Annotated in this window: 96 protein-coding genes (2 of these 96 running past the window's edge); 63 read left to right on the top strand and 33 right to left on the bottom strand. The window is 60.5% G+C overall.

Annotated features, from left to right (window positions below):
* Positions 1-586 carry the 3' portion of a formate-dependent phosphoribosylglycinamide formyltransferase gene (gene purT, locus BLS87_RS12550; protein WP_074752805.1) on the top strand. Its footprint begins 596 nt before the window's first position, so the window shows 586 of its 1,182 coding nt (coding positions 597-1,182); the start codon falls outside the window, past its left edge; the stop codon is at positions 584-586.
* Between the two features lie 164 nt (positions 587-750).
* Here the strand turns inward: purT and BLS87_RS12545 are convergent, their stop codons facing one another.
* The 3 genes from BLS87_RS12545 to BLS87_RS12530 all read right to left on the bottom strand — a co-directional run bounded on the left by BLS87_RS12545 (position 751) and on the right by BLS87_RS12530 (position 4,430).
* Positions 751-2,073, bottom strand: a complete 1,323-nt coding sequence (locus BLS87_RS12545; RefSeq protein ID WP_074752804.1) for an MFS transporter — start codon at positions 2,071-2,073, stop codon at positions 751-753.
* 293 nt (positions 2,074-2,366) lie between these two features.
* On the bottom strand, positions 2,367-3,605 hold the full coding sequence (locus tag BLS87_RS12535) for a transporter associated domain-containing protein (protein ID WP_074752802.1): 1,239 nt from the start codon (positions 3,603-3,605) through the stop codon (positions 2,367-2,369).
* Positions 3,606-3,617: 12 nt separating this feature from the next.
* Positions 3,618-4,430, bottom strand: coding sequence for a cytochrome C assembly family protein (locus tag BLS87_RS12530; protein WP_074752801.1), 813 nt, complete (start codon positions 4,428-4,430; stop codon positions 3,618-3,620).
* A gap of 241 nt (positions 4,431-4,671) precedes the next feature.
* Here BLS87_RS12530 and ffh point away from each other — a divergent pair, with 241 nt between their 5' ends.
* The 11 genes from ffh to BLS87_RS12475 all read left to right on the top strand — a co-directional run bounded on the left by ffh (position 4,672) and on the right by BLS87_RS12475 (position 18,391).
* A complete protein-coding gene (gene ffh / locus BLS87_RS12525; RefSeq protein WP_074752800.1) occupies positions 4,672-6,048 on the top strand; it encodes a signal recognition particle protein in 1,377 nt (458 codons plus the stop codon).
* A 247-nt stretch (positions 6,049-6,295) separates the two neighbouring features.
* Positions 6,296-6,547, top strand: coding sequence for a 30S ribosomal protein S16 (gene rpsP / locus BLS87_RS12520; RefSeq protein WP_003185073.1), 252 nt, complete (start codon positions 6,296-6,298; stop codon positions 6,545-6,547).
* 5 nt (positions 6,548-6,552) lie between these two features.
* Complete coding sequence (gene rimM, locus BLS87_RS12515) at positions 6,553-7,089, top strand: ribosome maturation factor RimM (protein ID WP_062383376.1); 537 nt, start codon at positions 6,553-6,555, stop codon at positions 7,087-7,089.
* Between the two features lie 3 nt (positions 7,090-7,092).
* Complete coding sequence (gene trmD, locus BLS87_RS12510) at positions 7,093-7,845, top strand: tRNA (guanosine(37)-N1)-methyltransferase TrmD (RefSeq protein WP_062383373.1); 753 nt, start codon at positions 7,093-7,095, stop codon at positions 7,843-7,845.
* A gap of 43 nt (positions 7,846-7,888) precedes the next feature.
* On the top strand, positions 7,889-8,239 hold the full coding sequence (gene rplS, locus BLS87_RS12505; RefSeq protein ID WP_008018567.1) for a 50S ribosomal protein L19: 351 nt from the start codon (positions 7,889-7,891) through the stop codon (positions 8,237-8,239).
* A gap of 259 nt (positions 8,240-8,498) precedes the next feature.
* Entirely contained in the window at positions 8,499-9,395 is an 897-nt protein-coding gene (gene xerD, locus BLS87_RS12500) for a site-specific tyrosine recombinase XerD (protein WP_074752871.1), read from the top strand.
* A gap of 166 nt (positions 9,396-9,561) precedes the next feature.
* Complete coding sequence (gene dsbC, locus BLS87_RS12495) at positions 9,562-10,302, top strand: bifunctional protein-disulfide isomerase/oxidoreductase DsbC (RefSeq protein WP_074752799.1); 741 nt, start codon at positions 9,562-9,564, stop codon at positions 10,300-10,302.
* A gap of 135 nt (positions 10,303-10,437) precedes the next feature.
* A complete protein-coding gene (locus BLS87_RS12490; RefSeq protein ID WP_074752798.1) occupies positions 10,438-11,742 on the top strand; it encodes a homoserine dehydrogenase in 1,305 nt (434 codons plus the stop codon).
* A 149-nt stretch (positions 11,743-11,891) separates the two neighbouring features.
* Positions 11,892-13,301, top strand: coding sequence for a threonine synthase (gene thrC / locus BLS87_RS12485; protein ID WP_062383361.1), 1,410 nt, complete (start codon positions 11,892-11,894; stop codon positions 13,299-13,301).
* A 121-nt stretch (positions 13,302-13,422) separates the two neighbouring features.
* Positions 13,423-17,046 (top strand): ATP-binding protein, encoded by a 3,624-nt coding sequence (locus tag BLS87_RS12480; protein ID WP_083370668.1) that lies wholly within the window; start codon positions 13,423-13,425, stop codon positions 17,044-17,046.
* Between the two features lie 88 nt (positions 17,047-17,134).
* Positions 17,135-18,391, top strand: a complete 1,257-nt coding sequence (locus BLS87_RS12475; protein WP_074752797.1) for an EAL domain-containing response regulator — start codon at positions 17,135-17,137, stop codon at positions 18,389-18,391.
* On the opposite strand, the gene BLS87_RS12470 is transcribed toward BLS87_RS12475, so the two are convergent.
* Positions 18,360-19,019: a response regulator gene (locus BLS87_RS12470; RefSeq protein ID WP_074752796.1), complete on the bottom strand. Its 660-nt coding sequence runs from the start codon at positions 19,017-19,019 to the stop codon at positions 18,360-18,362. The genes BLS87_RS12475 and BLS87_RS12470 overlap by 32 nt on opposite strands.
* 110 nt (positions 19,020-19,129) lie before the next feature.
* Between BLS87_RS12470 and BLS87_RS12465 the strand changes: the two genes are divergently transcribed.
* Together BLS87_RS12465 and BLS87_RS12460 are read left to right on the top strand one after the other, a co-directional pair.
* Positions 19,130-19,318, top strand: coding sequence for a hypothetical protein (locus BLS87_RS12465; protein WP_074752795.1), 189 nt, complete (start codon positions 19,130-19,132; stop codon positions 19,316-19,318).
* Between the two features lie 176 nt (positions 19,319-19,494).
* Positions 19,495-19,791, top strand: a complete 297-nt coding sequence (locus BLS87_RS12460; RefSeq protein WP_074752794.1) for a DUF3509 domain-containing protein — start codon at positions 19,495-19,497, stop codon at positions 19,789-19,791.
* Between the two features lie 190 nt (positions 19,792-19,981).
* Here BLS87_RS12460 and BLS87_RS12455 read toward each other — a convergent pair whose 3' ends face one another.
* Complete coding sequence (locus BLS87_RS12455; RefSeq protein ID WP_083370665.1) at positions 19,982-20,875, bottom strand: TIGR02285 family protein; 894 nt, start codon at positions 20,873-20,875, stop codon at positions 19,982-19,984.
* 309 nt (positions 20,876-21,184) lie between these two features.
* Here BLS87_RS12455 and BLS87_RS12450 point away from each other — a divergent pair, with 309 nt between their 5' ends.
* The 3 genes from BLS87_RS12450 (at position 21,185) to BLS87_RS12440 (ending at position 24,713) form a co-directional block, all read left to right on the top strand.
* Positions 21,185-21,727 carry a YaeQ family protein gene (locus BLS87_RS12450; RefSeq protein ID WP_074752793.1) on the top strand — a complete coding sequence of 181 codons (543 nt, stop codon included), beginning with the start codon at positions 21,185-21,187 and terminating at the stop codon, positions 21,725-21,727.
* A 61-nt stretch (positions 21,728-21,788) separates the two neighbouring features.
* The gene (gene recJ / locus BLS87_RS12445; RefSeq protein ID WP_074752792.1) at positions 21,789-23,504 is read left to right on the top strand and encodes a single-stranded-DNA-specific exonuclease RecJ; all 1,716 of its coding nucleotides are present in this window, start codon (positions 21,789-21,791) and stop codon (positions 23,502-23,504) included.
* Positions 23,505-23,606: 102 nt separating this feature from the next.
* Positions 23,607-24,713, top strand: coding sequence for an NADH:flavin oxidoreductase/NADH oxidase (locus BLS87_RS12440; protein WP_074752791.1), 1,107 nt, complete (start codon positions 23,607-23,609; stop codon positions 24,711-24,713).
* An 87-nt stretch (positions 24,714-24,800) separates the two neighbouring features.
* On the opposite strand, the gene BLS87_RS12435 is transcribed toward BLS87_RS12440, so the two are convergent.
* The 9 genes from BLS87_RS12435 to BLS87_RS12390 form a co-directional block, all read right to left on the bottom strand.
* The gene (locus BLS87_RS12435) at positions 24,801-26,867 is read right to left on the bottom strand and encodes a hybrid sensor histidine kinase/response regulator (RefSeq protein WP_074752790.1); all 2,067 of its coding nucleotides are present in this window, start codon (positions 26,865-26,867) and stop codon (positions 24,801-24,803) included.
* A 350-nt stretch (positions 26,868-27,217) separates the two neighbouring features.
* On the bottom strand, positions 27,218-28,696 hold the full coding sequence (locus BLS87_RS12430) for an APC family permease (RefSeq protein ID WP_074752789.1): 1,479 nt from the start codon (positions 28,694-28,696) through the stop codon (positions 27,218-27,220).
* A gap of 292 nt (positions 28,697-28,988) precedes the next feature.
* Entirely contained in the window at positions 28,989-30,413 is a 1,425-nt protein-coding gene (locus BLS87_RS12420; protein WP_074752787.1) for a gamma-aminobutyraldehyde dehydrogenase, read from the bottom strand.
* 227 nt (positions 30,414-30,640) lie between these two features.
* Entirely contained in the window at positions 30,641-31,471 is an 831-nt protein-coding gene (locus BLS87_RS12415; protein ID WP_074752786.1) for an ABC transporter permease, read from the bottom strand.
* The gene (locus BLS87_RS12410) at positions 31,461-32,411 is read right to left on the bottom strand and encodes an ABC transporter permease (RefSeq protein ID WP_425262217.1); all 951 of its coding nucleotides are present in this window, start codon (positions 32,409-32,411) and stop codon (positions 31,461-31,463) included. Before BLS87_RS12410 ends, BLS87_RS12415 begins: the two co-directional genes overlap by 11 nt.
* Before the next feature lies 1 nt (position 32,412).
* Positions 32,413-33,450, bottom strand: a complete 1,038-nt coding sequence (locus BLS87_RS12405) for an ABC transporter ATP-binding protein (RefSeq protein ID WP_074752785.1) — start codon at positions 33,448-33,450, stop codon at positions 32,413-32,415.
* A 260-nt stretch (positions 33,451-33,710) separates the two neighbouring features.
* Positions 33,711-34,862 (bottom strand): putative ABC transporter substrate-binding protein YdcS, encoded by a 1,152-nt coding sequence (gene ydcS, locus BLS87_RS12400; RefSeq protein ID WP_074752784.1) that lies wholly within the window; start codon positions 34,860-34,862, stop codon positions 33,711-33,713.
* A 123-nt stretch (positions 34,863-34,985) separates the two neighbouring features.
* Positions 34,986-36,464 (bottom strand): gamma-aminobutyraldehyde dehydrogenase, encoded by a 1,479-nt coding sequence (locus tag BLS87_RS12395; RefSeq protein WP_074752783.1) that lies wholly within the window; start codon positions 36,462-36,464, stop codon positions 34,986-34,988.
* Between the two features lie 287 nt (positions 36,465-36,751).
* Complete coding sequence (locus tag BLS87_RS12390; protein ID WP_074752782.1) at positions 36,752-37,666, bottom strand: LysR family transcriptional regulator; 915 nt, start codon at positions 37,664-37,666, stop codon at positions 36,752-36,754.
* 178 nt (positions 37,667-37,844) lie between these two features.
* Between BLS87_RS12390 and BLS87_RS12385 the strand changes: the two genes are divergently transcribed.
* The 15 genes from BLS87_RS12385 to BLS87_RS12320 all read left to right on the top strand — a co-directional run bounded on the left by BLS87_RS12385 (position 37,845) and on the right by BLS87_RS12320 (position 54,940).
* Entirely contained in the window at positions 37,845-38,600 is a 756-nt protein-coding gene (locus tag BLS87_RS12385) for a tellurite resistance TerB family protein (RefSeq protein ID WP_074752781.1), read from the top strand.
* Positions 38,601-38,963: 363 nt separating this feature from the next.
* Positions 38,964-40,586: a methyl-accepting chemotaxis protein gene (locus tag BLS87_RS12380; protein WP_074752780.1), complete on the top strand. Its 1,623-nt coding sequence runs from the start codon at positions 38,964-38,966 to the stop codon at positions 40,584-40,586.
* A 9-nt stretch (positions 40,587-40,595) separates the two neighbouring features.
* The gene (locus BLS87_RS12375; protein ID WP_074752779.1) at positions 40,596-41,132 is read left to right on the top strand and encodes a chemotaxis protein CheW; all 537 of its coding nucleotides are present in this window, start codon (positions 40,596-40,598) and stop codon (positions 41,130-41,132) included.
* Positions 41,129-42,433 carry a CheR family methyltransferase gene (locus tag BLS87_RS12370; RefSeq protein WP_074752778.1) on the top strand — a complete coding sequence of 435 codons (1,305 nt, stop codon included), beginning with the start codon at positions 41,129-41,131 and terminating at the stop codon, positions 42,431-42,433. The genes BLS87_RS12375 and BLS87_RS12370 overlap by 4 nt, the downstream gene beginning before the upstream one ends.
* Positions 42,430-43,113, top strand: coding sequence for a chemotaxis protein CheW (locus tag BLS87_RS12365; RefSeq protein ID WP_074752777.1), 684 nt, complete (start codon positions 42,430-42,432; stop codon positions 43,111-43,113). The genes BLS87_RS12370 and BLS87_RS12365 overlap by 4 nt, the downstream gene beginning before the upstream one ends.
* Positions 43,110-45,503 carry a hybrid sensor histidine kinase/response regulator gene (locus tag BLS87_RS12360; RefSeq protein ID WP_074752776.1) on the top strand — a complete coding sequence of 798 codons (2,394 nt, stop codon included), beginning with the start codon at positions 43,110-43,112 and terminating at the stop codon, positions 45,501-45,503. The genes BLS87_RS12365 and BLS87_RS12360 overlap by 4 nt, the downstream gene beginning before the upstream one ends.
* Positions 45,500-46,510 (top strand): chemotaxis response regulator protein-glutamate methylesterase, encoded by a 1,011-nt coding sequence (cheB, locus tag BLS87_RS12355; protein WP_074752775.1) that lies wholly within the window; start codon positions 45,500-45,502, stop codon positions 46,508-46,510. Before BLS87_RS12360 ends, cheB begins: the two co-directional genes overlap by 4 nt.
* Before the next feature lie 45 nt (positions 46,511-46,555).
* Positions 46,556-47,560, top strand: coding sequence for a response regulator (locus BLS87_RS12350; RefSeq protein WP_074752774.1), 1,005 nt, complete (start codon positions 46,556-46,558; stop codon positions 47,558-47,560).
* 298 nt (positions 47,561-47,858) lie between these two features.
* Positions 47,859-48,954 (top strand): peptide chain release factor 2 gene (prfB, locus tag BLS87_RS33725; protein WP_143024366.1). Its coding sequence is split into 2 segments (ribosomal slippage): positions 47,859-47,930 and positions 47,932-48,954, totalling 1,095 coding nucleotides; the frame shifts between segments, so codons are not numbered across the junction.
* A 106-nt stretch (positions 48,955-49,060) separates the two neighbouring features.
* Positions 49,061-50,563, top strand: a complete 1,503-nt coding sequence (lysS, locus tag BLS87_RS12345) for a lysine--tRNA ligase (protein ID WP_074752773.1) — start codon at positions 49,061-49,063, stop codon at positions 50,561-50,563.
* Between the two features lie 241 nt (positions 50,564-50,804).
* Complete coding sequence (locus tag BLS87_RS12340) at positions 50,805-51,545, top strand: TetR/AcrR family transcriptional regulator (RefSeq protein ID WP_074752772.1); 741 nt, start codon at positions 50,805-50,807, stop codon at positions 51,543-51,545.
* Between the two features lie 41 nt (positions 51,546-51,586).
* Positions 51,587-52,144, top strand: a complete 558-nt coding sequence (locus tag BLS87_RS12335; RefSeq protein WP_074752771.1) for a hypothetical protein — start codon at positions 51,587-51,589, stop codon at positions 52,142-52,144.
* A gap of 28 nt (positions 52,145-52,172) precedes the next feature.
* Entirely contained in the window at positions 52,173-53,450 is a 1,278-nt protein-coding gene (locus tag BLS87_RS12330; RefSeq protein WP_074752770.1) for a flavohemoglobin expression-modulating QEGLA motif protein, read from the top strand.
* 228 nt (positions 53,451-53,678) lie between these two features.
* Positions 53,679-54,617 carry an alpha/beta hydrolase gene (locus BLS87_RS12325; RefSeq protein ID WP_074752769.1) on the top strand — a complete coding sequence of 313 codons (939 nt, stop codon included), beginning with the start codon at positions 53,679-53,681 and terminating at the stop codon, positions 54,615-54,617.
* Entirely contained in the window at positions 54,614-54,940 is a 327-nt protein-coding gene (locus tag BLS87_RS12320) for a PA3694 family proteiin (protein WP_074752768.1), read from the top strand. Before BLS87_RS12325 ends, BLS87_RS12320 begins: the two co-directional genes overlap by 4 nt.
* A 214-nt stretch (positions 54,941-55,154) precedes the next feature.
* On the opposite strand, the gene lptF is transcribed toward BLS87_RS12320, so the two are convergent.
* The 3 genes from lptF to BLS87_RS12305 form a co-directional block, all read right to left on the bottom strand.
* A complete protein-coding gene (gene lptF, locus BLS87_RS12315; RefSeq protein WP_074752767.1) occupies positions 55,155-55,937 on the bottom strand; it encodes a lipotoxin F family OmpA-related lipoprotein LptF in 783 nt (260 codons plus the stop codon).
* A gap of 48 nt (positions 55,938-55,985) precedes the next feature.
* Complete coding sequence (locus BLS87_RS12310; RefSeq protein ID WP_074752766.1) at positions 55,986-56,411, bottom strand: DUF4398 domain-containing protein; 426 nt, start codon at positions 56,409-56,411, stop codon at positions 55,986-55,988.
* A 282-nt stretch (positions 56,412-56,693) separates the two neighbouring features.
* Positions 56,694-57,038: a pilin assembly protein gene (locus BLS87_RS12305; RefSeq protein ID WP_074752765.1), complete on the bottom strand. Its 345-nt coding sequence runs from the start codon at positions 57,036-57,038 to the stop codon at positions 56,694-56,696.
* Positions 57,039-57,271: 233 nt separating this feature from the next.
* Between BLS87_RS12305 and ppc the strand changes: the two genes are divergently transcribed.
* The 6 genes from ppc to BLS87_RS12275 all read left to right on the top strand — a co-directional run bounded on the left by ppc (position 57,272) and on the right by BLS87_RS12275 (position 63,848).
* Positions 57,272-59,908 (top strand): phosphoenolpyruvate carboxylase, encoded by a 2,637-nt coding sequence (gene ppc, locus BLS87_RS12300; protein ID WP_074752764.1) that lies wholly within the window; start codon positions 57,272-57,274, stop codon positions 59,906-59,908.
* A gap of 284 nt (positions 59,909-60,192) precedes the next feature.
* The gene (adk, locus tag BLS87_RS12295; RefSeq protein ID WP_074752763.1) at positions 60,193-60,840 is read left to right on the top strand and encodes an adenylate kinase; all 648 of its coding nucleotides are present in this window, start codon (positions 60,193-60,195) and stop codon (positions 60,838-60,840) included.
* A gap of 104 nt (positions 60,841-60,944) precedes the next feature.
* Complete coding sequence (gene tsaB, locus BLS87_RS12290) at positions 60,945-61,619, top strand: tRNA (adenosine(37)-N6)-threonylcarbamoyltransferase complex dimerization subunit type 1 TsaB (protein ID WP_074752762.1); 675 nt, start codon at positions 60,945-60,947, stop codon at positions 61,617-61,619.
* 328 nt (positions 61,620-61,947) lie between these two features.
* Positions 61,948-62,238 carry a hypothetical protein gene (locus BLS87_RS12285; protein ID WP_074752761.1) on the top strand — a complete coding sequence of 97 codons (291 nt, stop codon included), beginning with the start codon at positions 61,948-61,950 and terminating at the stop codon, positions 62,236-62,238.
* Positions 62,235-63,107: a DUF72 domain-containing protein gene (locus BLS87_RS12280; protein ID WP_074752760.1), complete on the top strand. Its 873-nt coding sequence runs from the start codon at positions 62,235-62,237 to the stop codon at positions 63,105-63,107. The genes BLS87_RS12285 and BLS87_RS12280 overlap by 4 nt, the downstream gene beginning before the upstream one ends.
* Positions 63,108-63,149: 42 nt before the next feature.
* Complete coding sequence (locus BLS87_RS12275) at positions 63,150-63,848, top strand: extensin-like domain-containing protein (RefSeq protein ID WP_074752759.1); 699 nt, start codon at positions 63,150-63,152, stop codon at positions 63,846-63,848.
* Positions 63,849-63,872: 24 nt separating this feature from the next.
* Here the strand turns inward: BLS87_RS12275 and BLS87_RS12270 are convergent, their stop codons facing one another.
* A complete protein-coding gene (locus tag BLS87_RS12270) occupies positions 63,873-64,502 on the bottom strand; it encodes an energy transducer TonB (protein ID WP_074752758.1) in 630 nt (209 codons plus the stop codon).
* A gap of 98 nt (positions 64,503-64,600) precedes the next feature.
* On the opposite strand from BLS87_RS12270, the gene BLS87_RS12265 reads away from it, so the two are divergent.
* A complete protein-coding gene (locus BLS87_RS12265; protein WP_074752757.1) occupies positions 64,601-65,383 on the top strand; it encodes a class I SAM-dependent methyltransferase in 783 nt (260 codons plus the stop codon).
* A 117-nt stretch (positions 65,384-65,500) separates the two neighbouring features.
* On the opposite strand, the gene BLS87_RS12260 is transcribed toward BLS87_RS12265, so the two are convergent.
* Positions 65,501-66,136, bottom strand: coding sequence for a TetR/AcrR family transcriptional regulator (locus BLS87_RS12260; protein WP_074752756.1), 636 nt, complete (start codon positions 66,134-66,136; stop codon positions 65,501-65,503).
* A 108-nt stretch (positions 66,137-66,244) separates the two neighbouring features.
* On the opposite strand from BLS87_RS12260, the gene BLS87_RS12255 reads away from it, so the two are divergent.
* The 3 genes from BLS87_RS12255 (at position 66,245) to BLS87_RS12245 (ending at position 71,134) form a co-directional block, all read left to right on the top strand.
* On the top strand, positions 66,245-67,345 hold the full coding sequence (locus BLS87_RS12255; protein WP_074752755.1) for an efflux RND transporter periplasmic adaptor subunit: 1,101 nt from the start codon (positions 66,245-66,247) through the stop codon (positions 67,343-67,345).
* 6 nt (positions 67,346-67,351) lie between these two features.
* Entirely contained in the window at positions 67,352-70,435 is a 3,084-nt protein-coding gene (locus BLS87_RS12250) for an efflux RND transporter permease subunit (protein ID WP_074752754.1), read from the top strand.
* Between the two features lie 132 nt (positions 70,436-70,567).
* Positions 70,568-71,134 (top strand): DUF4337 domain-containing protein, encoded by a 567-nt coding sequence (locus BLS87_RS12245; protein WP_074752753.1) that lies wholly within the window; start codon positions 70,568-70,570, stop codon positions 71,132-71,134.
* A gap of 912 nt (positions 71,135-72,046) precedes the next feature.
* Here the strand turns inward: BLS87_RS12245 and BLS87_RS12240 are convergent.
* The 7 genes from BLS87_RS12240 to BLS87_RS12210 form a co-directional block, all read right to left on the bottom strand.
* Positions 72,047-72,736 (bottom strand): DUF4197 domain-containing protein, encoded by a 690-nt coding sequence (locus tag BLS87_RS12240; RefSeq protein WP_074752752.1) that lies wholly within the window; start codon positions 72,734-72,736, stop codon positions 72,047-72,049.
* A 45-nt stretch (positions 72,737-72,781) separates the two neighbouring features.
* A complete protein-coding gene (locus tag BLS87_RS12235; protein ID WP_074752751.1) occupies positions 72,782-73,180 on the bottom strand; it encodes a YbaY family lipoprotein in 399 nt (132 codons plus the stop codon).
* 103 nt (positions 73,181-73,283) lie between these two features.
* Positions 73,284-75,776: a glycerol-3-phosphate 1-O-acyltransferase PlsB gene (plsB, locus tag BLS87_RS12230; RefSeq protein ID WP_074752750.1), complete on the bottom strand. Its 2,493-nt coding sequence runs from the start codon at positions 75,774-75,776 to the stop codon at positions 73,284-73,286.
* 308 nt (positions 75,777-76,084) lie between these two features.
* Positions 76,085-76,462, bottom strand: coding sequence for a hypothetical protein (locus tag BLS87_RS12225; protein ID WP_074752749.1), 378 nt, complete (start codon positions 76,460-76,462; stop codon positions 76,085-76,087).
* Between the two features lie 77 nt (positions 76,463-76,539).
* On the bottom strand, positions 76,540-77,349 hold the full coding sequence (locus BLS87_RS12220) for a putative RNA methyltransferase (protein ID WP_074752748.1): 810 nt from the start codon (positions 77,347-77,349) through the stop codon (positions 76,540-76,542).
* A complete protein-coding gene (gene dapE, locus BLS87_RS12215) occupies positions 77,349-78,500 on the bottom strand; it encodes a succinyl-diaminopimelate desuccinylase (protein WP_074752747.1) in 1,152 nt (383 codons plus the stop codon). The genes BLS87_RS12220 and dapE overlap by 1 nt, the downstream gene beginning before the upstream one ends.
* Before the next feature lie 187 nt (positions 78,501-78,687).
* Positions 78,688-81,276, bottom strand: a complete 2,589-nt coding sequence (locus BLS87_RS12210; RefSeq protein ID WP_074752746.1) for a glycosyltransferase family 2 protein — start codon at positions 81,274-81,276, stop codon at positions 78,688-78,690.
* A gap of 378 nt (positions 81,277-81,654) precedes the next feature.
* Between BLS87_RS12210 and tcdA the strand changes: the two genes are divergently transcribed.
* Positions 81,655-82,485 (top strand): tRNA cyclic N6-threonylcarbamoyladenosine(37) synthase TcdA, encoded by an 831-nt coding sequence (gene tcdA, locus BLS87_RS12205; protein WP_074752745.1) that lies wholly within the window; start codon positions 81,655-81,657, stop codon positions 82,483-82,485.
* A 564-nt stretch (positions 82,486-83,049) separates the two neighbouring features.
* Here tcdA and BLS87_RS12195 read toward each other — a convergent pair.
* From BLS87_RS12195 to BLS87_RS12180, 4 genes are all read right to left on the bottom strand, one after another.
* Positions 83,050-83,454 carry a SufE family protein gene (locus tag BLS87_RS12195; protein ID WP_074752743.1) on the bottom strand — a complete coding sequence of 135 codons (405 nt, stop codon included), beginning with the start codon at positions 83,452-83,454 and terminating at the stop codon, positions 83,050-83,052.
* Entirely contained in the window at positions 83,451-84,656 is a 1,206-nt protein-coding gene (locus BLS87_RS12190; protein ID WP_074752742.1) for an aminotransferase class V-fold PLP-dependent enzyme, read from the bottom strand. Before BLS87_RS12190 ends, BLS87_RS12195 begins: the two co-directional genes overlap by 4 nt.
* Positions 84,657-84,784: 128 nt before the next feature.
* Positions 84,785-85,819 carry a 2,3,4,5-tetrahydropyridine-2,6-dicarboxylate N-succinyltransferase gene (gene dapD / locus BLS87_RS12185; protein ID WP_074752741.1) on the bottom strand — a complete coding sequence of 345 codons (1,035 nt, stop codon included), beginning with the start codon at positions 85,817-85,819 and terminating at the stop codon, positions 84,785-84,787.
* Positions 85,820-85,850: 31 nt separating this feature from the next.
* On the bottom strand, positions 85,851-86,207 hold the full coding sequence (locus BLS87_RS12180) for an ArsC family reductase (RefSeq protein ID WP_074752740.1): 357 nt from the start codon (positions 86,205-86,207) through the stop codon (positions 85,851-85,853).
* Between the two features lie 233 nt (positions 86,208-86,440).
* Here BLS87_RS12180 and BLS87_RS12175 point away from each other — a divergent pair, with 233 nt between their 5' ends.
* On the top strand, positions 86,441-88,090 hold the full coding sequence (locus BLS87_RS12175) for a Na+/H+ antiporter (protein WP_074752739.1): 1,650 nt from the start codon (positions 86,441-86,443) through the stop codon (positions 88,088-88,090).
* Between the two features lie 15 nt (positions 88,091-88,105).
* Here the strand turns inward: BLS87_RS12175 and dapC are convergent, their stop codons facing one another.
* From dapC to map, 3 genes are all read right to left on the bottom strand, one after another.
* Complete coding sequence (gene dapC / locus BLS87_RS12170) at positions 88,106-89,302, bottom strand: succinyldiaminopimelate transaminase (protein WP_074752738.1); 1,197 nt, start codon at positions 89,300-89,302, stop codon at positions 88,106-88,108.
* Positions 89,303-89,382: 80 nt separating this feature from the next.
* A complete protein-coding gene (locus BLS87_RS12165) occupies positions 89,383-92,082 on the bottom strand; it encodes a [protein-PII] uridylyltransferase (RefSeq protein WP_074752737.1) in 2,700 nt (899 codons plus the stop codon).
* A 50-nt stretch (positions 92,083-92,132) separates the two neighbouring features.
* Entirely contained in the window at positions 92,133-92,915 is a 783-nt protein-coding gene (gene map / locus BLS87_RS12160; protein ID WP_074752736.1) for a type I methionyl aminopeptidase, read from the bottom strand.
* 337 nt (positions 92,916-93,252) lie between these two features.
* Here map and rpsB point away from each other — a divergent pair, with 337 nt between their 5' ends.
* The 19 genes from rpsB to BLS87_RS12065 all read left to right on the top strand — a co-directional run.
* Entirely contained in the window at positions 93,253-93,993 is a 741-nt protein-coding gene (rpsB, locus tag BLS87_RS12155) for a 30S ribosomal protein S2 (RefSeq protein ID WP_074752735.1), read from the top strand.
* 187 nt (positions 93,994-94,180) lie between these two features.
* Positions 94,181-95,044 (top strand): translation elongation factor Ts, encoded by an 864-nt coding sequence (tsf, locus tag BLS87_RS12150; protein ID WP_074752734.1) that lies wholly within the window; start codon positions 94,181-94,183, stop codon positions 95,042-95,044.
* A gap of 215 nt (positions 95,045-95,259) precedes the next feature.
* Positions 95,260-96,003: a UMP kinase gene (pyrH, locus tag BLS87_RS12145; protein ID WP_019692086.1), complete on the top strand. Its 744-nt coding sequence runs from the start codon at positions 95,260-95,262 to the stop codon at positions 96,001-96,003.
* A complete protein-coding gene (frr, locus tag BLS87_RS12140) occupies positions 96,000-96,557 on the top strand; it encodes a ribosome recycling factor (protein ID WP_074752733.1) in 558 nt (185 codons plus the stop codon). Before pyrH ends, frr begins: the two co-directional genes overlap by 4 nt.
* A 17-nt stretch (positions 96,558-96,574) precedes the next feature.
* The gene (gene uppS, locus BLS87_RS12135) at positions 96,575-97,330 is read left to right on the top strand and encodes a polyprenyl diphosphate synthase (protein ID WP_074752732.1); all 756 of its coding nucleotides are present in this window, start codon (positions 96,575-96,577) and stop codon (positions 97,328-97,330) included.
* Complete coding sequence (locus BLS87_RS12130) at positions 97,330-98,148, top strand: phosphatidate cytidylyltransferase (protein WP_074752731.1); 819 nt, start codon at positions 97,330-97,332, stop codon at positions 98,146-98,148. The genes uppS and BLS87_RS12130 overlap by 1 nt, the downstream gene beginning before the upstream one ends.
* On the top strand, positions 98,145-99,335 hold the full coding sequence (gene ispC, locus BLS87_RS12125; protein ID WP_074752730.1) for a 1-deoxy-D-xylulose-5-phosphate reductoisomerase: 1,191 nt from the start codon (positions 98,145-98,147) through the stop codon (positions 99,333-99,335). The genes BLS87_RS12130 and ispC overlap by 4 nt, the downstream gene beginning before the upstream one ends.
* A gap of 93 nt (positions 99,336-99,428) precedes the next feature.
* A complete protein-coding gene (gene rseP, locus BLS87_RS12120) occupies positions 99,429-100,781 on the top strand; it encodes a sigma E protease regulator RseP (protein WP_074752729.1) in 1,353 nt (450 codons plus the stop codon).
* Between the two features lie 75 nt (positions 100,782-100,856).
* On the top strand, positions 100,857-103,235 hold the full coding sequence (bamA, locus tag BLS87_RS12115) for an outer membrane protein assembly factor BamA (RefSeq protein ID WP_074752728.1): 2,379 nt from the start codon (positions 100,857-100,859) through the stop codon (positions 103,233-103,235).
* Positions 103,236-103,280: 45 nt separating this feature from the next.
* A complete protein-coding gene (locus tag BLS87_RS12110; RefSeq protein ID WP_062383122.1) occupies positions 103,281-103,784 on the top strand; it encodes an OmpH/Skp family outer membrane protein in 504 nt (167 codons plus the stop codon).
* A 4-nt stretch (positions 103,785-103,788) separates the two neighbouring features.
* Positions 103,789-104,844 carry a UDP-3-O-(3-hydroxymyristoyl)glucosamine N-acyltransferase gene (gene lpxD / locus BLS87_RS12105; protein WP_074752727.1) on the top strand — a complete coding sequence of 352 codons (1,056 nt, stop codon included), beginning with the start codon at positions 103,789-103,791 and terminating at the stop codon, positions 104,842-104,844.
* A gap of 112 nt (positions 104,845-104,956) precedes the next feature.
* Entirely contained in the window at positions 104,957-105,397 is a 441-nt protein-coding gene (gene fabZ / locus BLS87_RS12100) for a 3-hydroxyacyl-ACP dehydratase FabZ (RefSeq protein WP_074752726.1), read from the top strand.
* Positions 105,394-106,170, top strand: coding sequence for an acyl-ACP--UDP-N-acetylglucosamine O-acyltransferase (gene lpxA / locus BLS87_RS12095; protein WP_074752725.1), 777 nt, complete (start codon positions 105,394-105,396; stop codon positions 106,168-106,170). The genes fabZ and lpxA overlap by 4 nt, the downstream gene beginning before the upstream one ends.
* A 2-nt stretch (positions 106,171-106,172) precedes the next feature.
* A complete protein-coding gene (gene lpxB / locus BLS87_RS12090; protein WP_074752724.1) occupies positions 106,173-107,309 on the top strand; it encodes a lipid-A-disaccharide synthase in 1,137 nt (378 codons plus the stop codon).
* An 11-nt stretch (positions 107,310-107,320) separates the two neighbouring features.
* Positions 107,321-107,962, top strand: coding sequence for a ribonuclease HII (gene rnhB / locus BLS87_RS12085; protein ID WP_074752723.1), 642 nt, complete (start codon positions 107,321-107,323; stop codon positions 107,960-107,962).
* 71 nt (positions 107,963-108,033) lie between these two features.
* On the top strand, positions 108,034-111,555 hold the full coding sequence (gene dnaE / locus BLS87_RS12080; RefSeq protein WP_074752722.1) for a DNA polymerase III subunit alpha: 3,522 nt from the start codon (positions 108,034-108,036) through the stop codon (positions 111,553-111,555).
* A 139-nt stretch (positions 111,556-111,694) separates the two neighbouring features.
* On the top strand, positions 111,695-112,642 hold the full coding sequence (accA, locus tag BLS87_RS12075; protein WP_074752721.1) for an acetyl-CoA carboxylase carboxyl transferase subunit alpha: 948 nt from the start codon (positions 111,695-111,697) through the stop codon (positions 112,640-112,642).
* Between the two features lie 66 nt (positions 112,643-112,708).
* Positions 112,709-114,046 (top strand): tRNA lysidine(34) synthetase TilS, encoded by a 1,338-nt coding sequence (tilS, locus tag BLS87_RS12070; protein WP_074752720.1) that lies wholly within the window; start codon positions 112,709-112,711, stop codon positions 114,044-114,046.
* Positions 114,047-114,314: 268 nt separating this feature from the next.
* Positions 114,315-115,343 carry the 5' portion of a CTP synthase gene (locus BLS87_RS12065; protein WP_074752719.1) on the top strand. The gene runs 603 nt beyond the window's last position, so 1,029 of the gene's 1,632 nt are visible here — the first part of the coding sequence; its start codon is at positions 114,315-114,317; the stop codon falls past the right edge of the window.

Raw genomic sequence — 115,343 nt, 5'->3', positions numbered from 1 at the left:
CTTCGACTACGAAATCACCCTGCTGACCGTGCGTCACGTCGGCGGCACTACGTTCTGCGCGCCGGTCGGCCACCGTCAGGAGAAGGGCGACTATCAGGAATCCTGGCAGCCACAAGCCATGAGTCCGATTGCACTGGCGGAGTCCGAGCGCGTTGCCAAGGCCGTGACCGAAGCACTGGGCGGCCGCGGCCTGTTTGGCGTCGAGCTGTTCATCAAGGGCGATCAAGTCTGGTTCAGCGAAGTGTCGCCGCGTCCTCACGACACCGGTCTTGTCACCCTGATTTCCCAGGACCTGTCGCAGTTCGCGCTGCACGCTCGCGCGATTCTGGGCCTGCCGATTCCGTTGATCCGCCAGTTCGGCCCATCGGCCTCGGCGGTGATTCTGGTGGAAGGCACATCGACCCAGACCGCCTTCGCCAACCTGGAACAAGCCCTGAGCGAGCCAGACACCGCGCTGCGTCTGTTCGGCAAGCCTGAAGTCAACGGCCAGCGCCGCATGGGTGTGGCCCTGGCGCGTGACGTGTCGATCGAAGCCGCGCGCGGCAAGGCGACCCGCTCGTCGATGGCCGTCAAGGTTCAGCTGTAAGCGTTCCCGCAACAAAAAAACGGCGCCCTCAGTGGCGCCGTTTTTGTGTGTGGCTTACGCGGTGCCGTGTAGGAGCGCGCTTGCCCGCGATTGCGGTGGGTCAACACCCCATTTTTACCTGACACACCGCAATCGCGGGCAAGCGCGCTCCTACAGATCAGGCATTACCTGATCGTATCCAGATCCGCATGACGGGTTTCTTTCAGGCACAGCACCGCGATCACGCTGATCAGTGCCGCGGCTGATACATAGCCGCCGACCCAGCTCAATCCACCCATCTCTACCAGTTTCTGTGCGAAGAACGGTGCAACCGACGCGCCGACGATCCCACCGATGTTGTAGGCCGCCGACGCGCCGGTATAGCGCACGCGAGTGGGAAACAGTTCAGGCAACATCGCGCCCATCGGTGCGAACGTCACGCCCATCAGGAACAACTCGATCGACAGGAACAGTGTCACGGCCCAGGTCGTGCCATGTGTCAGCAGCGGTTCCATCAGAAAACCCGACAGAATTGCCAGTACACCACCAATGATCAGTACCGGCTTGCGCCCGAAACGGTCACTGGCCCATGCGGAAAGCGGGGTGGCCAGTGCCATGAACAGCACGGCAAAACACAGCATGGCCAAGAACGACTCACGGCTGTAGCCCAGCGTCTTGACCCCGTAGCTCAGGGAGAACACGGTCGAGATATAGAACAGCGCGTAACACACCACCATCGACGCCGCGCCCAGCAGCATCGGCGCCCAGTATTGCGAAAACAGCTCGGCAATCGGCATTTTCAGGCGTTCATTGCGCGCGATGGCTTTGGCGAAGACCGGTGTTTCTTCCAGCTTCAGGCGCACGTACAAACCAATTACGACCAGCACCGCGCTGAGCAGGAACGGAACGCGCCAGCCCCACGAGCGGAATTGTTCGTCGGTCAGGGTCATGGCCAGCGTCAGAAACAGGCCATTGGCCGCGAGGAAACCGATCGAAGGGCCGAGTTGCGGGAACATGCCGAACCAGGCGCGTTTGCCTTTGGGTGCATTCTCGGTGGCGAGCAATGCGGCACCGCCCCATTCGCCACCCAGTCCGAGCCCTTGGCCAAAACGCAGGACGCACAGCAGGATCGGCGCCCACGAGCCTATGGCTTCATAGCCGGGCAACACGCCGATCAGGGTGGTGCAGATGCCCATCAGCAGCAAAGAAGCGACCAGTGTCGATTTACGGCCGATGCGGTCGCCAAAGTGGCCGAACAGCGCGGAGCCCAGCGGGCGCGCCAGAAACGCGATACCGAAGGTCAGAAATGCCGACAGCATCTGTGCGGTGCTGGAAGTCTGCGGGAAGAACACCGGCCCGATCACCAGCGCCGCGGCGGTGGCGTAGACGTAGAAGTCATAGAACTCGATGGCGGTGCCAATGAAGCTGGCGGTGGCCACGCGGGCGGCGGAGTTGGCAGGACGTGCCTCGCGCTCGTCGCTTGGCTGATAGGTGGAAGTGCTGGTCATGCGGGTATCCCTGGCAGTCATCTTGCCTGTCAGCGAGGAACGAAAGATCGTACGCGCGCTGGAGCAATCGTTAATTATTTTTGGGTACAGCGCTGAACAGACTAGCCCGGATGCGGGCGAAGGCGACTGGCGACGCTCGGGATATGAGCTGGCCAGGGTGTTGCGTGAAGACGTCAGGCTGAGTGACTGGCCGGATCGCGCTTTGTGCGGGTAGCACGCGGATCGGCGGGGCTGGGTAAGCGGCTCGATTATAGGAAGGGCGTCAGCGCGGAAACAAGTGTTTCAAACGCGCTTTAGATCACGTCTTTGGTGCGGGTGTTCTGCCACATGAGCACACGAGTGACGCGGTTGTCCTCGGTTTCGAGGGTTTCCAGCCGATACGGGCCGATTTTCAAACACACGGAGCTGTCGGGAATGGTTTCCAGCGCTTCGGTGATCAGTCCGTTGAGGGTTTTCGGGCCGTCGGCAGGAAGGTGCCAACTGAGGGTCTTGTTCAGGTCGCGAATCGACGCCGCGCCATCCACTACCAGACGCCCGTCGGGCTGTGGGTGGATGTGCGGATTGTCGAGGGATTGCTCGCTTTCGAATTCGCCGACGATCTCCTCGAGAATGTCTTCCAGGCTGACGATGCCCAGCACTTCCCCGTATTCGTCGACCACGACGCCCATGCGTCGCTGCTGCTTGTGGAAGTTGAGCAGTTGCAGCTGCAGCGGGGTGCTTTCCGGCACGAAGTAAGGTTCATAGCAGGCGGCTTTCAGCGCCTCTTTGGTCAATTCCCCGCGCGGCAGCAGATGGCTGATCATGCGGGTATTGAGCACGCCTTCAACCTGGTTGATGTCGTTGTGGTAGACCGGCAGACGGGTGTGGCGCGAAATGATCAGCTTGTCGGCGATCTCTTCAATGGTGTCATCCAGATTGATGCCGTCCACTTCACTGCGCGGCACGAGAATGTCGTTGACGCTCATGCTGTCCAGCGCATGAATCCCTGAAATGATGTGCGCGCGACCAAACTGGCTTTCGTTGTCCTGATAGATCGTGGGGCCCATGTCGTCGTCATCGTCGGTGTCGTCTGGCCGGCGTTTCGACAGGAACGGGCGCAACAGCAGCTTGGCGATGTTCTTGTAAATCCAGGTCAGCGGACGCAGCAGGCGAACGGGAATGCGCAGGACATTGTTGCCCAGCAGCAGGATCGCCTCGGGACGACGTGCGGCCAGTTTGCGTGGAATGAATTCGGTGACGGTGACCAGCACGCTGGCGACCGCGAGCCAGGCAATCAGTGGGCCATGGAAATACCACTGACTGATGGCCAGCAGCGTAGCCAGCACGGTGATCAACACCTTGAGCAGCGTGTTGCCCAGAATCAGACTGTTGAGGTTGAACGCCAGCGTCGGTTTGGGCGGCTCGGACGAGCGCGGATTGACCGGCACGGCGCGCAGGTTGTGGTGAGCCGCTTCGACTGCCGTGAACAGCGCTGACCACAAGGTGAGCAGGGCGAGCAGCGCAAGCATCGTGCCGGTGGGCAGGTTATCCATGGTCGGCGCCCGTCAGATGTGCAGGATGTATTCGCGGACGAGCTTGCTGCCGAAATAGGCCAGCATCAACAGCAGAAAGCCGCCCAGGGTCCAGCGAATGGCTTTGTGGCCGCGCCAGCCCAGACGCGTGCGCCCCCACAACAGCACACTGAACACGATCCACGCCAAGATCGACAGCAAGGTCTTGTGCACCAGGTGCTGGGCAAACAGGTTCTCGACGAACAGCCAGCCGGAGATCAGCGACATCGAAAGCAGGGTCCAGCCGGCCCACAGGAAACCGAACAGCAGGCTTTCCATGGTTTGCAGCGGCGGGAAGTTCCGGATCAGGCCGGAAGGGTGTTTGTTCTTCAATTGATGGTTCTGCAGCAGGAGCAGCAGCGCCTGGAACACGGCGATGGTGAACATGCCATACGCCAGGATCGACAGCAGGATGTGCCCGATCAGGCCTTGCTCCGCGACGATCGGCTGCAGCGTGCCGGGCGGTGCGAACTGCGCCATCAGCGTGGTCAGGATACCCAGCGGAAATAGCAGGATCAGCAGGATTTCCACGGGAATGCGGATGCACGCCAACATGGTCACGATGATCACCGCCACGGCAATCAGGCTGGCGGCGCTGAAAAAGTCCAGGCCCAGGCCGATCGGGCGCACCAACTGGCCGAAAAGCGCACTGGTCTGACAGGCAACAGCCAGGGTGCCGATCAGGCACAGCAGCCATTTATCGGCCTTTTTGCCCTGACGCAGGCGAGTACCTTGATAGAGGGTCGCAGCGGCGTAGAGAACGGCGGCGGCGAGGCTGAATAGCAAACTCGGTGACAAGGGGAACATAGATCCTGATGGGCGTGCCCGAAAGCCGCTGAGTTTGGCATAGAACCGACAGTCCACGAAAGACCACAGAAGCAGACGTCGTGGTGTCCGTGCGCCAGACTCTTCGCTATAATCCGCGACCTGCTCAAGCCACAGGCTCGTCGAGCGCTGCTCCTTCTCTATAAATGCATCGCGTTTTGACGCTGCATCGGGGGGCAGAGCCGCATCAACTGGGGTTCATGACGAACTCAAAGGATCACGCATGTTTGAAAATCTGACAGATCGTCTCTCGCAGACGCTGCGCCAGGTCACCGGCAAGGCCAAGCTGACCGAGGACAACATCAAGGACACTCTGCGTGAAGTGCGTATGGCGCTGCTCGAAGCCGACGTCGCCTTGCCGGTGGTCAAAGACTTCGTCAACCGCATCAAGGAACGCGCCGTCGGCACCGAGGTGTCGCGCAGCCTGACGCCGGGCCAGGCGTTCGTGAAGATCGTCCAGGCCGAACTGGAAGAGATGATGGGGGCCGCCAACGAAGAGCTGACCCTCAACGTCACGCCGCCAGCGGTCATCCTGATGGCGGGTTTGCAGGGTGCGGGTAAGACCACCACTGCGGGCAAGCTGGCGAAATTCCTCAAAGAGCGCAAAAAGAAAACCGTGATGGTGGTGTCGGCGGACGTGTATCGTCCTGCGGCCATCAAGCAGCTGGAAACCCTGGCCAACGACATCGGCGTGACGTTCTTCCCGTCCGACATCAGCCAGAAGCCGGTGGCGATCGCCGAAGCTGCCATTAAAGAAGCCAAACTCAAATTCATCGATGTCGTGATCCTCGACACCGCCGGCCGTCTGCACATTGACGCCGAGATGATGGGCGAGATCCAGGCGCTGCACGCGGCGGTCAAGCCGGCTGAAACACTGTTCGTGGTTGACGCCATGACCGGCCAGGACGCCGCCAACACGGCCAAGGCCTTCGGCGACGCGCTGCCGCTGACCGGTGTGATCCTGACCAAGGTCGATGGTGACGCACGAGGCGGTGCTGCGCTGTCGGTTCGCGCCATTACCGGCAAGCCGATCAAGTTCATCGGTATGGGCGAGAAGAGCGACGCTCTGGAGCCTTTCCACCCTGACCGTATTGCCTCGCGCATCCTCGGCATGGGTGACGTGCTCAGCCTGATCGAACAGGCCGAGCAGACCCTCGACAAGGACAAGGCCGACAAACTGGCCAAAAAGCTGAAGAAGGGCAAAGGCTTCGACCTCGAAGACTTCCGCGATCAGCTGCAACAGATGAAAAACATGGGCGGCCTCGGCGGCCTCATGGACAAGCTGCCGACCATGGGCGGCGTCAATCTTTCGCAAATGGGCAACGCCCAGAGCGCGGCAGAGAAGCAGTTCAAGCAGATGGAAGCCATCATCAACTCCATGACCCCGGCCGAGCGCCGCGACCCTGAGCTGATCAGCGGTTCGCGCAAACGCCGTATCGCCATGGGCTCCGGCACTCAGGTGCAGGACATCGGGCGTCTGATCAAGCAACACAAGCAGATGCAGAAGATGATGAAAAAGTTTTCCACCAAAGGCGGCATGGCCAAAATGATGCGTGGCATGGGCGGAATGCTGCCCGGCGGTGGCATGCCCAAGATGTGATTTGCACCGCGCGGGAGTCTCTTTCGCGCGTCCTTCTTTGGGACAACCGTCCCACTGGCCTGCTTGCGCAGGCGCTAAATGGCCGTTGTTGATGACGGCTCCATTGCAAATCTTGATGGCCCGACGGCGTGCGCCGGAAAAAGTCATTTGCAAAAGTCCGGATATTCCTTAGAATATGCGGCCTTTCGGGCACCCATGCCCGCTGTGCATCTTAGATTTGCAGCACCGACTACAGGAACTTTGTTCAATGCTAACAATCCGTCTTGCCCTTGGCGGCTCCAAAAAGCGCCCGTTTTACCACCTGACTGTGACCGACAGCCGTAACCCACGCGACGGTTCGCACAAGGAACAAGTAGGTTTCTTCAACCCGGTTGCCCGTGGTCAGGAAATCCGTCTGTCCGTGAACCAAGAGCGCGTTGCCTACTGGCTGAGCGTTGGTGCACAACCTTCTGAGCGCGTTGCTCAGTTGTTGAAGGAATCTGCCAAGGCTGCGGCCTGAGCAATATGAACGCGACGCCAGTTGTTGCTGATGACCTGATCGTTGTTGGCAAAATTTATTCTGTTCATGGCGTTCGCGGCGAAGTGAAGGTGTATTCCTTTACTGATCCGACTGAAAACCTGTTGCAGTACAAAACCTGGACGCTCAAGCGCGAAGGCAATGTGAAGCAGGTTGAGCTGGTCAGTGGACGCGGGAGCGACAAGTTCCTGGTCGCGAAGCTCAAAGGTCTTGATGATCGTGAAGAAGCTCGTCTTCTCGCGGGTTATGAGATCTGCGTGCCGCGCAACCTGTTCCCTGAACTGACCGACGGCGAGTACTACTGGTACCAGCTTGTGGGTTTGAAGGTCATCGACCACCTTGGGCAATTGCTTGGGAAGATCGATCATCTTCTGGAAACCGGCTCGAACGATGTAATGGTGGTCAAGCCCTGCGCAGGCAGTCTGGATGATCGCGAACGCTTGTTGCCCTACACAGAGCAATGCGTGTTGGCCGTCGATCTGGTTGCAGGCGAGATGAAGGTGGATTGGGACGCGGATTTCTAAGCAATGGCTAGCCTGCGCATAGAAGTCATCAGTTTGTTTCCCGAGATGTTTTCCGCCATCAGCGAATACGGCATTACCAGCCGTGCGGTGAAACAAGGGCTGTTGCAGCTCACTTGTTGGAATCCGCGGGACTACACCACGGATCGGCATCACACTGTGGACGATCGCCCGTTTGGCGGTGGCCCTGGCATGGTGATGAAGATCAAGCCTCTGGAAGATGCACTGGTTCAGGCCAGGCAAGCTGCCGGGGACGCGGCGAAGGTTATTTACCTGTCGCCACAAGGCCGCAAGCTGGATCAGTCTGCGGTGCGCGAGTTGGCGCAGGAAGAAGCACTTATCCTGATTGCCGGTCGTTATGAAGGCATTGACGAGCGTTTTATTGATGCTCATGTCGATGAAGAGTGGTCGATTGGAGACTATGTGTTGTCTGGCGGTGAGCTGCCGGCCATGGTCCTGATAGATGCGGTTACGCGACTGCTGCCTGGAGCTTTAGGGCATGTGGATTCCGCGGAGGAAGATTCCTTCACGGATGGTCTGCTGGATTGCCCGCACTACACCCGACCGGAGGTGTATGCGGATCAGCGTGTTCCCGACGTATTGCTAAGTGGCAATCACGCACACATCCGGCGTTGGCGTTTACAGCAGTCCCTTGGGCGGACCTATGAACGACGCGCCGATCTTCTGGAAAGCCGCTCGCTTTCTGGAGAAGAGAAGAAGCTGCTGGCGGAATACCTCCGCGAGCGGGACGATAGTTAACGTATCGATGGTAAATCCGATTGATTTACCTTAGGAGCACAGCATGACTAACAAAATCATTCTTGCACTCGAAGCAGAGCAGATGACCAAAGAAATCCCTCCCTTTGCCCCAGGCGACACCATTGTCGTTCAGGTGAAAGTGAAGGAAGGCGACCGTTCGCGTCTGCAAGCGTTCGAAGGCGTTGTTATCGCCAAGCGTAACCGTGGTGTGAACAGTGCTTTCACTGTTCGTAAAATCTCCAACGGTGTTGGCGTTGAGCGTACTTTCCAGACCTACAGCCCGCAAATCGACAGCATGGCTGTGAAACGTCGCGGTGACGTTCGCAAGGCCAAACTGTACTACCTGCGTGACCTGTCCGGTAAAGCAGCTCGCATCAAGGAAAAACTGGTTTAATCCCAGTCTCCGATGCAGGAAAAAGCAGCCTACGGGCTGCTTTTTTGTTGCCTGAAGAAAAGCCAATCCCGGTTCTCACAAAATCGTGGGAGCGAAGTTAATCGCGAGAGGCCGTTATAAACACTGCATTCACATCGCTCACACCCTCGCATCGCGGGTAAATCCGCTCCCACGGTTGCTGTGCATGCCTGATGGTTTTTGTACCGCGCTTGCTTATATGAAAGACTGCCCCTCGTTTTCCTCCGCTCAAGCCGAAACCATGCCCGCCTTAGACCATCCCATGATCGACCGCTTCCTCGACGCCCTGTGGCTGGAAAAAGGACTCTCGGACAACACCCGCGATGCCTACCGTAGCGATCTGACGTTGTTCAACGGCTGGTTGCAGGAAAGGGGTATTGACCTGATGGCGGTCGGGCGGGGCGCGATCTTCGATCACTTGGCCTGGCGCGTCGATAACGGTTACAAAGCGCGTTCGAGTGCACGATTCCTCTCCGGCGTGCGGGGTTTCTATCGTTACCTGCTGCGGGAAAAGCTGATCTCGGTCGATCCCACCTTGCAGGTGGACATGCCGCAACTGGGCAAACCTTTGCCCAAATCGCTGTCCGAGGCCGACGTCGAGGCGCTGCTCGCCGCGCCGGACTTGAGCGAGGCCATTGGTCAGCGGGACCGGGCCATGCTGGAAGTGCTTTACGCCTGCGGTCTGCGGGTGACCGAACTGGTCAGCCTGACGCTGGAACAGGTCAACCTGCGGCAAGGTGTGCTGCGAGTCATGGGCAAGGGCAGCAAGGAGCGATTGGTGCCGATGGGCGAGGAAGCCATCGTCTGGGTCGAGCGTTATATGCGGGACGCGCGGCAGGAAATACTCGGCGGCCGCCCCAGCGATGTGCTGTTTCCCAGCTTGCGTGGCGAACAGATGACCCGACAGACGTTCTGGCACCGAATCAAGCTTCAGGCCAAGGTGGCGGGCATCGGCAAATCACTGTCGCCGCACACGTTGCGTCATGCGTTCGCCACTCACCTGCTTAACCATGGCGCCGATCTTCGCGTGGTGCAGATGCTTCTCGGGCACAGCGATCTGTCCACCACGCAGATCTACACCCATGTGGCGCGCGCGAGGCTGCAGGACCTGCACGCCAAACACCACCCCCGAGGGTAGGGGCGACCGTAATTTACGACGTGTCTTACATCAGTCGGCGTCGGTGTTGCGGGCCTTATGTGATAGGCTTTGCCGGTTTCGCAGATTGGAGCTCCGAAAACTTGCCGGTGCGTCCGCGTCCGCCGTTTTCATTCCCGCCCGTCTGCCCACCGCCCGAGGAGTTTTCATGCGCGTGACTCGTATTATCGGTGCTGCCGTTGTAGCGCTGGCCAGCACTTTCAGCCTGTTTGCCCACGCCGATGAGGCGTCTGACAAGGCGATTCGCAAGACCCTGGAAACCCTGAACCTGGAGATTCCTGTCGAAAGCATTTCCAGCAGTCCGCTCAATGGCCTGTACGAAGTCAACCTGAAGGGCGGCCGCGTGCTCTACGCCAGCGCCGACGGTCAGTTCGTGATGCAAGGCAACCTGTACCAGATTCAGGGCGGCAAGCCGGTCAACCTGACCGAAAAAGTCGAACGCCAGGCGATTTCCAAGACGATCAATGGCATTCCGGCCGCAGAAATGGTCGTGTACCCGGCCGTTGGCGAGACCAAGTCGCACATCACCGTGTTCACCGACACGACCTGCCCGTACTGCCACAAACTGCATGGCGAAGTGCCGGAGCTGAACAAGCGTGGCATCGAAGTGCGTTACGTCGCGTTCCCGCGTCAGGGCCTGGGCTCGCCGGGTGACGAACAACTGCAGGCCGTGTGGTGCTCCAAGGATCGTCGCGCCGCCATGGACCGCATGGTCGATGGCAAGAACATCGAGGCACCGAAGTGCGCCAACCCGGTGACCAAGCAATTCGAGATTGGTCAGTCGATTGGCGTGAACGGTACGCCAGCCATCGTCCTGGCTGACGGTCAGGTGATTCCGGGCTACCAGCCAGCGCCGCAAGTCGCCAAACTGGCACTCAGCGCCAAGTAATCCTGTTCGTCGCGGGCTGCCTGCGACGAACATTGAAGCGGCGGATCTGCCGGTGCTTCATCAATAGCGAGCCGCAATTCACTGCGGCTGTTTTCACGGCCGGCCTCGCGTCGGCCGTTTTATGGGGAGTTCATAGTGAAACCGGTCAAAGTAGGCATCTGTGGGCTGGGTACTGTCGGTGGCGGTACCTTCAATGTGCTAAAGCGTAACGCCGAGGAGATTGCCCGCCGTGCCGGGCGTGGAATCGAAGTGGCGCAGATCGCTGTGCGTACACCCAACCCCAATTGCCAGATTACCGGTACACCGACCACGACCGACGTATTTGACGTGGCCAGCAACCCTGAAATCGACATCGTCATCGAACTGATCGGTGGCTATACCGTCGCCCGCGAACTGGTGCTCAAAGCCATCGAGAATGGCAAGCACGTGGTCACCGCCAACAAGGCGCTGATCGCTGTTCACGGTAACGAAATCTTCGCCAAGGCCCGTGAGAAGGGCGTCATTGTTGCGTTCGAAGCGGCAGTGGCGGGCGGCATCCCGGTGATCAAGGCGATTCGTGAAGGCCTGTCGGCCAACCGTATCAACTGGGTCGCGGGCATCATCAACGGCACCGGTAACTTCATCCTGACCGAGATGCGCGAGAAGGGTCGCACCTTCCCCGACGTCCTGGCCGAAGCCCAGGCGCTGGGTTACGCCGAAGCCGATCCGACCTTCGACGTCGAAGGCATCGATGCCGCGCACAAGCTGACCATTCTGGCGTCGATTGCCTTCGGTATTCCGTTGCAGTTCGACAAGGCGTATACCGAAGGCATCACCAAGCTCACCACCGCTGACGTCAACTACGCCGAGGCGCTGGGCTATCGCATCAAGCACCTGGGCGTGGCTCGCAGCACCGCCGCCGGCATCGAACTGCGCGTGCACCCGACCCTGATCCCGGCTGACCGTCTGATCGCCAACGTCAACGGCGTGATGAACGCTGTGATGGTCAATGGCGACGCGGCCGGCTCGACCTTGTTCTACGGCGCTGGCGCCGGCATGGAGCCGACTGCATCGTCCGTGGTCGCTGACCTGGTCGACGTCGTTCGTGCGCTGACCACTGACCCGGAAAACCGTGTTCCGCATCTGGCGTTTCAGCCTGACTCGCTGTCGGCTCATCCGATTCTCCCAATCGAAGCCTGCGAGAGTGCGTACTACCTGCGCATTCAGGCCAAAGACCATCCAGGCGTTCTGGCCCAGGTGGCGAGCATCCTGTCCGAGCGTGGCATCAACATCGAGTCGATCATGCAGAAGGAAGTCGAAGAGCATGACGGCCTGGTGCCGATGATTCTGTTGACCCACCGTGTGGTCGAGCAGCGCATGAACGATGCGATCCAGGCGCTGGAAGCCTTGCAGGACGTGGCTGGACCGGTTGTTCGTATCCGCGTCGAGCATCTCAACTAAGCAGCGAAAAGCCCCAAGCGGCTTGCTGCAAGTCAGAGCACAATCACATCGCGGTGAGCTTCGAGCCGCGAGCTGCAGGTAAAAAGGCGGACCGCTTTGACTTGCAGCTTGGCACTTGAAGCTTGCGGCCCAAACCGAAGGTTTGACTTATGCGCTACATCAGTACCCGTGGCCAGGCACCGGCCCTGAATTTCGAAGACGTGCTGCTCGCCGGCCTCGCCAGCGATGGCGGTTTGTATGTTCCGGAAAACCTGCCGCGTTTCACTCAGGAAGAGATCGCTTCCTGGGCTGGCCTGCCTTACCACGAGCTCGCATTCCGCGTGATGCGCCCGTTCGTCACCGGCAGCATTCCGGATGCGGATTTCAAGAAAATCCTCGAAGAGACCTATGGCGTGTTTGCGCACAGCGCGGTCGCGCCGCTGCGTCAGTTGAACGGCAACGAATGGGTGATGGAGTTGTTCCACGGCCCGACGCTGGCGTTCAAGGATTTCGCCCTGCAACTGCTGGGTCGTCTGCTGGACTATGTGCTGGAAAAACGCGGTGAACGCGTCGTGATCATCGGCGCCACCTCCGGCGACACCGGTTCTGCCGCCATCGAAGGTTGCCGTCGCTGCGACAACGTCGACATCTTCATCCTGCACCCGAACAATCGTGTGTCGGACGTTCAGCGCCGCCAGATGACCACGATCTTCGGCGACAACATCCACAACATCGCCATCGAAGGCAACTTCGACGACTGCCAGGAGATGGTCAAGAACAGTTTCGCTGACCAGAGCTTCCTCAAAGGCACGCGTCTGGTCGCGGTGAACTCGATCAACTGGGCGCGGATCATGGCCCAGATCGTCTACTACTTCCACGCATCCCTGCAGTTGGGCGGCCCGGCGCGTTCGGTGGCATTCTCGGTACCAACCGGCAACTTCGGCGACATCTTCGCGGGTTATCTGGCACGCAACATGGGCCTGCCCATCAGCCAGTTGATCGTCGCCACTAATCGCAACGACATCCTGCACCGCTTCATGAGCGGCAATCAGTACGTCAAGGAAACCCTGCACGCCACGCTGTCGCCGTCGATGGACATCATGGTGTCGTCGAACTTCGAACGTCTGCTGTTCGACATGCACGGCCGCAACGGTTCGGCGATTGCCGCGCTGATGGACAGCTTCAAGCAAGGCGGCGGTTTCAGTGTTGAAGAGGACCGCTGGACCGAAACCCGCAAACTGTTCGATTCGCTGGCCGTCAGTGACGAACAAACCTGCGAAACCATCGCCGAAGTCTTTGCCAGCACCGGTGAGTTGCTGGATCCACACACGGCGATCGGCGTGAAAGCCGCGCGCGATTGCCGTCGCAGCCTGGACACGCCGATGGTGATTCTGGGAACCGCCCACCCGGTCAAATTCCCGGAAGCCGTGCAGAAAGCGGGCGTAGGAAAAGCGCTAGAGCTGCCTGCACATTTGTCTGATTTGTTCGAGCGCGACGAGCGCTGCACAGTGCTGCCGAATGACCTCAAAGCCATGCAGGCGTTCGTAAGCCAGCACGGTAACCGGGGTAAACCGCTCTAACGGTTTCTCCCTGTAACAACTTCAGGCCCGCTCTCCAGCGGGCCTTCTCATTTCTGCGTGCCACACTTGCAAGGTATTTCTGAATTTCACGGACAATCCAGTGGCGGTAGAACCCATGAACATGAGCGCTTCAGTGGTGCTCATCAAGACCCGATTCCTTCGATATGCGCTGTGCGTCTTGTTGTCGCTGGCGTGTGTCTGGAGTGTGAAGGGCCATGCGGCACAGAACCTGCCGTTTGTGCTCGGCACCCCCTTCTTGAGCCAGCCAGCGCTGGCACTCGATCCTGCTGACCGGCAATGGCTGCACGAGCACAAGGTATTGAGGGTCGGCATTGCGATCGCCGATTACGAACCCATCGACATCACGAGTGATCGCAATCGTTATCAAGGGGTGAGCGCGGATTATCTGAGCCTGGTCAGTGCCAAGCTCGGGATACCGGTCCGGGTTTCGGGATTCGCCAAGCGCGAGCAGGCGGTTGCTGCGTTGCTGGCCGGTGACATTGATCTGCTGACCAGCGGCAACGGGTACGAGCGCGGGGTCGAGGGGCTGGCATTCACCCACGACTACCTGCCGGACCGGGCCGTGGTGGTAGGGCGGGGCAACGACGCCAGCCTGACGGTTTCGCTGAAGGGAAAACGGCTGGCCTTGTTGGATGGATACGCCGATGCGCAGGTGCTGCACCGTGTGTATCCGGACAGCGACATCGTGCTGGCACCCACGCTGTACAGCGCGATGGAGGCGTTGTCACATGGCGACGTTGACGCATTCATTGGCAACGAAGTGATCGTTCGAGCGTACAACGCGCAGCGGCCTTACCAAGGGCTGCAGATCAAGTTCGAGAGCCTGCTGCCGCCCACCGGTTTCGCGTTCGCCATGCGGCAGGATGAGTCAAGGCTGCTCGCCCTGTTCAATCGCTCGCTCGCCGAGCTGGGAGAGTCGGTCGACCGTGAGATTCAAGGCCGATGGACAACCGGACTGGGTGCTGACGTTGCCCAGCAACGGATTCACCTCAGTACTGCCGAGCAGTTGTGGGTGCGCAATCACCCGCAGGTCATCATCGCCTCCACGCAACACCCGCCCTACATCTACACGGACAACCGCGGCGATTGGGTCGGTTTGAATATCGACGTGCTCAATCGCATCGCCCGCATGACCGGGCTCAAGTTCGTCCATCAGGTCATGCCGTCGACCCAGGCTGCGCTGGAGGCGCTGACTGCAGGGACGGCGGACATGAACACCACGCTCGCCGAGAGCCCCAACCGCCGCGCCTTTCTCGATTTCACTTACGCGTTTGGCGGCAACAATTGGGTCTACGTGGTCCGTTCGGATCGCTCGTCAGAGATCAACCTTGCGCAGATGGCTGGCAAGGTCCTGGCGTTGCCGGCGCGTCACGCGTTGCTGGAGTTTATTCAATCCCACTACCCCGATATTCAATTGCGTCTGGTGCCGACCTACGACGATGCCCGCAGGCTGGTGGAAACCGGGCAGGCCGATGCGACCATTCAGAATGAGGCAGGGGCCTGGTTGTACCCGCCGGGCCGTTTGAAGGTCGGACGCAGTGTCGAAGGCAAATGGTCCCCGGACCGCTTCTCGGTCATCAAGACCCAACCGGAGTTGTTGAGCATTCTGAACAAGGCGCTCGACGAGTTTCCGGTCGCGGAAATGCGCGCCATCCGGTTGAAATGGCTCGGCGCGGTGATTTCTCAACCCTCGCTGTGGCAACGTATTCCGGGGTGGGTGTACTGGACGCTGGCCGTTGCATTGTTGCTGGGCCTGGTGTCGCTGACCTGGAGCAGCCGTCTCAAATTTCAGATTCGCCAGCGTCTGCGCGCGGAAGAGCAACTCAGCGACCAGCTGGCATTCAAGCGGGCGTTGCTCGACGGCATTCCCAACCCTATTTACGTCCGTGACCTCACGGGGCGTCTGATCTCCTGCAACCGCAGCTATGAGGAAAGCTTCGGTATCAGCTACGAACAAATGAATGGCCGTCGGTTGATCGACGTAGACCTGATTCCCCGCGACAGCGCCGAACGCATGCACGCTGACTACATGACGCTGCTGCAGACCCAGACCCCTGTGTTCGCTGATCGCAGCATGCTGCTGGCTGGCAAGCACATTGAGGCGTGGCAGTGGACGGTGCCGTTTTACAGCGCCGATGGTCAGCTTCAGGGACTGCTCGGCGGCTGGATCGACATCACCGAACGCAAGCGACTGGAGCGCGAGTTGACCCTGGCGCAGCAACAAGCCGAGCAGGCAAACCGCGCGAAAAGTGCGTTTCTGGCGACGATGAGCCATGACATTCGCACGCCCATGGGCGCCATCATCGGCCTGCTGGAGCTGGAACGTGAACACCGCAAGCTGCGCGGTGAGCCACCTGCCGAGGGACTGGACGTCGCGCACCGTGCAGCCGTTGAGTTGGTTGAGTTGATCGGCGAAAGCCTTGATCTGGCAAAGATTGAATCAGGTCGGCTGCAGCTGTCGACGGTCGCAACGATACTGCGGCCATTTCTGGAGGACGTCTATCAGCTGTTCAGGGTTCGTGCGCAGGAAAATAACCTGTCGCTTACCCTCAAGATTGCGCCTGATGTCGAACACGCTTACTTCATCGACCCGCTGCGCGTGCGACAGATCCTGCACAACCTGATTGGCAACGCGCTGAAGTTCACTGCCCAAGGGTCGGTCTCGGTCACGGTGACGCGCGGTTGCGAGACTGATCAACCAGGGCTGCATATCGAAATTGCCGACACCGGTTCAGGGATGGGCCGGGAGCAGCAAGCGCAGTTGTTCCAGCCATTCAGTCAGGGCGATGATCAGGCCGCCGGCTTGTTGGGTGGCAGTGGGCTGGGGCTGAGTATTTGCAAACAACTGGTCGACCTGATGGGCGGCCGGATCACGGTCATCAGCGCGGTGGGAGAGGGGACGCGGGTCAACGTTGAGCTTCCGGTCAAACCGGCGGATGTGCTGGCCCTACCGGAGCAACCGCCCGTGCACTCGCAACGCTCGGAAACGAGTCTGAACGTTCTGGTGGCTGATGACCTTTCTGCCAATCGCCTGGTGCTGACAGGGCAACTGGAGCTGCTAGGGCATCGGGTGACGGCCGTCGACAGCGGCGAAGCGGCTTTTGCGGCGTGGCGCGACGGAAGCTTCGATGTGCTGATCACCGATTGCAACATGCCAGGCATGGACGGTTATGAGCTGACCCGGGCCATTCGAAGCCTTGAGCAACGGGATCGTCTACGCGAGCGCCCGATCATTGGCTGCACCGCCAACGCGATGCACGAGGAACGCGACCGGTGTGAAACGGCAGGCATGGATGCGCTGCTGGTCAAGCCGGTCTCGTTGGCGCAATTGGCGCAAAAGCTCGAAGACGTCGTGATGCCCGCAGAGAAAGAAGAGCGAGCATTCGACATTCAGGTATTGCATCACATGACGCAGGCCAACGAGGTGCAGATCCAGCGCATGCTGGCTGAACTCTGGAAAAACCTGCGACAGGAACACGATCTGCTGGTGCCTGCGGTGGCCGCACATGACTGGCAGGCCCTCAGCGCGAGCCTGCATCGCCTCAAGGGCGTGGCCTGTCTGATCGATGCGGTGCCGCTTGCCAAGGCGTGTGCGCAGATGGACAGCGACGTGCGTGAGCAACGCGGCGCCAGAATCGAGGTTGCCTGGCAGACCCTGAACGCCTGCATGGACGCATTGCTCGACGAACTTCAGGACCATCTGGTCGAGGTGCCTGCACTTTAGGACGTGTCCTATGGGGGTCAGATGGCGGGCTCTTTAGAGTGCAGATACCGGGGCCGAAAAGGGCCTCGACTGCAAGAGGGTCCAGCGTGTGCATTCGCTCAAGGTTCTGATACTCGAAGACAATCCTTTCCAGATGATGGCGTTGCACCAGATGCTCAACGCCAATCAGGTGTTCGACGTGCTCACGGCGGACTGCGTCGAGGCCGCGCAGCGTTCGCTCCAGCTTCGTGGGCCGGTGGACATCGCGATCTGTGACTTGCAAATGGAGGGGCAGGACGGCCTGTCGCTGATCGGGCACCTTGCAGCGTCCGGTATGGCGCGCGCGGTCATCATTCTCAGCAGTGCTGAAGACACGGTGCTCGACAGCGCGGCACAGCTTGCACGGCAGCAAGGCATCAACGTGCTTGGGATCATGCGCAAGCCGGCATCGGTGGCCGCCATTGGCGGGTTGCTCAGCAAATGGCTGCTGGGTCAGTCGGGTGCGGCGCAGGTGGTGACACCCTTGGCTCCGTCCGAGGCGCCCGCCTTGAGTGCGCTCGATCCCGCCCACGATTACGCCTCCCAATGGATCGCCCATTTTCAGCCCAAGGTGAGTCTCGACGGGGCATTGGCGGGGGTTGAACTGCTGGCCCGCTGGGATCATCCAGAGCACGGGTTGTTGATGCCGGGCCGTTTTCTCCCGATGGTTGAAAGCGCCGGGCTGATGGGTGCGCTGACGTGGCACATGCTTGAGCTGGCGCTCAGCCTGTCTCATCAGCGATTGCTTTCCCATGGTCGGGCGCTGCCGGTGGCGGTGAACATTCCGCCCGCGCTGCTGGATCAGCCGGATTTCGTGCCGCGCTTGCTGGTGCTGCTGGAGCGGTTTCCCGTCAGGCCCCAGATGTTGACGCTGGAAGTCATCGAACAATCAGCCCGGCAATTGGCGGTGGTTCAGTTCGAAAACCTGCTCAGACTGCGCATGGCGGGCTGCCGTCTTTCCATCGACGATTTCGGAACGGGCGCGTCGAACATCCAGCGTTTGCTTGAGTTGCCGTTCAGCGAGTTGAAGATTCCGGCGGAGTTCGTGCGCGGCCTTGCCGACGACCGACGTAAAGCGGCGATCGTCGGCGGGGCGTTGTTCATGGCCCAGAAGATGGCGCTGGATGTGGTGGTCGAGGGCGTAGAAACCGCCGACGACTATGAGGCGCTGTTGATGCTCGGTCACCCCGTTATACAGGGCTATTTCATTGCCAGACCGATGCCGGAGGCCGACTTTCTGAACTGGCTCCAGGTGCTTGAGCGCAATCCTGAGCGGGTCCTGCCGTTCGACACGGTCAGACCAGACCGTGCTCCTGCACGTAAATGAACAAGGCCGCATCGTTGGCCAACCCCAACTTGCGCATGGCGCTGACTTTCTGGGCGCTGACGGTCTGTTTGCTGCGGTTGAGCTGCGCGGCGATGGCCCCGACCGATTTACCGGCGGCGAGCAAGCGGATGACCTCCAGCTCCCGAGGCGAGAGGTCCTGCAGGGCGACCAGCGTGTCGGGACCGTAATCCGCTGCTTCCAGCAGGCTGCGCTGGACGGAATCGGCAACGAACGATTTGCCATGGCTGACACTGTTGATCGCCGCAGGCAGCTCGTCGGCCATGCTTGCCTTGCTGAGCAGCCCCTGGATCTTCAACGCGAGCATCGAGCGAAACAGCCCTGCATGGTTGAGCATGGTCACCACGATGATCGGCAGCGCCGGGTACTCGCGTCGAATCCGCTCAAGCAACCGCAATCCGTCATTCTGATCCTGAACCGGCATCATGAAGTCGGTCACCAGCAGGTCGCAGGGGTGCTCGCGGAGTTTTGCCAGCAGTTCGTCCGGGGCACTGGCTTGAGCGATCACCCTGGCGCGCTCGTTCTGCTCGATCACCACCTTCAGACCAATCAGGAATATTGGGTGATCGTCCGCCAGGATGATGCGCAACGGTCGATTGTCGGTAGCCATCGTGGCGATTCCTCTGAGTCCGGCCAGATTGATTTTCGGACGCGTCCTAAATGCCTGTAGACGGTTCCGGCCGAGAATCAAGGCCAGTCGTCTTGTTGCAGGAGTTGTCGATGCGCATGTGCAAGGAACACCCGATATGTCGGGAAGAGCAAGTCTCTTCTACAGCGCTGATCACCGATTATGTGGCGCGTATCACGCCTTGCCGGTATTCGGTTCGTCAGGCCATTGGTCGTTATCGCCACATCCAGAACGACGAAGTCAATCAGCCGTCATCGGTATTCGTCGCGGTCTTGGGATGAGCTGAAGGCTCTGCTCCGGGCGTCAGGATACTGAATTCTTTCTGTCACATCCGGCAGGCATGCTCCAGTGACCAGGTTGCAGCAATCACCCAACTCACGGCACAAAAGAACTTTCCGGTTCCGCCGATGGTCATTGATAAGCACCTTTGCATTCAAACTGTTGAGTGGTGATCCGGATGGAAAATATCAGCTTACTGCTAAGCGAAGCACTGGCACCGTATCAGGCAAGCCTGGGCGCTGCGGGTGTAAATGGCGAGCGTCTGGTGACGCTGAGAAATGCAGCCGGTGCGATTGTGATCGAACGCATGTATTCCGCTGCGCAGTTGTGTGACAAGCGCCAACTGACGGATGTGGTCGACGGGCTTCACCGTGATCTGATGGTTGCCGAAGGGCGAATTGAACCCTGTGTGATCGCGGCCATGCGAAATGCGACACAGGTCAACAATTTCACTGCAGGTCGGGCTTTTGTCTGAGCCGCGGGGAACCTTATCGATTCAGTAGGCTCCTATCAGTTACGGCAGGCGCAGGCATTGTGCTCCGGTGTTTATGTTGCTTGCCGTACGGGTCCAAGAAGGACCACGGTTGACCCCGAGCAGTCTCCCCGCTGCTCGGGGTTTCTTTTTGCCTGACCGTCAGACAGCCACTCGGTCGCCGGCTGACGTTTCACTTCGGCGGTTCGTCGAAAAACGTCTGGGCATCGCGCAGGTACTCTTCTTTCTTGACCATCCACTCCGCGTAGAAACCAATCAGCCTGGTGCTGCGCAGCACGCGCATTTCCCGGTTGATGATCTCCATGGCTGCGCGCCCCTTGTCAGTCTTTGAACAGCCGATGTGCGCGAACTGGTATTTGGGTGCGCCCTTGACCGGGAAAAACTCAAGTTCTGTCAGAGGGATGCCCTGCTGCTGGGCGTGATAGCGCGCCTCTGGCCAGTAACTGATGATGGCCTGGAAACGGTTCATGCGTTCCATTTGCAGCATGCTGCCCACGGCGGCGTTGCCGTAGTGAAGGATCAGGATGTCGGGCTGCGGGGTAGCGCGAAGGATCTTGTCCACCACCGGCCCATAGCTGCGTTCGGCGACGATGCCGACCTTGACCGTGTTGCTCGCCAGCAGGGCGGCGAGATCGAGATGGCCGTCTTCGTCCAGGAACGGCGTGAACAGCGCCTCTTTGCTGCGTTCGATGGTGACGCCATTGCCGGGCGTGGCATAGGCGGGAATCGAGAACAGGATGGTTTTTTCGCGCTCCGGGGTCCACAGCAGGGTCGGGTCACAGGCGAAAACGTCAGGATCCTGAAGCATCTGCGTCCCGCGTGCCCGGTTGACGTGCATGATCTGGTGATTGTATTCGGGCATTCGCGCAATCAGTTCGGGCATCAGCTTGTCGATCGCGCCCTGACCGGTTTGCGGGCCGGTGAAGATCGTCAGTGGCGGGAAATCACGTAACAGCCAGGTGAGCGTCTCCTTGGCGTGTGCGGTTCCCGGTGTCGCGCCCAATACCGAGGTGGCCAGCAGGAGCACAAGCCCGGCTTTGTGGAAAAGCGGGTAACGATTGACCATCCGTCGATGTAATTCCCGAAAAAACTGACTGAGTCCGAGGACAACGCACCCTCGATCGCCTTGGGCGGATCGACAGCAGACGTCGGCAACGGGCCGCTCTGAATACTTCATGCTAGAGGGTCTCGCAGTAAGGTATCGGCGTTGTGGATCATTTGTTTAACACTCGTCACCTTCGGATCAGTAAAGCACTGCACGGAGCCTGCGGCACAGTGAATTTGCGGGCAGGGGCGAGGCGACCGTCGAGTTCGTTCGTTCAACGGTCCCGCATCGGGTAGACTTGGCGCCTTTCCTGTCTTTAGAAGCCCGTTCATGGCCCAGCCGTCCACGACCTACAAATTCGAACTGAACCTCACCGACCTCGATCGTGGGGTTTACGAAAACGTCAAACAGACCATCGCGCGCCACCCTTCGGAAACGGAAGAGCGCATGACGGTGCGCCTGCTGGCTTACGCGTTCTGGTACAACGAGCATCTGTCGTTCGGACGTGGCCTGTCGGACGTGGACGAGCCTGCGTTGTGGGAAAAGAGCCTGGACGATCGCGTGCTGCACTGGATCGAAGTCGGCCAGCCCGACGCTGACCGCCTGACCTGGTGCTCACGTCGTACCGAGCGCACCAGTCTGCTGGCTTACGGCAGTCTGCGCGTGTGGGAAGGCAAGGTCGTACCGGCTGTGAAGAATCTGAAGAACGTCAACATCGCAGCCGTTCCCCAGGACGTGCTGGAGACGCTGGCCAAGGACATGCCACGGGTGATCAAGTGGGATGTGATGATCAGCGAAGGCACGATTTTCGTGACCGACGATCGCGGTCAGCATGAAGTGCAGTTGCAGTGGTTGGCGGGCGAGCGCGGCTGAGCGCCGACCTCCCGACGCGACACCCCATCAGCTCCAACAAAAGAACATCAGCGGAACCCGCATGCGCATCGAACCACGCCAGTTGCCCGACACCCTGCCTTTTCTGGGCGACCTGCCCCCCTTGTTGACCCGCCTTTATGCGGCTCGCGGCGTGCAGTCGCAGGATGAGCTGGATAAGGGGCTGGCGCGGCTGATTCCGTATCAGCAGCTCAAGGGGATTGATGCGGCCGTGGACCTGCTGGTGACGGCCTTGCAGCAGCGCCAGCGCATTCTCATCGTCGGCGACTTCGATGCGGACGGCGCCACGGCCAGCACGGTCGGTGTGCTGGGCTTGCGCCTGCTGGGCGCGGCCCATGTGGATTATCTGGTGCCAAACCGCTTCGAGTACGGCTACGGCCTGACGCCGGAGATCGTTCAGGTGGCGCTGGAACGTCAGCCTGATCTGTTGATGACCGTGGACAATGGCATCTCCAGCGTCGAGGGCGTCGCTGCCGCCAAGGCCGCGGGTTTGCATGTGCTGGTCACCGATCACCACTTGCCGGGCAACGAGTTGCCGGCTGCCGACGCCATCGTCAATCCCAACCAGCCCGGTTGTACCTTCCCCAGCAAAGCGCTGGCTGGCGTGGGCGTGATGTTCTACGTGTTGATGGCCCTGCGCGCGCGTTTGCGTGACATGGGCTGGTTCGAGGCCAATGGCCGCGCACAGCCCAACCTCGGTGAGTTGCTGGACCTGGTCGCCCTGGGCAGTGTGGCCGACGTGGTCCCGCTGGACGCCAACAATCGAATCCTCGTGCATCAGGGCCTGATGCGTATCCGCGCCGGTCGTGCGCGTCCCGGTTTGCGGGCGATTCTGGAAGTCGCTCGCCGCGAGCCGTCGCGCATTACGTCGACCGATCTGGGTTTCATCCTTGGGCCCAGGCTGAACGCCGCCGGCCGTCTGGACGACATGAGCCTGGGCATCGAATGCCTGCTCTGCGACGACGAGACGCAGGCGCGGGAAATGGCCGTGCAACTGGATGAGCTCAATCAGGACCGCAAATCCATCGAGCAGGGCATGCAGCGTGAGGCGTTGGCCCAGCTCAAGGACTTGTCTGTGGAATCGATGCCGTTTGGCCTGTGCCTGTTCGAGGCTGAATGGCATCAGGGCGTGATCGGCATCCTCGCTTCGCGGCTGAAAGAGCGTTATCACCGGCCGACCATCGCGTTTGCCAGCGCGGGCGAGGGCGTATTGAAAGGCTCGGCGCGTTCGGTGCCGGGTTTTCATATTCGTGACGCACTGGATGCCGTGGCCGCGAAGCATCCCGAATTGATCAGCAAGTTTGGTGGCCACGCGATGGCAGCCGGCCTCTCCTTGCCGGAAGCGAACTTTCCGGCCTTCGCCGAGGCGTTCGATGCCGAAGTGCGCCGTCAGTTGAGCGAAGAGGACCTGACCGGGCGCCTGCTGTCGGACGGCACGCTGGCGGTTGAAGAATTTCACCTGGAGCTGGCGCGCGCATTGCGCAATGCCGGGCCCTGGGGCCAGCACTTTCCGGAGCCGCTGTTCCACGGCGTGTTCCAGTTGGTGGAGCAGCGCGTGGTGGGCGAGCGGCACCTGAAGATGGTGCTCAAGACCGAATGTGGCACGGTGAAGCTCGACGGCATCGCGTTCGGCGTCGATCGCGACGTGTGGCCCAACCCGACGGTTCGCTGGGTCGAGCTGGCCTACAAGCTGGACCTGAACGAATTCCGTGGCAACGAAACCGTGCAACTGATGGTGGCGCACATTTCGCCGCGCTGACGCTCCCGATGCACGGCAGCAGGAACCTGAACTTCTCTCGGGTTGTCGACTAGGCTCTAGGTTCATAACAAAGGAACCTTTACGTCGACTTGAGAGGTGCCCATGAGCCTGCTGCTTGAACCTTACACCCTTCGCCAACTGACCTTTCTGAATCGCATCGCGGTATCACCGATGTGCCAGTACTGCTGCGTCGACGGTCTGGCCAATGACTGGCATCTGGTCCACCTCGGCAGCCGTGCCGTTGGCGGTGCGGGGCTGATCTTCACCGAGGCAGCGGCGGTGACCCGCGACGGTCGCATCACCCCGGAAGACCTCGGCATCTGGAACGATGATCAGATCGAACCGCTGCAACGCATTACCCGATTCATCACCGCCCAGGGCGCCGTCGCCGGTATTCAACTCGCCCATGCCGGGCGCAAGGCCAGCACCTGGCGTCCGTGGCTGGGCAAGCACGGCAGCATCAAACCGGAGGATGGCGGGTGGATTCCGTGGGGTCCGTCGAAGATTGCCTTCGACCCGCAGCACACGCCACCGACCCCACTGGAAGAGGACCAGATCCAGACCGTGATCCAGGCCTTCGTCGACGCCGCCAAACGTGCCCTGACCGCCGGGTTCAAAGTAGTGGAGATACACGCGGCGCACGGCTATCTGCTGCATCAGTTCCTGTCGCCATTGAGCAACCAGCGACGTGATCAATACGGTGGATCGTTTGAAAATCGCATCCGGCTGACGCTGGAAGTGACCAAGGCCGTGCGCGAGGTGTGGCCGCAAGAGCTGCCGCTGTTCGTGCGCGTGTCGGCAACGGACTGGGTGGAAGACGGCTGGAATCCGGACGAGACGGTCGAACTCGCCAAGCGTTTGAAGACGCTGGGCGTCGACTTGATCGACGTGTCGTCTGGCGGCACGGCGGCCAATGCCGAGATCCCGGTCGGGCCGGGGTATCAGACGGAATTTGCGGGCCGTGTGCGCCGTGAGTCAGGGATTGCGACGGGGACGGTCGGGATGATCACCGAGCCGTTCCAGGCGGATACGATTCTGCGTACAGGACAGGCGGACCTGATTCTGCTGGCGCGTGAACTGTTGCGCGATCCGTATTGGCCGCTGCATGCCGACGACGATCTGGGAGGGCGCAAAGCGGTATGGCCGGCGCAATACCAGCGCGCAACGCACCGTGATCAGCCCATTCACGAGTCGGATTTGCGCGACTGATCAATGTCCAGGCACCTGCTTGTTCCCGAGGCGTGGGAGTCGGCCAGCCGGCTTCCACGGGCTTCATCCGTCAGCCAAGGCCGGGCCTTATTCTTCCAGCAGTCCCTTCACCCGCTCACTCAGAGAGGGAATCGAAAACGGTTTGGTCAGCACATGCATGCCGGGCTCCAGTTGACCGTTGCCCAGTGCGGCGTTTTCCGCGTAGCCGGTGACAAACAGGACTTTCAGGCCGGGTCGCAGCGAGCGCGCGGCATCGGCCAGTTGTCTGCCGTTCATGCCGCCGGGTAGTCCGACGTCTGAAACCAGCAAATCAATCGTCTGCCGTGTTCGCAGGATGTCCAGCGCCACGGCGCCGCGGTCAGCCTCCAGTACGCGATAACCCTGATCTGTCAGCGCCTCGGCCACGAGTGCCCGTACGGCAGGTTCGTCATCGACCACCAACACCGTTTCGCCGCCTGCTGTGCGATCGGGCAACTCCCGGTGATCCGGTGGATCGTTGGCGATGGGGGCTGACTCGTTGCACGCCGGCACATAAATGCACACGCGCGTGCCTCGTCCTGGCGTGGAGTCGATGTGGACGCCGCCACCGGACTGTCGCGCAAAACCGTAAATCATCGACAGGCCAAGACCGGTGCCCATGCCGATGGGCTTGGTCGTGAAGAACGGGTCGAACGCACGCTTGAGGACTTCATCGGTCATGCCGCTGCCGTTGTCGCTGACGCACAGTGCCACGTAGTCACCGGCAGGCAGATCAAGGGCTCGTGCTTCATCCGCATCAAGATGCCTGTTGCTGGTTTCGATCAACAATTGCCCGCCATCGGGCATCGCATCGCGGGCGTTGAGGCACAGGTTGAGCAGCGCGTTTTCCAACTGAGGAGGGTCCACCAGAGTCGACCACAACCCCTGGGTTGCGAGCACATCCATGGCAATGGAAGGGCCAACTGTACGGCGAATCAACTCGGCCATGCCGTCGACCAGGTGATCGACGTCGGTGAGTTTCGGATCAAGGGTTTGCCGGCGCGAAAAGGCCAACAAGCGGTGGGTCAACGCCGCTGCCCGACGCGATCCCTCAAGCGCCGCGTCGATGTAGCGATCCAGATGCTCGGTGCGGCCTTTGGCGACACGGTGCTTCAGCAGCTCCAGGTTGCCGCTGACCCCCATCAGCAAGTTGTTGAAGTCGTGGGCCAAACCGCCAGTGAGTTGCCCCACGGCGTCCATTTTGTGTGACTGGCGCAGGGCTTCTTCGGCGGTGCGCAGTGCCTGGGCCTGTTGTTTTTCGGTGGTGATGTCCCTGGCGCTGCAATACAGCTTGCCGCTTTCTGGCACCGCGACCCAGGACAGCCAGCGGTAGCGGCCATCTTTGTGGCGGTAGCGGATTTCCAGATTGAGCACCGGGTGGTTGCTCGACAGCGTGTTGAGTGCTACCTGGCTTCGCGCAACGTCGTCGGGATGGAGGAGATCAATGAACGTGAATCCGGACAGTTCATCCTCAGACCAGCCGAGGGTCTGTCGCCAGGCAGGGTTTGTGGTTTCGAAATGCCCCTGCGACGTCATCACTGACAACAGGTCCGGGCTGACTTGCCACGTGAGGCCGCGTTGATGGGCGCGTTCGATCACCTTGCGCTCCAGGTCGGCAATCAGGTCGAGACGGCTTTGCTCGCTGGCCTTCAGCGCCCGCTGATCGAGCACGCGACGGGTGGTTTCGTTAGTGACGCACAACAGCCCGACCACCTCGTTGTTTTCGTCGATCAGCGGCGAAAACGTAAATGACCACCACGTGTGCTCGGTCTCACCGTAGCGGGCCATCGTCAATGGCAGATCTTCACATTCGTAGGGAATGCCGCGCAGGGCGTCCTCCGCATAAGGCTTGACCTGACTCCACACGTCCGACCACAGCTCGTCCACGCGTGCGCCCATTGCCTGGTTGAGGCGTGGCCCGAGAATCGGTGCGTAGGCGTCATTGTGGAAAAACAGTAGATCGGGGCCCCAGAGCAGATACATCGACTCCGGTGAATTGAGGATCAGGTTCAAGTGGATCTTCAACGCGGCAGGCCAGGCTTGCATCGGGCCCAACGTCGTCGTGCTCCAGTCGATTGCCGTCAGGGCACGACCCGCTTCACTGTCGCCTGCGGGGAAGCGCGGGTATCTGGTCAACGAGGCAAGCTCCAGTCAGGGGGAAATCAGTGTACGGAGCCGGACGGAGAAAATCCTCACCTTTCATATCCAGTTGAAGGGTGAAAGGAACGTATTGATGACTTTTTGTTACTCATACGAATAGCAAAAAAGCCTCGACCGATCCAGAGCAGCGTCTGATCTGTTGACCATTGGGAAGCGCAGGGGTTGCGTAGTGATATCAAATTCTAATCATTTCTCTGAGAGGCGCGATTGAACGTGTTTTGAGTCCGGGGAGCGGCTGTTCGACCTGTCGACGGCGGCGATTTCAAAACCTCCACCGTCGGTTGTCGTACTGCTACGGCGGCTCTGTCAGGTCAGGTACCACGCGTTCATGGGTTGCGCTTCCACGCATCACCCGCAGGTGCAGTCCCGTGGTCATACGGTTTGCCGATCCACATGTACACCAGGCCCAGGCCGATGACGATCACAGTCGTCAGAACCATAGAGTAGTTGATGTACCAGGCGGCGTCCGGTGTGCGTGGCCAGGCCATGTTGATGATGGCGAGCACGCCGTAGATCAGCGCGCCGAGGTTCACCGGCCAGCCCCATTTACCGAGGCTGAACTGACCGCTTGGAATCCACCCACGCATCCGGGCGAACAGGGCGGCAAGTACGATCATCTGGAAGGCAAGGTAGATGCCGATGGCCGCGAAGCTGACGATGGTGGCGACGGCGTCCTGCAGGACAAAGCCCAGGCAGATGATGATGGCGGGCACCACGCCGGAAACGAACAGCGCGGCGACCGGGATTTGCGTAGTGGGTGAGATGCGTTTGAGCAGGTCGCTGCCGACGATCATTTCGTCCCGCGCATAGGCGTAGAGCAACCGGCTGGCGGCGGCTTGCAGGCTGATGACGCAGGAGATGAACGACACCATGACGATGCCCATCACCACTTTCGAGCCGGTGACGCCGAAGGCCATGCTCAGGATGGTGGTAACCGGGTCCTTGTCGGTGCCATTGATCACGGCGTTCATGTCCGGCACGGCGAGGATCAGTGCCAGGCACGCGAACATCGCAGCGGCGCCACCGATCCAGATGGTCATGCGCATGGCACGGGGAATCTGCTTGCTTGGGTTCGGTGTCTCTTCGGCCACGTCACCGCAGGCTTCGAAACCGTAGTACAGGAACATCCCGGCCAGCGATGCGGTGAGGAACGCCGGCAGGTAAGAGCCGTCTATGCGGATGTCGAAGGTGTTGAAGAACACGCTCAGCGGCTGATGACGCTCGAAGATCAGCAGATACCCGCCCACCAGCACGGCGCCGATCAGTTCGCAGAGGAAGCCGAACATCGCGATGCGTGACAGCACCTTGGTGCCGCTGAGGTTGACGACGGTGGCGAACAGCGTCAGCACCAGCGCGATGACGATGTTGGTGTTGGCGCTCGGTTCAAAACCCAGCATCGCGGCCAGATAAGGACCGGCACCGACCGCTACGGCGGCGATGGTTACGCACAGGGCGATGGCGTAGACCCAGCCGACCATCCACGCCCAGCGCTTGCCGACCAGGCGGCGCGCCCATGGATAGACACCACCGGAAATCGGGAACTGCGAAACCACTTCGCCGAACACCAGGCACACCAGCATCTGGCCGATTCCCACCAGCAGATAGGCCCAGAACATCGGTGGTCCGCCCGCCGCGAGACACAGGCCGAACAGCGTGTACACGCCCACCACGGGCGAGAGGTAAGTGAAGCCCAGCGCAAAGTTTTCCCACAGGCTCATGCTGCGATTGAAGTTGGAGGTGTAGCCCAACTTTCTCAGTTGTTCGGCATCGCTGTCGGCGGCCGGTGGAACGGGGATGCTGCTCATCGTGTTTCTCCAGGAAATCGGCAGATTTCGGATGGCCGAGGCCGTGGCGATGCACTTGGGCACAACCCGGTCGGTGGTTATTGTTTTAAAAGCAGTTGCGGTTAAAGCGTTCTTGAGTGGAAAGCTCTTGATCGTTCCCTCGCTCCGAGGGGTAACGCCTCCCTGGACGCTCTGCGTCCCTGGTGTGACGCAGAGCGTTACCGGCTGCATGCCCACGCGGAGCGTGGGAACCATCATGCGTTGACTGACGCAAAGCTTTCGCGGGCAAGCGCGCTCCTACGGTGGTTCTGCGTCAGTGCTTGAACATCACATGCCGCACGGTGGTGTAATCCTCCAGCCCGTACATGGACATGTCCTTGCCATAGCCGGACAGCTTCTGCCCGCCGTGCGGCATTTCGCTGACCAGCATGAAGTGTGTGTTCACCCAGGTGCAGCCGTATTGCAGGCGGGCAGACAGGCGATGGGCACGGCCTACATCCTGTGTCCAGACCGACGACGCCAGGCCGTAATCCGAATCGTTGGCCCAAGCCAGTACCTGCGCCTCGTCGTCAAACCGAGTCACGGAAACCACAGGGCCGAACACTTCACGGCGTACGATTTCATCGTCCTGCTGCGCGTCGGCGATGACCGTCGGCTGGAAGAAGAAACCGTTGCCTTCGATGGCCTTGCCACCGGTGATTAGGCGGATGTGCGACTGCGCGACCGCACGCTCCACAAAGCCCGTCACCCGGTCGCGATGCTGCGCGGTGATCAATGGCCCCAACTCGGTTTCCGGGTCGTCCTGCTGACCCACTTTGATACTGCTGACCGCTTCGCCGAGCTTCTGCACGAACTGCTCGTAGATGCCTTTCTGCGCGTAGATGCGGCACGCGGCGGTGCAGTCTTGCCCGGCGTTGTAGAAGCCGAACGTGCGAATACCGTCCACCGCAGCATCGATGTCGGCGTCGTCAAAAATGATCACGGGCGCCTTGCCGCCCAGCTCCATGTGCATGCGTTTGACGCTGTCGGCGGTGCTGGAAATGATGTGCGAGCCGGTGGCGATGGACCCGGTCAGCGACACCATGCGCACCTTCGGATGGGTCACCAGCGGGTTGCCCACGGTCTGGCCGCGACCGAAGACCAGGTTCAGTACACCGGCCGGGAAAATATCGTTGGCCAGTTCCACCAGACGCAGCGCGGTCAACGGTGTTTGTTCGGACGGTTTGAGCACGACAGTGTTGCCGGCGGCCAGCGCTGGCGCGATTTTCCAGGCGACCATCATCAGCGGGTAGTTCCACGGGGCGATGGACGCGATCACGCCGACCGGGTCGCGGCGAATCATCGAGGTGTGACCCGGCAGGTATTCACCGGCGGCCGAGCCGCTCATGCAGCGGCTGGCACCGGCGAAAAAGCGGAACACATCGGCGATGGCCGGAAGCTCATCGTTCAACGCAGCGTGGTACGGCTTGCCACAGTTGTCCGATTCCAGCTTCGCCAGTTCCTCGGCGTTTTCATCGATGGCGTCGGCCAGTTTCAACAGCAGCAGCGAGCGGTCTTTGGGCGCGGTCTGCGACCAGCTTTCAAACGCGGCATCGGCGGCGCGCACGGCGGTGTCGACCTGACCTTCGGTGGCCTCGTTGATTTCCACCAGCACCCGGCCCAACGCAGGGTTGAACACCGGCTGGGCGGGACCGTCGCCGGCGACCAGTTGGCCATTGATCAGCAGTTTGGTTTGCATTGTTTTCTCCTGAATGACTCAGTCTATGTAGGAGCGTGGCTTGTCCCGCGATCGGCTGCGCAGCAGTCGCAAAATCACGCGCCGCGGTTTTACTGACACACCGCATTAGCAGGTTTTACGACCGGTTCCCGGCCGATCGTCCGAATGCGGCCCAGACACAAGCCACGCTCCTACAGTTGTATGTATTCCAGGCCGGGAGCGGGATCTGCCACGCGGCCTCACTTTGGTTATTTCCCGCCACTCCCGGCCACGCTTTCCCCGCCTCGGGTGAGGTAATACGCGCCGAGAATCGGCAGCATGGTTACGATCATCACCAGCATCGCGACCACATTGGTCACGGGCACATCCCGTGGGCGGCTGAGTTGGTTGAGCAGCCAGATCGGCAGCGTGCGTTCGTGGCCTGCGGTGAAGGTGGTGACGATGATTTCGTCGAACGACAGCGCGAACGCCAGCATGCCGCCGGCCAGCAACGCCGAGCCGAGGTTGGGCATGATGATGTAGCGAAAGGTCTGCCAGCCGTCGGCACCCAGGTCCATCGAGGCTTCGATGAGGCTGTGAGAGGTGCGGCGCAGACGTGCGATGACGTTGTTGTAGACGATCACCACACAGAAGGTCGCGTGACCGACGATGATCGTGAACATCCCCGGCTCGATGCCCAGCGTCTTGAACGCCGACAGCAACGCCAGGCCGGTGATGATGCCGGGCAGGGCGATCGGCAGGATCAGCATCAGGGAGATGCCGTCCTTGCCGAAGAAGTCGCGTCGATACAGCGCCGCCGAGGCCAGCGTGCCGAGCACGATGGCAATCAGCGTGGCGACGCAGGCGATCTGCAGAGACAGCTTGATCGACTCCAGCACGTCAGGCCGTGAGAACGCCACGCTGAACCACTTCAGGGTGAAGCCCTGCGGCGGAAAGCTGAACGCGGCGTCTTCGGTGTTGAAGGCGTACAGGAAGATGATCAGGATCGGGAAATGCAGAAACACCAGCCCGCCCCACGCCGCGATCTTCAGACCCCAGGAGGCCTGGTCGCCCTGCTTCACGAAAGGTTTAGAGCGCATCGAAAGCCCCCAGTCGTTTGACGATGGACAGGTAGATGGCGATCAGCACGATCGGCACCAGGGTGAAGGCCGCCGCCATGGGCATGTTGCCGATGGCGCCTTGCTGTGCGTAGACCATGCTGCCGATGAAGTAGCCGGGTGGGCCGATCAGTTGCGGCACGATGAAGTCACCCAGGGTCAGCGAGAAGGTGAAGATCGAGCCCGCAGCGATGCCTGGCACCGACAGCGGCAGGATCACGTGCATGAACGTCTGCCGAGGCTGGGCGCCCAGGTCGGCCGAGGCTTGCAGCAGCGACGGTGGCAGGCGCTCCAGCGAGGCCTGGATCGGCAGGATCATGAACGGCAGCCAGATGTAGACGAACACGAGGAAGCGGCCCAGATGCGAGGTCGACAAGGTGCTGCCGCCGACACCGGGAATTCCCAGAATCACCTGCAGCACCGGCTCAAGCCCCAGGTGCTGAACGAACCACTGAGCGACGCCGCCTTTGGCCAGCAGCAGCGTCCAGGCGTAGGCCTTGACGATGTAACTGGCCCACATCGGCATCATCACCGCGATGTAGAAAAACGCCTTGGTCTTGCCCGTGGTGTAGCGCGCCATGTAATAGGCGATGGGGAACGCGACGATGGCGCTGGCGATGGACACGGCAATCGCCATGCTCAACGTGCGCTGGATCACGTCGAAGTTGGCCGGGTTGAACAGCGCGCCGAAGTTGGTCAGGGTCAGGTCCGGCGTGACCGTCATGCTGAAGTCGTCGAAGGTGTAGAACCCTTGCCACAACAGCGTCAGCAGCGAGCCGAGGTAGATCGCGCCGAACCACAGCAGCGGCGGGATCAGCAGCAGCGACAGGTACAGGTTCGGCCGTCGGTACAGCAGATTGGAAAAGCGCCGCAGAAGCGTTTGCCCTGACATCGGCGCCGAATGGGCGAGTGTCTGGCTCATCTCAATGGGCCTCTGTAACGGTGTCGGCCAGCGGGATCATCGCCTCGCGCGCCCAGCGAGCGCAGACACGCTGGCCGGTCTGGTGCTGCGCGCTGGTGTCCAGCCATTGGGTATTGGCCTGGCTGACGCTGAGGGTCTGGCCGTTGTCCAGTTTCAGCTCGTAGCGCGTGGCGCTGCCCTGATATTGAATGTCGTGCAGCAGGCCGCTGATCTCGATTTCATGACTCGCCAGCGGGCCTTCTGCAAAGCGGATGTGTTCCGGGCGAATGGAAAAGGCGTTCGGTGTGCCGCTCAGCTGTTGCGCCAGTTCGCCGCGCAACACGTTGGAGGTGCCGACGAATTCGGCGACGAAGGTGGTCGCCGGTTTCATGTACAGATTGCGCGGGGTGTCGACCTGCTCGATGCGGCCCTTGTTGAACACGGCGACACGGTCCGACATCGACAGCGCTTCGGTCTGGTCGTGGGTCACGAAGATAAAGGTGATGCCAAGCTGGCGTTGCAGCTTCTTCAGCTCGCTCTGCATCTGCTCGCGTAACTTCAGGTCGAGGGCACCGAGGGGCTCGTCGAGCAACAGAACACGAGGCCGATTGACCAGCGCACGGGCCAGTGCCACGCGCTGGCGCTGACCGCCCGACAGTTGCACAGGCTTGCGATCGCCGTAGCCGCCCAGGGCGACCATGCTCAAGGCCTCTTCGGCACGCGCCAGTCGCTCGCTTTTGCCGACGCCTTTAACCTTCAAGCCATACGCCACGTTGTCGCGCACGTTCATATGGGGGAACAGCGCGTAATCCTGAAACACGGTGTTGACGTCGCGCTGGTAGGGCGGCAGTCCGGCGGCTTCTTCGCCGTGGATGCGGATCGAACCGGCGCTGGGTTGTTCAAAGCCTGCGATCAGGCGCAGGCAGGTGGTTTTGCCCGAGCCCGACGGGCCCAGCATGGAAAAGAACTCGCCGTCCTTGATGTCGATGGAAACCCGGTCAACGGCTTTCACTTCGCCGAACTGACGGGAAACGTGGGTGAACTGGACTGCAAGGGTCATGGTGAAACCTCAAGTGAACGCGAACGCCGTCGCAGCGGGTTCGCCGGGTGCATCAAAATGCAGACATCTGAAAGAACGCCGTCACTGGGATGATCGTTCCCATGCGCAGCGTGGAGCGATCAAAAGTAGGAGCGCGCTTGCCCGCGATGGCGGTGTGTCAGGCACCCTCCATGTCACAGACAGATCGCATTCGCGGGCAAGCGCGCTCCTACAGGTTTTGCGGTGTGCCGGAGCCCGGAGTCAGCCGACACCTCCCTGCCTTATCGCCCGCCCATGATCGCGATGTAGTCCTGGGTCCAGCGGCTGTACGGCACGTACTTGCCACCCTCGGCTTGCGGGGTTTTCCAGAAGGCGATCTTGTCGAACAGGTCGAAGCCGTTGGTGGCGCAGCCTTCGGCACCCAGCAGTTCGCTGGCCTTGCACGCTTCAGGCACCACCGGCAGTGAACCGAACCACGCTGCAACGTCGCCCTGGACTTTCGGTTGCAGCGACCAGTTCATCCACTTGTAGGCGCAGTTCGGGTGCTTGGCGTCGGCGTGCAACATGGTGGTGTCGGCCCAACCGGTCGCGCCTTCCTGCGGGATGGTCGAGGCGACTGGCTGCTTGTCGGCGACCAGGCCGTTGACCATGTAGCCCCAGGAGCTGGACGCCGCGACGCCTTCGTTCTTCACGTCGCTCATCTGCACGGTCGCGTCATGCCAGTAGCGGTGCACCAACGGGTGCTGGGCGCGCAGCAGGTCGAGCACAGCCTTGTACTGGGTTTCGGTCAGCTGGTACGGGTCTTCGATTTTCAGTTCCGGCTTGGCGGTTTTCAGATACAGCGCTGCGTCGGCGATGTAGATCGGGCCGTCATAGGCCTGGACGCGGCCTTTGTTGGGCTTGCCGTCCGGCAGGTCCTGCGCCTCGAACACCACGCTCCAGCTCACCGGCGGCGTCTTGAACACGTTGGTGTTGTACATCAGCACGTTCGGGCCCCATTGGTAGGGCGTGCCGTAAGTCTGCTTGTTGACGGTGTACCACGGGCCGTCTTTGAGGCGCGGGTCGAGGGTTTTCCAGTTGGGAATCAGGTCGGTGTTGATTGGCTGAACACGCTTGCCGGCCACCAGACGCAGCGACGCATCCCCCGATGCCGTCACCAGGTCATAACCGCCCTTGGTCATCAGGCTGACCATCTCGTCAGAGGTCGCCGCCGTCTTGACGTTGACCTTGCACCCGGTCTCCTGTTCGAAGCCGGTGACCCAGTCATAGGCCTTATCGCTTTCGCCCCGTTCGATGTAGCCCGGCCACGCAACGATATCCAGCTGGCCTTCGCCGTTGCCGACAGCCTTGAGCGTTTCAGCCGCCTGCAAGGTGCCGCTGGCGAACAACGCGGTGATCACAGCGCTCAGGAGCGCGGTCTTTTGCACTGACATGGGGGTTCCCTCTTTTTCAAATTATGGTCGGGGCAGTTTTGAACGGTGACTCGGTGCGGCGTGCTTGTTTCAAGCTCTTATTAGCGTAGCGGTGTTAGTTGAAGCCGATGTGGCATCTGCTGTTCACGGCAGATCGCTGCCGTGGCGCGCCATGATGTGTCTGACAACGCTGTAGTCCTGAAGCGAATCGCTCGACAGGTCCTTCCCGTAGCCCGAACGTTTCAGGCCGCCATGGGGCATTTCGCTGACCAGCATGAAATGGCTGTTGATCCAGGTGCAGCCGTACTGCAAACGCGCGGCGACTTGCATGGCCTTGTCGAGGTTTTGCGTCCAGATCGACGAGGCCAGGCCGTATTCCGAGTCGTTGGCCCATTCCACGGCCTGGGACAATTCGTCGAAGCGGGTGACGGTTACCACCGGGCCGAACACTTCTCGCTGGACGATCTCATCGCCTTGCTTGCACCCGGCGAGCAAGGTCGGCTGATAAAAGAAGCCAGGGCCTGAGTGCACCGCGGCGCCAGTGATGCGTTCGATATGGGGCTGGCTCAGCGCACGCTCAACGAAGCTGGCGACCCGATCACGCTGACGCACACTGATCAGCGGGCCGATTTCGTTGTCGGCATCGCGCTTGCCGGCGAATCGCAGGCTGCTGACCGCAGCACCCAGCTCGGCGACCAGCTTGTCGTGAATACCGGCCTGAGCGTAGATGCGACACGCGGCCGTGCAGTCCTGGCCGGCGTTGTAATAGCCGTAGGTGCGCACACCCTCGACGACCGCCGCAATGTCGGCATCGTTGCAGACGATCACCGGCGCCTTGCCGCCCAGTTCGAGGTGCGTTCGTTTCAGGGTTTTGGCCGCGGCCTGGAGGATTTTCTGGCCGGTGACGATATCGCCGGTCAGCGAGACCATGCGCACTTTCGGGTGGCTGACCAGGTGACTGCCGACCCCTTCACCGCCGCCGCAGAGGATGTTGATCACACCGTTGGGCAGCAGGCGGGCGAAAACCGGCGCCAACGCCAATATGGACAGTGGTGTGTGTTCCGAGGGTTTGAAGACCAGCGTATTGCCCGCCGCCAGCGCCGGAGCGATCTTCCAGGCAGCCATCATGATCGGGTAGTTCCACGGCGCAATCGATGCAACGACGCCAATCGGGTCGCGGCGGACCATGCTGGTGTAGCCCGGTACGTATTCGCCGGACAACTGACCGGTCTGGCAACGGACGGCGCCGGCGAAGAAGCGGAACACGTCGACAGCGGCGGTCAGGTCATCCTGACGCGCCAGGTGCAGGGGTTTGCCGCAGTTCAGCGATTCCAGTTGCGCCAGATGGTCAGCGTTTTTTTCGATGGCATCGGCGATGCTCAGCAGAATATTGGAGCGTTGTTGCGGCGTGGTGCGCGACCAACCGGTGAAGGCGCGGTTGGCCGCCAGAATGGCAGTCTCGACCTGCTCGGTGCTGGCTTCGGCAATGTGGGTCAATACCTCGCCGGTGGCGGGGTTCAGGATCGGTTCGACAAACCCCTGACCCGCGACCAGTTCACCGTCGATCAGCAAAGAGGTGAACAGTTGAGCGGTTGCGGTGTGTGGGGTTGCTGCGCCAGCCATTGTTCGAGCTTCCTTGTGTCGATGCTTTGTTATTTATGGCGCGTAGCCAACGTGTCGCCGTTGTCGGGCGCAGCGCTGGATAACTGTGGGAGCGAATTTATTCGCGATAGATGCACACAGGCGACCTGTCTTTACCGGCTGTACGGGCGTCTCGCGAATAAATTCGCTCCCACAGATCCGGCGCTGCGGCGCTCCGCAAAATCCGGAAACAACTCAGTTCCCAAGCCTCAGAGCCTAGTGCGGCTTCCAGGGCTCGACAAATTCTAAATACTGAATGCAGCGTTCGATTAAATAGATGGCCTGCGCCCCGGATGCGGTTGTTCGCGGGCCACGCTGAGAAATGGGTCGACCAACGAGGGACGCGCAGTGCCGCGCCGCCATGCAAGGCCGACGTCCAGCGTCTGGGTCAGGTCCGCGATCGGGCGTGCTTCGATGATGTCGCCCTCCAGCGACCACGGGCGATAGGTCATGTCCGGCTGGATCGACACGCCCAGGCCGGCGGCCACCAGGCTGCGGACCGCCTCGGTCGAGGCCGTGCGCAACGTGACCTTGGGTTGCAGCCCGGCGCGTGACCAGACGCGCTGGGCATTGGTGCCCATTTCATCGACGTTGAGCTGGATCAGCGGCTCACGCGCGACGTCGGCCAGGTTGATGCTGTCCTGTTCCAGCAACGGGTGTTGCGCCGGCAGCCACAGGCGGTGGGGTGAGTGAGTCAGGACCTCGGTCTGCAGTGCGTGGCGATCTTCCAGGTTCGACAGAATCAATACGCCGACGTCGATTTCGCCGCTGACCAGCAGGTGTTCGATATAAGGCCGCTCATCCTCCATCACCCGGATGTCCACGTTGGGGTACGCGCGCTGAAAACGGGTCAGCAAGTCTGCGAGGTAGTAACCGGCGACCAGGCTCGTCACGCCGATGATCAACTGCCCGGCCACCTGATCGGCGCCTTGCTGCAGGCTGCGCTTGGCGTTTTCGACGGTGGCAAGAATCAGGTGGGCCTGACGCAGGAACTGGTGGCCTTGGTGGGTCAGGGTCATGCCCTTGGCGTGACGGCTGAACAGGCTGACCCCGATCTCTTCTTCCAGTTGCTGAATGGCCAGGGTCAGCGTCGATTGAGAGATGAACACCGCTTGGGCGGCCGCCGAGATCGATCCGGTTTCCGCGACCGCAATGAAGTGACGGATCTGACGTAGCGTCATCATGAGGGCACCGGCTCGCTTGGCTTTTTAGAATTGAACGACTGTATATCGTTTTTCCTGAGGGGCCGCCAGCGACGTCTATGGAGGCGGCAACATTCAGAAGCACACCTGAAAGCCCGGTTTGCCGACTTCGTCTTACCTTGCGAGTCGAATGATTTCTTCCGTTTTCAGGAGCTTTCTTATGAACACCCGTGGCTTGCTCGATCAATTGTTGAAATCCGGCCAGGACCTGCTGAAGAACGCCTCAGGCGGGCCGGCGCCCTCCGGTTCCCACGGTAACGGCGTGCAGGGGAAGGGCGCGCAAGGCGGCCTCAACGATTTGCTGGGCAAAGTAGGCGGCGGCAACCTTGGCGGGTTTCTTTCGGGCGCGGGAGGCGGCGCGCTGGCAGCCGGGGCAATGGGATTGCTGCTGGGCAACAAAAGCGCGCGCAAGATCGGAGGCAAGGCGCTGACCTACGGCGGTCTGGCCGCGTTAGGCGTCCTGGCGTACAAGGCCTATGGCAACTGGCAGGCCAATCAAGGTCAAGGCGCCTCGCAACAGACCGAGCTGCAGACCGTTGACCGGGTGCCTCCTGCACAGGTCGAGCAACACAGCGAGGCCATCCTGCGAGCGCTGGTGGCGGCGGCCAAGGCCGACGGGCACGTCGATGCAAACGAACGACAGTTGATCGAAGGCGAATTTACTCGCCTGACTGGCGACAGTGATTTGCAGCAATGGCTGCACGTCGAGCTGAACAAGCCGCTGGACCCGACCGACGTCGCCCGTTCCGCGCGCACCCCGGAAATCGCCGCCGAGATGTACCTGGCCAGCGTGATGATGGTCGATGAAGAGCACTTCATGGAGCGCGCGTATCTGGATGAACTCGCCAAGCAGTTGAAGATTGAGCCAGGGCTCAAGCAGGAACTGGAAAACCAGGTGCGGCAATCTCAGCAGTAACAGACACCCGATTCCCTGTAGGAGACGTCGGAGGTTACGACGGCAGCGAACGAATGGCTTCAGTGGTAGATGGGTTGCCTGACACTACGCTTTCGCTGCCGTCGTAACCTCCGACGTCTCCTACAGGTTCGAAGGTGATTCAGTGCTCCCGATAACGCCTGGGCGCCTGCCATCAAGCAATCCTCCCACATGCCGATAGCGTGTCAGATATTTCTGATATATCTGTGCGTTATCGCGTTATCTATGTCGGAAACAGCCCGGTTAATTGGTAAGGCACTAGGCTATACTCCGCTCGCTTCGGGCCGTCTGTGGTCCGCTTCTTGAACCCGGTATCTGCCGGTGTTGAACTCTTGAGGGCTGACTGTGAAGAACTGGACGTTGCGTCAACGTATTTTGGCGAGCTTTGCGGTAATCATCACCATCATGCTGTTGATGGTCGTCGTGGCGTTCAATCGGCTGTGGGTCATTGAAAACAGCGGCGATGAAGTTCGACTGGATGCGCTGCCTGGCGTCTATTACAGCGGCACTGTGCGAGGCGCTTGGGCGGAAAGTTACGTGCGCACCCAACAGTTGCTCGTCGAGGGCACTGGGCGCAGCCTCAGCAGTACTGAAGAAGATGAATACAAAGATTTCGAAGACCGTCTGCAAACGCAAATTGCGAACTATCAGAAGAGCATTTTTGAAGAAGACGATCGCAGTGACTTTGCCCATTTCCTGCAGTTGCGCGAGCGTTATGGGTTGGTGCTCAATAGCGTTCTTGCCGCCTATCAAAGTGACAACTTCCCGCTGGCCCAACGTATTTTCGCCGAGCAACTGACGCCGGTGTGGTCTGAAGGTCGCAAGGTGCTCAATACGTTGGGCGCCAAGAACAAGCTCAACGCTGATCGGTCGTCCGACAATATTCAGGCCGCTGTTTCCAGTGCAAAGATCACCCTGGGGATTTCGCTGATCGTTGCCGTGCTGGTGGCAGCCGGTTGCGGCTTGCTGCTGATGCGCGCGATTCTGGCACCGATGAACCGCATCGTGCGGATTCTCGACACCATGCGCACGGGTGATCTGAGCAGCCGTCTGAAGCTGGACCGCAACGACGAGTTCGGTTCCGTGCAGACCGGTTTCAACGACATGGTCACCGAACTGGCCGCACTGGTGTCCCAGGCGCAGCGCTCGTCCGTGCAGGTCACCACGTCGGTCACCGAAATTGCGGCCACCTCCAAACAGCAGCAGGCGACCGCCACGGAAACCGCCGCGACCACCACCGAGATCGGTGCAACCTCCCGTGAAATCGCTGCCACGTCGCGCGATTTGGTCCGGACCATGACAGAGGTCACCTCCGCTGCGGACCAGGCCTCGATTCTTGCCGGTTCCGGACAGCAAGGGCTGGCGCGCATGGAAGACACCATGCATTCGGTGATGGGCGCGGCCGACCTGGTCAACTCCAAGCTGGCGATCCTCAATGAGAAAGCCGGCAACATCAATCAGGTGGTGGTGACCATCGTCAAGGTGGCCGACCAGACCAACCTGCTGTCCCTCAACGCCGCCATCGAAGCCGAGAAAGCCGGCGAGTACGGCCGTGGTTTTTCCGTGGTCGCGACCGAAGTGCGACGTCTTGCCGACCAGACCGCCGTGGCGACCTACGACATCGAACAGATGGTGCGTGAGATCCAGTCGGCGGTGTCGGCAGGCGTCATGGGCATGGACAAATTCTCCGAAGAAGTGCGCCGGGGGATGTTCGAAGTGACGCAGGTCGGCGAGCAGCTTTCGCAGATCATCCACCAGGTGCAGGCGCTGGCGCCCCGGGTGTTGATGGTCAACGAAGGCATGCAGGCGCAAGCCACCGGTGCCGAGCAGATCAATCAGGCCCTGGTGCAGCTGGGCGATGCCAGCAGCCAGACCGTGGAGTCCCTGCGCCAGGCCAGTTTCGCCATCGACGAGCTGAGCCAGGTCGCGGTGGGACTGCGCAGCGGCGTTTCGCGCTTCAAGGTCTGAGTCGGGACCATGATCGAGCATTCAGCCAAACGCAGCACGGTCGTGTTGCCGAAGAACAAGCTGTTCCTGTTGTTTCGCATCGGGACGGAACGGTATGCGCTGGAAGCGACGGAAGTCGCCGAAGTGCTGCCTCGGCTGGTGCTTAAACCCATTGCTCAGGCGCCGCATTGGGTGGCGGGGGTGTTTGCTCATCGTGGTGCGGTGGTGCCGGTCATCGACCTGAGCGCGTTGACCTTCGGTGAACCTGCCCAGTCACGCACCAGCACCCGTCTGGTGCTGGTGAACTACCGCATCAGCGCCGAGCGCGCGCCACAGTGGCTGGGGCTGATTCTTGAGCAGGCCACCGAAACCCTGCGCTGCGCCCCGGATGAGTTCAAAGCGTACGGCCTGGACAACCGGCAGGCGCCGTACCTTGGCCCGGTGCGTGAAGACGCCCTGGGTTTACTGCAGTGGATTCGCGTGCAGGATTTGCTGACCGATGCTGTGCGTGAATTGCTGTTTCCGGCCCAGCCGTTGAGCCTTGAATCGTTCGAGGCGACGTCATGAGCGAAGATGCGCGTTTCTTCGCGTTCCTCAAGCACCGCATCGGGCTGGACGTGGCGTCCGTTGGCGAGGCCATCATCGAGCGAGCGGTGCGCCAGCGCTGCACGAGCGCCAAGGCCGTGGACCATGACGCCTACTGGCAACTGCTGCAGAGCTCGGCAGAAGAACAGCAAGCGCTGATCGAAGCGGTGATCGTGCCCGAAACCTGGTTTTTCCGTTACCCGGAGTCTTTCGGCACGCTGGGCAAGCTGGCCGCTGCGCGTCTGGCGCAGCTCAACGGCGTGCGACCGCTGCGCATCCTCAGCCTGCCCTGCTCGACGGGTGAAGAGCCTTATTCGATTGCCATGGCGTTGTTCGATGCCGGTCTGCAACCGCAGCAGTTCAAGGTCGAGGCGGTGGATATCAGCCCGCTGTCCTTGCAGCGCGCGCGCCAGGGCGTGTACGGCAAAAACTCGTTTCGCGGCACTGACCTCGGTTTTCGCGAGCGTTACTTCAGTCAGGTCAATGAGGGCTATCGCGTCGAGGATCGGGTTCGCGAGCGCGTCAGTTTTCAAGCCGGAAACCTGCTTGATCCGACCTTGCTCGTCGCGCAGTCGGCCTACGATTTTGTGTTCTGTCGCAACCTGCTGATCTATTTCGACGTCGACACCCAGAAGCGTGGCTTCGAGGCGCTCAAGCGCATGACGCGCGATGACGGCGTGTTGTTCATCGGACCTGCTGAGGGCAGCCTGCTCGGTCGCATGGGGATGGCGTCGATCGGCATCGCCCAGTCCTTCGCCTTTCGCCATCGTGCCGAGCCGCTGCCCGATCCGCTCACTGTGGTGACCGCGACGCCGGTCGCGCCGCCGCTGCCCGTTGAACCGTCACGCCTGGTCAAGCCGATACCGCCTACCACTGCGCGGATCAGAAGCAGCGTAAGCCCGTTTGCACCGGCTTCACCCGTGCCCCGCGCGACGATGCCACCGTCGGCTGCCGCAGGCGAAGCCGCCACCTTGCTCGACGACATCAGGCGTCTTGCCAACGAAGGCAAGAGTGCCGAGGCAAAAGCAGCGTGCGATCAATACCTCAAGCGCTACGAGCCGGTGGCGAGGGTGTTCTATTGGCTGGGGCTGCTCAGCGAAGTCGGAGGCGACGTGTCGGGCGCACAAGGGTTTTACCGCAAGGCGTTGTACCTCGAGCCTCAGCACCCCGAAGCATTGGCGCAGTTGGCGGCGTTGCTGGCGGCTCAGGGCGACGCGGCGGGCGCTCGCCGTTTGCAGGAACGTGCAGCGCGTGGCGTGAACAAAGAAGGACGTAATCGATGACCGGCGTACACAGTGAACTGGTGAGCCACGACGCTCAGGCCATCGACGATTGCTGGAACCGGATCGGCATTCATGGCGACCGCTCATGCCCATTGCTGGTGGAGCACATCCATTGCCGCAACTGTTCGGTGTATTCGGCGGCGGCCACACGATTGCTCGACCGCTATGCGTTGGCTCAGGAGCACCGCGTGTCGATGCAGGGCGAGGACCTGGCCAGTGACGTCCAGACCCGCTCCCTGGTGGTGTTTCGTCTGGGGGAAGAGTGGCTGGGCCTGCCGACGCGCTGCCTGGTCGAGGTCTCGCCGGTGCAGGCCATTCACTCGCTTCCGCATCAACGCTCGCGCGCGCTGCTGGGCGTTGCCAACGTGCGAGGCGCGCTGGTCGCGTGCCTGTCGTTCGTCGAACTGCTCGGACTGGACACCTCGCTGCCCCCATCGACGTCGGCGCGCATCATGCCGCGCATGTTGATCGTCTCGGCCGAGGGCGGGCCGGTGGTGGTGCCGGTCGATGAAGTGGACGGAATTCACGCCATCGAGGCGCGGCTGCTGGATTCGGCCTCGGCGCCCGCGCAGAACAGCAACGCCCGGTTCACCCGAGGCGTGGTGCAGTGGAAAAATCGCAGCCTGCGGTTGCTGGATGAAGAACACCTGTTGTCGGCAGTGAACCGGAGCCTGACATGACGCCCGATCAGATGCGCGACGCTTCGTTGTTCGAACTGTTTACCCTGGAAGCCGAAGCCCAGACCCAGGTCCTGAGCGCAGGCTTGCTGGCGCTTGAGCGCAACCCCACGCAGGCGGATCAGCTGGAAGCCTGCATGCGCGCAGCGCATTCGCTCAAGGGCGCGGCGCGGATCGTCGGGGTCAATGCCGGCGTCAGTGTTTCCCACGTCATGGAAGATTGTCTGGTGGAGGCGCAGGAAGGGCGTCTGCACCTCAAGCCCGAGCACATCGACGCGCTGTTGATGGGCACCGACATGCTCATGCGCATTGCCACGCCAGGCGAAAGCAGCGTTGGACAAAGCGATGTCGACGGTTATGTCGCGCTGATGACCGACCTGATCAAGCCCGGTGTGCGCCACGCGGTCATTGCGCCAAGCGCCACACCCTCAATGGACGATCTCCTGCTGGCCAACGCTCAGTCGTTGGTGGCGTCCGTTCAGTCTGCGTTGGGGCCTGCGGCGTTGAGCGCACCGCTGTCGGCGCAACCGCTGCCCGCCGATCTGTTATTGCCTGTGCCCTCAACGTCTTCCACGCCGACTGAAAGCGAAGACGATTCCGCGCCGTCGAAGCCCGGGCGCCGCAGTGAGCGCCGTGTTGCCGAGGGTGGCGAGCGCGTGCTGCGAGTGACCGCCGAGCGCTTGAATAACCTGCTCGACCTGTCGAGCAAGTCGCTGGTTGAAACGCAGCGGCTGAAGCCGTACCTGACCGCCATGCAGCGGGTCAAACGGTCGCAAAGCGGTGCCAGCCGTGCGCTCGACAGCCTGGAAGCCTTGCTCGATGCCAGTGTCGATCCCGATGCGCAAAAGATGCTCGAAGAAGCCCGGCGTCTGTTGAGCGAGGCGCAGCACCTGTTGATTCAGCAGACCTCCGATCTGGACGAGTTCGGCTGGCAGGCGACCCAGCGTGCCCAGTTGCTGTACGACACCGCGTTGGCCTGCCGCATGCGTCCGTTTGCTGACGTCCTGGTCGGGCAGGCGCGCATGGTTCGCGACCTTGGACGCTCTCTGGGCAAACGGGTGCGTCTGGAGATTGAAGGCGAGAAGACCCAGGTCGATCGCGATGTACTGGAAAAACTCGAGGCCCCGCTGACGCATTTGCTGCGCAACGCGGTCGATCACGGCATCGAATCACCCGAGCAACGGCTTGCCAGCGGCAAGTCCGCGGAGGGATTGATAACGCTCAGGGCGTCGCATCAGACGGGGCTGCTGGTGGTCGAACTGATCGATGACGGCGCCGGGGTCGATCTTGAACGCCTGCGTCGCAGCATCATCGACCGCAAGTTGTCGCCCGAGGAAACGGCGGCGCAGTTGAGCGAGGAAGAGTTGTTGAGCTTCCTATTCCTGCCCGGTTTCAGCATGCGCGACAAGGTTACCGAAGTCTCGGGCCGGGGTGTCGGGCTGGATGCCGTGCAGCACATGGTTCGGCAGCTGCGGGGAGGTGTCGAACTGGTCCAGCAGGCGGGGCAGGGCAGCTGCTTCCATCTCGAAGTCCCCCTGACGCTGTCGGTGGTGCGCAGCCTGGTGGTGGAGGTCGGTGGTGAGGCCTATGCTTTCCCGTTGGCGCACATCGAACGCATGCGTGACGTGCAGGCCGATGACATCGTGCAGCTCGAAGGCCGTCAGCACTTCTGGCACGAGGAGCGTCATGTCGGGCTGGTCGCGGCCAGTCAGTTGCTCAATCGCCCGGCCAGTCAGCACAGCGAAGACGTGCTCAAGGTGGTGGTCATCCGAGAGCGCGACGCGGTGTACGGCGTGGCGGTGGAGCGATTTATCGGCGAGCGTACGCTGGTGGTGCTGCCACTGGATCCCCGCCTGGGCAAGGTTCAGGACATCTCGGCGGGCGCGTTGCTTGACGATGGTTCTGCGGTGCTGATCATCGACGTCGAGGACATGCTGCGTTCGGTTGAAAAATTGCTGAATACCGGACGCCTGGAACGTATCGATCGGCGCAATCGGCAGGCGGATAATCAAGCCCGCAAACGCGTGCTGGTGGTCGACGATTCGCTGACCGTGCGCGAGCTGGAACGCAAATTGTTGCTCGGGCGCGGCTATGACGTAGCGGTGGCGGTGGACGGCATGGACGGGTGGAACGCGTTGCGCGCCGAGGATTTTGACCTGCTGATCACCGACATCGACATGCCGCGCATGGACGGTATCGAACTGGTGACATTGCTGCGTCGCGACAGTCGCCTGCAGTCGTTGCCGGTGATGGTGGTGTCATACAAGGATCGTGAGGAAGACCGGCGTCGAGGGCTCGACGCCGGTGCCGACTATTATCTGGCCAAGGCCAGTTTCCATGACGACGCGTTGCTCGACGCGGTCGTTGAGTTGATAGGAGATGCGCAAGGATGAAGATCGCCATCGTCAATGACATGCCCATGGCGGTCGAAGCGCTGCGCCGTGCGCTGGCGTTCGAGCCCGCGCATCAGGTGGTGTGGGTCGCCAGCAATGGGGCCGAGGCGGTGGAACGGTGTGCCGAACTGACCCCGGATCTGATCCTGATGGACTTGATCATGCCAGTGATGGATGGCGTGGAAGCCACCCGCCGCATCATGGCCGAGACGCCGTGCGCCATCGTGATTGTGACGGTGGACCGTGAACAGAACGTCCACCGGGTATTCGAGGCCATGGGCCACGGTGCGCTGGACGTCGTGGACACCCCGGCGATCGGTGCGGGCAACCCCAAGGATGCTGCCGCGCCTTTGTTACGCAAGATTCTTAATATAGGCTGGCTCATTGGTCAGCGTGACAGCCGCGTGCGTCCGACACCGGCTCCGTTGCGCGAAGCCTCGCAGCGTCAGGGTCTGGTCGCCATTGGTTCGTCCGCAGGTGGGCCGGCGGCGCTGGAAGTGCTGCTCAAGGCGCTGCCGCAGGACTTTCCGGCCGCCATCGTGTTGGTGCAGCACGTGGATCAAGTGTTTGCCGCCGGGATGGCACAGTGGTTGAGCAGCTCTTCGGGGTTGCAGGTGCGGCTGGCCCGTGACGGTGAGCCGCCACAAAGCGGCGCCGTGCTGCTGGCGGGCACCAACCACCATATTCGTCTGTTGAAGAACGGCACGCTGGCTTATACGGCAGAGCCGGTGAATGAGATTTACAGGCCTTCGATCGATGTGTTTTTCGAAAGCGTGGCCAGTTATTGGAACGGTGATGCAGTCGGTGTTCTGTTGACGGGGATGGGGCGCGATGGCGCACAGGGGCTCAAGCTGATGCGTCAGCGCGGGTTCCTCACCATCGCCCAGGACCAGCGAAGCTGTGCGGTGTACGGCATGCCCAAAGCGGCAGCCGCAATTGACGCCGCCAAGGAGATTCGCCCGCTGGACACGATAGCGCCTCGCTTGACCGAGGTATTCACCCAATGAATTTCCAGGTGATTTCACAGCCCGCCTGTGACCAGGAGACCCTGAATGCATGATTTGCAGCTGGACGATGTAAACGCCACGGACGAAAACGCTGCCATGGTGTTACTGGTCGACGATCAGGCGATGATTGGCGAGGCAGTCCGGCGTGGGCTGGCGAACGAAGAAAACATCGATTTTCACTTTTGCGCCGACCCGCATCAAGCGATCGCTCAGGCGATCCAGATCAAACCGACGGTGATCCTTCAGGATCTGGTCATGCCGGGTCTTGACGGCCTCACGCTGGTGCGCGAATACCGCAACAACCCGGCCACCCGGGATATTCCGATCATCGTGCTCTCAACCAAGGAAGACCCGCTGATCAAGAGCGCGGCGTTCGCGGCCGGTGCCAACGATTACCTGGTCAAACTGCCGGATAACATCGAGCTGGTTGCGCGTATCCGCTATCACTCGCGCTCCTATATGACCCTGCTCCAGCGTGACGAAGCCTACCGCGCGCTGCGGGTCAGTCAGCAGCAGTTGCTGGACACTAATCTGGTGCTGCAACGCCTGATGAACTCCGACGGCCTGACCGGGCTGTCCAATCGCCGCCACTTCGACGAATACCTGGAACTGGAGTGGCGCCGGGCGATTCGTGAACAGACGCAGTTGTCGTTGATGATGATCGATGTCGACTATTTCAAAGCGTATAACGACAATTTCGGTCACCTGGAGGGGGACGAAGCATTGCGTCAGGTCGCCAAGGCGATCCGTTCCAGCTGCAGCCGTCCTTCCGATTTGCCCGCCCGTTACGGCGGTGAAGAGTTCGCGCTGGTGCTGCCCAATACCTCACCTGGCGGCGCACGCCTTCTGGCCGAGAAACTGCGCCAGACCGTGGCCGGCATGAACATCCCTCATATCGCACCCAGCGAAGGTGCCAGCCTGACCGTCAGCATCGGCCTGTCGACAGTGGTGCCGCAGGTCGGCAGCCACAGCCGCCAAGTGATCCAGAGCGCTGATCAGGGGCTTTATGCGGCCAAGCACAATGGGCGCAATCAGGTGGTGGTGGGCTGATCCGATACCGATCAATGGACGTGCGCAGCACTGTGGGAGCTGCTGGAGGTTACGACAGTGGCGAATGCGGTCTACAGCCGACCTGGATGGAAACCGCCCCGCCGCCTTCGCTGCCGTCGTAACCTCCGACGTCTACTACAGAATGGACTGCACCTGGAAGCTGGGCACCCAACCCATTTTTTGAGATGTCCAGAGAATGCATTGATCCTCTCTGACCCTGCCCAACGGACTGCCATCAGGGCGGGAGCTGGGGTATACTCGTCGGCTTTGAAAATTTCGCCTGCGAGTGCTGCCTACCATGGAAATCAACCCGATCCTAAACAGCATCAAGGACCTGTCCGAGCGCTCCGAATCCATTCGGGGGTATCTTTGACTACGATCACAAACATGATCGTCTGACCGAAGTAAACCGCGAGCTCGAAGATCCGGCTGTCTGGAACAACCCGTCGTACGCCCAGGAACTGGGCCGTGAGCGTTCTCTGCTCGCCCAGATCGTCGAAACCCTCGATGAAATGAGTTCCGGTCTGACAGACGCCAAAGACTTGCTGGACATGGCCGTCGAAGAAGATGACGAAGGGGCTGTCGCCGACGTCGTTGCTGAAATCGATCGCCTGCGCGAGTCGCTGGAGAAGCTCGAATTCCGTCGCATGTTCAGCGGCGAAATGGACCCCAACAACGCCTACCTCGATATCCAGGCCGGCTCCGGCGGTACCGAAGCTCAGGACTGGGCCAACATTCTGCTGCGCATGTACCTGCGCTGGGCCGACAAGCGCGGCTTCGACGCGACCATCATGGAGCTGTCCGAAGGCGAAGTCGCCGGCATCAAGGGCGCCACGGTTCACATCAAGGGCGAGTACGCCTTTGGCTGGCTGCGCACCGAGATCGGCGTGCACCGCCTGGTCCGCAAGAGCCCGTTCGACTCCGGCGCCCGCCGCCACACCTCGTTCTCGGCGGTGTTCGTGTCCCCTGAGATCGACGACCGCATCGAGATCGACATCAACCCGTCTGACCTGCGAATCGATACCTATCGCTCGTCCGGTGCGGGTGGTCAGCACGTCAACACCACTGACTCGGCGGTGCGTATCACCCACGTCCCGACCAACACCGTGGTCAGCTGCCAGAACGAGCGCTCCCAGCACGCGAACAAGGACACCGCCATGAAAATGCTGCGGGCCAAGTTGTATGAGCTGGAAATGCAGAAGCGCAACGCGGCGTCCCAGGCGCTGGAAGACACCAAGTCGGACATCGGCTGGGGTCACCAGATCCGTTCGTACGTCCTCGATGACTCGCGCATCAAGGACTTGCGTACCGGCGTTGAGCGCAGCGATTGCAACAAGGTGCTGGACGGCGACCTCGACGGCTACCTCGAAGCAAGCCTCAAACAGGGGCTGTAAACGCGACACCACTGTTACGGGTACGGCGCATCCTTCTACCGCGACCGGCCCGTGATCCCTTGCCTGTGGCAAGAAGCAACGAACCTGTGATGGAAAATCAAAAGACATGAGCGACCAACAACTCGACCCGCAAGCCCTGCAACAGGAAGAAAACACCCTGATCGCCCTGCGCAAGGAAAAGCTTGCTGCCGAGCGCGCCAAGGGCAATGCCTTCCCGAATGACTTCCGCCGCGAAAACTACTGCAACGACCTGCAGAAACAGTACGCGGACGAGACCAAGGAAGCGCTGGCCGAGGCGGCGATTCCGGTCAAGGTTGCCGGTCGCATCATGCTCAACCGTGGTTCGTTCATGGTGATTCAGGACATGACCGGTCGCATTCAGGTCTACGTCAACCGCAAGACACTGTCCGAAGACACCCTGGCCGCCGTCAAGACCTGGGACATGGGCGATATCATTGCCGCCGAAGGCACCCTGGCCCGTTCCGGCAAGGGCGACCTGTACGTCGAAATGACCAGCGTCCGTCTGCTGACCAAGTCGCTGCGTCCGCTGCCGGACAAGCACCACGGCCTGACCGACACCGAGCAACGCTACCGTCAGCGCTACGTCGATCTGATCGTCAACGAAGACGTGCGTCAGACCTTCCGCGTGCGTTCGCAGGTCATTGCGCACATTCGCAGCTTCCTGATGAAGCGTGACTTCCTGGAAGTCGAAACGCCGATGCTGCAGACCATCCCTGGCGGCGCGGCGGCCAAACCGTTCGAAACCCACCACAACGCCCTGGACATGGAAATGTTCCTGCGCATCGCGCCTGAGCTGTACCTCAAGCGGCTGGTTGTCGGTGGGTTCGAGAAAGTGTTCGAGATCAACCGCAACTTCCGTAACGAAGGCGTTTCGACCCGTCACAACCCTGAATTCACCATGTTGGAGTTCTACCAGGCGTACGCCGACTACGAAGACAACATGGACCTGACCGAAGAGCTGTTCCGTGAACTGGCTCAACTGGTTCTGGGCAGCACCGACGTGCCGTACGGCGACAAGGTGTTCCACTTCGGCGAACCGTTCGCGCGTCTGTCGGTGTTCGACTCGATCCTCAAGTACAACCCCGACCTGACCGCCGAAGACCTGAACGACATCGACAAGGCTCGCGCAATCGCCAAGAAAGCCGGCGCCAAGGTGCTGGGCTTCGAAGGTCTGGGCAAGCTGCAGGTGATGATTTTTGAAGAGCTGGTCGAGCACAAGCTGGAGCAGCCGCACTTCATCACCCAGTACCCGTTCGAAGTGTCGCCGCTGGCCCGTCGTAACGACGACAACCCGAACGTCACTGACCGTTTCGAACTGTTCATCGGTGGCCGTGAAATCGCCAACGCCTACTCCGAGTTGAACGACGCGGAAGACCAGGCCGAGCGTTTCATGGCACAGGTGGCCGACAAGGACGCAGGTGACGACGAAGCCATGCATTACGACGCCGACTTTGTTCGCGCCCTTGAATATGGCATGCCGCCGACAGCGGGTGAGGGCATCGGTATCGACCGTCTGGTGATGCTGCTGACCAACTCGCCGTCGATCCGCGACGTCATCCTGTTCCCGCACATGCGGCCGCAAGCATAAGCGCTTTAAAACAAGCCGCCTGAGCAGGGCGGCTTTTTTTTGTCCATTACAGTCACGCAGGCCAACGGTAGGAGCGTGGCTTGTCCCGCGATCGGCGACGCAGTCGTCGCAAAACCGGCGAATGCGGTGTAACAGGAAAACCGTGTGCTCAGGGTTTACGACGGGTTCCCCGCCGATCGCGGGACAAGCCACGCTCCTACAGGCTCCGCGCCTGCCAGTCATTCAAAGAGGAAAACCTGTCGTGAATCGTACGATCGCTCAAAAGGGAGCCGCTGGCCTTGCCACGGCCGTCGCACAGAGTGTTCAGTATCAAGGCCGCAAGGCGAGCCGACAGGGAAGCGAACAGCGCCGACAGCAGATTCTCGATGCGGCCATGCGCATTCTCATCCGTGATGGCGTGCGGGCCGTCCGGCACCGCGCCGTGGCCGCCGAAGCGCAAGTGCCGCTGTCGGCCACCACTTATTACTTCAAGGACATCGACGACCTGCTCACCGATGCCTTCGCCCAATACGTCGAACGCAGCGCGGCGTACATGGCCAAGCTGTGGACCAACACCGAAACCCTGCTGCGCGAAATGGTCGCGCGCAACGACGGCAGCGCCGATGCCCGCGCGCGGCTGGCGGACGAGATTGCGCGCATGACCCTGGACTACGTGCGCCATCAGTTGCTGACGCGCCGCGATCAATTGATCGCCGAGCACGCCTTCCGCCTCGAAGCGTTGATCAACCCGCGACTGGCGCCTCTGGTCAGCGCGCACCAGCAGATTCTGTTGCAGGGAAGCGCCCAGTTTCTCGAGGTCATGGGCTCGGCCCAACCGCAAGTGGATGCGCAAGTGTTGACGGGGATTATCGGGCGGATGGAATATCAGGGCTTGCTCGAGGGACCACGTCCCCACGCAGACGAAGAAATGCTCGCTATTCTTACCCGCCAGATGCATCTGGTGCTGGGCACCGCCAAGCCCATGACGGGCTGCAACGCATAATTTCAGGGCTCGGTGTCGAGGGCTCACTTTCAGGAGAAGCGATGAAAGTCTGGAGCGTTTTGCTCGCCTTGTCGTTCGCGCTGTTGAGCGGATGCCTGGTGACTTTCAAGGACCCGATTCCCACGCGCGACACCGCGCCGCCGAAACTGCTCGGCACCTGGACCAGCAAGAACGCCTGGGGCGAGCCGCTGGAGCTGGAAATCAGCCGCGCCGGGGCCAATCAGTACAAGGCCGTCAGCTACCGCAAGGGGGATCGCAAGAACCGCGACGAGTACACCTTCACGGTGTCGCGCCATGGCAGCCGCTGGTACGTGTCGGCGGCGTTGCCTGAAAAGTACGGGGCCAATTACGTCATCGCCGGCTTCGACCTGGTCGACAACGATAACGCGGCCGACGAACTGGACGTCTATGACCTGGACCTGGAACGGATGCAGCAGCTGATCGAGCAAAAGACCTTCGAAGGCCAGGCGATTGAAACCGAGAAGGGTGACGGCGTGCTGATCACCACCTCCATGGACAAGGTGTTCGCCTATCTGGACGACACCGCCAATTCCGATGTCTTTCTCAAAGCAGCTCAATATCAGCGCATGACCAAATAGCGCTAAAGGTCAATTAAAGGGGTACTGGGTGGACGATTACCAGCAGACCATTCGCACGCTGTCCGATCGTATCGTGTTCGCGCAAACGCCGATCCGGGTACTGGATGCGGTGAAGTGGGACGACAGCATCCGCAAGAATTTTCTTTCCGCCAAGGGCAAGCAAATGCCCGAGATCGATCGGGCCTACTACGAGAATCGCCCGTTGGGTTTTGACTCCGGCGCATTGAAACTGGAATTCCAGAACATCGAGCGCGACATTACCCGGCAACTGGGGCAGTTCAACCCGGTCGGGCAGATCATGCGGCGCATGTGCAAGGAGTACCGGATGGTCATCCGGATGCTCGAGGCCCGTGGCACACCGGATTTTGGCCTCATTTCCCAAGAGTTGTACGGCGCGGCGTCCGATGCGTTTCATGCCGGTGATCCGACGCTGGCCGACCTCGGCCTGATGCTGTCCGATTACCTGAACAACATCGCCGGGCGCGGTGACCTCAAGGACGAACCGAAGATTCTGACGGCGAAAGACGCGGTGGCCATGCTCCAAAGCCGGCTGAATCGCACCTTTGGCGAGGCTGAAGAAACCATCCGTGTGTTTGAGTCCGACGGTATTGTCGCGGACGCGGCGGCGGGCGCCGATTACATCAAGATCCGCAGCGACGCGATGTTCAACGAGCGTGACGTGCGGGCGCTGGAAGTCCACGAAGGCCTTGTGCACGTGGGCACTACCCTGAACGGTCAGAATCAGCCGATCTGCACTTTCCTCGCCAAAGGCCCACCGTCGTCGACCGTGACCCAGGAAGGCCTGGCGATTCTGATGGAAGTCATCGGCTTCGCCTCCTACCCCAGCCGCCTGCGCAAGCTGACCAACCGCACCCGTGCGATTCACATGGCCGAAGAGGGCGCGGATTTCCTGCAGGTGTTCGAGTTCTACCGTGAGCAGGGCTTCGGTATGCCTGAAAGCTACGGCAACGCCAGCCGCGTTTTCCGGGGCTCTGTGCCCAACGGTCTGCCGTTCACCAAGGACCTGTCCTACCTCAAGGGCTTCATCATGGTTTACAACTACATCCAGTTGGCCGTGAGAAAGGGCAAGCTGGAGCAGGTGCCGCTGCTGTTTTGCGGCAAGACCACGCTCGAAGACATGCGCACGTTGCGCCAATTAGTGGACGAAGGGCTGGTGGTGCCGCCCAAATACCTGCCGGAGCAGTTCCGCGACATGAACGCGTTGTCGGCATGGATGTGCTTCTCCAACTTCCTGAACCATTTGAGCCTGGACCGGATCGAAGCGGATTACTCGAATATCCTTTGAGCGCCGAGCGTTTTCAAAAAAACCGGCTTGGTGGCGAAGGTGCAAGAACAGCAAGATCAGTGCTGACCGATCTGGCACCCGCCCGGTAGGCGCTGGCTTGCTGGCGAACGCGTCAGTTCAACACCAGATTTGAATGACACACCGCATTCGCCAGCAAGCCGGCTCCTACAAAGGGTACAGCGATAAAAAGGCCTCCTCACACGGCGAAAAAACAAGGATGAAACCCGTTTGAAGCTCATCGTCACTCTCATCACGATCCTCTTTCTCGCCGGCTGCAGCGAACTGCTGTTCTACCCGGAGCGCGACGTCCCCCTCACCCCGGAAAAGGCCCACCTGCCGTACCGTGACCTGACGCTGACCACCGCCGACGGCACAAAACTCAATGCCTGGTTTCTGCCCGCGAAAGCCGGCGTTCCGGTCAAGGGCACGGTGCTGCACCTGCATGGCAACGGCGGAAACATGGCCTGGCACCTGAGCGGCAGCTATTGGCTTCCGGAGCAGGGCTATCAAGTGCTGTTGCTGGATTATCGCGGCTATGGCCATTCCGAAGGCGACCCCAGTCTGCCAGCGGTGTACCAGGACATCGACGCGGCGTTCGACTGGCTGAACAAGGCGCCGGAGGTGCAGGGCAAACCGCTGGTGGTGTTGGGGCAAAGCATTGGTGGCGCGCTGGGTGTGCATTACCTGTCCGAGCACCCGCAACAGCGTTCTCGGGTGAAAGCCTTGGTGCTCGACGGCGTGCCGGCCAGCTATCGCGAAGTGGCGCGCTACACGTTGAGCACGTCGTGGCTCACGTGGCCGTTCAAGCGGCCATTGTCGTGGGTGATCCCCGACAGCGACAGCGCCATCAATGGCATTACGCAGCTCAAAGGCACGCCGATGCTGCTGTTCCAGAGCCTCGACGATTCGCAGGTTCCGTTGCACAACGGCATCAGCCTGTATCAGTCCGCACCGTTGCCACGGGTCCTGCAACTGACGCGGGGGCCTCATGTGCAAACCTTCGAAGACCCGACTTGGCGTGAAGTCATGGTCCGGTATCTGGACGACCCGCAACACTTTAACGGCCTGCGGCGTCTGGCCGAGATCCCCAATTACCCTGATCCTGATGCGAGCAAGAAGACTTCCTCTGCGCCATCGGAAACGCAACCGGCAGAGAGTTCGAAATGAGTGACGAGCGTAATGTGATCCCGCAGATTCTGACTGGGATTGGCTGTATTTTTTTGACCGTCGGGACGCTGTGGTACTACGGGTATCTGCACTTCGCAAAGCCTGAGGATGCGTTGCAGTTGAGCGAGTTCACGATGCTCAAGACGGTGCCGGGGGAGGACTACAAAGTCGCGCTGGAGCCGGCGCCGCAGGTGGCTCAGTGTATCGATGGGGTGATGGTGTTGTTCGATACCGCGCAGAAGGGTCTGACCGGAGTGTTGGTGAATGATCGCAAGCAGGCGGTGAGGTGCATGGGGCAGGAAACGCCGCAGAAGGTGCAGTGATTTTCTGATCGTACCCATGCTCCGCGTGGTAACGCATCGATTGACGCTCCGCATCGACTTGGACGCAGAGCGTCTTGGACCGCGTCAACCTGATGCTTCTGCTGTTGATTTTGCTTTTCCATTTCCTTTTCCTGCCACAAAAAAAGGCCCCATCTGCATCCACAGACGGGGCCTTCTGACTTGCAGCGGCAATTACATCACCGCATCAGCCCTATCACTGCATCGAAGAACGCGGTGCGACCGGCTGGTTATCGTTGGAAATGGTCACTTCCACACGACGGTTCATCGCACGGCCCGACGCGCTGGCGTTATCCGCCACCGGGTACTCCTTGCCATAACCCTGCGCAACGACACGGTCCATGGCCACGCCCATCTTCACCAGTGCCATGCGCACCGAGTTCGCGCGGCGCTCGGACAGCGACTGGTTGTAGGTCGCCGAACCGGTGCTGTCGGTGTAGCCCTCGACGATCACCTTGCGATCAGGGTTTTCCGACAGGAACTGCGCCAGCTTGTTCACGTTCACCAGGCCCGTCGATTTCAGCTCGGCCTTGTTCAGGTCAAACAATACGTCGCCAAAGGTCACCAGCGTGCCGCGTTCGGTTTGCTTGGCGTTCAGGCTGTTCTGCAGTTGCTTGATCTGAGCATCGCGAGCATCCAGACGCGCCTGAGCACGTTGGGCCGATGCGTTTTTCAGATCGTTCTCAGCAGTCTTCAGGTTGATCGTCTGCTTGGCCAGTTCGACGCGCTGATTGGTCAGGTACGCCAGCTGATCGACTTTCTTTTCGTCGTCATGATTGCGATACGCGGCGTCTGCCTTGTCCAGCCATTCGCTGGCGTCCTTGGTTTCCAGCGCCGCCAATTGACTGGCTTTCGGATTGCTTTGCAGCGCCGAGTAGTTGGTCCGGGCTTGTTCCAGGTTCACGTTAGGTTGCGAGGAGCAGGCAGCCAGACCAACGCTCAGGGCCAGCAGGGCAGGGATCAGTACTTGTTTACGCATGATGGTTTCTTCCTTTAAATCAATGGCCAATGCATGAAAGGCGAAGGGTTACTGGCTGACCGGCTGAACCTGGCGCATGCCTTCTTCACGCAGTTCATTGACGCCCTGACGAGCATCCTGCACCGCTTTCTGAGCCTTGGCGGCCTGGGCCTTACGCTCAGCTACTCGAGCGTCCCATTCGGCTTGTTCGGCGTATTTGCGGGCTTCGTCGTATTTCTTTTCCTGCATGGCCAGTTCGGCTTGCTTGAACTTGTCCTGGGCAGATTTCATTTCCACCGCTGCGTACTCAGTACCGCCGGCGGTAACGGCTGCGTTCACCGCGGATTGGGTGACGGCGTATTGCTCGCTGGGCGGGTTGCCTGCGCAACCGGCGAGCAGGAAGCTGGTGCCCAGAGCCAGCGCGGCCAGTTTCAGCCCGCGCAGGCCGTTGAACGTGGTTTTGGCAGTGCTGATATTCATGGTGGTCAACTCCATTTTGAAACTCCTGAAAACACGATGTTTTCCATTTCAGTCAAGAGCCTGGCGGCTGGATGACAGGGTCATGTATCCGCTGCCATCTGTCGGCTTTTTCTGTAATGGCTAAATGCTCGGACCTGAGCAGTTTTTGAATAGTTCAGCGTTTTTTAGCCATCTGACTGAGTGGATTTCTACAAAGTGAGAAATTGACGTTGAAAAACTGGCACAAAAAAAGACGCGCCAGGCCCGTGCTGACGGGGTGGCGCGACTCTTTTCAAAGCGCTGAAAGCGACGTCGTAATCAGTGCTGTGGGTTGTCCTGCTGATCGGACAAATCCTGCAGAAAACGACGAGACAGGGCAAGGAAACGCGGTGTTGGGCCGACATCTTCGTAGAGCGGATCGCCTTCTTCATCGGTGGCGACCACGTGCGAACCCTTGATGTACGGAAAACTGGCTTCCAGCTCTTCCAGGGCGGCACCGATCAGCTCACCCATTAATTCTTCCGGGGTGCGCTTGGGGTACATTTCCGCCAGCGCGGCCAGCCGTGCAGCGGCTTCGACATCCAGATGAACCGCATAGCCGGTCTTGGTCAGACGACCCTTGGCGGTCTGTTCCCACTGTTTTGCGAGCTCACGGATTTTCATAAAGACCTCTTCGTACACCCGCGTGGTGGCGGGTTCAGGCGAATGTTCGAACCCTCGTGGGGTTCGCTGATGAGACTAGCTTGCTCCCGGCAGATGTGCGGCAAAGGGTTGCGCGCATGTATGAATTTGTCGCTCTATACACAGAGATAGAGGCAAAACTTACGCGGGCGTTCAGTTTCGAGTGATCGAACTGACTCAAGGCAGAACAAAAAAACGCTGAAGGAGAGGGCTGGATGGCTGATATCGATGCACGATTGCGCGAGGACGTTCACCTGCTGGGTGAGCTGTTGGGCAACACCATTCGTGATCAGCATGGGGCTGATTTTCTCGAGAAGATCGAGCGTATCCGCAAGAGCGCCAAGGCCGGTCGCCACGGCTCGACGCAAAGCACCGAGCAACTGAGCTCCAACCTTGAAAGCCTCGGTGAAGACGAACTGCTGCCAGTGGCACGGGCCTTTAACCAGTTCTTGAACCTGGCCAACATCGCCGAGCAGTACCAGCTCATTCATCGCCGCGATGACAGCAAGCCGCAACCCTTCGAGTCGCGCGTGCTGCCGGAATTGCTGGAGCGTCTCAAGCAGTCCGGACAATCCTCCGAAGCCCTGGCCCGCCAGCTTGGGAAGCTGGAAATCGAGCTGGTACTGACCGCTCACCCCACCGAAGTCGCCCGCCGGACCTTGATCCAGAAATACGACGCCATCGCCGCGCAGCTCGCCGCCCTCGACCATCGCGACCTGAATCGCCTTGAGCGCGAACAGATCACCGAAAGGCTGCAACGCTTGATCGCTGAAGCCTGGCACACCGAAGAGATCCGCCGCATTCGACCCACGCCGGTGGACGAAGCGAAGTGGGGCTTTGCCGTCATCGAAAACTCGCTGTGGCAAGCCATTCCCAACTACCTGCGTAAAGCCGATCACGCCTTGCATGCCGCGACGGGCCTGCATTTGCCACTGGGAGCCGCGCCGATTCGCTTCGCCTCGTGGATGGGCGGTGACCGGGATGGCAACCCGAATGTCACGGCTGCTGTCACCCGCGAAGTGCTGTTGCTCGCGCGCTGGATGGCGGCCGATCTCTACCTGCGAGACGTCGATCAACTCGCGGCTGAGCTGTCGATGCAGCAGGCCAGCCCGGCGCTGATGGCGGCGTCGGGAGACAGTGCCGAACCCTACCGCAGCGTGCTGAAACAACTCCGCGAACGGCTGCGCGCCACCCGTAACTGGGCGCATGCCTCGTTGAGCGTGACGCAGCCAGCGCCTGAAGGTGTGCTGCACAACAATCGCGACCTGCTGGATCCGTTGCAGCTGTGTTTTCAGTCGCTGCACGCGTGCGGCATGGGTGTGATCGCCGACGGCCCGCTGCTGGACTGCCTGCGCCGCGCGGTGACGTTCGGCCTGTTTCTGGTCAAGCTCGATGTGCGTCAGGACTCCACGCGGCACAGCTCGGCGATGACCGAAATCACTGATTATCTGGGGCTCGGGCGCTATAACGAGTGGGACGAAAACGCGCGTATCGAGTTTCTGTTGCGTGAGCTGAGCAACAAGCGCCCGCTGCTGCCCGCGCATTTTAAACCCGCCGCCGAAACCGCCGAGGTACTGGCGACCTGTCGGGAGGTGGCCGCTGCGCCTGCGGCATCGCTGGGGTCATACGTCATCTCCATGGCCGGTGCGGCGTCCGATGTGCTGGCCGTACAACTGCTGTTGAAAGAAGCCGGACTGCAGCGCCCGATGCGCGTGGTGCCGTTGTTCGAAACCCTGGCTGACCTGGATAACGCCGGGCCGGTGATCGAGCACCTGCTCAGCCTGCCGGGCTATCGCCTGCGCTTGCACGGCCCGCAGGAAGTCATGATCGGTTACTCCGATTCGGCCAAGGATGCGGGCACAACAGCCGCCGCCTGGGCACAGTACCGGGCGCAGGAAAAACTGGTGGAGATCTGCCGTGCGCAGCAGGTTGAATTGCTGCTGTTCCATGGCCGCGGTGGCACGGTCGGACGGGGTGGTGGTCCCGCTCACGCGGCGATTCTGTCCCAGCCGCCAGGCTCGGTTGCCGGGCGTTTCCGCACCACCGAGCAGGGCGAGATGATCCGCTTCAAGTTCGGCCTGCCGGACATTGCCGAACAAAACCTCAACCTCTACCTCGCGGCCGTGCTTGAAGCAACGCTGCAACCGCCGCCGATGCCCAAACCCGCCTGGCGCACGATGATGGATGAGCTGGCGGCGGATGGTGTCAACGCGTACCGCGCCGTGGTGCGTGAAAACCCTGAGTTCGTCGAGTATTTTCGCCAGGCGACGCCTGAACAGGAGCTCGGTCGCCTGCCGTTGGGCAGTCGACCGGCCAAGCGTCGGGAGGGGGGCGTCGAGAGCTTGCGGGCAATTCCGTGGATCTTCGCCTGGACCCAGACACGCTTGATGCTCCCTGCATGGTTGGGCTGGGAAGACGCGCTGAGCAAGGCGCTCGAACGTGGCGAAGGCGCGCTTCTGGCGCAGATGCGTGAGCAGTGGCCATTTTTCCGCACGCGGATCGATATGCTGGAGATGGTGCTCGCCAAGGCCGACAGTGATATCGCGCAACTCTACGACGAACGTCTGGTAGAACCGGGGCTGCAGCATTTGGGTGCACATTTGCGCGACCTATTGTCGCAGGCGTGCAGCGTGGTGCTGGGGCTGACCGGCCAGTCGCAGTTGCTGGCGCACAGTCCTGAAACCCTGGAATTCATCAGCCTGCGCAACACCTACCTCGATCCGCTTCATCTATTACAAGCCGAGTTGCTGGCGCGGTCCCGTGTTCAGGACGCGAGTCTGGACAGTCCTTTGGTACAGGCTCTGTTGGTGTCTGTCGCAGGCATTGCCGCCGGTTTGCGCAACACCGGCTAAGGTGAGATTGCCCCCGCGGATGAAGGTGCAAGCCTTCATCTCGCGGCGTGTGGGTGATCGGCGAGGGCGCATTGCTTTAAAGTTGCGCCAGGTCATACCCGCCTGCCAATCGTTGCCAAGCTACTGGTTTATCGTGGGTTACTGCGACTTTTGGCGTCTTGTGCGGTATGAATCGGCTGTGTATCTTGATCAGCCTTTGGCCGTTGGGTCAGTTAATTTTTTTTGTGATTGGCCCCATTTAGGCGAATCCGACGAAATCTCTATAAAAATTGAGGAGCACAACAATGCGCGTGATTCTGCTGGGAGCTCCCGGGGCCGGTAAAGGTACTCAGGCAACGTTCATTACCAAGCAATTCGACATCCCGCAAATCTCCACCGGTGACATGCTGCGCGCAGCCGTCAAGGCGGGGACTGAACTGGGTCTGAAGGCCAAAAGCGTGATGGACAGCGGCGGTCTGGTTTCCGACGACCTGATCATCGGTCTGATCAAGGATCGCCTGTCGCAGCCTGACTGCACCAACGGCTGCCTGTTCGACGGTTTCCCACGCACCATTCCTCAGGCTGAAGCCCTGAAAAACGCGGGCCTGGCGATCGATCACGTCGTAGAGATCAAGGTCGACGACGAAGAAATCGTCCAGCGCATTTCCGGCCGTCGCGTGCACGAAGGTTCGGGCCGCGTTTACCACACCATCCACAACCCGCCGAAAGTAGAAGGCATGGATGATGTGACGGGCGAGCCGCTGGTTCAGCGCAAAGACGACGTCGAAGAAACCGTGCGTCATCGCCTGTCGGTCTACCACGCGCAGACCGAGCCTCTGGTCGAGTTCTACAAGAAGCTCGAAGAGAAGGACGGCACGCCGAAGTTCAGCAGCATCCCGGGTGTCGGTTCGGTCGAGCAGATCACCTCGAAAGTGAAGGAAGCACTGGCCTGATCCTTTGATAGGTGCAGTGAACAACGGCCCGCTTGCGGGCCGTTGTTGTTTATAATGCGGCACGTTTTTGTCTAACCCTCTTTTGCACAACCGTGGAAAACCCGATGACGACCCTGCTGGCCCTGGACACCGCCACTGAAGCCTGCTCAGTTGCTTTGCTGCACGACGGCAAAGTGCTGACTCACTACGAGGTGATCCCGCGCCTGCACGCGCAGAAACTGTTGCCGATGATCAAGGACTTGCTGGCCGAAGCGGGTATCGGGCTGTCGGCGCTGGACGCCATTGCGTTCGGTCGTGGGCCGGGTGCCTTCACCGGCGTGCGTATCGCCATCGGCGTGGTGCAGGGGCTGGCGTTTGGACTCGATCGTCCGGTGCTCCCCGTGTCCAACCTGGCCGTACTGGCGCAGCGAGCGTTTCGTGAGCATGGCGTCCGTCAGGTCGCGTCGGCCATCGATGCGCGGATGGATGAGGTGTATTGGGGCTGCTATCGCGAAACCGACGGTGAAATGAGGCTGGTCGGCGAAGAGGCGGTGATGCCGCCGGAGCAGGCCGCCTTGCCTGCCGATGCGTCGGGAGACTGGTTCGGAGCGGGCACGGGCTGGGGTTATGCCGAGCGTCTCCCGGTGGCGGTGTCCGCTCAGGATGCCGGCATGTTGCCGCACGCTCAGGACTTGCTGACGCTTGCGACGTACGCCTGGCAGCGAGGCGAGGCCATCGTTGCTGACGATGCACAGCCGGTTTACCTGCGTGACAAAGTGGCGACGCCCAAGGCGCGTTGAACACGAGTGCGTGCATCAACTCGAACTCTGTAGGCGACGTCCGAGGTTACGAGGGTATGGGCCGCACTTCGGACGAACGCGGCCCGCAACACGCCGCTTCCCGCAACTCTTCTGTTCTTGTGCTAATAATGCGTGCTGTCCGAACGGCAAACACGCTCGATCTGCGACCCAAGTCACAGCATTCGCTACCGTTCGGCGACAAATGTTCATTTTCTGCTCGGTGGATTTAAACGTTTTGTAATAACTGTGGTCTAGTTATCGTTCGCGAGTTTGCTTAAGTGCGTTCCGTGAGATTAAATTGCCACTACAAGACGCCGAGTAAGCATCGATGCGGATTAATGGTCCTTCACAACGTTCGTACCCGATAAAACGCAAGCCGCGCAAGGGCTCGGCGACGATAGATAACGCCTCTGAAGAAGTGATCGACGATGCTGAAGTCATTCCTCAATCGTCGCGTCGTCAGACCGGCAGCACCGCCAACGTGCCTGCTCGCCAGCAAGACATCATTTTCCCCCGTGCCATGAGCACTCGTGTTGCCCACGCGCTGAGCAGCTACCTGACGACGTCCACCTTCGTCGATTGGGATCTTGAGGTCTCGGGGCTCGACCTTCACGTTTGAACGTCGTCAACCCGCCTTACTATATCGGTTGCCCGTCTTGGAGCGAAAACGCCTGGCGTCAGTCGTTGTACCCGGACGATGCGCGCAGCACGGATTTTCTCGAGCTTTACGCTCAAGTCTTCAACGCCGTTGAAGGCAACACCACGTTCTATGCGCGCCCGGCGGCCACCACCGTGCTGCGCTGGGCGCAGGTCCTCCCTGAGCATTTTCGTTTCACCGCCAAATTTCCCGGCGACATCAGCCATGCGGGTGATCTGCGCGAGCACCTCACCTCGGCCGAGGATTTCCTGACGCTGCTGGCGCCGCTCGGCGAGCGCGTTCAACCGTTGTGGTTGCAGCTTCCCGCGAGCTTCACCCCGAACCGCCTGGGTGAACTGGCGACGTTCATCGAAGCGCTCGAGGGTCGGTCGCTGGCGGTGGAAGTGCGAAACATGGCGTTCTTCAATAAAGGCGAAGAAGAGCGGATGCTCAATCGCCTGCTGCTCGACCGTGGCGTGGAGCGTATTTGCCTGGATTCGCGGCCGCTGTTCAGCTGCATCTCCAGCGATCCGGCTGTCCTGCATGCGCAATCGAAAAAGCCGAAAGTCCCACCACGTCCTGCTGCGTTGACGCAATTTCCCCAAGTGCGGTTTATCGGGCGCCCGGAGCTGGAGGCTAACGACAGTTTTGTCGAGCAGTGGGCGCAGAAAGTCGCCGGATGGATCGAGGAAGGGCGCACGCCGTACGTCTTCCTGCACACCCCGGACAACATTCAGGCCCCAGACCTTGCACGACGTTTCCATCGGCAATTGATGACATTGCTGCCGGGCTTGCCTGAACTGCCGGAACTGGATCGTGGGCCGCACGTGGAGCAACTCGGCCTGCTGTGAGGTCGATAGGGTGGACGCCCTCACTCTCTGGACACGTTGCCCATGCGCGGTTCGACTGTTTTCCTCGCTTTGTTGCTGATCTGCGCCGGGACCGTTTTTTCGGTCTGGCGGGGTTGGCTGGACGTGCCCGGGCGCTGGAACCCTTGGGCCCCGCTCGATGTACGTGAGCCGCCAAACCTTCTGACCTCTTTCAAGCTTTGGCGCTTGCAGGAGGACCCCTCGCTCTGCGATCAGGCATTACAGACCTCGACACTGCGTTACGCCCATCAGGCCGACAGCGCCCCGGATGCCAAATGCCCGTTGACCGATACGTTGCGTGTCCAGGGCGGTGACGTCGTGCTAAGCAGCAGTTTCCTCTCCAGTTGTCGGCTGGCCGTGGCCTACGCGCTGTTTGATGTTCACGCGCTGCAACCGGCGGCGCAGGCGGTGTTCGGGCAGAAGGTCGTCCAGATCGATCACCTGGGAAGCTTCGCCTGTCGCAATGTTTATAACCGTAGCGAGGGCAGACTCAGCCAGCACGCGTCGGCGAATGCGCTGGACATCGCAGGGTTTCGCCTGGCGGACGGGAGGCGGATTTCAGTGCTGAAGGACTGGAAAGACGACGGCGCCAACGGGCAGTTTCTGAGGCTTGTAAGGGATGAAGCCTGCAAGCAGTTCAACACCGTCCTCGGCCCGGACTACAACGCGGCGCATCGGAATCACTTTCACGTGGACATGGGGCGCTGGCAGGTTTGTCGTTGAATGGCACCGGAGCGCGAAGATTCGTCAGGCGGCGATACGCAGGTTCTGCAACACAATCGGGCGCGCCCAGCCATTGTCGAACGCCAGATTGCGCTGTTGTTCGGTCATTTCTTCGGGGCTGAACGGCGTGGCGGGTTTGTCGGCCAGGTCCCATTCGAACTCGGCGATGGGCAGGAACAGCGGGCGTGGCTGAGGGCCGGGACCGGGTTCGACGCTGTCGTCGTACGGGTTGAGTACGGTTGGACGCACCCAACTGCTGTCGAATTCCAGATTGCGCTGTTGCTCGATCAGTTCGCTGGCGCTGAACGGCACAGCGGGCTTGTCGGCCAGGTCCCACTCGAATTCGGCGATGGGGAGAAACAAAGGCTCCGGCGGGGCGATTTCCTTGTCCTCGACCGGGCAGGCGCGCTGTTCGACAATTTTGCTCAGGGTCTTGGCACCGGCAATCGGTTCGCCAGTCATGCTGTCCGTTGCCGCGACGACGCTGTAGGCCGGGGCAGTGCCGGCGTTATCGTCCACCTGCTGAGCCATGGCACGGGCAAACGCATCCTGCCAGAGCTGCGTGACGCCGCTCAGGGTCTCGGTATTGCGTACGCTGTAGTCGCCTGCGTACGTCAAATAACCTATGGAGGATGTTTGCTGAATGTCTGACATAAGCGCTCAGTACATGCCGTGGCTCTGGCAAAATGCCGGATACATTCGTTATCGGCAGATGTTGCCAATCATTAAGAAAATTTGAGCGTGTGGAAACGATGAACGAGCAACAGGCGGGCAGCCGCATCCGGGTTGAAGCCCTGACCCCTGACTCTCAGGAAAAGGCTGCGCAGTGGGCCAGACGTCTTGGCTTGCCGCATGAGGATGCCGAGGCCGATTTCGCGTTGCAGGTCAGCGACGACGGCCTGCAATTGCAGCAGTTGGGTGACGACGCGCCGGGGCCGGTCCGCGTGGACTTCGTCGAAGGCAAGGCGGCCCATCGGCGTCTGTTCGGCGGCGGCAGCGGGCAGATGATCGCCAAGGCCGTCGGCATCCAGCCAGGCGTTCGCCCTCGTGTGCTGGATGCGACGGCGGGAATGGGCAAGGATGCGTTCGTGCTGGCGAGCCTGGGGTGTGAAATGAGCCTGATCGAGCGTCAGCCGATCATTGCCGCGTTGCTCGAAGACGGGCTGGCGCGGGGATCTCAGGACCTGGAAGTGGGCGGCATCATTGGCCAGATGCGTCTGCTGACGGGCAATTCCATCGAGCTGATGCGCAATTGGCAGGGTGAGCCACCCCAGGTGATCTATGTCGACCCGATGTTTCCACACCGTGAGAAAACGGCGCTGGTGAAGAAGGAAATGCGCCTGTTCCGGCCGCTGGTGGGCGACGACATGGACGCTCCGGCCTTGCTGGAAGCCGCTCTGGCGCTGGCCACCCACCGCGTGGTCGTCAAGCGCCCGCGCAAGGCGCCGTGCATCGAAGGCGTGAAGCCCAGCTATGCGCTCGACGGGAAGTCCAGCCGGTACGACATCTATCCGAAAAAGGCGTTGAAGCCGTAATCCGCACTTCCAGTGATCTGTAGGAGCGCGCTTGCCCGCGATTGCGGTATGTCAGCACCATGAGTGGGGACTGACACACTGCTTCGCGGGCAAGCGCGCTCCTACAACGGTCAGTGTCTATTCGGCCCGATACGCCTTCAAAAACAACGCCACCACTTCCCGGACATGCTGTTCACCGGTCTGTTCATCCGGCACGCCGCCGTTGCCAATCAGCAGGCGGAAATTGCACACGCCTTTGATCAAGCTCAGGAAGTGCCCGGCGGCGCTGACCGGTGAATCGAAGTGCAATCCCTCCGTGTCGTTCACCCGCGTCAGAAAACGCTCCATCTCATGCAGGATGCGCTGGGGGCCTGCCTCGAAGAAAACCTGCGAAAGCGCGGTGTCCTGAGTGCCCAGGGCGATCATCAACCGGTGCAACTCAATCGACTCAGGGCTGTTGATCAGCGTCTGAAATCCCCTCGCAATACCCAGCAATACTTTTTCCAAGGGTTCCGCGGTGCCCACGTCGACGAACAGCTCGGGAAGCTGCTCCTCACACCGTGCCACCACGGCGGCGGAAAACAGCGTCTCCTTGTCATTGAAATGGCTGTAGACGGTGAGCTTGGAGACCCCGGCTTCAGCGGCCACCGCGTCCATGCTTGTGCTCGCATAACCATTGCGCACGAACAGGTCTTTCGCGGCGTCGAGGATCGCCTTGCGCTTGGTCAGATCCTTCGGGCGACCGGGGCCGGTGGTGGATGTCGCGTCGGTCATTCGTTCTTCAGGCATAGGTGTTTTATTAGTGGACTGTTCAGTTCGGTAATTTTTAATATACTCGCCAGTACAATTATTCCAAGCCCTCACTTGCCAAGGTGCCACACCATGTTTCGCGATGCTTTGCTCCTCGTCGTGCCCATCAGCCTGGTGTCATTGCTGGCAGGTTGCGGTCAGGAAGTATCCGTCCCCGCCACCGTGCGTCCGGCCATGGTAGTGCAACCTGTCCCCTCATCCCAATCGATGGACAGCTATCCCGGTGAAGTCCGCGCCCGCTTCGAGCCGGAACTCGCGTTTCGTATTCCCGGCAAAGTCAGCAAACGGTGGGTCGAAGAGGGCGAACGCGTGAAAGCCAATCAGCCGCTGGCAGAGCTGGACGCTCAGGACGTGCGCCTCCAGCTGGACGCCACCCGCGCGCAAGTGGCCGCCGCCGAAGCGAATCTGCAGATGGTCCGCTCCGAGCGTGACCGTTACAAGACGCTGATGGAACGGCAAATGGTCAGCAAATCCCAGTACGACAACGCCGAAAACCTGTATCGCGCCGGCGATGCTCGCCTGCGCCAGCTCAAGGCCGAGTTCACGGTCGCCGACAATCAGACCGGTTATGCCGTGCTGCGTGCGTCGCAGGACGGGGTCATTGCCAAGCGTCTGGTGGAAGTCGGGCAGGTCGTGGCGGCCGGGCAAACGGTGTTCACCCTGGCGGCCGATGGCGAGCGGGAAGTGTCGATCAGCTTGCCCGAACAGAACTACGGACGTTTCAAGATCGGCGATCCGGTCTCGGTGGAGTTGTGGACGCAGCGTGAGCAACGTTTTCCGGGGCGCATTCGTGAACTGTCCCCCGCGGCCGATCCCCGTTCGCGGACCTTCGCGGCGCGCATCGCCTTCGCCGGTGGCAAGGTGCCCGCCGAGCTTGGCCAGAGCGCACGGGTGTTCATTGCCGCCGAGCACAACGTGCCACTGTCGGTGCCGCTGTCTGCGCTGACCGCCGAAAATGGCGTGACCTACGTCTGGCGGCTGCAAGGTGACAACACCCTAAAGCGCACCCCTGTACAGGTGGGCGCGTACGGTGAGGAGTCGGTGCCGGTGTTGAGTGGCCTGCAAGCCAGTGACTGGGTGGTGGCCGCCGGTGTTCATGTGCTGCACGACGGGGAGCAGGTTCGTCCGGTCGATCGCAGCAATCGAGCGGTGAAGCTGGCGGCGAAGGAGTAAGCACGGATGCGTTTCAATCTTTCCGAATGGGCGCTGCGCAACCGCCAGATGGTCTTGTACCTGATGATTCTTCTGGCTGTGGTCGGTGCGTTGTCTTACACCAAGCTGGGGCAGAGCGAAGATCCGCCGTTCACCTTCAAAGCCATGGTCATTCGCACGCTCTGGCCCGGCGCCAGTGCCGAGGAAGTGGCGCGTCAGGTCACGGACCGCGTCGAAAAGAAGCTGATGGAAACGGGCGACTACGAGCGCATAGTCTCGTTCTCGCGGCCCGGCGAGTCTCAGGTCACGTTCATGGCGCGCGACTCGCTGGTGTCGGCCAAGTTGCCAGAGCTCTGGTATCAGATCCGCAAGAAGATCGGGGACATTCGCCAGACCCTGCCCGCCGGTGTCCAAGGACCGTTTTTCAACGATGAGTTCGGCACCACCTTCGGCAATATCTATGCGCTGACAGGCGAAGGGTTCGATTACGCGGTGCTCAAGGATTACGCCGACCGCATTCAGATCCAGCTTCAGCGGGTCAAGGACGTTGGCAAGGTCGAGTTGGTCGGCCTGCAGGACGAGAAGATCTGGATCGAGCTGTCCAACGTCAAGCTCGCGACCCTCGGCTTGCCGCTGCAAGCCGTGCAGCAAGCCCTGGAAGCGCAGAACGCGGTGGTGGCCGCGAGCTTTTTCGAGACGCCAAGCGAACGCGTTCAGCTGCGTGTGACCGGGCGCTTCCAGACCGTCGATGAGATTCGCGATTTCCCGATCCGCGTCGGCGATCGGACGTTGCGCATCAGCGATCTGGCCGATGTGCGCCGGGGCTTCAACGACCCGCCCGCGCCACGCATGCGCTTCATGGGGCAGGACGCCATTGGCCTCGCGGTCGCCATGAAAGACGGCGGCGACATCCTCGTGCTGGGCAAGGCCCTGGAAGGTGAGTTCGCCCGTTTGCAACGCAACTTGCCGGCCGGCATGGAACTGCGGAAGGTGTCTGACCAGCCCGCCGCTGTGAAGACCGGCGTCGGTGAGTTCGTTCAGGTGCTCGCCGAAGCGCTGGGCATCGTGCTGCTGGTGAGCTTCTTCTCCCTCGGCGTGCGTACCGGCATGGTCGTGGCGTTGGCGATCCCGGTGGTGCTGGCGATCACGTTCGCCTGCATGTATTACCTGGGAATCGGCCTGCACAAGATTTCCCTCGGCGCGTTGGTCCTGGCGCTGGGGTTGCTGGTGGACGACGCGATCATTGCCGTGGAAATGATGGCGATCAAGATGGAGCAGGGCTACGACCGGCTCAAGGCCGCGAGCTTTGCCTGGACCAGCACGGCCTTTCCGATGCTCACCGGCACGCTGATCACGGCGGCAGGCTTTCTGCCGATCGCCACAGCGCAGTCGAGCACGGGGGAGTACACCCGCTCGATCTTTCAGGTGGTGACCATCGCCTTGATCGCGTCGTGGGTGGCGGCCGTGGTGTTCGTGCCTTATCTGGGTGACCGGCTGTTGCCGGACCTGGCCAAGCGTCATGCGTCCCGACATGGCGCCGGTTCAGAAGCGCCGGATCCTTACGGCACGCCGTTCTATAAGCGAGTCCGCGCGTTGGTGGGCTGGTGTGTACGCCGTCGCAAGACCGTGATCGTGCTGACCATCAGCCTGTTCGTGCTGTCGATTGTCATGTTCCGTTTCGTGCCTCAGCAGTTCTTCCCGGCCTCGGGTCGGCTGGAGCTGATGGTCGACCTGAAACTTGCCGAAGGGGCTTCGTTGAGCAACACCACCGAGCAGGTGAAGCGTCTGGAAGCCATGATCAAGGACCACGCGGGCATCGAGAATTATGTGGCGTATGTGGGCACCGGTTCGCCGCGCTTTTACCTGCCGCTGGATCAGCAACTGCCTGCGGCCAGCTTTGCGCAGTTCGTGGTATTGGCCAAAACCATCGAAGACCGTGAGGCCCTGCGCACCTGGCTTATCCAGACGATGAACGAGCAATTCCCGATGCTGCGTCCTCGTGTAACGCGACTGGAGAACGGCCCGCCCGTGGGGTATCCGGTGCAGTTCCGGATCACCGGCGAGCACATCGACGAAGTCCGCGCACTGGCGCGCAAAGTGGCGGCCAAGGTTCGGGAAAACCCGCACGTGGTCAACGTGCACCTGGATTGGGAAGAGCCGAGCAAAGTCGTCTATCTCAATGTCGATCAGGACCGGGCGCGGGCGCTCGGCGTGACCACGGCCGATCTTTCGCGATTCCTGCAAAGCCAGCTGACCGGCTCCAGCGTCAGCCAGTACCGCGAGGATGACGAGCTGATCGAGATTCTGCTGCGAGGCACCGAGCAGGAACGCCATGAGCTTGGCGGGCTGGCCAGCCTGGCGATCCCGACCGAAAACGGCAGCAGTGTCGCGTTGTCCCAAGTGGCGACGCTGGAGTACGGCTTCGAGGAAGGCATCATCTGGCACCGCAATCGCCTGCCAAACGTGAACATCCGCGCCGACATCTACGGCAAGGAGCAGCCGGCCACGCTGGTCAAGCAGATCCTGCCGACACTCGACGAGGTACGCGCGCAACTTCCGGACGGCTACCTGCTCGAGGTCGGCGGAACCGTGGAAGATTCGACCCGTGGCCAGAACTCGGTGAACGCCGGTGTTCCGTTGTTCATCGTGGTCGTGCTGACCTTGCTGATGATTCAGCTGCGCAGTTTCTCCCGCACTTTCATGGTGTTCCTGACGGCGCCGTTGGGCCTGATCGGCGTGACCTTGTTCCTGCTGATTTTCCGTCAGCCGTTCGGCTTCGTGGCCATGCTCGGCACCATCGCGCTGTCGGGCATGATCATGCGCAACTCGGTGATCCTGGTTGACCAGATCGAACAGGACATCGCTGCTGGTCTTGATCGCTGGCAAGCAATCATCGAAGCGACCGTGCGACGTTTCCGCCCGATCGTACTCACGGCGTTGGCGGCCGTGCTGGCGATGATCCCCTTGTCACGCAGCGTGTTCTTCGGCCCGATGGCGGTCGCGATCATGGGCGGCCTGATCGTCGCGACCGCCCTGACGCTGCTGTTTTTGCCGGCGTTGTACGCGGCCTGGTTCAGGGTGAGGAAGGGCGAGGGCGATTCCGCGGGCTGATAACTTTCTAATTGCTGAACAGAATCACTGCGCGGCTTCTCTGGCCTGGGGATATCCCCTATATTCGCCCCGGCCAGCTCCGGCTGCTCAAGCACTATCGGTTTCAACGTCTTTTCAGGCGCAAGAACGTCCATGTCCGAATCCTTCGAAGTCCCCAGCCCTCACGAACATCATGTCGAGCACGCGCACCGTTCTGGCGATCGTTTTGCCGGGAAGATTGCCGTCATGACGGCGATCATGGCCACGGTCGGCGCAATGCTCAGTTATCAGGCCGGCTCGACCGAGAGCGAGGCGGCGATGGACAAGAACAACGCGGCGATCAAGAAGACCGAGGCCTCCAATCAGTGGAATTACTACCAGGCGAAGTCGAGCCGGGAAAACCTTGCAGACCTGGCGAGCCACATTCCGGGTCTGGACGCGGCGCACTACACGGCAGAGGTGCAACGTTACAAGGCGGACAAGGAAGCCGCGCGCGCCAAGGCCGAGGCGCTTGAGGCTCAGGCGCAAGAGTGGGATGAGAAGTCCGAGCGTGTACTGCATTCTCACCATCGCTGGGCGCAGGCAATGATGGCGATCCAGATGGCCATTTCGCTGGCGGCGATTACGTTGCTCACTCGCAAGGAGTGGTTGCAGAAGGTGTCGTACGGCGCGGGCGGGGTGAGCGTGGTGTTGGGGGTGATGGCCTGGCTGCACCTTTGATCTGGCTGTAGGTGCTGATGTTTTAGGTGCTGATGTTGGGTGTGTTTCTGTTGGCGCCAGTTGGGCTCTGGCTGACGCCAGATCTGTTTCGCCTTCGGCGAGTTACTTGATAACCCCAAGTAACCAAGGGTTGGCTCCTGGTTAGGCCCGACTTCGTCGGGTACCCGCACTCCGACGACGCTCCGTGGGCCCGCGCCGAACGGACATCCATGTCCTTGCGGCGCTCTCGCGGCATCCGTGCCGCTCGACCCACTCCGCGCCGTCTGCGTTTGGCCTGCACCCAAGTCGCGCTTTGCGGTGTCTGGACTATCGCGTACAAGAGCAACTCGGGCTGGAGCTAACGCTCTTCGCAATTTTGAATAGTGCATCAATCATCCGCACGCCACCCCAAACTGTAGGAGCGCGCTTGCCCGCGATCTGCCGGGAACCGGCAGCAAGACCTGTGCGTGCGGAGTGCCAGGCATGATTGAGTCGCCTGATTTTGCTACCGCTGCGCGGTAGATCGCGGGCAAGCGCGCTCCTACAGGGACTGCGTCAGCCTGATATTTCAGCTACCGCTGCTGCTGTTGATTTTGCTCTTCGACATCAATGGTCCAGACACCACAAAACGCGACTTGGGTGCAGGCTGAACGCAGGCGGCGCGGAGTGGGCCGAGCGGCATGGATGCCGCGAGAGCGCTGTCAGGACATGGATGTCCGTTCAGCGCGGGCCCACGGAGCGTCGTCGAAGTGAAGGAACCCGACGAAGTCGGGCCCAACCAGGAGCAGGGCCTTTTGGTTACTTTTTGGCTCTTGAAAAAGTAACTCGCCGAAGGCGAAACAGGTCTGGCGTTAGCCAGAACGTACCAGCGCCACCCGAAATAACGGATATACACCCGACCTAACAGCCGTCAAACAGAAGAACGCAAAGCGCTTACAGCGCCCCAAACACCTTCTTCGCCAGACTCGTCGCCGCAGCCGCCGGATTCGCGCGGATGCTTTCTTCCTGCTTGGCGATCATCTCGAACAACCCGTCCAGCGCCTTCTCGGTGACATAACCTTCGACGTTCGCATCCTTGGCATCAACCACGCCCAGACTGGCCGCCTGACCGGCAAAGGCGTTGTATTTCTGCGCCAGACCCACTTTGTCGGTGGCCTGCTTCACGATCGGCAGGAACTTGGCGCGGATCTGCTCGCGGCTTGACTTGTTCAGGTACTGAGTAGCCGAATCCTTGCCGCCGCTCAGAATCCCCTTGGCATCCGACACGCTCATCTTCTTCACGGCATCGACCAACAGCGCCTGAGCCTGTGGCACGGCCGCTTCGGCCGCCTGGTTCATGCTGGTTTCCAACTGTTCCACCTGAGTGCCCATGCCCAGCATCTTCATCTTGCTTGCGACCTTGCCCAGCTTGCCCGGCAGTTCGATGCGCACGTCCTTGTTGTTGCTGAAACCGCCCGGCACGCCCAGTTGCTTGACGGCGATCTGTGCACCTTGGGTCAGCGCATCCTTCAGGCCGCCGGTAGCGTCCGATTGCGACAGGTCACTGAGCGACAGCGCAAAGGCACTGGCTGAAAGCATCAGGCCGGCGCAGAGGCCAGTGAATGAAAGCGTGCGAAGCAGCATGGGTAACGTCCTTTTCAAAAAGAGAGAAAGCAGTGTGCGGCCGGCTTATCGGACCGGGTTCAGGCGGATCTTCACCGGCGGTTTTTCTTCCAGTGTCAGGTCCACGGTGTAGCGCTCGGTACTGATCATCAGCAGCTTGCCGTCGACTTCGATGCGCGCGCTGACGGCGTAGGTGTGGCCCTGCTGAATCTGCTTCTGATCGTAGGTCAGGTGGAACGGCAACGGCACTTGCCCTTTGATCGGGCCTTTCTGGCTGGCCAGTGTCTGGGCCGGCGCATCGGCCAGCGACACGTCCTGAAGGGTGACCTGCAAGGTGGCGGTCGGCGGCAATGCCATCCGTTGCACGTAGAACACTTCGCCATCGACGGTGCCGGGCAGGTTGTCCGGCGCATGGGCGCACGCGGCGAGGACGGTGGTCATCAAGGTCAGCAGAAGGTGTTTCATCGGGTGAATCTCCTTGTCGTGCGCCGGCGTGCCTTTACGCTGTGCGACGTGTTTTGTGCGGACGGACTTCTTCGTGAGGAAGCTTACGCCCACGGAGGATGCGTCAGACGCTCGGGTCTGTGTCTACGACCTCTTCATTGCGATGCAGTGCCACCTGGCGAATCGATAAGCGTATTTCGGCGGGCAGTACGCGCTTGGCCGCGCCTTCGGCCAGTTCGCCCAACAGTTCGTGATAACCCAGTTTGCCGCCTTCGTCCTTGCGCAACACGTCTTGGTCGAGCAGCGTCTGGATGAAGTGGCGGAACAGGCTCTTGTCGAAGAATTCCGGTGCATTCAGGCCGTGCAGGATCGACAGGCGCTGGGCCATGATCGTGCACAGGTCCTCCAGTTCTTCTGCCGTCAGCGTGTGCTGGCCGCTGTTGAGCAGCAGCGAAATCGACATGTAGAAGCGTTGCAGGGTCTGGGCGATGGCGCGCGACAGCACGGTCAACAACACGAAATGACGCGAGCTCGGGGCCGGGCGCAGGTAGACGTCGTTCTCGAAACGCAGCAGGCCCTGTTCAACGAACGCCGCCAGCCATTGATCGATCACGGCATCCAGTTCGTCCAGCGACCAGCGAATGAACAGCTCGGCTTGCAGGTACGGATAGAGCGCGCGCGCGTAGCGCAGGACCTGTTCCCGGCTCATGCGCGACGAGCTCTGGAAGAAACTCGCGAGCAACGCCGGCAGCGCGAAGATGTGCAACACGTTGTTGCGGTAGTACGTCATCAGGACGGCGTTCTGCTCATCCAGGTACAGAATCTTGCCCAGCGCGTCTTTCTGCTCGGACAGCAGGTCCATGCCCTTCACGTGCTCGATCAACGCACCGCCGTCACCGTCGGGCAGCGTGGTGTGGGGGGAGTAGGGCACCGCGCGCAGCAGCGTCAGGTAAAGGTCGAGCACGCGCACCAGGGCCTGATCGTCCAGCGCGTGTTTGGGCGTCGACAGCAGGGCCAGCGCGACCAGATTCACCGGGTTGATCGCGGCGGCTTCGTTCAAGTGCCGGGCCACGCGTTCGCCCAAGCGGTGAGTGGTTTCGTTGAGCCATACGGGTTTGAAGACCGGCCCCAGTTCCTGAGCCCGCCAGTCCGGTTGCTCGTGGTCGAGGAAATCGGCCAGTTTGATCGGCTCGCCGAAGTTGACCGACACCTGCCCGAAGCGCTGTTTGAGCGCGCCGATGACTTTGAAAATGTCGAAGATCGACTCTTTCTTCTTCGCGGCGCCGCGCAATTCGCCCAGGTACGTACGGCCCTCGAGCACACGCTCGTAACCGATGTACACGGGGACGAACACGATCGGCGTGCGGGAATTGCGCAGAAAGCTGCGCATCGTGATCGCGAGCATGCCGGCCTTGGGTTGCAGCATGCGACCGGTGCGCGAGCGTCCACCTTCCACGAAGTACTCCACCGGGAAACCCTTGGTGAACAACGTGTGCAGGTACTCGTTGAAGACTGCGGTGTACAGCGGGTTGCCCTTGAACGTGCGGCGCATGAAGAACGCGCCGCCACGTCGCAGCAGGCCGCCGATGACCGGCATGTTCAGGTTGATGCCGGCGGCGATGTGCGGCGGCGTCAGCCCGTTGCGGAACAGCAGGTACGAAAGCAAAAGGTAGTCGATGTGGCTGCGGTGGCAGGGCACATAGATGATCTCGTTGCCTTGGGCGACGTTCTGCACGCCTTCCAGGTGACTGACCTTGATGCCATCGTAAATCTTGTTCCAGAACCAGCTCAGCACCACTTCCAGAAAGCGGATGGCGGTGTAGGTGTAATCCGAGGCGATTTCGTTTCCGTAGTGCAGGGCTTTTTCGCGGGCCTTGGCTTCGGGGATCTTCTCCCGCGCGGCTTCGTCGAGAATGGCCTGTTTAACCAAAGGATCGGTCACCAGCCCTTTCACCAGATTGCGACGGTGCGAAAGGTCGGGGCCGATGGTGGCGGTCTTGAGGTTACGGAAATGCACGCGCAACAGGCGCTGGGCCATGCGCACTGTACGTTCGTAGCCTTTGTTCTCGTCGACCAGTTCGCGCAGGTGGACGGGAGCGGAGAACTGCACACGGGTCTTGCGGCCCAGAATCAGGATTGTGACGAAACGGCGCAAACGCCCGGTGACGGCCCAGCTGTCGGCGAACAGCAGTTTCCAGGGGCTGTCTTCCTTGTCCGGCGATTGGCCCCAGAACACGCTGACGGGAATGATCTGCGCGTCTTCGGTGGCGTTTTGCGAGACGGCGCCCACCAGACGTTCGAGTGCCGGCGGTGCCCCGCGCTTGTCCTGACGGCCCAGCCAGTCAGGCGCGGGCGTGAGGTAGAAGAATGCGGCCGGTTCCGTCAGATTGCCCACCGCAACCGAAAGCACGGGGCGCGGCAGACCGGCTTTGCGGCACTCGGTATCGAGGACGGCAAGGTCGCTCAGCGATGGGTTCTGCAGGGCATAAAACACCGGACGGCTGCGGTCCAGATTGAGCGTGAACGACGATTGATTGATGGTCTCCGAACGCACCCACAGGTACAGCAAGCGACGCAGGGTGCCAAACACAAGACGGCGGAACGGGGAACGGGTCATACGAATTCTGCGCTAAGGGGACGACGCCCACGAAGCGGCCAGTTTGCCGCATATGGCGGGGATGGGCAAAGCTGCGCGCAAGAACGCGGGCACACGCACTGTGTGAGAATTCATTCGCGCTGCAACCGGACAGGCGAAATATTCAGGCCGGATGTACCGACGTCTCGCGAATGAATTCGCTCCCACAGGGATTGAGGTGTGTCACCGATCCAAGGCATGACGAGCAACCCGGTGGGAGACGTCGGAGGTTACGACGGCAGCGAATACGATCTGTCAATCAATCTCTGTGGGAGCTGCAGCGTGCAGTCTTACGACGTACGCCAGGTGATCTCTTCTTCACCGTCGGCACTGATGCGAATCCAGCGGTCGGCGTCTTCGTCGTTCTCTTCTTCGACCCACGTGCCCGGCGCACAGCGGACTTCGACGTTGAGGGCGGCGAACGCGGCGCGGGCGCAGGCGATGTCGTCTTCCCACGGGGTCTGGTCGCTGTCCAGACACAGGCTGTTCCATTTGCCCACGGCCTTGGGAATCCAGGTGACGGGGATGTTCCCGGCGGTGCACTTCCAGGTCTGGCCTTTCTGGGCCCATTCGCTGCACGGGCCGATGTCTGCCGTCAGCCAGGTGGTAATGGCCTTGTGATCGACGTCAGCGTCTTTGAGGTAAATCTCGATATCGGGTTGGCGCATGGAGGCCTCGTGAGTGTTCTGGAAAATCCATTCGCGGATTCATTCGGTGTACGTGTTCGCTGCCGGTCGCCGGGTGCTTATTGCAGAACGAAATAATCGTAACGCATCGACACCGTGGTCTCGAACGGCTCGGCCTGCTCGATCACGCTTGCCCGGCGTTCAGCACTGGCGCGCCACCCGTGGGGCGTCATCGCCAGCAGATTCGCGCGGGCCGGACCGTCGACCAGCGTCAGCTTGAACGTCAGGATTTCGCTGTGCTGCAAGGTCATGCCCTCGGGCACCAGCGCCAGGTGCTTGTCGTCCGCGTAGTCACGGACTTCGTCATACAGGCGCTGGCGCAATTCCATCAGGTGCTCGTTGGTGGGTCCCACCCGCATCAACCCACCGCCGGGCGAGAGCAGGCGCCTGGCTTCTGCCCAGTCCAGCGGGCTGAACACGCTGGCGATGAACTGGACGCTGGCGTCGGGCAGCGGCACGCGGGCCATGCTGGCAATCAACCACGTCAGGTCCGGGTTGCGCTTGCAGGCGCGCTTTACGGCCTCGCGGGAGATGTCCAGCGCATAACCGTCGGCATCGGGCAGGGCCGTCGCGATCTGTGCAGTGTAATAACCCTCACCGCAGCCGATGTCGAGCCAATGCGCAGGGTGACGCTCGGCGGCAAGCTCGGCCAGTCGCTTGGCCACCGGGGCGTAATGCCCGGCGTTGAGAAAGTCGCGGCGTGCCTCGACCATCGCCTGATTGTCGCCGGGGTCGCGGCTGTTCTTGTGCTGGACGGGCAGCAGGTTCAGGTAACCCTGGCGGGCGCGGTCGAAGCGGTGGCCCACCGGGCACACCACGCCGTTGTCCGCTGCGTCGAGCGGCGCTGAGCAGATCGGGCAGGTCAGCATCAGGCGAGCAACTTGACCAGAGTCTGGTAGTAGATCTCGGTGAGCACGTCAAGATCGCTGGCCAGAATGCGTTCATTGACCTGGTGAATGGTCGCGTTGACCGGGCCCAGTTCTACCACCTGCGTGCCCAGGGTTGCGATGAAGCGCCCATCCGAGGTGCCGCCGCTGGTGGACGGCTGGGTGTCACGACCGGTGACGGTCTTGATGCTGGCTGCCACCGCGTCGAGCAGGGCGCCCGGCTCGGTCAGAAACGGCAGCCCCGACAACGCCCACTCCACGTGCCAGTCCAGGCCGTGTTTGTCGAGGATGTCGGCGACGCGCTTCTGCAGGCCTTCAACCGTCGACTCGGTGGAGAAACGGAAGTTGAACACCGCCGTCAGGTCACCCGGAATCACGTTGGTCGCGCCGGTCCCCGAGTTCAGGTTGGAGATCTGGAAACTGGTCGGCGGGAAGAATGCGTTGCCTTCGTCCCAGTGTTCGGCCGCCAGTTCCGCCAGGGCCGGGGACGCCAGATGAATCGGGTTCTTCGCCAGATGCGGATAAGCCACATGGCCCTGGATACCTTTGACGGTCAGGGTGGCGCCAAGCGAGCCACGACGGCCGTTCTTGACCACGTCGCCGACGAGCGTGGTGCTCGAGGGTTCGCCGACGATGCACCAGTCCAGACGCTCTTTACGGGCGGCCAGCCGTTCGATCACGGCTTTGGTGCCGTGGTGCGCCGGGCCTTCTTCGTCGCTGGTGATCAGGTACGCGACCTTGCCCTTGTGATTCGGGTAATCGGCAACGAAGCGCTCGGTGGCGATGATCATCGACGCCAGGCTGCCTTTCATGTCCGCAGCGCCACGGCCGCACAGCATGCCGTTTTCGTCGATCAGTGCGTCAAACGGGTCGTTCTGCCAGGCCGTGACCGGGCCGGTTGGCACCACGTCGGTGTGACCGGCGAAGCACAGCACCGGACCGTCCTGCGTGCCGTGGGTGGCCCAGAAATTATCCACCTCTTCGATGCGCATCGGCTCCAGCATGAAACCCGCATCACCCAGGCGTTTCATCATCACGGCCTGACAATCGGCGTCGAGCGGCGTGACCGATGGGCGACGGATCAGGTCGCAGGCGAGTTGCAGAGTGGGCGAGAGGTCGGCTGGGGCTGTCATGAAAGGTCCGCAGAAGTAGGAGTGTTAACCCTGTAGGAGCGCGTTTGCCCGCGAATGCGTTCTGTCTGGCACATCATAGGTATCTGACACAAAGCATTCGCGGGCAAGCGCGCTCCTACAAAACGGCAGATATCTTAAAGCAAAACGGCGACCCGAAGGCCGCCGTTTAGTACAGCGCACAATTGTTTCAGGCCGTGGCGGGCTCGGTCGCTGTCTTGGGTTTGGGCAGCGAGGACAGGAAGGCCATGATCAGCGCGGCCAGATACGGCAGCGATTGCACCAGCAACATGGTCACCCAGAAACGCATGTCATTGCTTGGCAGACCCTGCACCAGGCAGATGCCCAGTGCCGCGCCCCACAGCAGCAACATGATGAACAGCTCCTCCCGTGCCTCGGAAATCGCGACCAACAGACCGTGGCTGTCCGCATTTTTAGGCGTGCGGAAGAACGGGATGCTGGTGGTGAAGAAGCCATACAGCACCGCCTTCGCGATGGTGTGCGACAACGCCAGCCCGGCCAGCGCGGCATAGAACGCATCCTTGAGGTTCACGCCGACGGCGCGACGGTACAGGAAGATGATCTTGCCGACCTTGAAAAAGAACAGCGCCAGCGGCGGAATCGCAAAAATCAGCAGGGGCGGATCGACCCGATTGGGCACGATGATCATCGCCGACGACCACAACAGTGCGCCGACCGTGAAGAAGATGTTCATGCCATCGGCCACCCACGGCAGCCAGCCCGCGAGGAAGTGATAGCGCTGGCCACGGGTCAGCTCAGTGTCCTTGCCACGCAGCAGGCTGGCGGCGTGACGCTTGATGATCTGAATCGCGCCATAGGCCCAGCGGAAACGCTGCTTCTTGAAGTCGATGAAGGTGTCCGGCATCAGGCCTTTGCCGTAGCTGTTGTGGGCGTACGCCGCCGAATAACCTTTTTCGAACACGCGCAGGCCCAGCTCGGCGTCTTCACAAATGCACCAGTCGGCCCAGCCCAATTCTTCCAGCACTGAGCGACGGGTCATGGTCATCGTGCCGTGCTGGATGATTGCGTCGCGGTCGTTGCGGGTGACCATGCCGATGTAGAAGAAACCTTTGTATTCCGAATAACACAGCTTCTTGAACGCGCTTTCATGCTGGTCGCGGTAATCCTGTGGCGACTGCACAACGGCAATTTTCGGGTCGGCGAAGTGCGGGACCATGTGCTTGAGCCAGTTGCGGTCGACGCAGTAGTCCGAGTCGATCACTGCGATCACTTCAGCGTCCGGCGCGGTGTGCGGGATCAGGTAGTTCAGCGCACCGCCCTTGAAGCCGGCCAGTGGCGCGACGTGAAAGAACTTGAAGCGCTCGCCGAGCATCTCGCAGTGGGCCTTCACCGGCTCCCAGACGGCCGGGTCTTTGGTGTTGTTGTCGATCAGCAACACTTCGAAATCCGGGTAATCCAGCGCGGCCAGGGCATTGAGGGTCTGTTTGACCATCTCCGGCGGCTCGTTGTAGCAAGGCACATGCACCGAGACTTTCGGCCTGTAGGCGGTGTCCGTTTCAACCGGCAGGAATTCACGACGCCGCTTGTGGGTCCAGACCGCTTCGGCCAATTCGTGCGCCTCGGTCAACAGCACGATGAAGACCCCGAAAGCGCCGAGCGCCAGGAGGAACCCGACCAGCAGGCTGAACCAGGTGCTGTATTGCTGGCTGTAGTCGTACCCGATCCACACCAACACCGAACCACAAAGGAATGCGATGAACGTCAGGAAGGTCCGACCACGCTGGCGCAGGGCCGAGCCATCGATCAGCATCAAGGCCAGTGCCAGCATCGCCAACACTGCTGAGCCAATCGCCAGCACGCGCCACTGCGGGATCGCGACCACAGGGCCTTCGAAGTTGAATTTCTGCTGGCGCGCGGCGTTGAACACGCCCCAGTACGCGCCGACCGACCCTTCGTCGCTGGCCTTCCACGGCTGGTCGAAGGCCTCGATCACGAAGTAATTGAAGCCTTGGCGGTTGAGTTTGTTGACCAGCGTACGCAGGTAAATCGCCTGATCGGCCTGCGTTGCATCGGCGCCGCCGCGCATGTGGCCGTTACTCGGCCAGCCGACTTCCGACAGCAGCAGCGGCTTTTTCGGGAACATGTGCTTCAGTTCCCGCGCCCGGTCGAATACGAACTGGCCGGCTTTCTCCATCGGGATGTGTTCCCAGTACGGCAAGATGTGCGCAGCGATCAGATCGACATGCTTGCCGAGCTCCGGGTATTTCTCCCAGATATGCCACTGTTCGGAGGTGGTGACCGGCACTTTTACCGCCGCGCGCACACGGTCGAGGATCGCAATCAGGTCCTTGGGGGTGATCTCCTCGCGAAACAGCGCCTCGTTACCCACGACGACCCGAACCACACTGCGGGTGGTGTTGGCCAGTTCGATGGCGGTGTTGATTTCTCGCTCGTTACGCTCCAGATCCGGGCTGATCCAGATGCCCAGCGTGACACGCAGGCCAAACTCTTCGGCCAGCTTGGGGATGTCCTTGAGGCTGCCATCCACGGAATAAATGCGGATGTTGTCAGTCTCTTTGCTCATCAGCTCCAGGTCTTGACGCATTTCCTCGTCGGACGGGTACACGCCTTTCTGTGGGTTTTGCCCCAGTCGGAACGGGGAGTAGGAGAATCCAGAGATCTGTTCCGGCCAGTTGGGGGCGGTGACCGGGCGGTTGATCAACGCCCAGAAACCGGTAAACAGCGCGGCAATCGCCACGACGACAACCAGGTTGAGTCCAAATTTACGCGATGGCATAGGTACTTCAGGTTCCAAGAGGGGAACGGGGAAAAGCTGACGAACGTCAGCCAGCAAGGGCTTTGGCAGTCGACAAAGGTTGAAGTTCTATTCCGAAAAAAATGTAGTCCGTTTCGCTACACAGACTCGGGGGTTGTCGCGTTTCCCTCGGCGACGAATATCCCTGTAGGAGACGTCGGAGGTTACGACGGCAGCGAATGCGGTGTGTCAGTGAAGCATGTATTGACTGAACCACCGCATTCGACTGAACGCGGCCCGCACTCAGCCGGCATCCGACAGGGTCTGCCATCAACTTCAGGTTTTCAGACCAAACACCCGCAACCAACTGCTGTTCCAAACCTCAGCAAGGCCTATAATGCGCGCCGGTTTTTTGGGGTATTGGTCATGAGCACAGAAGATCCGCGGTTTGCTGGCGTCGCCCGTTTGTACGGCATCGAAGGCCTGGAGCGTTTGCGCGCGGCCCATGTCGCGGTGGTCGGTATCGGCGGCGTCGGTTCGTGGGCGGCCGAAGCCATGGCCCGCTGCGGCGTGGGCGAGATCTCGCTGTTCGACATGGACGACGTCTGCGTCAGCAACAGCAACCGCCAACTGCATGCCCTGACCAGCACCGTCGGTCGGCCCAAGGTCGAGGTCATGGCCGACCGTCTGCGTGAAATCAACCCGGATTGCACCGTGCGCGCCGTGGCCGATTTTGTCACCCGCGAGACCATGGCTGAGTACATCACGCCGAATATCGACTGCGTGCTCGACTGCATCGACAGCGTCAACGCCAAAGCGGCGCTGATCGCCTGGTGCAAGCGGCGCAAGATCCAGATCATCACCACGGGCGGTGCGGGCGGGCAGATCGACCCGACGCTGATTCAGGTCTGTGACCTCAATCGCACTTACAACGACCCGCTGGCTTCAAAGGTGCGCTCGACCCTGCGCCGTGATTATGGCTTCTCGCGCACCGTCACCCGTCATTACAGCGTGCCGTGCGTGTTTTCGACCGAACAACTGCGTTACCCGAAGCCGGACGGCAGCATCTGCCTGCAGAAGAGCTTCGTGGGCGACGGCGTGAAGCTGGATTGCGCCGGTGGATTTGGTGCCGTGATGATGGTGACCGCCACCTTTGGCATGGTGGCGGCGACCAAAGCGGTGGACAAGATCGTCGCGGGCGTAAGGCGCCCGGCTGATCGGGCCAAGGCGAAGGAAGCTGCTCAGTCCTGAATGGCTGGTTGTCTTGACCGGTGTTGGAGATTCGATGGTTCTCAAACCAGTGGTGTCAATCCGCTTATCGAGCGTCGCAACGCCTGACAGCATGCGTCACCTCCTGGATGACGCAGAGCGCCATTGCATCTGTTACCACGCGGAGCGTGGGAACAATCACCCAAATGGCGCAAAGCGCGCTCTGGCTTTTGATCTTCATACCGCAGCAGGCCAGACACCACAAAACGCGACTTGGGTGCAGGCTGAACGCAGGTGGCGCGGAGTGGGTCGAGCGGCATGGATGCCGCGAGAGCGCTGCTAGGACATGGATGTCCGTTCAGCGCGGGCCCACGGAGCGTCGCCGGATTGAAGGAACTCCGACGAAGGAGGAGCCCAACCAGGAGCCGGAGACCCTTGGTTACTTGGGGATGGTCCGGCATTCCGGTTTTCAAGTAACCCGCCGAAGGCGGAACAGTTTGGACGTTAGGACAAACCAAACCATCAGCGTCACCCCAGATGGTGGAAATGCACACCCTACAAGCGAGCTTGCTCCCACAGGGTGAAACCGGCGTCTGCGTCTGTGGCTCAACCCGCCAATTGCCGCATCTTCTGCAGCACCGCATTCAGGCCGTTGCTGCGTGACGGTGACAAGTGGCGGCTCAAGCCCAGCTGATTGAACCAGTCCGGCAGGTCGACCTGTTCCAGGTCCTGTGCCGACAGACCGTTGACCCGTGCCAGCAGCAGCGCCACCAGCCCGCGAATCAACCGCGCATCGCTTGCGGCACGAAATTGCCAGTGACCGTCGATGACGTCGGCGAGCAGCCAGACCTTGCTCTCGCAACCGTCCACGAGATGCTCGTCGGTCTTCTCGTCGTCCGCCATGGCCGGCAACCGGTCGCCCCATTGCATGAGCAAACGGGCACGCTGCTCCCAGCTCAGCGAGGTGCCGAACGTTTCAACCGCTGTGCGGGCCGGTTCGGGCAGATTCATCGCAGCAACTCCAATGCCTGATCCAGCGCGTTGAAAAACCGCTCCAGGTCGTCGGAATCGTTGTAAATCCCCAGCGATACACGGATGGCACCGGACAGGCCCAGTGTGTTGATCAGCGGAATCGCGCAATGGTGACCCGCACGCACGGCGATGCCTTGCTCGGTGAGTAAATGCGCCAGATCAGCGTTGTGCACACCGTCGATCACGAAGCTCACCAACGCCACCTCGGGCTCACCCACCAGTTGCACGCCCTCGCGCAGCACCAGCCCGGCACGCAGAAGCGCGTGCAGATTCGCCTCATGCTCGGCAGCTGCGAGGTGGTTGACATCGTTCAGGTAGTCCAGCGTCGCGCCCAGCCCGATCACGCCGGAAACAGGTGGCGTACCGGCCTCGAAACCCAATGGGGCAGGGCGAAAGGTCGCGTGGTGATAATCGGTCTGCAACACCATCTCGCCACCGAATTGCCAGGGCCGCAGCTGCGCCAGGGCCTGATGCCGACCGAACAACACACCGACGCCGTCAGGACCGTAGAGCTTGTGGCTGGAAAACACGTAAAAATCGCAGTCCAGCGCCTGTACGTCGTGGCGACCGTGGACCACACCTTGAGCCCCGTCGATCACGGTGAAAGCCCCATGAGCCTTCGCCAGCGCAATCAACGGGGCCACCGGCTGCCAGGTGCCCAGCACGTTGGACAACTGGCTGACGGCAAGCAGACGCGTCCGCGAACCGATCAGGTTGCGCGCAGCGTCCAGATCGATCACGCCCTGTGCGGTCAGCGGCAGCACCACCAGCTTCAGGCCGCGGCGTTTAGCCAGTTGCTGCCAGGGCAGCAGGTTGGCGTGGTGTTCCAGTGCGCTGATGACGATCTCGTCGCCTGTCTGAAACAGATGTTCCAGCCCGCAGGCCAGCAGGTTGAACGCGGAGGTTGCGCCATGGGTAAACACGACCTGTCCGCAAGCACCGGCATGCAGCCACTCGGCTGCTTTGTGGCGGGTGTCCTCGAACGCCTGAGTCGCCAGGGCACCCGGCAAATGTTGCGCACGGTGCACATTGGCGGCGCCATTGGCGTAGTAATGCGCCAGCGCGTCGATCAGGGCTTGAGGCTTTTGTGCGGTGGCGGCGCTGTCCAGGTAGGTCTGGCCTTGCCGTTCAAGGGCGTCGAGGGCAGGAAAGTCAGCGCGCCAGGGAGAAATAAGGGACATGAGGATCGTGCTCTCTCCACTGTGGGAGCGAATTCATTCGCAATGCGGCGGTGCTGCCGACAGGGACGTCACGAAGGTAACGTCCCTTGTCCAGACACTGTCCGGAATGAATTCGCCTCACATGTCGATCAGTTGTGAGCGTGCAGCGCTTCGTTCAGCTCGATGGCCGACTTGTGGGATTTGCATTCCACGGCGCCGGTTTGCGAGTTGCGACGGAACAGCAGGTCAGGTTGACCGGCCAGATCACGGGCTTTGAGCACCTTGACCAGTTCGTTCTTGTCATCCAGCAGGGCGACCTTGGTGCCTGCGGTGATGTACAGACCGGCTTCCACGGTGTTGCGGTCGCCCAACGGGATACCGATGCCTGCGTTCGCGCCGATCAGGCAGCCTTCGCCCACCTTGATCACGATGTTGCCACCGCCAGACAGGGTGCCCATGGTCGAGCAACCGCCGCCCAGGTCCGAACCCTTGCCGACGAATACGCCAGCCGATACACGGCCTTCGATCATGCCCGGGCCTTCGGTGCCGCCGTTGAAGTTGACGAAACCCTCGTGCATCACGGTGGTGCCTTCGCCGATGTAGGCGCCCAGACGGACGCGTGCCGTGTCAGCGATGCGCACGCCAGCCGGCACCACGTAGTCGGTCATTTTCGGGAACTTGTCGACGGAGAAGACTTCCAGCAGCTCGCCTTTCAGACGGGCTTCCAGCTGACGCTGGGCCAGCTCGCCCAGGTCGATGGCACCCTGGCTGGTCCACGCCACGTTTGGCAGCAACGGGAACACGCCCGCCAGGCTCAGGCCATGAGGCTTGACCAGGCGGTGAGACAACAGATGCAGCTTGAGGTAAGCCTCAGGCGTGGACGTCAGCGCGGCATCTTCGGCCAGCAGCGTGGCGACCAGCGGCTTGTGGCTTTCCGCCAGGCGGGTCAGCAGCGCAGCCTGTGCTGCGTCGACCGATTTCAACGCGTCAGCCAGCTTCGAGGCGAGGTCAGTGTTGAAGGTGATGGCCTGGTTGCCACCGGTGTAACCCAGGACTGGCGCAACGGCGGCGACGATTTCAGCCGACGGGTTGAGCAGCGGCAGGGCGTAGAAAACTTCCAGCCAGGTGCCTTGACGGTTTTGAGTGCCAACGCCGAAGGCCAGGCTGAACAGGGAAGTGGACATGGAAATACCTCGTTATTTAGGGCTATCTCAATCAGGCGATAGCCGCTGCGTACAGTTCGGGTTTGAAACCAATCAGGGTTTTGTCGCCAAGATCCAGCACCGGGCGCTTGATCATCGACGGCTGGGCGAGCATCAGTTTGATCGCCTTGTCCTGGTCGAGATCGGCTTTCTGCGCCTCGTCCAGTTTGCGAAAGGTCGTACCGGCGCGATTCAGCACCGTCTGCCAGCCGTGCTCATTGCACCACTGGGTCAGGTGTTCGCGGTCGATGCCCTGCGTTTTGTAGTCGTGGAAATCGTAGCTCACCGGTTTTTCATCGAGCCAGGTGCGAGCCTTCTTCATCGTGTCGCACGCTTTGATCCCGTAAAGGTGCAATTTTTTATCGGCCATGAGCTTGCCCCCTTTGGGATGTTGAAAAAAACGGTGACGGATTATGCCACGTACAAACCGCTTGGGCGCGGACTGCCGATGCGTTGAACGGGTTTACAGAGGATTTTGGTGCGCGGTCATACCTATGTATCAAGACGTGGCACGAGCTTAAACGGCTAATATGGCACTTCGACGCTGCGCTCGGGTCTGCTCGGGGTGTCAGTCAAAAAGTCGCTCGCTCGGGGAAACACGCAATGCAGACAGCCTATACCGTCCTTATCTTGTTGACGCTGGTAGGTGTCTCGCGATTGCTGGCCCGGGTCATTCCGCTACCGCTACCTCTGGTGCAGATCGCAGCGGGCGCGTTGCTGGCGTGGCCCACTCTCGGGTTGCACGTCGCGCTGGATCCCGAGTTGTTTCTTTTCCTGTTTCTGCCGCCGCTGTTGTTCTCCGATGGCTGGCGCATGCCGAAGCGCGATTTCTGGCGCTATCGCGGCCCGATCCTGACCATGGCGGTCGGGCTTGTGATCTTCACCGTGATCGGCGCGGGGTATTTCATCCACTGGCTGTTGCCGACCATTGCGTTGCCGGTGGCATTCGCACTGGGCGCTGTACTGTCGCCGACAGATGCTGTGGCGGTGTCGGCGATTGCTCAGGACCGTCTGCCCGCGCCGATCATGCGGCTGTTGCAAGGCGAAGCGTTGATGAACGACGCCACGGGCCTGGTGACCTTCAAATTCGCTTTGGCGGCCGCCATCACCGGCGTCTTCTCACTCACCGATTCGAGCCTCACGTTCGTGCTGGTCGCGTGCGGCGGCCTGGCAGTCGGCGTGGTCCTGAGCTGGCTGGTGGGGCGTTTTCGCAGTTGGATGATCACCCGAGGCTGGGACGATCCGGCGACCCACGTGGTGTTCATGTTGCTGCTGCCGTTTGCCGCGTATGTGCTGGCAGAACGATTGGAACTGTCGGGTATTCTCTCGGCGGTGGCCGCGGGCATGATGCAAAGCTGGGTCGACCTCCTGCCGCGTCAGACCAGCACCCGGTTGCTCAACCGCAGTGTCTGGACCTTGCTTGAGTTCGCGTTCAATGGCTTGATTTTTCTGCTACTGGGTTTGCAACTGCCGGACATCGTCAGCGCGGTCACCCACGACGAGCCCACGCTCTGGCCGACCTTGCTCTGGCGCTGCCTTGATGTGCTGGCGATTTTTGTCGTCCTGGCGGTGCTTCGCTATGTCTGGGTGCGCAGCGTCTGGCGTCTGATGGTGCTGGTCGGGCGTTGGCGCGGGCATAACGAAGGCATGGTCGAATTGTCGGCGCGTTCCTCGTTGCTGCTGACGGTGGGCGGTGTGCGGGGAGCGGTGACACTGGCCGGTACGTTGTCGGTGCCCATGCTGATCGCCGCAGGCGTCGCGTTTCCCGAGCGGGATCTGCTGATTTTCATCGCGGCGGGTGTGATCCTGCTGTCGCTGGTGGTGGCGAGCATCTGTTTGCCACTGCTGTTGCGCGGGCTGGTTTCCGAACCGGACCTGCGCCTCAAGCGGGAAGTGCGTGACGCCTGGAAGCGCACCGCCGAGGCGGCCATCCAGACACTGGAAAACCAGGAGATTCCCGGCGCCACCAGCACCTCGCCCGATGCCGCCCAGGCCGTGCTGGCCACCGAAGTGAAGTCGCGGATCATGTCCGAATACCGGCATCGCCTGGAGATCTTCAACGACACCGCCGAGGCCCAGGCCCTGGCGTTTCAGATGGATCAGCTGGAGAAGCGGATGCGCGTCAATGCGCTGCGGGCCCAGCGACTGGAGCTGTACAGCCTGCACCGTCATCACCAGATCGGTGATGACGTGCTGCGTATCGTACTGGCAGAGCTTGACCTGAACGAGGCCAACCTTGGCGTGGTGAAATAGCCCGCCGAACCGCGGTCAACGGTTTCTGATGAACTCGCGAATCCGCTCCGCCGCCTCGACGCACTCGGCCAGTGGCGCAACCAGCGCCATGCGCACACGGCCAGCACCCGGGTTGAAACCGTCGACATCACGGGACAGGTAGGAGCCTGGCACCACGGTCACGTGTTCGTTGACGAACAGGTCGCGGCAGAATTGTGCATCGTCGCCACCGACGCTCGGCCACAAGTAAAAGCCGCCATCGGGGCGCTGTACGTCCATGACTGGCGAGAGGATGTCCAATACGGCGTCAAACTTCTCGCGATACAGCGTGCGGTTGGCGCGTACGTGTTCTTCATCGCTCCAGGCGGCAATGCTCGCGAGCTGGGTTTGAACCGGCATTGCGCAACCGTGATAGGTGCGGTAGAGCAGAAAGGCTTTGAGGATATCGGCATCGCCAGCCACGAAACCCGAACGCAGCCCCGGCAGGTTCGAGCGCTTTGACAGACTGTGAAACACCACACAACGTTTGAAGTCTTTGCGGCCCAGTTCAACGCAAGCGCTGAGCAGGCCTGGCGGCGGGGTGCCTTCGTCGAAATACAGCTCGCTGTAGCACTCGTCGGCGGCGATCACGAAATCATGTTCGTCGGCCAGTGCGATGAGTTTTTTCAGCGTTTCGACGGGGATCAACGCGCCCGTCGGGTTGCCCGGGGAGCACAGGAACAGGATCTGGCAACGCTTCCAGATAGCGGCAGGCACTGCGTCGAAATCCGGATTGAAGCCGTGTTCGGCCAGGCAAGGCAGGTAATGCGGCTTGGCGCCAGCCAGGAACGCTGCGCCCTCATAGATCTGGTAGAACGGGTTAGGGCTCACCACCAGTGCGTCGTCACTGCGGTTGACCACCGTCTGGGTGAAGGCAAACAGCGCTTCACGCGTGCCGTTGACCGGCAGCACGTGCTTGCCTGCGTCCAGCCAGCCTTGCGGGACGCTGAAACGACGTTCGCACCATTGGGCGATGGCTTCACGCAATGCAGGAATGCCCGCAGTGGTGGGATAGACCGCCATCTGGGCGAGGTTGTCGGCCAATGCTTTGGCGACGAACGCCGGTGACGTGTGCTTGGGTTCGCCAATAGAGAGCGCAATGGGGTTCTTGTCCGGGTTCGGCGTGACACTGCCGAGCAGGGCGCGAAGCTTTTCGAACGGGTAAGGCTGAAGCTGTTGCAGGGCGTTATTCATGGGCGATCGGTCTCAAGAAGCGGGGCGCCTTCCCTCGGGAGGGCGCCTTGAATCGAATGTTCGGGTCGTTGAATCGAGTGTCAGATGCTGATCCGCAGTTCGCTGCTCGGCTCCGGGTTGACGCTCAACTGCTGGACGATCGCGTCCCGCAGACGGCTGCACAATTGCGGATCGGACAGCGGCTGGTTGTTTTCGTCGGTCAGGAAGAACACGTCTTCCACGCGCTCGCCGAGCGTTGCGATCTTGGCGTTCTGCAGTGACAGATCGAACTCCAGGAAAATCTTGCCGACACGGGCCAGCAGGCCTGGACGATCAGGCGCGCTCAGTTCGAGCACGGTGACCGGACGCTGCGCATCGTTCGAAATGGTCACCACCGGCGCGAAGGCGAAATGCTTGAGCTGGCGCGGCACGCGACGTTTGATGATGGTCGGGTAATCGTCCGGGTTGCGCAGCGCTTCGGTGAGACCGTCGCGAATGGCCTTGATCCGCTCAGGGTTTTCGCCGATCGAGCCGCCCTCACTGTCCAGCACGATGTAGGTGTCGAGGGTGAACTGGCTGGTCGAGGTGATAACCCGTGCGTCGTGAATGTTCAGGTTCAGCTGATCCATTGCCGCCACGGTTACCGCAAAGAAATCGTGCTGGTCCGGCGCGTAGATGAAGATCTGTGTGCCGCCTTCGAATTCGCGCTGCGTGGTCTCTTTGATCAGGACCAGCGGTCCGCCGTCGGCAGGTTGCTGCAGGATGGCGTCACTGTGCCATGCGACGTCGCCTGCGGTATGACGCAGGAAGTAGTCATCCCCCAGCTGCGACCACAGTTGCTCGACGTCGTCCGGGTCGGTGCCGTTGCGCACCAGGATATCCAGCGCCGCGCTTTGCGTGCGGCGGATCTGTTCCTCGCGGTCCACCGGGTTTTCCAGGCCGCGTTTGAGCGCGCGCTTGGTTTCGGTGTACAGCTGGCGCAACAGGCTGGCACGCCACGAGTTCCAGAGCGTCGGGTTGGTCGCGTTGATATCGGCGACGGTCAGCACATAGAGGTAATCAAGGTGCACTTCGTCACCCACGAACTGGGCAAAATCGTGGATCACCTGAGGGTCGGACAAGTCTTTGCGCTGCGCGGTGGTGGACATCACCAAGTGATTCTGTACCAGCCAGACAATCAGTTGGGTGTCCCAGTGCGGCAAATGATGGCGAATGGCAAAAGCCTCTGCATCCACCGCGCCCAGTTCCGAGTGATCGCCGCCACGGCCTTTGCCGATGTCGTGGTAGAGGCCCGCCAGGTAGATCAGCTCCGGTTTGGGCAGTTTGCCCATGAGCTTGCTGGCAAGCGGGAATTTCTCTGACACCTGCGTGTACTGAAGCTTACGCAGGTGTTTGATCAGATTAAGGGTGTGGGCATCGACCGTATAGATATGGAACAGGTCATGCTGCATCTGCCCGACGATGTGTCCGAACTCCGGCAGATACAAACCCAGGATCCCGTAACGGTTCATACGCCGCAGATTGCGGTGAATACCGATCTCGCACTTGAACAGCTCGATAAACAGGCTGGTATTGCGGATATCGTTGCGGAAATCATCATTGATCAAGTGCCGATGTTCGCGCAGCAGGCGAATGGTGTCCGCGCGCACACCCTTGATTTCCGGGTGCTGCGCCATCAACACGAAAATTTCCAGCATGGCGAACGGGGTACGCTTGAAGACGTTCGGGTTGGTCGCTTCGATGTAACCGTCGTGCAGCTGGAACCGTGAATTGATCGATTCGGTGACGGTGTTCTCGTCGTCCGACAGAATCACTTCCTCGAAGTGCTGGATGATCAGGTCGCTCAGTTGGGCGATGCTCATGACCACGCGGTAGTACTTCTGCATGAAGCGCTCGATGGCGAGCTTCGCGTCGCTGTCCTGATAACCGAGCAGGCGCGCAATGTTGGTCTGGTAATCGAACAGCAGCCGGTCCTCGGATCGGCCGGCCAGCATGTGCAGTGCGTAGCGGACCTTCCAGAGAAATTCCTGCGAAGACGCCAGGAGCGCGTTCTCGCTCTCGAGCAGAAAACCCTGGTCGGCGAGCGCGTGCAGATTCAGGGTGCCGTACTGACGCCGTGCCACCCACAGGATGGTCTGAATATCACGCAGGCCACCTGGCGAGCCTTTGACGTTGGGCTCCAGGTTGTATTCGGTGTCGAAATACTTGTGGTGGCGCGTCTTCTGCTCGGCCCGTTTGGCGAGGAAGAATTCCTTGCTCGGCCACATTTCACGGGTGCTGGTGACTTCCAGCATGCGCTGGCGCAGATGCTCCGGGCCCGCAATGGTGCGGCTTTCCATCAGGTTGGTGATCACCGTCAGGTCAGCGCGGCCTTCCGAGGCACACTCATCGACAGAGCGCACGCTCTGACCGACTTCCAGACCAATGTCCCACAGCAATGTCAGAAAGCGCTCGATGGAGTCGCGAAAAATCTCGTGATCAGCGCTGTCGAGCAGGATCAGCAGGTCGATGTCGGAGTAGGGGTGCAGCTCGCCACGGCCGTAGCCGCCGACCGCCAGCAGGGCGATGTCGGCGTCTTCGCTCCAGTCAAACTGTTCCCAGGCCTGTTGCAGGATGTTGTCCACAAACCAGGCGCGATCCTCGATCAGCCGGCGAATCTCCCGGCCAGACTTGAAACGCTCGTCCAGCACCTCGCGGGCCTGACGGATGGCTTTTTTAAAGGCGGCGATCGGGCTCGCCTTCAACGCCAGTTCGGCCTGGAACTGGCCGCGATCGAACAAATCTGGGTCCACCTGCGGCATCGAACTGCTTTCCTTCTATCTATACCGGCTGTGTAAGTAGCACGTGGTGATCACGCCGACGTGCGTGCAATGGTGTCGTCGCTGCGCAGGGTGAAGATTTCATAGCCGGTGGCGGTGACCAGAATGGTGTGTTCCCACTGCGCCGACAGCTTGCGATCCTTGGTGATGGCTGTCCAGCCGTCGCCGAGCAGGCGCGTGTCGGCCTTGCCTTGGTTGATCATCGGCTCGATGGTGAACGTCATGCCTTCCTTGAGCTCCATGCCGGTGCCCGCTTTGCCGTAATGCAGGACCTGTGGTTCCTCATGAAACACCTTGCCGATGCCATGGCCACAGTACTCGCGCACCACGGAGAAGCCGTTTTTCTCGGCGTGCTTCTGGATGACTTCACCGATATCGCCCAGGTGAGCCCCCGGCTTGACGATTTCGATGCCTTTATACATGCACTCCTGGGTGATCTTCGACAGGCGTTCTGCCCACTCGGGCACTTTGCCGACATGGAACATCTTGCTGGTGTCGCCGTGGTAGCCGTCCTTGATGACGGTCACGTCGATGTTCAGCACGTCGCCGTCCTTCAGCGGTTTCTCGTTGGGAATACCGTGGCAGACCACATGGTTGATCGAAGTGCAGATGGATTTCGGGAAACCCTTGTAGTTCAGCGGAGCCGGAATGGCCTTCTGCTCGTTGACGATGTAGTCATGGCAGATGCGGTCCAGTTCATCGGTGGTGACGCCAGGCTTGACGTACGCCCCGATCATTTCCAGGACGTCTGCGGCCAGACGACCGGCAATTCGCATCTTTTCGATGTCTTCAGGGGTTTTGAGGGTAACGGACATACAAGGCTCTCTCGGCGCGGCAGGGCCGCAGCTAAACACGGAAAAACGCGATTCTACCAGACCGCCGCCGGGCGGGTTATCATCGCTTCCTTATATAGCGGCTGGCGGGCTCATCGTCCGTTGGCGCAACGCAGACAAAAAGCCCCTGAAAACAGGATGTTATTTCGGGTTCCGTTATCAGAGCTTTTGTGATATAAAATGCGCCGCTTTACGGGGTAAGCCCCGAAAGCCCAAACCCACACACGTGTCGACACGATGACCTGGGTGCCCTCGGTTCAAGCCGTTGGTTGGTCATTGGGATACGTGGAGGCCTAACCCGACTTATCAAGGAACTATCATGTCCCAAGTCAACATGCGCGATATGCTGAAGGCCGGTGTGCACTTCGGTCACCAAACCCGTTACTGGAATCCGAAAATGGGTAAGTACATTTTCGGCGCGCGTAACAAGATTCACATCATCAACCTTGAAAAAACCCTGCCTATGTTCAACGAAGCGCTGACTTTCGTTGAGCGCCTGGCTCAGGGCAAAAACAAGATTCTGTTCGTCGGCACCAAGCGTTCCGCTGGCAAGATCGTTGCTGAAGAAGCAGCACGTTGCGGTTCGCCGTACGTCGATCACCGCTGGTTGGGCGGCATGCTGACCAACTTCAAAACCATCCGTGCTTCCATCAAGCGTCTGCGTGAGCTTGAAGTTCAGGCTGAAGACGGTACGTTCGCCAAGCTGACCAAGAAAGAGGCGCTGATGCGCACTCGCGATCTGGAAAAGCTGGATCGTAGCCTGGGTGGTATCAAGGACATGGGCGGTCTGCCAGACGCACTGTTCGTTATCGACGTTGATCACGAGCGCATCGCGATCACCGAAGCCAACAAGCTGGGTATCCCGGTTATCGGCGTAGTCGATACCAACAGCAGCCCGGAAGGCGTTGACTACATCATCCCAGGTAACGATGACGCCATTCGCGCCATCCAGCTGTACATGGGTTCGATGGCTGACGCTGTTATCCGTGGTCGCAACAACGTTGCTGGCGGCACCGACGTTTACGTTGAAGAAGCTCCAGCGGCAACTGTTGAAGGCTGAGTAGCAAACGCCTAGCGTTTACTCAGTACGCAAAAAGGGGGCTTGGCCCCCTTTTTGCCACCTCGAAAACCATCTGGCGTTGCCATCGATCTTATTGTCATGCGCAGCTGTCACCATGGATTTTCAAGAATTTGAACGCCCGCCCGGCGGGTGGAATGGTTGAAGACCTATCCAAGAGGATTTTGAAATGGCAGAGATTACTGCAGCGTTGGTCAAAGAACTGCGCGAGCGTACTGGCGAAGGCATGATGGACTGCAAAAAGGCCTTGACCAAGGCTGGCGGCGACATCGAAAAAGCCATCGACGATATGCGTGCATCCGGCGCAATCAAGGCCGCTAAAAAGGCAGGCAACATCGCTGCCGAAGGCGCCATCGCAATCAAGGACAACGGCAAGCGTGCTGTCCTGATCGAAGTCAACTCGCAGACCGACTTCCTGGCTCTGCAGGATGACTTCAAGAACTTCGTCGCTTCCAGCGTCGAAAAAGCGTTCGATCAGCAAGACGTTACCGTTGAGCAACTGATCGAAGCTCAGGAAACCGAGCGTACCGCTCTGGTTGCCAAAGTCGGCGAAAACGTCAACATCCGTCGTCTGGCGCGTGTTGAAGGCGACGTACTGGGTTCGTACCTGCACGGCAACAAGATTGGTGTCGTTGTGGCCCTCAAAGGCGGCGACGCTGAACTGGCCAAAGACATCGCCATGCACGTGGCTGCCAGCAACCCTGAATTCCTGCTGCCTACCGACGTTTCCGCTGAAGCGATCGAGCGCGAGAAGAATGTCTTCCTGCAGCTGAACGAAGACAAGCTGAAAGGCAAGCCTGCCGATATCGCCGAGAAGATGGTTGCCGGCCGTATCTCCAAGTTCCTGGCTGAAGCCAGCCTGGTCGAGCAAGCGTTCGTCAAGAACCCGGAAATCAAGGTCGGTGAGCTGGCCAAGAAAGCCGGTGCTGAAATCGTTTCTTTCACCTACTTCAAAGTAGGCGAAGGCATCGAGAAGCCAGTCGACAACTTCGCTGAAGAAGTCGCTGCTCAAGTAGCTGCCAGCAAGCAATAAGACGGTTTTACCACTGTCGCCCCAAAGAGGCTGCCCGCTCACGCGCGCAGCCTCTTTGTCAAAGCGGCGGGGAATTTGTTTTTTCAGGGAGAGTGGCTTACGAGGCTGCACATCCCTGACGCAGTAGCCTAGAGTTAGCAGGCTCGCAAGCCGCAGGCTGAAACGGCCCGCAGCTCTGAAGATTTTTTTTTAAAACGCCGCAGGAGAGATTCGCAATGGCTCAGCAGGGCAGTGGTTATCAAGCTCGCTATAAACGCATTCTACTCAAGCTTAGCGGCGAGGCCCTGATGGGGTCCGAAGAGTTCGGTATCGACCCTAAAGTGCTGGATCGCATGGCGCTTGAAGTGGGTCAACTGGTTGGAATCGGTGTCCAGGTCGGTCTGGTCATCGGCGGTGGCAACCTGTTCCGTGGTGCGGCGCTGAGTGCTGCCGGTATGGATCGGGTGACAGGCGACCACATGGGCATGCTGGCCACTGTGATGAACGCGTTGGCAATGCGTGACGCGCTCGAGCGTGCCAATATCTCCGCCATCGTAATGTCGGCCATTTCCATGGTAGGCGTGACCGATCACTACGATCGCCGCAAAGCCATGCGTCACCTGAACGCAAAAGAAGTCGTGATTTTCGCGGCGGGGACCGGCAATCCGTTCTTCACCACGGATTCGGCAGCCTGTTTGCGTGCCATCGAAATCGACGCCGACGTCGTGTTGAAGGCAACCAAGGTCGATGGTGTGTACACTGCCGATCCATTCAAAGACCCGCATGCCGAGAAGTTCGATCATCTGACTTACGATGAAGTGCTGGATCGCAAGCTGGGCGTTATGGATCTCACGGCCATCTGCCTGTGCCGTGACCACAAGATGCCACTGCGTGTCTTTAATATGAACAAGCCCGGCGCATTGCTGAATATCGTGCATGGCGGGGCGGAAGGAACCTTGATCGAGGAAGGCGAACAATGATCAACGACATCAAAAAAGACGCTCAAGAGCGCATGCAGAAATCCATCGAATCCCTGCACCATGCATTTGGTCAGATTCGTACCGGCAAGGCACACCCCAGCATTCTGGGCAGCGTCATGGTGCCTTACTACGGCGCCGATACGCCGTTGAGCGGTGTGGCCAACGTCACGGTAAAAGACTCCCGGACCCTTCAAGTCGTCGCGTTTGAGCGCAATATGCTTTCGGCGGTGGACAAGGCGATCCAGAGCGCCGGTTTGAACCTCAACCCCACCAACCTCGGCGAGATGCTGTTGATCTCGATGCCGGCCCTGACCGAAGAAACCCGCAAGGGGTTCACCAAGCAGGCGCGCAGTGCGGCTGAAGATGCGCGTGTTGCAGTGCGAAATATTCGTCGCGATGCGTTGGGCGATCTGAAAAAGCTGGTCAAGGACAAGGAAATCAGCGAAGACGAAGAGCGTCGTGGTACTGCTGAAATCGACAAGCTGATCAAAGACTTCGAGGCCCAGATCACCAAGGCCACGGAAGAAAAAGAAAAGGACCTGATGGCCGTATAAGGGGTCAGGAAGCTTTCATGGAAAAGACGAAGCTGGCTGTGCCGTCATCGGTACCGCGTCATGTCGCGATCATCATGGATGGGAACAACCGCTGGGCTAAAAAGCGTCTGTTGCCGGGTGTGGCGGGTCACAAGGCTGGCGTGGATGCGGTCCGAGCGGTGATCGAGGTGTGTGCCGAGGCGAAAGTCGAGGTGCTGACGCTGTTCGCGTTCTCCAGTGAAAACTGGCAGCGCCCGGCCGAGGAGGTCGGGGCATTGATGGAGCTGTTCTTTACAGCCTTGCGTCGCGAGACCAAGCGCTTGAACGAGAACGGCATCAGCCTGCGCATCATCGGGGACCGTTCACGGTTTCACCCCGAGTTGCAGGCGGCCATCCGCGAGGCAGAAGCCAGTACCGCGGGCAACAGCCGCTTTGTCCTGCAGATCGCCGCCAATTACGGCGGTCAGTGGGATATCGCTCAGGCTGCGCAGCGTCTGGCGCGTGAGGTTCAGGCCGGACACCTGCGTCCGGAAGACATCACGCCGGAACTGCTGCAGACCTGTCTCGCGACGGGTGATCTGCCGTTGCCCGACCTGTGCATTCGCACGGGTGGCGAGCATCGCATCAGCAATTTCCTGCTGTGGCAGCTGGCGTATGCCGAGCTGTATTTCTCCGACCTGTTCTGGCCGGACTTCAAACACGATGCCATGCGCCATGCGCTGGCCGATTTCGCTTCGCGCCAACGCCGCTTCGGGAAAACCAGCGAGCAGGTAGAAGCTGGAGCCCGTGCTTAATGCTCAAACAACGAATCATTACAGCGCTGATCCTTGCGCCACTCGCCCTGTGCGGCTTCTTTCTGCTCGAGGGCGGCAGCTTTGCGCTGTTCATCGGTGCAGTGGTTGCGCTCGGTGCCTGGGAATGGGCGCGACTGGCGGGGTTCGAAACCCAGTCGATTCGTGTGCTTTACGCGACCGTCGTGGCGGTCCTGCTGTTTGTGCTCTACCTGCTTCCGGGCCTTGCGCCCTGGATTCTGGTGGCTGCGCTGATCTGGTGGCTGGCAGCGACCTGGCTGGTGCTCACGTATCCTGAGTCCAGTGACCACTGGTCCAGCGTGATCTGCAAGCTGTTCATCGGCCTGCTGATTTTGCTGCCGGCGTGGCAAGGGCTGGTTCTGATCAAACAGGAACCGATGGGTAACTGGCTGATCCTGGCGGTCATGGTGTTGGTGTGGGGTGCCGACATCGGTGCTTACTTCTCCGGCAAGGCATTCGGCAAGCGCAAGCTTGCGCCGAAGGTCAGTCCTGGAAAAAGCTGGGAAGGGCTGTATGGCGGCCTTGCAGCCTGCCTGGTCATCACCGCCGTCGTGGGGATCTCCCGTGGCTGGTCGTTTCCCGAGATTCTGTTTGCGCTGGTGTGCGCGGCGATCGTGGTGCTCATCTCCGTGGTCGGCGACCTGACCGAAAGCATGTTCAAGCGTAAATCCGGGGTCAAGGACAGCAGCAACCTGTTGCCGGGTCATGGGGGCGTGCTTGATCGCATCGACAGCCTGACCGCTGCCATTCCGGTGTTCGCGTTGCTGCTGTGGGCAGCGAAAGATTGGGGCGTGATGTGAGCGGCCCTCAACAGATTACCGTGCTGGGCGCTACCGGCTCGGTGGGCCTCAGCACCCTCGACGTGATTGCTCGTCATCCGTCGCGCTATCAGGTCTTTGCGCTGACCGGCTTCACGCGTCTGGCCGAGCTGCTGGCATTGTGCGTTCGCCATACGCCTCGCTTCGCGGTGGTCCCGACCGCACTGGCGGCGCGTCAGTTGCAGGACGATTTGCGCGCTGCTGGCCTCGATACCCGCGTGTTGGTGGGGGAGGGCGGACTGTGCGAAGTCTCGGCCCATCCACAGGTCGACACCGTGCTGGCGGCGATCGTCGGTGCCGCCGGCTTGCGCCCGACCCTGGCCGCCGTCGAAGCGGGCAAGAAGGTGCTGCTGGCCAACAAGGAAGCGCTGGTCATGTCGGGCGCTCTCTTCATGCAGGCGGTGCGCCGCAGCGGCACGGTTTTGCTGCCGCTGGACAGCGAACACAACGCCATCTTTCAGTGCTTGCCGGGCAACTACGCCAGCGGTCTTGGTGCAGTCGGCGTGCGGCGGATCCTGCTCACGGCTTCGGGCGGTCCATTCCGCGAGACGCCGCTGGCGGATCTCGAGCACGTCTCCCCCGAGCAGGCGTGTGCGCATCCGAACTGGTCAATGGGGCGCAAAATCTCCGTGGACTCGGCGAGCATGATGAACAAAGGTCTCGAGTTGATCGAAGCCTGCTGGCTGTTCGACACCGCTCCGGCGCGTATCGAAGTGGTCATTCATCCGCAGAGCGTCATCCATTCGATGGTGGACTACGTCGACGGTTCGGTGCTGGCCCAGTTGGGTAATCCGGACATGCGAACCCCGATCGCCCATGCGCTGGCTTGGCCGGAGCGTATTGATTCGGGTGTTGCGCCGCTGGACCTGTTCAGTATTGCGCGGCTGGATTTCCAGGCGCCAGACGAATTGCGCTTCCCTTGCCTGCGTCTGGCACGGCAAGCTGCGGAAACCGGCAACAGTGCTCCGGCGGTCTTGAATGCCGCCAATGAAGTGGCTGTTGCAGCGTTTCTGGAACAGCGTATTCGTTATCCGGAAATCGCGAGTATGATCGACGAGGTCTTGAATCTTGAGCCTGTCGTTGCGGTGAACGAGCTTGAGACGGTTTTTGAAGTCGACGCAAAGGCTCGTGTGCTGGCTGAGCAATGGCTCAGCCGCCATGGGCGGTAAACGGCAAATGCCAGAAGGCACCGGTCCATCACTGTGGGCAGCGATGCATTTCAGATGCGCCCGCAGCGCTAAACCGGTACCCGGAGAACAGCGATGAGCGCGCTATACATGATTGTCGGCACCCTGGTTGCGTTGGGTGTGCTGGTAACCTTTCACGAGTTCGGTCACTTTTGGGTGGCCCGGCGTTGTGGCGTCAAGGTTTTGCGTTTCTCGGTCGGGTTCGGCATGCCACTGTTGCGCTGGCATGACCGCAAGGGCACTGAGTATGTCCTGGCGGCCATACCGCTGGGCGGTTACGTGAAGATGCTCGATGAGCGCGAGGGGGATGTGCCGCCCGAGCTGGTCGATCAATCCTTCAATCGCAAGTCGGTTTACCAGCGAATCGCCATTGTCATCGCGGGACCGGTCGCCAACTTTTTGCTGGCCATTGTATTTTTCTGGGTGCTCGCCATGTTGGGCAGCCAGCAGGTGCGTCCAGTCATTGGGGGTGTCGAGGCCGGCAGTATCGCGGAAAAGGCGGGTCTGGCCTCGGGACAGGAAATCGTTTCAGTAGATGGCGAGGCCACCACCGGCTGGTCCTCTGTCAACCTGCAGCTGGTGCGCCGTCTGGGTGAGACCGGCAGCATTGCATTGAAGGTGCGTGAGCAAGGGTCCGACGTCGACACGCCGCACGCGCTGGTACTGGATAACTGGCTTAAAGGTGCCGATGAGCCGGATCCGATCCGCTCGCTGGGTATTCGCCCGTGGCGCCCGGCGCTGGCGCCAGTGCTGGCTGAGCTCGACCCCAAAGGGCCTGCGCAAGCCGCTGGCCTCAAAACAGGTGATCGCCTGCTGGCTCTGGATGGGCAGCCGCTCAACGAATGGCAGCAGGTCGTTGACTGGGTTCGTGTCCGTCCTGATACCCGAATTTCGCTGACCGTCGAGCGCGACGGTGCAAGAATCGACGTGCCGGTCACGCTGGTGGCTCATGGCGAAGGGAAGGCCGCGACGGGGTATCTGGGCGCAGGCGTGAAAGGTGTCGACTGGCCACCGGAAATGCTCCGTGAAGTCAGTTACGGCCCGCTCGCCGCCGTGGCAGAGGGCGCGAGACGCACCTGGACCATGAGCGTACTGACCCTCGATTCGCTGAAGAAAATGTTGTTCGGCGAGCTGTCGGTAAAAAACTTGAGCGGACCGATAACCATTGCTAAAGTGGCGGGCGCTTCGGCCCAGTCAGGTGTAGGTGACTTCTTGAATTTCCTTGCTTATCTGAGCATAAGCCTGGGGGTTCTCAATTTGCTGCCCATTCCAGTGTTGGACGGGGGGCACTTGCTGTTTTATCTGGTCGAGTGGGTGCGTGGTCGTCCACTGTCAGAAAAAGTACAGGGCTGGGGGGTTCAGATCGGGATAAGTCTGGTGGTTGGAGTCATGTTGCTCGCACTGGTCAACGATCTGGGACGACTGTAAAAGCTACGCCGAATTGTGAATCTGCCGCATTTTGCGGCAGTTTGTTTATTGCCAGTTGGAATAAGAAAGGACTTCATGAAACGTCTGCTGCTAACTGCGGTTCTTGCCGTACTGATGATCGCCGAAGTTCACGCCGAGTCCTTCACTATCTCCGATATCCGTGTCAACGGCCTGCAGCGGGTTTCCGCCGGCAGCGTCTTTGGTGCGTTGCCGTTGAATGTGGGTGAACAGGCCGATGACGCGCGTCTTGTCGACGCCACGCGTGCGCTGTTCAAAACCGGATTCTTCCAGGACATCCAGCTGGGCCGTGACGGCAACGTTCTGGTCATCACAGTGGTCGAGCGTCCGTCGGTGGCGAGCATCGAGATCGAAGGTAACAAGGCGATCACGACCGAAGACCTCATGAAAGGCCTGAAACAGTCCGGTCTGGCGGAAGGCGAGATCTTTCAGCGCGCGACCCTGGAAGGCGTTCGTAACGAGCTGCAGCGTCAGTACGTGGCCCAGGGCCGCTACTCGGCAGAAGTTGCCACCGAAGTCGTGCCTCAGCCGCGCAACCGCGTTGGCCTGAAGATCAACATCAACGAAGGTGCGGTCGCTGCGATCCAGCACATCAATGTCGTGGGCAACTCGGTCTTCAAAGAAGAAGACCTGACCGACCTGTTCGAGCTGAAAACCACCAACTGGCTTTCCTTCTTCAAGAACGACGACAAGTACGCCCGGGAAAAACTGTCCGGCGACCTGGAACGTCTGCGTTCGTACTACCTTGACCGCGGCTATATCAACATGGATATCGCCTCGACTCAGGTGTCCATCACGCCCGACAAGAAGAGCGTGTACATCACCGTCAACATCCATGAAGGCGAGAAGTACAGCGTCAAGTCGGTCAAGCTGAGCGGCGACCTCAAGGTGCCTGAAGATCAGGTCAAATCGCTGCTGCTGGTCAAGCCGGGTCAGGTCTTCTCGCGTAAGGTCATGACCACCACGTCCGAACTGATCACCCGTCGTCTGGGTAACGAGGGTTACACCTTCGCCAACGTCAACGGTGTTCCGACCCCGAACGATGCTGACCACACCGTAGACATCCTGTTTGCCGTCGATCCGGGCAAACGTGCCTACGTCAACCGCATCAACTTCCGCGGCAACACCAAGACTGCGGACGAAGTGCTGCGTCGTGAAATGCGTCAGATGGAAGGCGGTTGGGCTTCTACTTACCTGATCGACCAGTCCAAGACCCGTCTCGACCGACTGGGCTTCTTCAAGGAAGTGAACGTTGAAACCCCTGCGGTGCCGGGCACCGATGACCAGGTTGACGTGAACTACGCCGTGGAAGAGCAGGCGTCCGGTTCGATCACTGCCAGCGTCGGTTTTGCACAGAGCGCCGGTCTGATCCTGGGTGGTTCCATCAGCCAGAACAACTTCCTGGGTACGGGTAACAAGGTCAGCATCGGTCTGACCAAAAGTGAATACCAGACCCGCTACAACTTCAGCTACGTCGATCCGTACTTCACGCCGGACGGCGTGAGCCTGGGCTACAGCGCCTTTTACCGTAAGACCAACTACGACGACCTCAACGTTGACGTAGCCAGCTACTCGGTGGACAGCCTGGGTGCCGGTATCAACATGGGCTACCCGATCAGCGAGACATCGCGCTTGAACTTCGGTCTGTCGGTTCAGAAGGATGAGATCAATACCGGGACGTACACCGTTGACGAGATCTTCGATTTCCTTGAAAAGGAAGGCGATAACTTCACCAACTTCAAGGCATCTGTGGGTTGGTCCGAATCGACCCTGAACAAAGGCACGTTGCCGACCCGTGGTCACTCGCAGAGCCTGACGCTGGAAACGACGATTCCGGGTAGCGACCTTTCGTTCTACAAACTCGACTACCGCGGCCAGTTGTTCCACCCGATCACCACCAACACCACCCTGCGTCTGCACTCGGAACTGGGTTACGGTGATGGCTATGGTTCCACCTCCGGCCTGCCGTTCTACGAGAACTACTACGCGGGCGGTTTCAACTCGGTCCGTGGATTCAAGGACAGTACCTTGGGCCCTCGCAGTACTCCGAGTAAGAACGATACGATCAAAGGGACGGTTCAAGACCCGGATCAAGATCCACTACCATTTGGTGGTAACGTGCTGATTACCGGGGGTGCAGAAATTCTGTTCCCACTGCCCTTCATCAAGGATCAACGCTCGATCCGTACGTCCCTTTTCTGGGACGTGGGTAACGTTTTCGACACCAACTGCGGCTCCACCAAGACCACGGTTAATGGCGAGAAGGTTGAATGTAACGGCCCCGATCTTTCCGGTCTGGCCAGCTCCGTCGGCGTCGGCGTGACATGGGTAACCGCTTTGGGTCCGTTGAGTTTTGCACTGGCGATGCCGGTCAAGAAGCCGGACAACAACACCGAAACCCAAGTGTTCCAATTCTCTCTCGGTCAGACCTTCTAAGGGTCTGATCACTGATAACGACAACGGATTTGCAGGAGTTACATTGTGCGTAAGTTGACCCAATTGGCATTGCTGGCAACGGTTCTGATCGCAGGCCCGGCATTCGCTGACATGAAAATCGCTGTCCTGAACTATCAGATGGCTCTGCTGGAATCGGACGCGGCCAAGAAATACGCCGTTGACGCGGAAAAGAAATTCGGTCCTCAACTGACCAAGTTGAAGGCTCTTGAAAGCAGCGCCAAGGGTATCCAGGATCGTCTGGTCGCCGGTGGCGACAAAATGGCTCAGCCTGAGCGCGAGAAGCTGGAACTGGACTTCAAACAGAAAGCCCGTGACTTCCAGTTCCAGTCCAAAGAGCTGAACGAAGCCAAAGCCGTCGCCGACCGTGAAATGCTCAAGCAGCTGAAGCCAAAGCTGGATTCGGCGGTTGAGGAAGTGATCAAGAAAGGCGGTTACGACTTGGTGTTCGAGCGCGGTGCCGTGATTGACGTCAAGCCACAGTATGACGTCACTCGCCAAGTCATCGAGCGCATGAACCAGCTGAAGTAACTTCATGACCGCGACTATCCAGCTCGGCCAGTTGGCCGAGTTCCTCGGTGCCACGCTTCGTGGCTCGGCGGAAAAAGAAATCACCGGGCTTGCCACTTTGCAGGAGGCAGGGCCCGGTCAGGTCAGTTTTCTGGCCAACCCTCAGTACCGTAAATTCCTCGCGACCACTCATGCTGCTGCCGTGCTGCTCAAGCCGGCGGATGCCGAAGGTTACGCGGGCGACGCGCTGTTGATTGCCGATCCGTACCTGGCGTATGCACGCATTTCCCACCTGTTCGATCCCAAGCCGAAAGCGGCAGCCGGTATTCACCCGACTGCGGTGGTCGCTGAAGACGCGTTCGTTGATGCGGCCGCAAGCGTGGGTGCCTACGCGGTGATCGAAAGCGGGGCGCGCATCGCTGCTGGCGTCACCATCGGCGCTCATTGCTTCATTGGTGCACGCAGCACGATCGGTGAAGGCGGCTGGCTGGCGCCTCGCGTGACGCTTTATCACGATGTACGCATCGGTCAACGTGTGGTGATCCAGTCCGGCGCAGTGCTCGGTGGCGAGGGCTTCGGCTTCGCCAACGAGAAAGGCGTGTGGCAGAAAATCGCTCAGATCGGCGGCGTCACCATCGGCGACGACGTCGAGATTGGCGTGAATACTGCCATCGATCGCGGCGCCATGGACGATACCCGTATCGGCAATGGCGTGAAGCTGGATAACCAGATTCAGATCGCACACAACGTACAAGTGGGTGATCACACGGCCATGGCCGCGTGTGTCGGTATCTCGGGCAGCGCCAAAATCGGCAAGCATTGCATGCTGGCCGGTGGCGTGGGTCTGGTGGGCCACATTGAAATTTGCGACGGTGTTTTCATTACCGGGATGACCATGGTGACCCGGTCGATTACCGAGCCTGGCTCTTATTCTTCGGGGACGGCGATGCAGCCGGCCGCGGAATGGCGCAAGAGTGCAGCACGTATTCGCCAGCTCGACGACATGGCGCGACGGCTGCAACAGCTGGAAAAGATTGTCGAGGCAGTGACCTCAGGCGGTAAAGCATCATCTGATGGCTGATACCTTTTTCTTATCAAGTGTGCAAAGCCGATAAACTGCCTCCTTGATTTGCTAGAGGAGTGCCGCGCTTTCGTCGCGCACTCCCAATCTTTACTACAGGCTTCCTCTCGAAATGATGGACATCAACGAAATTCGCGAATATCTGCCCCACCGTTACCCGTTCCTGCTCGTGGACCGGGTCGTGGAGCTGGATGTTGAGAATAAGAGCATTCGTGCCTACAAGAATGTCAGCATCAATGAGCCCTTCTTCAACGGGCACTTTCCCCAGCATCCAATCATGCCGGGTGTGCTGATCATTGAAGCGATGGCGCAAGCTGCGGGCATCCTGGGCTTCAAGATGCTTGACGTAAAGCCTGCCGACGGCACCCTGTATTACTTCGTGGGCTCCGACAAACTGCGTTTCCGTCAGCCGGTGTTGCCGGGCGACCAATTGATCCTTGAAGCGAAGTTCCTCAGCTGCAAGCGTCAGATCTGGAAGTTCGAATGCCAGGCGTCGGTGGACGGCAAGCCGGTCTGCTCCGCAGAAATCATCTGTGCGGAACGTAAACTATGAGTTTGATTGACTCTCGCGCAATCATCGATCCGACAGCCATTCTGGCTGACAATGTGGAGGTCGGCCCTTGGTCGATCGTCGGGCCCGGTGTGGAAATCGGCGAGGGTACGGTCATTGGTCCGCATGTGATCCTGCGCGGTCCGACCAAAATCGGCAAACATAATCACATCTACCAGTTTTCATCGGTGGGTGAGGACACGCCTGACCTCAAATACAAAGGTGAAGCGACGCGTCTGGTCATTGGTGACCACAACGTGATTCGTGAAGGCGTCACGATCCATCGCGGTACCATTCAGGACCGTGCGGAAACCACGATCGGTGATCACAACCTGATCATGGCCTACGCCCACATCGGTCACGACAGTGTCATTGGTAATCACTGCATCCTGGTCAACAACACGGCGTTGGCCGGTCACGTGCATGTGGATGACTGGGCGATCCTGTCCGGCTTTACCCTGGTGCATCAGTATTGCCATATCGGTGCCCACAGCTTTTCCGGGATGGGCACCGCCATCGGCAAAGACGTCCCGGCATTCGTCACGGTCTTTGGTAATCCGGCCGAGGCGCGCAGTATGAACTTCGAGGGCATGCGCCGTCGTGGTTTCTCGGAGGATGCGATCCACGCCCTGCGTCGCGCCTACAAGACGGTCTACCGTCAAGGGCTGACCGTGGAGCAGGCGATCATCGATCTGGCCGAGCCCGCTGCACAGTTCCCGGAAGTCGCGCTGTTTCTTGATTCGATCCAGAAATCGACCCGCGGCATCACCCGTTAATCATGAGTGCCCTGCGTATAGCGCTGGTCGCCGGAGAAGCCTCCGGCGACATCCTGGGCTCCGGTTTGATGCGCGCCATCAAAGCCCGTCATCCTGACGCCCAGTTCATCGGGGTAGGCGGTCCGCTCATGGAAGCGGAGGGCATGCGCTCCTACTTCCCGATGGAGCGGCTGTCGGTCATGGGGCTGGTGGAAGTGCTCGGGCGGCTCAAAGAGTTGCTGGCTCGTCGCAAGCTGTTGATCCAGACCCTCATCGCCGAGAAGCCCGATGTGTTCATCGGCATCGACGCGCCGGATTTCACCCTCACTATCGAACTCAAACTGCGCCAGGCCGGGATCAAGACGGTTCACTACGTGAGCCCGTCGGTCTGGGCGTGGCGTCAGAAGCGTGTGCTGAAGATTCGCGAAGGTTGCGATCTGATGCTGACTTTGCTGCCGTTCGAGGCTCGCTTTTACGAAGAGAAAGGCGTGCCGGTGCGTTTTGTCGGTCATCCGTTGGCTGACACCATCCCCCTTGAGGCCGACCGCGATGCGGCGCGCGCCGAGTTGGGCCTGGGCGATGGCCCTGTCGTGGCGTTGATGCCGGGCAGCCGTGGTGGAGAAGTGGGTCGTCTGTGCGCGCTGTTCTTCGATGCCGCCGAGCGTCTGCTGGCTCAGCGTCCGGGCATCCGTTTTGTGTTGCCCTGTGCCAGCCCGCAACGCCGTGCGCAGATCGAGCTGCTGCTGCAAGGTCGTGATCTCCCGCTCACGCTGCTTGACGGTCGCTCCCACGTTGCCCTGGCCGCCTGTGATGCGGTCCTGATCGCGTCGGGGACTGCCACTCTGGAAGCGCTGCTGTACAAACGACCGATGGTGGTTGCCTATCGTCTGGCGCCGCTGACCTACTGGATACTCAAGCGGATGGTGAAGAGTCCATACGTGTCGCTGCCGAACCTGTTGGCCCAGCGCTTGCTGGTCCCTGAGCTTCTGCAGGACGCGGCGACCGCCGATGCTCTGGCGCAAATCCTGCTGCCGTTGCTCGACAACGGCGCGGAGCAGACGGCCGGCTTCGATGCGCTTCACCGAACCTTGCGTCGCGATGCGTCCAATCAGGCTGCCGATGCGGTGTTGAACCTGATTGGCGCGTCGCCTTCACGATGAGTGCGCAATCAATGCAAATGGGTCTGGACTTCAATCTGGTCGAGGATCTGGTCGCTGGCGTCGACGAGGTGGGCCGTGGCCCGCTGTGCGGCGCCGTCGTGACGGCCGCCGTGATCCTGGACCCCAATCGCCCGATTCTGGGTCTGAACGATTCGAAAAAGCTCACCGAAGCCAAGCGCGAAAAGTTGTTTGACGAAATCTGCGAGAAAGCCCTGTGCTGGCACATTGCGCGGGCTGAAGTCGAAGAAATCGACGAGCTGAACATCCTGCACGCCACCATGCTGGCCATGAAACGTGCCGTCGAAGGGTTGCTCATTACGCCGAAGCTGGCATTGATCGACGGCAATCGTTGCCCTCAGCTGTCGGTGCCGTCCGCCCCTGTCATTCAGGGCGACGCTCAGGTGCCCGCTATCGCTGCGGCATCGATTCTGGCGAAGGTCAGTCGTGATCGGGAAATGGCGGCCATGGAGCTTCTCTATCCGGGGTACGGCATCGGCGGGCACAAAGGTTATCCCACGCCGGTTCACCTGGAGGCGCTGGCCAGACTGGGCCCGACGCCCATCCATCGGCGTTCTTTCGCCCCGGTGCGCGCAGCTTACGAGGCGCGCGAGATGATGATCTCCACCGGTTTTACCTCGTTGCCGCTCAGTTGATCGCGGGCTGATGTTTTCATGAGAGGCCGGTACAATCCGGCCTTCGTTTTCTGTGCGCTATAGGATCACCCATGCCGGCTTCTTTCGTTCATCTACGCCTGCACACCGAATACTCTCTGGTTGATGGTCTGGTCCGGGTCAAGCCGTTGGTCAAAGCGCTGACCGCCATGAACATGCCGGCAGTGGCGGTGACCGACCAGAACAACCTGTGTTCGTTGGTCAAATTCTATAAAGCCGCCATGGGTGCCGGAATCAAGCCGATCTGCGGCGCCGACATCTGGCTGGCGGGGCGCGATCGCGACGCGCCGCTCAGTCGCATGAGCCTGTTGGTGATGAACCCCAAAGGCTATTTGAACCTCACCGAGCTGATTTCCCGCGGCTTCATGCACGGCCAGCGTAACGGCCTGGTGGTCATCGAGCGCGAGTGGGTCGCCGAGGCCAGCGAGGGCTTGATTGCCCTGTCCGCCGCCAAAGAAGGCGAGATCGGCATGGCGTTGCTGGGCGGGAACCCGTCTGAAGCGGACGCGTTGCTTAAAGAGTGGATGTCCGTGTTTCCGGACCGCTTCTATGTCGAAGTCCAGCGCACCCATCGCATCAATGACGAAGAGCACCTGCACGCGGCCGTGGCCCTGGCCGAGCGCCATGGCGCGCCGCTGGTGGCGACCAACGATGTGCGTTTCATCAAGCAGGAAGACTTCGAGGCCCATGAAACGCGCGTCTGCATCGGTGAAGGCCGTGCGCTGGACGATCCCCGCCGCTCGCACAATTACAGCGATCAGCAGTACCTGAAAAGCGCCGAGGAGATGGCCGAGCTGTTCAGTGACCTGCCGGATGCACTGGCGAACACGGTCGAAATCGCCAAACGCTGCAACATCGAAGTGAAGCTGGGCACGCACTTTCTGCCCAACTTCCCGATTCCCGATGGGCTCACCATCGACGAGTACTTCCGCAAGGTGTCCTTCGAGGGGCTGGAAGAGCGCCTGGCGGTGCTGTGGCCGAAAGAGACCACGCCCAATTACGAAGAGAAGCGTCAGGTCTATGTTGATCGCCTGAATTTCGAGCTGGATATCATCATCCAGATGGGCTTCCCCGGTTACTTCCTGATCGTTATGGACTTCATCCAGTGGGCCAAAAGCAACGGCGTTCCGGTGGGCCCGGGTCGTGGATCGGGTGCCGGTTCACTCGTGGCTTACGTGCAGAAGATCACCGACCTCGATCCGCTGCAGTATGACCTGCTCTTCGAACGTTTCCTGAACCCGGAACGGGTGTCGATGCCCGACTTCGACGTCGACTTCTGCATGGACGGTCGTGACCGCGTTATCGATTATGTGGCCGAGAAGTACGGCCGCAACGCGGTCAGCCAGATCATCACGTTCGGTTCCATGGCGGCAAAGGCCGTGGTGCGCGACGTGGCGCGGGTGCAGGGCAAGTCGTACGGCCTGGCGGATCGTCTGTCGAAGATGATTCCGTTCGAAGTCGGCATGACCCTGGAAAAAGCCTACGAGCAGGAAGAAATCCTGCGTGACTTCCTCAAGACCGATGAGGAAGGGGCGGAAATCTGGGAGATGGCGCGCAAGCTCGAAGGCGTTGTGCGTAACGTCGGCAAGCACGCCGGGGGTGTGGTCATCGCGCCGACCAAGCTGACCGACTTTGCCGCCATCTATTGCGACGAGGAAGGCGGCGGTCTGGTGACCCAGTTCGACAAGGACGACGTTGAGGCCGCGGGTCTTGTGAAGTTCGACTTCCTGGGTCTGCGTACGCTGACGATCATCGATTGGGCGATGAAGACGATCAACCGCGACCGCGCCAAGGTCGGCGAGGAACCGCTGGACATCGCGTTCATTCCGCTGGATGACGCCCCGACTTACGATTTACTGCAGAAAGCTGAAACCACCGCGGTGTTCCAGCTTGAATCGCGCGGTATGAAAGAGCTGATCAAGAAGCTCAAGCCCGACTGCCTGGAAGACTTGATCGCACTCGTGGCACTGTTCCGTCCGGGGCCGCTGCAATCGGGCATGGTGGACGACTTCATCAACCGTAAGCACGGTCGCGCCGAGCTGTCGTACCCGCACGTCGACTATCAGTACGAAGGCCTCAAGCCCGTACTCGCGCCGACCTACGGCATCATCCTGTATCAGGAACAGGTGATGCAGATTGCCCAGGTGATGGCGGGCTACACCCTCGGCGGCGCTGACATGCTGCGTCGTGCGATGGGTAAAAAGAAGCCCGAGGAGATGGCCAAGCAGCGCGGCGGTTTCATTGAAGGTTGCAAGACCAACAATATTGACCCTGACCTGGCCGGTAACATCTTCGACCTGGTGGAAAAGTTCGCCGGTTACGGGTTCAACAAATCCCACTCCGCCGCCTACGGACTCGTCTCGTACCAGACGGCATGGCTCAAGAAACACTACCCGGCGCCGTTCATGGCGGCGGTGCTCTCGGCGGACATGCACAACACCGACAAGGTCGTGACCTTGATCGAAGAAGTGCGGACCATGAAGCTGCGCCTGGATGCGCCGGATGTGAACAACTCCGAGTTCAAGTTCACGGTGAACGACGAAGGTCGCATCGTTTACGGGCTGGGCGCCATCAAGGGCGTCGGCGAAGGCCCGGTGGAAGCGATCACCGAGGCGCGTCAGGCGGGTCCGTTCAAGGACCTGTTCGACTTCTGCGCACGCATCGACCTCAAGCGGGTCAACAAGCGTACTCTCGATGGTTTGATTCGCAGTGGCGCGCTGGACCGCCTCGGTCCGTTTTTCTTCGATGAACCAAAACAGTATCAAGCCAATATCGACCGTAACCGTGGTGTGTTGCTGGCCTCTCTGGAAGGCGCCATTCAGGCTGCCGAGCAGACCGCGCGCAGTCATGACAGTGGTCACGCCGACCTGTTTGGCGGGCTGTTCGTCGAAGCGGACGCGGACGTTTATGCGAACCATCGCAATGCCAAGGAGGTCACTCTCAAAGAGCGGCTTCGTGGCGAGAAGGAAACACTGGGGCTGTACCTGACCGGTCACCCGATCGATGAATACGAAGGCGAGATTCGCCGGTTCGCCCGTCAGCGAATCGTGGACCTGAAGCCTGCGCGCGACACTCAGACCGTTGCCGGGCTGATCATCGCGCTACGTGTAATGAAGAACAAAAAGGGCGACAAGATGGGCTTCATCACCCTCGACGACCGTTCCGGACGTATCGAGGCTTCTTTGTTTGCCGACTCGTTCCAGGCGGCTCAATCGCTGCTGCAAACGGACGCGATGGTCGTCGTGGAGGGTGAGGTCAGTTCCGACGATTTCTCCGGTGGCCTGCGTTTGCGCGCCAAACGGGTCATGAGTCTGGAAGAAGCGCGCACCGGCCTTGCCGAAAGTTTACGCCTGACCGTGCATAGCGAGGCCCTCAAGGGCGATCGTCTACGCTGGCTGGGTGACCTGTGCAGGAAGCACCGGGGAGCGTGTCCGATCACGCTCGACTACACCGGGCAGGAAGCCAAGGCGTTGCTGCAGTTCGGCGAAGCGTGGCGAATCGATCCCGCAGACAGCCTGATTCAGGCGTTGCGTGACCAGTTCGGACGAGAGAACGTCTTCCTGCAGTATCGCTAAAAGCTGATCTCGAATTTTAAACTCGACACTTTTAAGCTCGACCTTTTTAATCTCGACCGCAAGACGCCAGATCCTTTATGGTATGGCGCTTACGGATCAACCGGCCGGCCTCTTGGCCGTCGACCCAAGACGGATGCCTATGAACCCGAATTTTCTGGATTTCGAACAGCCGATTGCTGACCTGCAAGCCAAAATTGAAGAGCTGCGTCTGGTAGGCAATGACAACTCGCTGAACATCGGCGACGAGATCTCTCGACTGCAAGAGAAGAGCAATACGCTCACCGAAAGCATTTTCGGCAACCTGACCAGTTGGCAGATCGCGCGCATGGCGCGTCATCCGCGTCGTCCGTACACCCTGGACTACATCGAACACATCTTCACCGAATTTGACGAGCTGCATGGCGATCGTCACTTCTCCGACGACGCGGCCATCGTAGGTGGTATCGCTCGCCTGGACGATCAGCCAGTCATGGTGATCGGTCACCAGAAAGGCCGTGAAGTGCGCGAGAAGGTTCGTCGCAACTTCGGCATGCCGCGCCCGGAGGGCTACCGCAAGGCGTGCCGTCTGATGGAAATGGCAGAGCGCTTCAAGATGCCGATCCTGACGTTCATCGACACGCCGGGTGCCTATCCGGGTATCGACGCTGAAGAGCGTAACCAGAGCGAGGCCATTGCCTGGAACCTGCGCGTCATGGCACGCCTGAAGACTCCAATCATTGCCACCGTGATCGGTGAAGGTGGTTCGGGCGGTGCGTTGGCCATCGGCGTCTGCGACCAGCTCAACATGCTGCAATACTCCACCTACGCGGTGATCTCGCCGGAAGGCTGCGCATCGATTCTGTGGAAAACCGCCGAGAAGGCGCCGGACGCCGCTGAAGCGATGGGCATCACCGCCGATCGTCTCAAGGGGCTGGGCATCGTCGATAAAGTGATCAGCGAGCCATTGGGCGGTGCACACCGTGACCCAGCGGCCGCCGCCGCATCGATTCGCGCGGAACTGAGCAGCCAGTTGGCGATGCTCAAGAAGTTCAACAACGACGAACTGCTGGCTCGCCGTTACGAGCGCCTCATGAGCTACGGCGTTTAATCGAAGCGAGCCTCTCATCGAGGCCTGCATCGAGGTCCGGCCAGCGTAACGCAGGGTTAAACCAGCATGACCAGGCCGGACACCATCAGGAAAGAGTTATCCAAACGGCTGTTGTCACGCCTTTCCACCTGGCGTGACGCAGCCGGTTGGCGCATTGCCTTCTCGGGTGGGCTTGATTCCACCGTTCTGTTGCACCTGCTGGCCGATCTGGCGCAGCACCATCGTCTTCCTCCTCTGAGCGCCGTCCATGTTCACCATGGTTTGCAAGCCGTTGCCGCGTCGTGGCCAGGGCATTGCCGCCAGATGTGTCAGATTCTGGGGGTGCCGTTTCAGGTCATCGAGGTGCAGGTGCGTCCGGGCGCGAGCCTTGAGCAGGCTGCGCGCGACGCCCGTTATGCGGCGTTCGATGAGGTGCTTCTCCCGGGTGAGGTGCTGTTGGCTGCGCAACACCGTGATGATCAAGCCGAAACCCTCATGTTTCGGCTGCTGCGAGGCGCGGGCGTCAAGGGGCTGGCTGCCATGCCCGCCCAACGGGTATTGGGCAGGGGGCATCTGTTTCGGCCGCTGCTGGATGAACCGCGTGCGCTGCTTGAAGCCTATGCCAAGGAGCAAGGGCTGAGCTGGATCGAAGACCCCAGCAACAAAGACACCCGGTTTTCTCGCAACTACCTGCGCAACCATGTACTGCCGATGCTCACGGCGCGCTGGCCGCAAGCGATCGCAAGCTTCAATCGCAGCGCCGCGCATCTGGCTGAAGCGCAAGGTCTGCTCGATGAGCTGGCGTTGCAGGACCTGGCGCAAGCGGAAATACCCTGCCCGTGGCCTTGGCTGAACGTGCCTTCACTGGAGCTGGCGCCGCTGGAGGCCCTGTCCGACGCACGGCAGCGCAATGCGCTGCGTCACTGGCTCGGGCCGCTGACGCGCTTGCCGGACAGCGACCACTGGGCCGGCTGGAATTCGTTGCGCGATGCCGGGCCGGATGGCCGTCCGATCTGGCGCCTGGCGGATGGGCAATTGCACCGCGCCGAAGGGCGCATCTGGTGGTTGTCGGGCATCTGGCTCAAGGACGTTGCCGGTTCGCAGCATTGGTCCATGGCGTCGCAGCCTTTGCATCTGCCTGGAAACGGCATGCTGGAAATTCTCGGTGAAATCCCTCGAGGCGGCTTGCATGTCCACTACCGGCAAGGGGGGGAAGTCCTCGATGTGCCCGACCGGGGACGCAGGGATCTCAAACGGTTGCTCAACGAAAAGGGCGTACCGGTCTTTCTGCGCGGCCGATTGCCGCTGTTGTATCGCGGCGAGCAGTTGCTGGCCGTTGCCAACCTGCCGGGACTGGACGCCGACCCCCGTGGTGACTGGCGATTGCATTGGCAGCCACCGACGAATGACCACAGTTTGAGATGAGAGCCCGTTTCCGGTAGACTACGCTCCCTTCTTGATACAGCTTCTGTCGATCCTTTCGGAACGACGCAAGTTGCCGATTACCAGCCAGTCTTTACTGGGCGATTCTCAAAATGTGGCGAGCAATGGACAGGTCCGATTTCGACCAGTCGTTTTCAGCGCGGCAATTTCAGAACTGCATCGTGAGATTTGCAGGTCATCGGGGGCTTCGGCCTTCCTTCGCTTTCCCCGGCGGCTCTGACCGCTTTAACGCAGACTTCTAGGGTTTTTCATGACGCGCTACATCTTCGTCACGGGCGGTGTTGTTTCTTCATTGGGGAAAGGCATTGCCTCGGCTTCATTGGCGGCCATCCTGGAGGCGAGGGGACTTAAGGTCACCATGCTCAAGCTGGACCCCTACATCAACGTCGACCCCGGCACCATGAGTCCGTTCCAGCACGGCGAGGTGTTCGTCACGCACGACGGCGCCGAGACCGACCTGGACCTGGGGCACTACGAGCGTTTCATTCGCACCACCATGACCCAGAACAACAACTTCACCACCGGCCGTGTGTACGAACACGTCCTGCGCAAAGAGCGCCGTGGTGATTATCTGGGCGCCACCATTCAGGTGATTCCGCACATCACCGACGAAATCAAGCGTCGCATCATCAAGGGTGCCGGCGATGCCGACGTGGCCCTGGTGGAAATCGGCGGCACCGTGGGTGACATCGAGTCGCAACCGTTCCTGGAAGCCATCCGCCAGCTGCGTTTCGAAGTGGGTGCCAAGCGCGCCATGCTGATGCACCTCACGCTGGTGCCGTACATTGCAACCGCGGGCGAAACCAAGACCAAGCCGACTCAGCACTCGGTCAAGGAATTGCGCTCCATCGGCCTGCAGCCTGACGTGCTGATCTGCCGCTCCGATCACGCCATCGACGTGTCGTCGCGCCGCAAGATCGCTCAGTTCACCAACGTTGAAGAGCGCGCGGTGATTGCGCTGGAAGACGCGGACACCATCTACAAAATCCCGGGCATCCTGCACTCGCAGGGTCTGGACGATTTCGTTGTCGAGCGCTTCGGTCTGCAATGTGCAGGCGCCGACCTGTCCGAGTGGGAAAAGGTCGTGGACGCCAAGCTCAACCCTGAGCACGAAGTCACCATCGCCATGGTCGGTAAATACATGGAGCTGCTGGACGCTTACAAGTCGCTGATCGAAGCGATGAGTCACGCCGGTATCACCAACCGCACCAAGGTCAACCTGCGTTACATCGACTCCGAAGACATCGAGAATCAGGGCACCGGCCTGCTGGAAGGCGTG

The sequence above is a fragment of the Pseudomonas abietaniphila genome (assembly GCF_900100795.1).
Lineage (GTDB): Bacteria > Pseudomonadota > Gammaproteobacteria > Pseudomonadales > Pseudomonadaceae > Aquipseudomonas > Aquipseudomonas abietaniphila.
This window is presented reverse-complemented; position numbering and strand designations above follow the sequence as displayed.

Coding starts and splice junctions, on each gene's coding strand:
- BLS87_RS12545 (WP_074752804.1), bottom strand. CDS start 2,073: ATGACCAGCACTTCCACCTATCAGCCAAGCGACGAGCGCGAGGCACGT.
- BLS87_RS12535 (WP_074752802.1), bottom strand. CDS start 3,605: ATGGATAACCTGCCCACCGGCACGATGCTTGCGCTGCTCGCCCTGCTC.
- BLS87_RS12530 (WP_074752801.1), bottom strand. CDS start 4,430: ATGTTCCCCTTGTCACCGAGTTTGCTATTCAGCCTCGCCGCCGCCGTT.
- ffh (WP_074752800.1), top strand. CDS start 4,672: ATGTTTGAAAATCTGACAGATCGTCTCTCGCAGACGCTGCGCCAGGTC.
- rpsP (WP_003185073.1), top strand. CDS start 6,296: ATGCTAACAATCCGTCTTGCCCTTGGCGGCTCCAAAAAGCGCCCGTTT.
- rimM (WP_062383376.1), top strand. CDS start 6,553: ATGAACGCGACGCCAGTTGTTGCTGATGACCTGATCGTTGTTGGCAAA.
- trmD (WP_062383373.1), top strand. CDS start 7,093: ATGGCTAGCCTGCGCATAGAAGTCATCAGTTTGTTTCCCGAGATGTTT.
- rplS (WP_008018567.1), top strand. CDS start 7,889: ATGACTAACAAAATCATTCTTGCACTCGAAGCAGAGCAGATGACCAAA.
- xerD (WP_074752871.1), top strand. CDS start 8,499: ATGCCCGCCTTAGACCATCCCATGATCGACCGCTTCCTCGACGCCCTG.
- dsbC (WP_074752799.1), top strand. CDS start 9,562: ATGCGCGTGACTCGTATTATCGGTGCTGCCGTTGTAGCGCTGGCCAGC.
- thrC (WP_062383361.1), top strand. CDS start 11,892: ATGCGCTACATCAGTACCCGTGGCCAGGCACCGGCCCTGAATTTCGAA.
- BLS87_RS12480 (WP_083370668.1), top strand. CDS start 13,423: ATGAGCGCTTCAGTGGTGCTCATCAAGACCCGATTCCTTCGATATGCG.
- BLS87_RS12470 (WP_074752796.1), bottom strand. CDS start 19,019: ATGGCTACCGACAATCGACCGTTGCGCATCATCCTGGCGGACGATCAC.
- BLS87_RS12465 (WP_074752795.1), top strand. CDS start 19,130: ATGCGCATGTGCAAGGAACACCCGATATGTCGGGAAGAGCAAGTCTCT.
- BLS87_RS12460 (WP_074752794.1), top strand. CDS start 19,495: ATGGAAAATATCAGCTTACTGCTAAGCGAAGCACTGGCACCGTATCAG.
- BLS87_RS12455 (WP_083370665.1), bottom strand. CDS start 20,875: ATGGTCAATCGTTACCCGCTTTTCCACAAAGCCGGGCTTGTGCTCCTG.
- BLS87_RS12450 (WP_074752793.1), top strand. CDS start 21,185: ATGGCCCAGCCGTCCACGACCTACAAATTCGAACTGAACCTCACCGAC.
- recJ (WP_074752792.1), top strand. CDS start 21,789: ATGCGCATCGAACCACGCCAGTTGCCCGACACCCTGCCTTTTCTGGGC.
- BLS87_RS12440 (WP_074752791.1), top strand. CDS start 23,607: ATGAGCCTGCTGCTTGAACCTTACACCCTTCGCCAACTGACCTTTCTG.
- BLS87_RS12430 (WP_074752789.1), bottom strand. CDS start 28,696: ATGAGCAGCATCCCCGTTCCACCGGCCGCCGACAGCGATGCCGAACAA.
- BLS87_RS12420 (WP_074752787.1), bottom strand. CDS start 30,413: ATGCAAACCAAACTGCTGATCAATGGCCAACTGGTCGCCGGCGACGGT.
- BLS87_RS12415 (WP_074752786.1), bottom strand. CDS start 31,471: ATGCGCTCTAAACCTTTCGTGAAGCAGGGCGACCAGGCCTCCTGGGGT.
- BLS87_RS12410 (WP_425262217.1), bottom strand. CDS start 32,411: ATGAGCCAGACACTCGCCCATTCGGCGCCGATGTCAGGGCAAACGCTT.
- BLS87_RS12405 (WP_074752785.1), bottom strand. CDS start 33,450: ATGACCCTTGCAGTCCAGTTCACCCACGTTTCCCGTCAGTTCGGCGAA.
- ydcS (WP_074752784.1), bottom strand. CDS start 34,862: ATGTCAGTGCAAAAGACCGCGCTCCTGAGCGCTGTGATCACCGCGTTG.
- BLS87_RS12395 (WP_074752783.1), bottom strand. CDS start 36,464: ATGGCTGGCGCAGCAACCCCACACACCGCAACCGCTCAACTGTTCACC.
- BLS87_RS12390 (WP_074752782.1), bottom strand. CDS start 37,666: ATGATGACGCTACGTCAGATCCGTCACTTCATTGCGGTCGCGGAAACC.
- BLS87_RS12385 (WP_074752781.1), top strand. CDS start 37,845: ATGAACACCCGTGGCTTGCTCGATCAATTGTTGAAATCCGGCCAGGAC.
- BLS87_RS12375 (WP_074752779.1), top strand. CDS start 40,596: ATGATCGAGCATTCAGCCAAACGCAGCACGGTCGTGTTGCCGAAGAAC.
- BLS87_RS12370 (WP_074752778.1), top strand. CDS start 41,129: ATGAGCGAAGATGCGCGTTTCTTCGCGTTCCTCAAGCACCGCATCGGG.
- BLS87_RS12365 (WP_074752777.1), top strand. CDS start 42,430: ATGACCGGCGTACACAGTGAACTGGTGAGCCACGACGCTCAGGCCATC.
- BLS87_RS12360 (WP_074752776.1), top strand. CDS start 43,110: ATGACGCCCGATCAGATGCGCGACGCTTCGTTGTTCGAACTGTTTACC.
- cheB (WP_074752775.1), top strand. CDS start 45,500: ATGAAGATCGCCATCGTCAATGACATGCCCATGGCGGTCGAAGCGCTG.
- BLS87_RS12350 (WP_074752774.1), top strand. CDS start 46,556: ATGCATGATTTGCAGCTGGACGATGTAAACGCCACGGACGAAAACGCT.
- lysS (WP_074752773.1), top strand. CDS start 49,061: ATGAGCGACCAACAACTCGACCCGCAAGCCCTGCAACAGGAAGAAAAC.
- BLS87_RS12335 (WP_074752771.1), top strand. CDS start 51,587: ATGAAAGTCTGGAGCGTTTTGCTCGCCTTGTCGTTCGCGCTGTTGAGC.
- BLS87_RS12320 (WP_074752768.1), top strand. CDS start 54,614: ATGAGTGACGAGCGTAATGTGATCCCGCAGATTCTGACTGGGATTGGC.
- lptF (WP_074752767.1), bottom strand. CDS start 55,937: ATGCGTAAACAAGTACTGATCCCTGCCCTGCTGGCCCTGAGCGTTGGT.
- BLS87_RS12310 (WP_074752766.1), bottom strand. CDS start 56,411: ATGGAGTTGACCACCATGAATATCAGCACTGCCAAAACCACGTTCAAC.
- BLS87_RS12305 (WP_074752765.1), bottom strand. CDS start 57,038: ATGAAAATCCGTGAGCTCGCAAAACAGTGGGAACAGACCGCCAAGGGT.
- ppc (WP_074752764.1), top strand. CDS start 57,272: ATGGCTGATATCGATGCACGATTGCGCGAGGACGTTCACCTGCTGGGT.
- adk (WP_074752763.1), top strand. CDS start 60,193: ATGCGCGTGATTCTGCTGGGAGCTCCCGGGGCCGGTAAAGGTACTCAG.
- tsaB (WP_074752762.1), top strand. CDS start 60,945: ATGACGACCCTGCTGGCCCTGGACACCGCCACTGAAGCCTGCTCAGTT.
- BLS87_RS12285 (WP_074752761.1), top strand. CDS start 61,948: ATGCGGATTAATGGTCCTTCACAACGTTCGTACCCGATAAAACGCAAG.
- BLS87_RS12275 (WP_074752759.1), top strand. CDS start 63,150: ATGCGCGGTTCGACTGTTTTCCTCGCTTTGTTGCTGATCTGCGCCGGG.
- BLS87_RS12270 (WP_074752758.1), bottom strand. CDS start 64,502: ATGTCAGACATTCAGCAAACATCCTCCATAGGTTATTTGACGTACGCA.
- BLS87_RS12265 (WP_074752757.1), top strand. CDS start 64,601: ATGAACGAGCAACAGGCGGGCAGCCGCATCCGGGTTGAAGCCCTGACC.
- BLS87_RS12260 (WP_074752756.1), bottom strand. CDS start 66,136: ATGACCGACGCGACATCCACCACCGGCCCCGGTCGCCCGAAGGATCTG.
- BLS87_RS12255 (WP_074752755.1), top strand. CDS start 66,245: ATGTTTCGCGATGCTTTGCTCCTCGTCGTGCCCATCAGCCTGGTGTCA.
- BLS87_RS12250 (WP_074752754.1), top strand. CDS start 67,352: ATGCGTTTCAATCTTTCCGAATGGGCGCTGCGCAACCGCCAGATGGTC.
- BLS87_RS12245 (WP_074752753.1), top strand. CDS start 70,568: ATGTCCGAATCCTTCGAAGTCCCCAGCCCTCACGAACATCATGTCGAG.
- BLS87_RS12240 (WP_074752752.1), bottom strand. CDS start 72,736: ATGCTGCTTCGCACGCTTTCATTCACTGGCCTCTGCGCCGGCCTGATG.
- BLS87_RS12235 (WP_074752751.1), bottom strand. CDS start 73,180: ATGAAACACCTTCTGCTGACCTTGATGACCACCGTCCTCGCCGCGTGC.
- plsB (WP_074752750.1), bottom strand. CDS start 75,776: ATGACCCGTTCCCCGTTCCGCCGTCTTGTGTTTGGCACCCTGCGTCGC.
- BLS87_RS12225 (WP_074752749.1), bottom strand. CDS start 76,462: ATGCGCCAACCCGATATCGAGATTTACCTCAAAGACGCTGACGTCGAT.
- BLS87_RS12220 (WP_074752748.1), bottom strand. CDS start 77,349: ATGCTGACCTGCCCGATCTGCTCAGCGCCGCTCGACGCAGCGGACAAC.
- dapE (WP_074752747.1), bottom strand. CDS start 78,500: ATGACAGCCCCAGCCGACCTCTCGCCCACTCTGCAACTCGCCTGCGAC.
- BLS87_RS12210 (WP_074752746.1), bottom strand. CDS start 81,276: ATGCCATCGCGTAAATTTGGACTCAACCTGGTTGTCGTCGTGGCGATT.
- BLS87_RS12195 (WP_074752743.1), bottom strand. CDS start 83,454: ATGAATCTGCCCGAACCGGCCCGCACAGCGGTTGAAACGTTCGGCACC.
- BLS87_RS12190 (WP_074752742.1), bottom strand. CDS start 84,656: ATGTCCCTTATTTCTCCCTGGCGCGCTGACTTTCCTGCCCTCGACGCC.
- dapD (WP_074752741.1), bottom strand. CDS start 85,819: ATGTCCACTTCCCTGTTCAGCCTGGCCTTCGGCGTTGGCACTCAAAAC.
- BLS87_RS12180 (WP_074752740.1), bottom strand. CDS start 86,207: ATGGCCGATAAAAAATTGCACCTTTACGGGATCAAAGCGTGCGACACG.
- BLS87_RS12175 (WP_074752739.1), top strand. CDS start 86,441: ATGCAGACAGCCTATACCGTCCTTATCTTGTTGACGCTGGTAGGTGTC.
- dapC (WP_074752738.1), bottom strand. CDS start 89,302: ATGAATAACGCCCTGCAACAGCTTCAGCCTTACCCGTTCGAAAAGCTT.
- BLS87_RS12165 (WP_074752737.1), bottom strand. CDS start 92,082: ATGCCGCAGGTGGACCCAGATTTGTTCGATCGCGGCCAGTTCCAGGCC.
- map (WP_074752736.1), bottom strand. CDS start 92,915: ATGTCCGTTACCCTCAAAACCCCTGAAGACATCGAAAAGATGCGAATT.
- rpsB (WP_074752735.1), top strand. CDS start 93,253: ATGTCCCAAGTCAACATGCGCGATATGCTGAAGGCCGGTGTGCACTTC.
- tsf (WP_074752734.1), top strand. CDS start 94,181: ATGGCAGAGATTACTGCAGCGTTGGTCAAAGAACTGCGCGAGCGTACT.
- pyrH (WP_019692086.1), top strand. CDS start 95,260: ATGGCTCAGCAGGGCAGTGGTTATCAAGCTCGCTATAAACGCATTCTA.
- frr (WP_074752733.1), top strand. CDS start 96,000: ATGATCAACGACATCAAAAAAGACGCTCAAGAGCGCATGCAGAAATCC.
- uppS (WP_074752732.1), top strand. CDS start 96,575: ATGGAAAAGACGAAGCTGGCTGTGCCGTCATCGGTACCGCGTCATGTC.
- BLS87_RS12130 (WP_074752731.1), top strand. CDS start 97,330: ATGCTCAAACAACGAATCATTACAGCGCTGATCCTTGCGCCACTCGCC.
- rseP (WP_074752729.1), top strand. CDS start 99,429: ATGAGCGCGCTATACATGATTGTCGGCACCCTGGTTGCGTTGGGTGTG.
- bamA (WP_074752728.1), top strand. CDS start 100,857: ATGAAACGTCTGCTGCTAACTGCGGTTCTTGCCGTACTGATGATCGCC.
- lpxD (WP_074752727.1), top strand. CDS start 103,789: ATGACCGCGACTATCCAGCTCGGCCAGTTGGCCGAGTTCCTCGGTGCC.
- fabZ (WP_074752726.1), top strand. CDS start 104,957: ATGATGGACATCAACGAAATTCGCGAATATCTGCCCCACCGTTACCCG.
- lpxA (WP_074752725.1), top strand. CDS start 105,394: ATGAGTTTGATTGACTCTCGCGCAATCATCGATCCGACAGCCATTCTG.
- lpxB (WP_074752724.1), top strand. CDS start 106,173: ATGAGTGCCCTGCGTATAGCGCTGGTCGCCGGAGAAGCCTCCGGCGAC.
- rnhB (WP_074752723.1), top strand. CDS start 107,321: ATGCAAATGGGTCTGGACTTCAATCTGGTCGAGGATCTGGTCGCTGGC.
- dnaE (WP_074752722.1), top strand. CDS start 108,034: ATGCCGGCTTCTTTCGTTCATCTACGCCTGCACACCGAATACTCTCTG.
- accA (WP_074752721.1), top strand. CDS start 111,695: ATGAACCCGAATTTTCTGGATTTCGAACAGCCGATTGCTGACCTGCAA.
- tilS (WP_074752720.1), top strand. CDS start 112,709: ATGACCAGGCCGGACACCATCAGGAAAGAGTTATCCAAACGGCTGTTG.